Below are 107,622 nucleotides of genomic sequence, written 5' to 3' on the forward strand. Positions count from 1 at the left end.
GCCGGCAGGGCCGGCCCCCCCCCCCCCCCCCCCCCCCCCCCGCGCCCCCCCCCCCCCCCACCCCCCCCCCCCCCCCCCCCCGACTCTACAAAAACCATCGAGCAAACTCGACGCTACATCACCACGGCCGGCGCATGCTCACCGAGGACAGCGCCACGCCGCTGGGATGCGGATAGGTCTCTTCGCGCACGCTGACAAAGCCCTGCCGTTGATAGAACGGCACGGCGTTGAGCGAGGCCGACAGCACTACCTCACGATCACGATCGGCCATCGCCAGCAGGCGCCGCATCAGCGCCTGGCCGATGCCCTTGCCGCCGTGATCCGGATCGACGAACAACGCATCAACCTCGTTGGCATCGGTATCAAACACGCCGAACCCGAGCAGGACACCCTGCCCGTCCTCGGCCACCACGCAGCCCCCCTGCGACAACAGCCGCGCGTACTGCGACGGTGGCGGCGAGGCAGACCAGGGCGCGATGACCTCGGGAGGGTAATGGCTGCTGCAGGTCTCGCGCACACAGCGCGTGCGCAGGGCCCACAGCCTGGCCACATCATCCATGGTGCCGGTCCTGAACTGCATGACGCCTCCTTGTAGAGCCGAGCCCATGCTCGGCTGTTCTTCGTTCCAACAGCGCGATGCCTGATTGAAAGGCAGTCGAGCAAGACTCGACTCTACAGAATCGTTAATCTCGACGCCTGATCGAAAGGCAGTCGAGCAGGGCTCGACGCTACAGCAACGGTTACCGCGACTTGCTGGCGCGCAGCGCCTGGATCTTCGGCGGCGGCTGGAACGAGTCGCTGCGTGCATCGGCCCAGAACGCATGGAACACCGCATGGTCGGGCACCTTGTGCAGCAGTTCGCCTGGTTCCAGGTAGCGGTACAGCGAGGCCAGCGAACGGATTTCCACCGGTGAGACGCGGCGCAGGATGTGCTCCGGCCCCAGCTCGGCAGGATCGTTCAGGCCCGCCGCACACAGCAGCTCCTTCAGGGCGTGCAGCGTGTGCTCGTGGTAACTGTACACACGGGTGGCCTTGTCCGGTGCATCCAGATGCTTCCAGCGTGCAGGGTCCTGGGTCGCGATGCCGGTCGGGCACTTGTCGGTATGGCAGCTCAGTGATTGGATGCAGCCCAGCGCGAACATGAAGCCTCGGCCGGCATTGCACCAGTCAGCCCCCAGCGCGATGGTCCGCGCGATGTCGAACGCGCTGGTGATCTTGCCGGCCGCACCGATGCGGATGCGATCGCGCAGATCCAGGCCGACCAGGGTGTTGTGCACCAACAGCAGCGCTTCGTGCATCGGCACGCCGACATGGTCGACGAACTCCGCCGGTGCCGCACCCGTGCCACCCTCGGCGCCGTCGACCACGATGAAGTCCGGTAGCAGCCCGGTTTCCTGCATCGCCTTGGCAATGCCGAACCACTCCCACGGGTGGCCGATGGCCAGCTTGAAACCGACCGGCTTGCCACCGGACAGCTCGCGCAGGCGTGCAACGAACTGCAGCAGCTCGACCGGCGTCGAGAACGCTGAGTGGCGCGACGGCGACACGCAGTCCACACCCATCGGCACGCCACGCGTCACCGAGATCTCGGCGGTCACCTTCGGCGCCGGCAGCACGCCACCGTGGCCGGGCTTGGCGCCCTGCGACAGCTTGATCTCGATCATCTTGACCTGATCATGGGTGGCATTGGCAACGAAGCGTTCCTCGCTGAAACCGCCCTTCTCGTCACGGCAACCGAAGTAGCCCGAGCCGATCTCCCACACCAGGTCGCCGCCCATCTCGCGGTGGTAGGGCGAGATCGAACCTTCGCCGGTGTCGTGATAGAAGCCACCGCGGCGTGCGCCTTCGTTCAGCGCGCGGATGGCATTGGCCGACAGCGAACCGAAGCTCATCGCCGAGATGTTGAACACGCTGGCCGAATAAGGCTTGGCACAGTTCGGGCCGATCAACACACGGAAGTCATGCTTGGCGATGGCAGTCGGTGCCAGCGAATGGTTGATCCACTCGTAATCCACCGCATAGGTGCTGCGCAGGGTGCCGAACGGCACCGTGTCCATCTCGTTCTTGGCGCGCTGGTAGATCAGTGCACGCTGCTGGCGCGAGAACGGCACGTCTTCCAGGTCGCTCTGCACGAAGTACTGGCGGATCTCCGGGCCGATCGATTCCAGCCCGTAGCGGAAGTGCGCCATCACCGGATAGTTGCGGCGCAGCGTGCTGCGTTTCTGCAGCAGGTCCCAGGTCCCCAGCGCCACCATCGCGGCAGTCAGGCCGACGCCCCAGTACCAGGCCGGCCAGATCGTGGCCAGCCACAGGCATATCGGGAACATCAGGATGGCGAGCAGGTAGACGATATACCGGTGCATGGCTTTCCTCGGTTGCAACTGCCCCCGAGTCTACCGCGCCGCCCGCTGCCAAGGCTTACAAGCGATCGTCAACCACGTTGCGCGGCCAGGCCGATTTCACGTCGTAGACCAGGCCTCCCGGCGCCAGCAGGCCCCGGATTGCGGATTCATCCATCGCCTTGAAACGGGCGTGGGCCACCGCCAGCACCACCGCGTCATAACACCCCGCCCCGGGATCGGCCAGCCAATCCAGGCCCTCGCCGGTCAGCGCCGCCGGGCCGACCCAGGGGTCGCTGACCTCCACCTGCGCACCGGCATCGCGCAGGCGTTGCGCCAGCTCCAGCGCGCGGCTGTTGCGCAGGTCCGGGCAATCCTCCTTGAAGGTCACGCCCAGTACCAGGATGCGTGCGTCCGCCGGCGCACGGCCACGCTCGGCCAGCATCGCCAGCACCCGCGCCGCCACGTGCTCGCCGACGCGGTTGTTGACCTGTCGTGCGGTGTGGATCAGGTCCGGGTGATAGCCCACGCTCTCGGACTTGTGCAGCAGATAGTACGGGTCCACGCCGATGCAGTGGCCGCCGACCAGCCCCGGCCGGAACGGCAGGAAGTTCCACTTGCTGCCGGCGGCGTCCAGTACGTCCTGGGTATCGATGCCCAGCCTGTCGAAGATCAGGGCCAGCTCGTTGACCAGCGCAATGTTGACGTCGCGCTGGATGTTCTCGACCACCTTGGCCGCTTCGGCCACCCGCATCGACGGTGCCGGGAAGGTACCGGCGGCGATGATGCGCTGGTACAGACCATCAATCACCGCAGCGACTTCCGCTGTCGAGCCGGAAGTGATCTTGCGGATGTCGGCCAGGCGCCGCTGGCGGTCGCCGGGGCTGACCCGTTCCGGGCTGTAGCCGCAATAGAAGTCTTCGTTGAAGCGCAGGCCCGAACCCTGCTCCAGCAGCGGCACGCACACTTCCTCGGTGGTACCGGGGTAGACCGTGGACTCGTAGATCACCAGGTCGCCGGCGCGAAGATGACTGGCAATCAGCCGTGTCGCCGAACGCAGGGGCTCCAGGTCGGGCTGCTCGTAAGCATCGATCGGGGTCGGCACGGTGACGATGTAGACGTTGCAGGCATCGAGCAGTGCCGGATCGTTGCCGTACTGCAGCAGCTGCGCACTGGCCAGCTCGTCGGATTCCATTTCCAGCGTGTGGTCCTGGCCGTTGCGCAGCTCGGCGATGCGACCGGCATCGATATCGAAACCCAACGTCGGCCACTGCCGGCCAAACGCCACCGCCAACGGCAGGCCGACGTAGCCCAGGCCGATCACCGCAAACAGGGGTGCGCTGGCCGCCGCTACCGGCGCACTCATCGGCACATCCCGCGCAACGGATGCGATCGCACATACGCTGCCATGGCCTCGGCCAACACACTCATCTGCTGCACCACTCCGGAAAACCTGCGCCAGAAAGGCTACAGCCTACCGGCCCCGGCGCCCTGCCGCCAAGGCGGGCTCAGGACCCCAACGCCACCGCGGCCGGTTCCAGTTCGCCGTCGGCGCCGGTCCAGGCCTGCAGCAGGCGCTCGAATCCACCGCTGCCAAGCCGGAAGCCGGGCCACGCGGCGTCGACGATCTGTGCCAGCAGCTCCGGTTCGATCCGCCGCGTGCCCATCGACCAGCGCGGAAATGCGCGCTGCACCACGGGGGCACGGCACAACACTTTCAGCTGCCCGTGGCTGCGCGCATTGAGGATGCGCTGGAACACCGAATCGATGCCGTCCTCCGGGCCCTCGAGATACTGCAGGAAGCGCGCTCCGTCGAACATCAGCACACCGGTGACACCGGCTACACGATTGAATGCCGTGGCGTCGGCCAGCAGGCGGTCAAGATCGGTTGTCTGCAGATCGGCGCGGGCCTCACTGGCATAGGCAATCGCGTGCAGCGACATCAGGTGGCTCCCCCCTGGGAACGATGGCAGGGACTATGACATGAATGCGATCGACAGTTAAGCACGCCGCGGCCATGATGCAATCCGGTTGCGGAACCGCAGGTGGGCTACAATCGGCGCCGCGCTGCAGGCCCGGATGGCGAAACTGGTAGACGCATCGGACTTAAAATCCGCCGGGGGCAACCCCATGCCGGTTCGATTCCGGCTCCGGGCACCACACGCACGCAGCACATCCCGCTTTCAGATCGCCCGCGAATAACGTGGTTGCTCGTGCGCGGCACGCAGATACGGGTCAAAGCACATCGCAAGCAACCGCAGCAGCGGTCGCCCGGGTTCACTGGCACGCACCACGCCATCGCGGTATTCGGCCAGGCCGTCTTCCTGCAGCCGCTGTACCGAACGCAGGTCCTCGGCGAAGTACTGCTCGAAATCCACGCCGTGACGCTGCCCCAGCAGCACGCCATCCACCTCGCCCTGGCACATCAGCTGCTGGATCAGTTCCGCGCGCAACTGGTCGTCGGCACTCAACGCCACGCCGCGCCAGACCGGCAGCTGGCCCTGGTCCACCGCGTCCTCCCACGACGGCAGGTCGCGCGGATTCTGGCTGTAGGTGGCACCGATGTGGCTGATCGCACTCACACCCAGGCCGAGCAGATCGGTATCGGCGTGGGTGGTATAGCCCATGAAGTTGCGATGCAGCTGGCCGGCGCGTTGTGCGCGCGACAGATCCTCTTCCGGCAACGCAAAGTGATCCATGCCGATGTACTGGTAGCCCGCCGCGGAGAGCTTCTCCACCGCCAGGCCCAGCAGCGCCAGCTTGTCTTCCGGTGACGGCAAGCGGCTTTCGTCGATCTGCTTCTGCGCGCGGAACAGATGCGGCAGATGCGCGTAGCCGTAGACCGCCAGACGGTCCGGGCGCAGCGCCAGCACCAGCTCGAGGGTGCGACCGAAGCCTTCCAGGCTCTGTCCCGGCAACCCATAGATCAGATCGACGTTGACCGAACGCATGCCGCTGTCGCGGCAGGCGCGCAGGATGTCCAGCGTCTGCTGCACGCCCTGCACGCGGTTGATCGATTCCTGCACCTGCGGATCGAAATCCTGCACGCCCAGGCTGGCCCGGTTGAAGCCCAGCCGCGCCAGCATGGCGACGTCGCGGGTGTCGATGAAGCGCGGATCGAGTTCGATCGAGAAATCGCGCTGCGGCGAATCACTGAAATCGAAGCGCCGGCGCAATCCTTCCACCAGCGTGGTCATCGCTTCGGCATCGAGGAAGTTCGGCGTACCACCGCCCAGGTGCAGCTGGATCACTTCACGGCCGTCATCGAACTGCGGCGCCAGCAGGTCGGCCTCGGCCAGCACGCGTGAGACGTAGCTGTGGCCACGACCGCGATCACGGGTGATCACCCGGTTGCAGCCGCAGTAGAAGCAGGGGCTGGAACAGAACGGCACATGCACGTACAACGACAGCGCGCGGGCCAGCTGGTTGCTGTCGGCGATCGCCTGGCGCAGCGCCGGCGCGTCGAAGCCATCATGGAAATGCGGCGCGGTCGGGTACGAGGTGTAGCGAGGGCCCGGCCGGTCGTGCCGGCGCAGAAGATCGGGGTCGAAGGTCCAGGCCAGGCCACCGGCGGCGGGAGAGAACGTGTCCATGCCGCCAGCATCGCGCCGGGCGGCCCGCGCCGCCTTGACCCAGATCAATCCTTGCCGGGGATCCCCAGCACCGGCAGGCCGACCTGCGGCCAGCGCAGCATCTGGTAGCGCTTCCAGAAGGTGTCACCGATGCGCGCGGCCACGTCGTTGGCCAGCTCCTGCATCGGCGGGTTGTTGCATTCGGCGGTGGTGATCCGGAACAGCACCAGCCAGCGGTCGAACAGGTCCTTGTCCAGCTCGATGGCCATGTGCTTGGACATCGGCGAGCCCTTGAACCGGCGGGTGCCGCGCAGCATCGCCGACCAGAAGTCGACCAGCTGCGCCAGGTGCTCGGGCCAATCGTGGACGTGCGCGCCGAACACCGGCCCCAGCCGCTCTTCCTCGCGCACGCGGGCATAGAAGTCGTGAACCAGGCGGGTCACTTCCTGCTCGGTGCACAACTCGGGCGAGGCGACGGGGAGGACAGGCGGCGGTGTTGCGTTCATCGGGGTACCCAAAGCGTGCCGGCAGTGTGCCGCACCCGGCCATCACCACCGTTGATCCAGATCAATGTCGGCGCAGTCCGCTGCGCCTAGGCTGGCACGCTTGCAGGAAGCATGCCCTGCGGATGCGGCGCCGACCCTGGCGAAGTATACGCGCCGCCCACTTTTCGATCCGGGACAGCATGAACAGACCTTCTCCCAACCGCCGCCAGCGGCTGATCCAGCAGTGGGGCGCCATCCTCTGGCCCAGCTTCATCGCCGCCGGCGTGGCCAGCGTGGTGTTCTTCGCCTTCGTCGATCCATTGCGCCTGCAGGCCATCAGTTTCCCGGGCACCGCAATCAGCCGCGAACTGGGCTACACGGCGGGATTCTTCATGTTCTGGTCGGTGACGGCACTGTCCAGCGCGGTCACCTGGTACCTGCAGCGGCCCATGCCGAGCGATGACGACGACGAGCTGCCGCTGGGATGAGCACGTCATGTACCCGGACTCCCCGTCCCTGGCACTGGCGCGGCACGCTCAGCGCCGCCCTGCTGGCGCTGTTCTACGCACTGCCGTGGCTGCGCTGGGAGGGCCGCCAGGCGCTGCTGCTGGACATCAACGCGCGGCGATTCGACCTGTTCGGCTGGACCCTGTGGCCCGGCGACGTCGGCGTACTGATCGGCCTGCTGGCGGTACTGGCCGTCGGCCTGGCGCTGCTTACCCACCTCGCCGGACGCATCTGGTGCGGCCATGCCTGCCCGCAGACGCTGTGGCGGCGCGCCTTCGACTGGATCGCCCGCAGCGCGGCCCGCATGCTGCCGGCACCTGCTGTACGCCCGGTCACTCAGCTTGCCTGGGGACTGCTGTCAGTGTGGACCGGCATTACCTTCGTCGGCCTGTTCAGCCCGATCACCGGCTTGCTGGCCGCCGCGCCAAACGCTGGCTGGAGCGGCTGGGAAACGTTCTGGGTACTGTTCTATGCCGCTGCCACCTGGGGAAACGCCGGTTTCCTGCGCGAGCAGGTCTGCCGTTCGCTGTGCCCGTTCGCACGCATGCAACCACTGCTGACCGATCCGCATACGCCGCGCATGCTGTACGACGCCCGTCGCGGTGAGCCGCGCGGGCCACGTCCATCCGGGCTCGGCGGGGTGCTGGGCCGTGGCCGCGGCCTGCTCGACCCGACCACTGCGCAGGACTACGTATTCCGCGCCGCGCATCCGCTGCTGGCTGGACCGATGCCGACCTTCAGCGCCGACCGTCTGGGTGATTGCACCGATTGCGCGGCCTGCGTCATTGCCTGCCCGATGCAACTGGACATCCGACAGGGACCGCAAGCCGATTGCCTGGCCTGCGGTGCCTGCCTGGAGGCCTGCGCACAACAGCAGCACCGGGCCGGTTTCGGTCCGGCGCTGGTGCGCTACTGCAGTCCGCAGGCAATGGCCGGACAACCGAAGCGCCTGTGGCGACCCCGGACGTTGGCGCTGCTGTCCTTGTTGCTGGCGCTGCTTGCCTGCGGCGCCTGGCGCCTGCTCTGAATCAACGCGACCCGCTGGCGTGCGGCGGCACAAGCTGCGCACGCCGGACGATGCCCAGCTGTTCGATGATCAGCGCCATTTCGTTGGTGACTTCGGTACGCTCGGTCCCCTGCGGGACCAGACGGTCCAGCACCTGCTGGTAGGTATCCCAGAACGCCGGACCGCATCCGTGTTTGTGGTAACTGGCTTCCAGTTCGCGGCGTACCCGTTCAGCCAAGCCATGCATGCCGTATTCCATACGACCTCCGTTGGACTTGTTCTGCATTGTTGACGGTCTACCGACTCACTTGCGTGCTACTGAAAGACTCCCAGGCTTCACGCTTGGTTGACTCCAATTAGTCATAGATTTCACGACAGGTCAATTACATGCGGCGACTTTAGCGATTGAAATTATTAATCGTTCACGAAACTACATACGGGACCCCGGGGCCCCCGGATGGGGTGAAGCCGACAGGCCGCGGGAACCATGGACCGATGACTCCAGTAGATGGCGCCGATTGTGACCCTCAGATCGATCGATCTTGCCTATTTCGCTAAGCATACTTAGCAAATTGCGCTTAGCGTGCTAAATGCGACAAAAGGCGGCGCAAGTCAGATGGATTCGCCCGCCGACGCTTCTGTCGTGGGGAACAGGTTCGGATAGCGCTGATGCAGGATGTACTGCCGCAGGGCCGGAATCGGGAAATCCTTCGGCCATTGCGACACTGCGGAACGGCTGATGCCAAAGAAGCGGGCCAGTTCGGCATCGGTCTGGAATCCCAGCCGGGTGCGCACCTGCCGCTTGCTCCAGAATTCGGTCACGGTCGGTCCTTCTGTTAACCAGACTGATTCTTGCGACAAGGCTTCTTCGCAATCCACGCGTTAAGCTGGCTTGCATAGATGAATACTCTCGGCCAACGACTCGCGGCAGCCATGAAGAAAGCCGGGCACCCACGCCCGGCCGATCTGGCACGCGCCGCCAAATCAACGACAGCAACCATCAGCAACTGGCTCAACGACCACGTGAGCGCCTCGCACGTGAAAGCCGAACAGCTGTTCCGCATCGCCGATGCGGCCAAGCTGGACGCACGCGAGCTGCTGTACGGGGTCAGCGGGCTCGGCGTCGGTGAGCCTGGCAGTGCCTACATCCCCAGCCAGGCCCATCTGGATGTCTGGCAGGACGCCTACGAGCTGGTCAGTCACCTGGTGGCCGAGAACGGGCTGGAGATCGACCATCGCCGCCATGCAGCGTTGGATCTGCTCGCGTTCGAACTGCTGATGGATGGCTTCAGCCGCAGCAAGGTCGCCCGCGTGCTGACGACCTCGATGACGTGAATGCACCGCCGCTGGTAGCATGGACCGCGATGGGGATGGGGCTCCCCCGATAACCGCCTGAGAAGGCTGATGGCTCCTGCCAGGACGAACCCGGTGTTCGTCGACGGCAGGTCGTGCCTGCCCTCGGCGTTCGCCATTGACCCTGCGAACCCGCATTCGAGGCACGCCATGCAAACACTGAACAATTATTTCCTGGTCTTCGTCGGAGGCGGCATCGGTGCCTGCCTGCGCCATGCCTGCAACCTGATCGGCGCGCGGGTGGCCGTCGGCAGTCCCTGGCCCTGGTCGACCTTCCTGATCAACGTCAGCGGCGCCCTGCTGATGGGCGTGGTGGTCGAGGTCTTCGCGATGCGCAATGGCGCCTCGCCGCAGCTGCGCCTGCTGCTGGCCACCGGCATCCTCGGCGGCTACACCACGTTTTCCACCTATGCGCTGGAGATCGGCCTGCTGCTGCAGCGTGGCCAGCATGGGCTGGCGGCACTGTATGCCGGCGGCTCGGTGGCACTGGGCCTGGCCGGCCTGTTCGGTGGGATGAAGCTGGCCCGGCTGGTGCTCGGCTGACGCTCAGGCCGCACTGGCACGGGCCTGTCCCCGCCATTCCCGCGGCGACTGCCCGGTGTGCGCCTTGAACGCGCGCGACAGCGCCGCTTCGCTGCCATAGCCCACATCATCGGCAATCCGCTTCAGCGGCCGCCCCTGGCGCAGTGCCTGCTGCGCCAACCCCACCCGCCAGCCCTGCAGGTACTGGCCCGGCGTGGTGCCCATCGCCTCGCGGAAGCTGGCGGCGAACACGCTGCGTGACATGCCGGCCACTTCGGCCAGGTCCTCCAGCGTCCACGCCTGCGCCGGCGCTTCATGCATCGCCACCAGCGCCAACCGCAGCCGCGGATGACCCAGCCCGGCGAACAGGCCGCCACGCATCTCGCCGCCTTCCATCAGCTGACGCAGCACCTGGATCATCACCACCTCGAACAGCCGGTTGACCATCGCCGCCCGCCCGCAACGCTGCTCGAACGCTTCTTCGAACAGCAGTTCCAGCGCCGCGTTGCCGCCATACAGATCGGCCAGCGGCAGGCAGATGAAATCAGGCAGCGCGGCGCTGATCGGATTGAGCCGGCCGCCCTCGAAATGCAGGTTGGCGCAGGCCATGTCGGCGCCCTGCTGCGGGTCGGTGCTGAAGCGATGCGGCATCGGCCGCGGATACAGCAGCAGGCTCGGCACTTCGACCTGCACGGTCTGCTGCCCGTGGCTGACCTGCACCGGCCCGCGCCGCACCAGGTGCAGCTGACCCGCCTCGTCTTCGCCCTCCAGCGTGTTGATGCCGCACAGCGCACCGGCATGGAACACCGAGGCGGTCACCGCAAAACGTTCAAGCAGTATGGCGAGACGGTCGACCATGACGGGACTCCGGGTCAAGCGAGGCGAGCTCAATGCGACAGATCGTATCGGAATCGCCACCGAGATGGTCGACTGAACGCCGCCCTCTCTGCGCCCTCAAGCCTCCTGTGAATGACGGATCACCACGAAGCCCTCTTCCTGCGCAGGTGCCACGAAGTGACGGGTGATCTGCTCGAAGGCTTCGTCGCTGGCCTGGAACGGGTGCTCCCCGCGCGCGTTGCGGGCATGCAGCCGCGCCTTGCAGATGGCGTCGGCAACATCGAGAAAATGCAGCTGGTGGGCAACACCGGCCGACTCGAACAGTTCGCGGCCCCATGCACGGGCGGCCGGCGTGTTGAACGGAACGTCGAGCACGACCGAAACGCCGACCTGCAGGATTGCGCATACATGCTGCATCAGCGCTCCGCGCAGCGCGGCCGCGCGCTGCAGGTAATCGGCAACGGAATGGATCTGGTCGGGATACAGCGCGGCCAGCCAGGCGTCCTCGCTGATCAGCACGTGACGTGGCTGCGCCGCCAGCTGCTGCGACAGGGTGGATTTGCCGGCACCGATCTTGCCGCACACCAGGTGCAGGGTCGGCGCATTGTCGGTCGATGAAAGATGATGCATCTGCGTTCTCCTCGATGGATTCCAGTACCCGGGAGAGCGCCGCATGCAACCCGCCTTCCCGGGCGGGCTGCATGGCCGTGGCGACCGCGCGCTATCCCGCCTTCCCGTGGGGAATGCGGATAATCGACGCGGTGCTGTGCAGGACCATGCCACCAGCGTAGAGCGCAGCCTGGCCGGCGGGCAATCCCCTGCGGCAGTGCAGCGCGCGCAAGGTTTTGCGGGGATCTATGCTCGGCGCCATTCCCGCATGGAATGACCACGATGCGACCCTTGCTTCGATGCGCCCTCGCCCTCGGCCTTCTGCTGCCTGCGGCATCGCTGCTGGCCGCGCCCCCCACGGCACCACGCATGCTCAGCGGCGAGCTGCAGGGCGCCCCCTGGCGGCTGGACGTGCCGGCTGACTGGAACGGCGACCTGGTGATGCTGGCGCACGGCTACGAGCCGGTGGGCGTGCCACGCACTACGCCGATGACCGCCAATGACAGCACCGCAACGCTGCTGTCCGCAGGCTACGCCGTCGCGCAGAGTGCCTACGCCAGCCAGGGCTGGGCAGTGGCCGATGCGATCACCGACATGGAGCGCCTGCGCCAGCACGCGCTGGGCGAACTCAAGCGCGTGCGCCACACCTGGCTGCTCGGATTCTCGATGGGCGGCGCGGTGGCACTCGCCAGCCTCGAGCGCTACCCGCAGCACTACACGGGTGGCGTCTCGCTGTGCGGTGCCAATCTCAGTGGCGAACAGATCGCCGCAGATCTGCTGACCACGCTGGTCGCCTTCGATTACTTCTTCCCCAACGCTGCAGGCCTGCCGGCCACCGGACTGGCTTCGCATGAAGCGGCCGTGCTGCCGCAGGGAGTGCTCTATCAGGGCATCGCCGACGCGCTGCAACGGAATCCCCAGCATGGCGACGTGCTCGCCAAGCGACTGCAGGTCGCTCCGGATGCACTGGCCGGGACAATCAGCCTGCACACGCTGGTCCTGCATGAACTGGCCACGCGCAGCGGCGGCATGCCGGCCGGCAACCTTGGTGTGGTGTACAGCGGATTCGGTGACGACGCCGCGTTCAATGCCGGCGTGCAGCGCATCGCTCCCGTGCCTGCGGCACAGGCCGATGTCCGCGCGAAGCTGGCACTTAGCGGCGCGTTGAAGCGACCGCTGGTGGTCCAGTTCAACAACAACGATCCCACCATCGTGCCGCACATGCAGGCGGTGTATCCGCAGATGGCCGCACAGGCCGGCGCGCGACCATTGCCGCGCGTGCTGCCGCCGGTGGGCGAAGGGCATTGTGGCTTCTCTGAAGCACAGGTTGTCGATGCCTTGAAGGCAATCCAGCGTTGAGCTCAACGTGTCGCAGCGCATCAGGGGCGCGCCATAAGGACTGCTATGGTGGCCGGGCCCATTGACGAGCACACAAAGGACTGACGTGATGATCAAGACGACCTTGAAGACCGTGATGTTCCTTGGCATGGCCGTGACCGGGCTGGCCTTCGCCGCAGGCCCCTGTGAATTCTGCAGCCAGCAGTACGAATATTGTCTGCGCGCAACTTCAGGTCCACTGGCCAAGACACCCGCAGAATGCCTGGCCCAGTACAAGATGTGCCGCGAAATGGATTGCCAGTCCTCCTGACCGGCATCCGGCCGGCTCCTGCGGGAGCCGGCTCAGCCGGCCACGCTGCCAAACGCTTACGATGCAGGAACCCGCGCAGCATCTGCCGCCGCCCCTCCCTGCTGACACAACGCATACGATGGCCTTCTTCGAACGACTGAGCGACACCCGCTACCTGCCGACCGAACACACGGGCGGCGCCTGGAACATCCGCGAACAACACATCGCACCTGCGATCGGGCTGCTGGCGCACCACCTGGAACGCGACGCCGCAGCGCGTGGGCACGGTTTTCTGATCGCGCGCCTGTCCTACGACATCCTCGGCACCATTCCGATCGAAGCGATGGAGGCCGACGTACAGGTGCTGCGCGGTGGTCGCACCATCGAACTGGTCGAAGCCACGCTGCGCCATGACGATCGCCCGGCGCTGCGCGTGCGTGCATGGCTGATGCGCCCGAACGATACGCAGGCCATCGCCGGCACGCCGATCACCGGCATTGCTCCGCCGGAATCAATGCCCGTGTGGGACCCAGGTACGGTCTGGCCAGGCGGTTTCATCAAGAGCGTGGAGATCCGCCGACATGATCAGGGGCCCGGCCGTGCCACCTACTGGGCGCGCGCGAAGCACGCGCTGCTGGACGGCGAGCCGGTCAGTCCGCTGGCCCGTGCCGCCACCCTGTTCGATCTGTCCAATGGCATGGCCGTGCGCGCCGATCCGAAGGAGGTCGCCTTCCCCAACCTCGATCTGACCGCGCACCTGTTCGGCATGCCCGAAGGCGAGTGGCTGGGCTTCGACACGTCGGTGTCGTTTGGCCACCAGGGTCTCGGCTTGACCAGCACCGTGCTGCACGATGCGCGCGGTCCGATCGGCATGCTCGGCCAGGCACTGACCGTACGCCCGTGACCCCAAAGGGCGGCGTCAGCCGCCCAGCGTACCCATGGTGAAGGTGTAGCCGGAGCTCATCAGGAATTCGCGCATGCGCATCTCCGCGCGCCGCGGTGAGGCGAGGTTGGCCGGTGCATACAGCGCGTAGACCACGCCCGCGCCTTCGATGGCTTCACGCCGCACGCCACAGTGGCGGGTCTCCGAAGCAATCACCCATCCATCCTTCAGCCGATCCGGTCCGATCGACTGGCCGTTCATCAGGCGGAACGTCAGCCAACGTACTTCCACAGAAGATTTGCTCATTGCCGGCATACCGCCAGCGTGCCGCGATCGTTCATGTCCTTGCTCGCCATTGCAGCTCCCTAAGACTTGGAACTCGACCATAGCGCCTTGCCATGTCGTGGGCGAATGAGACTGGAGGGGCCCTTATGTCGCCAGGCCGAACCGCGTCCACAGCGCTTCGCGCCCCGGCTGCGTCAGGCGCAGTTCGCGTCGACCCTCAACCCGCCGAAGCCAATCGTTCTTCACGAAGCTGTCCAGCATCGCCTCGCCGACCAGCCCGGCCAGATGCGGGCGCCGCTCGGTGCAGTCCAGGCATCCTCGGCAGTAGCGCGCAGGCTTGACCGTCACGGGAAGCCGCAGCAGCTCAGCCAGCGGCTGGCCGAGCTCCTGCAGGAACGCTGCGCCCTCCACACTCACCTGCCAATGCGCCTGGTGCGGGACCAGGTGCCCTGCCTGCAACAAGCGGTCGGTAATCGCCACCGCATGCACACCGGCCAGATGCCGGTAGCAGGAACGCGCCTGGCGCAACGCCGGCATGCTGCGTGATGCCTCAGCGGTGCAGGACGGCGTGCGGTCCGCAACGCGCAGGATGCCCTCCAGCATGTCGGCGACTTCGTGCGAGGCCAGCCGGTGATAGCGATGGCGCCCCTGCGCGACAGCGACCAGCAGGTCGCCCTCGACCAGCCTGCGCAGATGCGTGCTCGCCGTCTGCGGTGTTACCCCAGCCACGCGTGCCAGCTCCGTCGCGGTATACGCACGCCCATCCATCAACTGCAGCAGCATGGATGCGCGCGCCTGGTCGCCAACCAGGGCACCGACGCTGACAAGGGAACCGGAGGTGTGGACCATGCCCGCATTGTGGCACGCCGTTGCAGGCCGACAGTTCGATGCAGGCCGAAGCGTCGGCACCCGCTGCCACGGCACAGTGGCCACCCCGATAGTGCAAGGCCTGCCGTGAAAACCGCTCCGATTCCCCGCCGCCGCATCACCCCTTCGGTCCTGTACCCGGGCACGCCTGTGCTGCTGATGACCACGCTGAACGACGACGGCAGCAGCAACATCAGTCCGTTGTCTTCGTTCTGGGCCCTGGGCAACCGGGTGGTGCTGGGCCTCGGCGTGCAGGGTCAGGGCTATCGCAACCTGCAGCTGCGCAACGAGTGCGTACTGAACTTCCCATCCTCCGCGCAGGCCGCACAGGTCGAGGCCATCGCGCGCGCGACAGGCTGCGATCCGGTGCCCACTGCCAAACAGGCGATGGGCTACGTGCACGTCCGCGACAAGTTCGCGCTCGGGGGCTTCAGTGCGGTCGCCTCGACGCACGTCGCACCAGAGGCGATTGCCGAGTGCCCGCTGCAGGTGGAAGTCAGCGTGATGGCGATGCACCCGCCCGGCGAGGATGACGGTCAGGGCTTCGTGATCGTCGAAGGACGGATCCGTTGCGTGCATGCGCACGAAGCGATCACCGTGGCTGGCACCCAGCACATCGATGTCGCCCACTGGAAACCGTTGATCTATCTGTTCCGCCACTACCTGAGCGTGGGTGAACCAGTCGGGCGCAACTTCCGCGCGCAGACGCCGGTCCACGATCCGGCGTAGAGCGGGTGATTCAAGGTGCCGGCGATGGTGGGTGGCTGGTCACTGAAATCCAGTACGACACCATGTCCACATAGCGGCCGTCGCGCTTCACCGCGCGCGGCTCGACGCCGGATTCGGTGAAACCCAGCGATTCATACAGCGCGCGCGCGGCGGCGTTGTCCGCCAGCACCGTGAGAGTGAGCGATTCGATGCCTTCCGCGCGCGCAGCCGCGAACGCGGCAAGAAGAAGCTGACGGGCGACACCCTGGCCTCGATGGCCAGCACCCACATGGACACTGTGCACTTCCGCCGTATGCCGTCGCGCCATCCGCACCGGGCGTACGTAACGCAGGAAACCTACCAGCATGCCGTCAACGAACGTGCCGAAGTAGCGCGTGCCGGGATCGCCAAGCTGGGCGCGCATCACGTCCGCCGAGTCATTCTGCGCCTCGGCCAGCGTGGACAGGAACGCCGCAGGCGACTCGCGAAGGGCCTGCAACCGTGCTTGCCAGAGAGTATCGGCGTCGTCAGCGCCGAGTTGCCGGAGAAGCATGCGACACACCTGTGAGGTTGCTGATGCACAGGTGCCCAGCCTAGCGCGGGTTCGCCTGATACGGCGTGCATGCAAGAATGAAGACAGCTCCTTCTTCACTCTCCGCCATGACTGAACTTCAGATTCCCCGCGTTGGATGCGGCGCCGTCGTCCGTGATGCCGACGGCCGCATCCTGCTGATCCAGCGCGGACGCGATCCGGAGCGCGGGCACTGGGGCCTGCCCGGCGGCAAAGTCGACTGGATGGAAACGGTGGAGGCTGCCGTGGTCCGCGAAACTCGCGAGGAGACGGCGTTGGAAGTGACGCTGCTGCGCCTGCTGTGCGTGGCCGATCATTTCGAGCCGGCGCTTGCGCAGCACTGGGTCGCGCCGATCTTCGAGGCTCGGGCACCTGCCGGTGCCGAGGCCTCCATCCAGGAGCCGGGTGTGCAGACAGGGCTGGGCTGGTTCGCGCTGGATGCGCTGCCCCAGCCACTGACCCAGGCCACGGTGCAGGCGCTGGCCAGGCTGTAGCGAGTATCGATCCGGACGCAGGTTAGCTGGCATCCAGACAAACAAAAAAGCCCTGACCGGAGTCAGGGCTTTTCAATTGGAGGCCTCAAGCGGAATCGAACCGCTGTAAACGGATTTGCAATCCGGTGCATAGCCACTCTGCCATGAGGCCAACGTACTGCGCGCCAGGAACGGAGCCCTGACAAGACAAAACCCCATGATGGGGCCTGTCGGAACATGGAGCGGGAAACGAGACTCGAACTCGCGACCTCAACCTTGGCAAGGTTGCGCTCTACCAACTGAGCTATTCCCGCGTAAGCCGCCATGGTACCGGAAATCCGGAACACACACCAGCGATTTCACTTTTCTGACTGCGCGTAAAGCCCTGTGGCCCAACGTGCCCCGCCTTGCCATGGCGGGAGAAAAACAAGGCCCCTACCGGGGCCCTGTAGAATCTGGAGCGGGAAACGAGACTCGAACTCGCGACCTCAACCTTGGCAAGGTTGCGCTCTACCAACTGAGCTATTCCCGCAGATTCCGTTCGACCTGCGTCGAAGGAGCGCTATTGTGTCCAAATTCCTTCACGCCGTCAACAGTCTTCACACGATGCGGTCATGGGCGTCCGCACTGGGGTACGCTGCCCCGCCCAGCCCCGTGCGCCCATGTTCCTTCGCGGCAAGCCCCTGTTGATCGCCCTGCTTCTGCATCTGGTAGTAGCGCTGCTGTACTGGGCACTGATTCCGCTGGGAATGAACTGGTATCGCGACAGTTTCGGCTTCACCTCGCATCGCGACATCGGCCTTGGCATCGCCCAGTTCCATCTGTTCCATATGTTCCTCGGCGCCCAGCCACTGATTGCGGTGCTGCGGCCGCTGTTCGCCAAGCTGTTGGTGCTGGCGGTTCCGCTGACGTTCGCGACCTGGACGCTGATGCACAACCACCCGCTGCGCCTGCTGTACTTCACTGTCGGGCCTGGCCTGCTGGCGCTGGCCGCGATCGCCACATCGGTGTGCTATGCATCACGCAGCCGCCTGCCCGCTACCATGGACACCGCCGATGCCTAGACGTTACATCCGCCTGTTCTGGTTGCTGGTCGCGCTGACCTGGCTGGCGCTGATCGCCGCACTGGTCAATGCCGGCTTCACCCCGGACTACTGGTTGCTGCACCGCCTGGAAGGCGCCGAACTGCCCTACCCGACCAGCACTGTCATCGTGTTCGCGTTGCTGGGCACGGTAGAACTGGTCGTGGCCGCCTTGATCGTGCGGCCATGGAAACTGAAGCGACTGTGGCTGCGCCTGTTGATTGCCTTCGTTCTGCTGCTGGCGTGGTCGGTACCGTGGATGCTGTCGGCCATGCATCAGCCACCGGTGCACGGCATGCACCTGCTGTGGTTGCTGCTGCTGGACGTGGGACTGCTGCTGGCGCTGTGCGTGGTGTCGCTGGTCAGCGTCCTGGGACGCATTTCCGGCAGGAAGAAGACCCCGACTGCGGTTCCTTAAGGCGCTGGATCCGAGGGCTTCACCGCTTCATTTTCGGATCTCTTGCATGGATTGCGGCAGGCCGATGCAGGAAGTTGAGGATCCGCCAGCGACGAACGCCTGCATCGTGCCCCTGCCCATCGCATTCCGTGCTCCCCCTTCCTTCTGGCTGCTGGCATCACTCATCTGGCTACTGCTGGTTGCCGCGCTCATCCATGCCGGCTTCAAGCCAGACTACTGGCAACTGCGTCACACCGAGTCCGGGACACTGCCCTATCCCATCGGCTCGGTGATCACGTTCGCGCTGATCGTCCTCGTGGAAATGACAGCGCTGGGCCTGGCTGTGCAGCCATGGCGGTTCCGCCGCCTGTGGCTGCGGATCCTGATCAGCCTCATTCCATGGCTGGGGTGGAACGTCCTATGGGGCTTGGCTGCCATGCATCAATCCCCCGTGCGCGACGTCCACTCGAACTGGCTGCTCGGCATGAGCGCCATCCTGCTGCTGGCACTGCTCGTGGTTGTGCCGGCCTCACTCTGGCCTCGCCTGCGACGTTGGCTCGGGAACTGAGGCCCACGCCCTACTTCCGGAACTCCACCCGCACATGCTGGCCGAACCGCGCCTTGGCCGCGCCGTCGAACTCCAGCACGCACTCCACCACCTTGGCCACGCCACGCCCGGCGTCTTCAGGCAGGCGCGCCTGCGCGAACACCGGACTGATGCGCACCACGCGCGCGGGTGGCAGCGTGCCGGTGTTTTCGGCGCCATCGCTGTCCGGCACGACGGTGGCCTTCATGCCCACCTGCACGGCATCGGCATAGGCGGCGCTCAGTTCTGCACGCACCTGCAGCGGGCGTGCCGGCAGCAGCGAGATCGCCGGCTTGCCACCCTGCACGAATGCACCGAGGCCCGGCATCTGGCCGACCACGGTGCCGGCTTCCGGCGCGCTCAGCGACATCTGCTGCAGTTTCAGTCTGGCGTGTTCCAGCTTGTGCTGGGCCATGTCGACCTGCGCACCGGCCACATCGACATCGGCGCGCACACCTGCCAGCTGCTGCTTGGCCGCATCGGCCTGCTGGTTGGACGACACGCCTTCGCTGGCGCCGGTGGACAGACGGGTGGCGTTGCGCTCCAGTTCGCGCAACTGCGCCTGGCTGCCCTTCAGGCGGTCGTTGGCCAGGGCCAGATCGGCGGTGGCCATCGCCACTTCCTGCTGCAGCAGGGCGCCATCCAGCGACAGCAGCAACTGTCCCTTCTTCACCGTGGCACCCTCCTTCACCGGCGCGGCGGTGATCGAACCATCCACCGGCGGCGCCAGCGCGATCAGGCCACCCTCGACGTCGATGATGCCGCGCGCCACCGCGACCTTGCCGGCGGTGGCAGTGCCGGCTTTACCTGCAGGTGCTTGGGCAGGCGCGTCCTTGGAACAGGCGCCGAGCAGCAGCGCCGCGGACAGTACCAGGCTGAAGGGAAGCAGGTGCAACGTCTTGGTCATGGGGCGGACTCTACAGTTTCGTTCTGGCGGCGGTCATCACGGACCATGCCGTCTTCCATGGCGATCACCCGATCCGCATGCCGGATCAGGCGTGGATCGTGGCTCACGCACAGCACGGTGGCGCCATGCGCACGTGCGTAGCGATGCAGGATGTCGATCACGCGCTGGCCGTTCTCGGCGTCCAGCGCGCTGGTGGGTTCGTCGGCGAAGATCAGCGTCGGCGACTTGGCGAAGGCGCGCGCAACGGCCACGCGCTGCTTCTCACCACCGGACAGCTGCGCCGGTCGCATGTGGCTGCGGTGGCTGAGGCCCACCTCGTCCAATGCCTTGCGGGCCAGCGGTTCGCTTTCGCGATTGCTCATGCCGCGATAGCCCAGCGGCAGCTGCACCTGTTCCAGTGCGGTCAGTGCGGGGAACAGATTGAAGCCTTGGAACACGAAGCCGACATGGTGCAGGCGGAAGCGCTCCACTTCGCTGCGCGTCATGTGGCCCACATCCTGCCCGAGCGCGTGCACGCGGCCGCCATCGGGCGCAGACAACCCAGACAGCAACGACAGCAGCGTGCTCTTGCCGCAACCGGATGGGCCCGATACCAGGGTCAGTTCACCGGGATAGATGTCCAGTGACAGGCCACGCAGCACCGGCACCTGCACGTCGCCGGACATGAAACCCTTTTCCAGTGCGTCGGCCTGCAGGGTCGGGGCGACGGCGCGTTCGGAAGTCATCGGCCGGTCCTCAACGCAGCAGCAACGATGGATCGGAGCGGACGACACTGCGTACCGCCATGATGCTCGACAGCATGGCCATCACCGCGACCAGCGCCACGCAACCGATGATCACCATCGGTGTCAGCTGCACCGGCACGCGCTGGGTCTGTGCGATCAACAGCACGACGGTACTGAACGCCGCCGCCAGCAACATGCCCACGCCGCCGATCAACAGTGCCTGCTCGAACACCACCCGCGCCAGCGCATAGCGCCCGGCACCGAGTGCATTGAGCGTGGCGTACTCGCGCACCGAACCGGCCACCACCGAAGCAAACGACTGGTTGGTGATCACCGCGCCGACAAAGCAGACGATGACGGCCATGAACAACACTGCGATGCCGGCACCGGTATCGAACAGCCAGTATTGCTGCGAGCGGCTGGCGAACTCCGGTGCCGTCCAGAACTCGACCGGCGTGGCCTGCCCCATCGACGTGGCCAGGCGGTCACGCACGTCGTTTGCCAGGTCCGGCGAGCGCAGACCTGCCACGAAATAGGTGCTGCCCTCATGTGGGTCGGTACCGGCGATGGCGCGCGCGGTATCCAGCGAGGCCAGCACGTTGACGCCACCGAGGCCACGCAGGCCCGGTTGTGCCGCGACCACGCGCACCGCCTTGCCATTGATCCACGCACGGTTGTTCTGCAGGTCCACGCCCAGCGTATCCAGATCGGCGCTATCCACGATCACCGCACCGGGTTCGCGCAGCTGCGCGCGCAGGTCGGCGGGCAGGATGCGCGCGAACATCATCGCGTCGCCTTGGGTGGAGATGCCGGACAGATACACAGACACGTTACCGGTACCCTGCGCGCTGGAGCGCCATTCGCCATCGACCCACTCGTAGGGTTCGACGCGGGTGACATCCGGATCCATGCGCAGGTGGCTTTCCACATCCGCGCCGATTGCATGGCCGTAGTTCACGCTCTGGGTGCCGGGGAAACCGGCCCAGATATCGGCCGACGATGCCTTCACGTAGATCGCGGCGGTACCGAAGATGCCCAGCACCAGCGCCGCCTGCACGATCAGCAGCACGCCAGCGAAACACATCGCCAGCACTACCGGCAGGAACCGGCGCCACTCATAGGCCAGGGTCTTTCGGGCCAGCGCAATCATTGCGACGCGTCCTCGGCTTCGACCGGCAGCGGTGCGCCACCGAGGGCGCGGTACAGCGAAGCAAAAGCGAGCACGCGTGCGCCCTGCGCACCGATCAGATCAGCCTGCGAGGCGAGCGCGGCACGCTGCGTATCCAGTCCATCGAACTCGCTGGACAGGCCCAGCTGCACCTGCCGTGCCTGGCGCTTGACCTGCTGGCCGGCGGCATCATTGGCCGCACGCAGCGACTGGATGCTGCTGTCCTGGCGCGCCAGGCTGCCCAGCGCGCCCTCCACTTCGCTCACGCCTTCCAGTACCGCTTTGCGATAACCGAGCAACGCGGCATCCAACTGCTTTTCATCGGCATTGAAGCGTGCACGACGCTGGCCCCAATCCCACAGGGGGATATCGATGTACGGGCCGATCGAGGGACTGGAGTCGGAGTTGGAGCGGGCGTTCTGGGTGAGGTTGTACGCGTACAGGATGGAGCCACCGAGGCTGACCCGCGGATACATCGCAGCGCGTGCGGAGCCCTTGCTGGCCGCGGCCTGCATCACTTCAGATTCGGCCAGCAGAATCTGCGGGCGGTGGCGCAGCAGATCGGCCGGTACCTGCTGCAGGGAGAACGTGCCCAGCTTCGGCGGCGAGCGATAGGCGCGCCAAGCCGGATCCGGGCCATCACGGCCCAGCAACAATGCCAGCGCACGGGCGGCGTTGTCGGCGTTTTCCCGGGCTTGTGCGATGGCGGCGTGGGTGGCGGCCTGGCGTACACGCAGGCGATCAAGTTCGCCGGGCTCATCCAGGCGCAGGCGCTGGCGGACCAGGGCCAGGTGCTCGCTGCGGTCATCCACCGATTGCTGGCGGGCCAGCAGGTCCTGCTGGGCCTGTGCAACGGTCAGGTCCAGATAGCTGCGCACCACGTCGGCAATCACCGCCACCTGCGCGGCATTGCGCAGCGCCTCGGCATTGCCGGCCGAAGCCTGCGCGCTCAACTGCGCGCTCTCGGCGGCGCCGAACAGGCCCAAGTCCCAGATCGCTTCGATGCCGGCATGGAAGTAGGTATCGACGGCGGCGGCGTCCTGCACCTGCTTGGCGCTGGCCGAGATTTCCGGCAGGAAACGCGAGTCGGAAGTGCCTGCGACGATCCGAACGGCCTGCAGGCGCAGCGTAGCCTGCTGCAGGTCCAGGTTGCCGGCGATGGCCTGGTCGACCAGGCCATCCAGTGCCGGGTCGGACAGCACTTTCCACCACTGTCTGGCATCCACTGCCACGCCCTGGCCCTGCGGCACCTGGGTCCAGGTGCTGGGCGTGCGGTCAGGCAGGTCCGGAACAGGCACCGACATGCAACCGGCCAGGGCCAGGCTTGCCAACAACGCACCAGGGCGCAGCACTGCATGCAGGGAGAGTCCGTGCCCGGCCTTGGGCACTGCCACTGAAGTGATACGCCTGACCACCAGCCCGCCAACGTGTAGAAGGAGCATGAAGGCTACCGTGCGATTGTGGAGCGAACATGGAGAAATCGTCCGAAAAAGGTCACAGCACGCGTGCGGTTCAGGCAACGCCGACCCAGTCTTTCACTACGCTTTCAATGCGTTCCCGGCACGGAACACTGGACGACTTTCACAGCGTATTGCACATTGCGGCATTGTCTTGCTTCGATGCTGCCCGACCGTGAAACGCCCCCGCCGCTGGCTGCTGATTGGCTCGATCACGACAGCGACTGTCGGTGTGATCGTGCTCGTCCTGACCACCCCACTGGTCTCGAACGCCACGCTGCTACTGATGGAGCGCAGCAACTTCATTCCCGCCGAATCCTCGATCTTCACGTTCGAGCCGTATGCCATCAACCAGGGCTCGTCGAACTACTGGTTGTACGGGAAGGACCGGACCTACTACTACCACTTCACCTACGAAGATGACGCTCCCTACGTCTACATCCCGCAGGACAACCGCTGCCCCGGTTTCCACCGGCAGGATGCCCGGACCTGGTGCAGCGCCCTGTCCGGCAAGGCACGCTAGCGCGGCGGTGGTGCAACCGGTGTGACAAACGAAAAACGCCCCCTTGCGGGAGCGTTCTTCTTGAATCTGGAGCGGGAAACGAGACTCGAACTCGCGACCTCAACCTTGGCAAGGTTGCGCTCTACCAACTGAGCTATTCCCGCAGATTCCGTTCGACCTGCGTCGAAGGAGCGCTATTGTGTCGATATTGCTGCACGGCGTCAACAGGAATTTTCGCGTGCATTGTGGGGCGGCGTTCAGGCCCCCAGGACCGATACCTCAGGTTCGCAGGCCACGGCGATGGAAGTAGACCTGCTCGGCGATGCGCCGCGTGGTCGCCGTGTGCAGCAGTGCGTTAAGCGGCCAGTCGGCCTGCAGATGATCCATCGCCCAGCGCAGCAGGCGCTTGCCATGGAATGCCGGCGCCACCTGCCGCGCCACCCGTTCCGCTTCCGGCCCTTGCCCACGCAGATGGCGGGCAATCGCCTCGCCGACCGCCCAGCCGTGCCGCCACGAGGAGTGGATGCCCCCGGCGGACAATGGCGAGACGATGCCCGCCGCGTCGCCGGTCAGGATCAGCCGTTGGCCAGTGATCGGCCCATCCGGCCGGCCGCAAGGCACCAGGCCGGCACGGGTAGCCGAGGGGCGCGCCGAAAGCGGAATGCCGACCACATCGCGCACGTGCTCAAGGAAGCCATCAATATCAGGCGGGCGTACCTGATTGGGGTCATGGCGCAGCGCCAATCCCACCTGCAGGCCGGTTGGATTCTGCGCGACCCAGCCGATGTAGCCCGGTGCAAAGCGCTTGCTGACGAAGCAATGGAGTGCGTCACCCTGCGGCAATTGCAGGCCGGCGAACTCACGTTCGACGCCGTAGAGGTTGTCGCGCACCTGGCCAAGGCCAGTGCGCCGGGCCACGCGCGAACGTGCACCATCGGCACCGACCAGGTAGGCGCAGCGCCCTGCCCCTTCCACCTGCCAGCCGTCACCACTGCGATGGGCGTCGGTGAAGGACTGCTGCAGGCGAAGGTCGACACCGTTCGCGCGCAGCTCGCTGGCCAGCCAGCGCATCAGGTTCGGCGTATCGGTGGTGAGGAAGTAATAGCCCGGCGCAGCCAACAACACGCTGCGCAGATTCGGCGCATACAGCCGCACATTGGCAACGCGTTGCACCAGGTATTCGGGCATGCGCCCCAGCCAGGTCTGCTCCATCGCTTCCTTCACCACGATACCGGTGGTGTGCAGGCGCTCGCCGGGATCTGCCTTGCGTTCAAGCACGCAGACGCGCAGTCCATATTGGACAGCAGCCAATGCGCAGGCGGCACCAGCGAAACTGGCGCCGACGATGACCACGTCGTGGTCGTAGGCGGAGGATTGATGAGGCATCGCGGCGTCACCCTTGGAACGAAGGATGCAGCATCCAACCTTCATGTGGTGGGGCGATGGGGCGACGGTGAAGTGGCAATGAAGCGCGTTGGACGCAAACGAAAAACGCCCCCTTTCGGGAGCGTTTTTCTTGAATCTGGAGCGGGAAACGAGACTCGAACTCGCGACCTCAACCTTGGCAAGGTTGCGCTCTACCAACTGGTCTATTCCCTCCGGCATCGACCGATCTGCGTCGGAGGACTGGCACTGTTCCAAAGGCTGGCAGGCCCCTCCTCGTCGCCCGGAAATGTCCTGGTCACATTAGATTCGAACATGGGCATTTGCTGCGTCTTTTCGGACTATTTGTATGGCCCCTTTCCGCCCAGCATAGCAACGTACGACAAGCCATTCGGAATGAGCGCACTGCCAAGAGGCCGAGCAGATGCTTATTCAAAACTTCGAGACAGACGGATTTATCGATCAGCAGGACGATTGGTTTACAGGAAATTATTTCGGGTCGCTGCAGGAAGAATGACATGACTACGCTTGATGACATTGCCAAGGACCTTGGCAATACATTCCCCCATCACAAGGTATGTCTTTCACTCGATGATGTACCTCAAGATGTCGCATTGCCCAGAAGCTGGGAGAACTTCGGACTCAGGCCCGACGTCGCCCCGGTCTTTCCTGCTGGCTGGAGCTCATTCTCCAATGAATTCCCATCGACAATTGCACTGTTCAACGACTGCCTGCTGGGCACAGCACTGCTACTAGGTGGTGAAGTTGAATTGGCGTACATCTTTCACGACGGAGATGGTCTCTACTACTACGTAGGGGGAAAGCCCGTCGAAGGTGAAGCCAAAGAGACCTTCGAGTTCAAGCATCTGCCCAGAAGACTGCAGGACTTCTATCGCGAAGTGCACGACGGATATACCTTCTTTCCTGCGCGCTCCATGGGCCCGCAACGCCTTGGTGACCAGTCACGGGTCTCCGAACTGATCGATGAGGCAGACGACTCTTTTGCGGCAAGTTGGATCACCGTACTTTCGAATGGTGGCGGAGACTATGTCGCAGTGAACGCCGACAGCCATGGCGATTCAGATGGCCTGATCTGGTGGCACGAGAATCCTGCAACTCCAGAATTCGACATCGACGTCTTCAGAGTCATGGATGCATGGATGAAAATTTTTCTGGAGGACACCAAGCCTCGCGAACCAAGGGCCAAGTCTGGTGCGCGATGATGATCGACCGGCCTGACAGGCCGGATGTTGGGGCCCACCACATCGAGCAACTCTCAGACCCAGGTCGAAATCACCTCAGGGCACTTTGATGGCCCATAACGAAAAACGCCCCCTTGCGGGAGCGTTTCTCTTGAATCTGGAGCGGGAAACGAGACTCGAACTCGCGACCTCAACCTTGGCAAGGTTGCGCTCTACCAACTGAGCTATTCCCGCTTGGGAGGCGAAATTCTACCTGTTCTGGAAATGGCGTCAAGTGCTTTTTCCGGGACCTCACGAAGTCACCGAAATGTTGATTCCACGCATGGCGTGGATCTACCAAGGAGATGAACATCAACACCGAAATCCCTGGCATCTGGGTCTTCCACGGCGCAGGCGCGCGCTTCGCCGGAGGTGTCTTCGTCAGCCGGGAGTCGGGACTGACTTGGGCGGCCAAGCACTCCCTGACAGGCGTACTCACCCGCTATCCATTGAATGAAGGCGCGTACGACCAAGCACTGCGTTTGGGCACCTTCACGCCCAAGCGCCCAGAGCAACGCGAAGCCCTCTTCATCGGAGGGTTCACATGTGCATCAATGGAGCATGTACATGTCGAAGACGGCATACCCCAGTAGATCCACGCCATGCGTGGATAGGCGCATCGATGGGGTCAGAGCCCTTTCCTGCGGAAAGGGATCCGACCCCGGGGCTCAGTTGCCCAGCTTCTTCTGCCGTGCACGCTCGCGCGCAGCGCGCTCGTCATCGCGCAGGCTCGGCCAGGCGGCGTGCAGGTACTGCAGGCCCGACCACAGGGTCAGCACCGCGGCGATCGCCAGCGTCCAGTCGCCGATGTGGAACACCGGCCAGCCCATCCAGATGTCTTCCACCGGCACGTTCGGTGCCACCGAATACAGCAGGCAGAGCAGCGCGACCATCTGCGCCGTGGTCTTGACCTTGCCGATCATCGCCACGCGCACCTTGGCGCGCTGGCCCAGCTCGGCCATCCATTCGCGCAGCGCCGATACCGCGATCTCACGGCCGACGATGACTGCCGCCCAGAACGCCATCCACGGCGTCGGGTGACCCTGCACGATCAGGAACAGCGCCACCGCCACCATCAGCTTGTCCGCGACCGGGTCGAGGAAGGCGCCGAAGGCCGATTCCAGCTGGTAACGGCGTGCGATCCAGCCATCGAGCCAGTCGGTGATCGCGGCCAGGCCGAAGATCGCCGCCGAAGCGAAGTTGGTCCAGGTGTAGGGCAGGTAGAACACCAGCACCAGCACCGGGATCATCACGATCCGCAACAACGTCAGCCAGGTGGGCAGGGTCAACTTCATGCTTGCGTGCTTCTCTCTCTACTCGGCCGCATCAGGCGTGGCCAACCCGTGCAGGTTAGCGTAGATACGTGCCGCGAGGGCGTCATTGATGCCTTCCACCTTGGCGATTTCCGCTTCGCCAGCGGCTTTCAGGCCCACCAGGCCGCCGAAATGCTTGAGCAGGCTGGCGCGGCGGCGCGGCCCGATACCAGGGATGTCCTCCAGCTTGCTGGTCATCCGCGCCTTCTGGCGGCGGCCGCGGTGGCCGGTGATGGCGAAGCGGTGCGCCTCATCGCGCACCTGCTGGATGAACTGCAGCGCCGGATTTGCCGCGCCCGGGCGCAGCTCGCGGCCATCGGGCATCACCAGCGCTTCGTGGCCGGCGCGGCGTTCCACGCCCTTGGCCACGCCCACCAGCAACACGCCTTCCACGCCCAGGTCGGCCAGCGCGGCCTGGGCCTGGGCCAACTGGCCGGCGCCGCCGTCGATCAGCAGCACGTCCGGCAGCACGCCCTGCTCTTCCACTGCACGGCGGAAGCGGCGGTCGATGGCCTGGCGCATGGCGGCGTAGTCGTCGCCCGGCTCGATGCCGCTGATGTTGAAGCGGCGGTACTGCGCGCGCACCGGACCGGCGGCGTCGAACACCACGCATGAGGCCACGGTGGCCTCACCCATGGTATGGCTGATATCGAAACATTCAACACGCTTGACCGGCTCGGCCAGGCCCAGCATGTCGCGCAGCGCGTCGCTGCGCGCGTGCTGCGCGTTGCGGCTGTTGAGTTCGGTCGCCAGGGTCAGCTGCGCGTTGCGGCTGGCCAGTTCCACATAGCCGGCGCGTTCGCCGCGCACGTTCCACTTCAGCTGCACCTTGCGCTCGGCCGAGGCTGACAGCGCGGCCACCAGCAGGTCGGCATCGGGAATCTCGCGATCCAGCAGGATCTCGCGCGGCGGCTCGAATTCGATGTAGTACTGCGAGACGAACGCGGCCAGCACTTCCTCCGGGCTTTCTTCACCGTTGGTGCGTGGGAAGAACGGGCGGGTACCGAGGTTGCGGCCATCGCGGAAAGCCAGCAGCAGCACGCAGGCCTGCGAACCCTGCATGGCCACCGCCAGCACATCCAGATCGGCGGCACGGCCATCCACGTACTGGCGGGTCTGCATGCTGCGCAGCGAGGAGATCAGGTCGCGCAGGCGCGCGGCCTGCTCGAACTCCAGTGCCTCGCTGGCGGCCTGCATCTGCTCGCCCAGTTCGCGAATCAGCTCGTCGCTCTTGCCTTCCAGGAACAGTGCGGCGCGACGCACCGATTCGGCGTAGTCCGGCGCCGGCACCAGCTCCACGCAGGGCGCGCTGCAGCGACCGATCTGGTACTGCAGGCACGGCCGCGAGCGGTTGCGGAACACGCTGTCCTCGCAGCTGCGCAGCTTGAACAGCTTGTGCATCAGGTTCAGCGTTTCGCGCACGGCGGTAACGCCGGGATACGGCCCGAAGTAGCGGCCGGGAATGGCGCGCGGACCGCGATGCAGCGCGATGCGCGGCCAGTCCTCTCGGGTCAGCAGCACGTGCGGATAGGTCTTGTCGTCGCGCAACGAGACGTTGTAACGCGGCGACAGTGATTTGATCAGCTGGTTTTCCAGCAGCAGCGCCTCGGCTTCCGAGCGCGTCACGGTCACGTCCATGCGCGCGATCTGCGAGATCATCGACATGATCCGCGCGTTCTTCGGGCTGCCGTTGAAATAGCTGCCGACACGGTTGCGCAGCGCGCGCGCCTTGCCCACGTACAGCAACGTGTCGTCGGCGGCGTACATGCGGTACACGCCAGGGGCGGTACTGAGCTGGGCCGCGAAGGCCTTGCCGTCGAAGGCCGGGGCGGGAACGTCGGTCATTCGCTGATCGGCACTTCGCTGAGCACGCCGCTGTCGGGGTCGAATCGCAGCACGGCATGGGCGTCGGTCTCGGCGATCCACACCGCACCGGCGCCTACCGCCAACCCCGCCGGGCCATGCAGGCGTCGTGGCAACGGCTGGGTGGTCAGTTCGCCACCGCCCAGGCGCAGCGTGCGCAGGCGGCCGTTGCCGGTATCGGCAATCCACAACAGCGGCGCATCCGGACTCAGCGCGATGGCCTGTGGGAACTGCAGGCTGGCGTCCGAACGCGGACCGTCTTCGCAGCCGAAGCGCCACGGCCCCTGCCCGACCAAGGTCTGCACCAGATCGCCGCGCAACTGCAGCGCGCGGATCGAGGAACCCAGCGCATCGGCCACGTACAGCACCTGCTGCACCACGGCCAGCGCAGTCGGCTGGGCAAAGGCAGCCAGATGCCCGCTACCATCACGCTCGTCGATGGAACCACTGCCCGCGCGCCATTGCAGGCTGCGCTGGCCCAGGTGGTAGCTCCAGATGCGGTTGTCGCCAGCCATGGCGATGTGCAGCTGGTTGTCGGCAATGGCCAGGCCGACAGGATGGTCCAGCGCAACCTGCCGCGCCTGCGCGACCGGGCCTTCCATCGGTGCACCGGGACGGCCGTTGCCGCACAGGGTATCGACGATCCCAGTCAGCAGGTTGATACGACGCACCGCGTGGTTGCCGGTGTCGGCGACGTACAGCGAATCGCGCTCCAGCACCAGCGCCTGCGGGCGGTGGAACGCGGCTTCGGCGAGGTTGCCGTCCATGAAATCGGCGGTGCCCAGCCCGAACTGGCGAAGGATGCGGCCACCATGGCTGCATTCGAGGATGCGGTGATGGCCGCTGTCGGCGATGTACAGGCGTTCGGTACTGACTGTCAGGCCCAGCGGGAAGCGCAGCGCCTGGCGGGGTTCCGGGTGCAGTTCGCTACCGCCACGCGGCGGCGCCGACGGTGCGCCTTCGCACAGCGCGTTCAAGGCACGCTCCAGCTCACCGGGGGCGCCCTGCCCGACCAGCCGTTGCTGTTCGCGGCCCTGCGCATCCAGCAGCACCAGGGTCGGCCAGGCGGTGATGCCGAAGCGGCGCCAGCCATCCCAGTCGGCATCAAGCAGCACCGGCATCGTCAGGCCCTGGCGACGCAGCAGCTTCAATGCGGCGCCGGCCTCGCGTTCGAAATCGAAGCGCGGCACCTGCAGCACCAGCGGCTGCAGCTTGCCGGGGTGGCGCGACAGCCATTGGCCGAACTCGGCCAGGCGTTGCGCGCTCCAGGCGGAGGCGGCGTTGACGAACAACAGCGCCACCGGCCGACCGCGCAGTTCGGTCAGGGTGCAGGGGGTGGCGTTGAGCCAGGTGGCGAACTCGGGCAGGTCCGGGACGGGCTGGACGTTCATGGCCCGATTATGCCGGAGTCGGCGTCATGCAACAGTCGTGCCACGGCACGTTTTGCAGCATCGTCGACCAATGTCCAGACCTGTTCGAAATGCTCACTGCCGCCGGTGTACGGGTCCGGGATCGCACCCCTGCCCTGCCCGCCGGACCACGGCAGGTACAGCGCCAGGCGTTCGCGCTGGGCGGGTGTGGCCAGGCGACCCGCATCGCGCAGGTTGGCCTCATCGGCGCACAGGATCCAGTCGAAGCGGTCGAAATCCGCGACCTGCAGCTGGCGCGCGCGCAGGCCGCCGATGTCCACGCCATGCCCGGCCGCGCAGGCGATCGCTCGCCGGTCCGGTGGCTCGCCCACATGCCAGTCGCCGGTGCCGGCCGAATCGACCTGCACCCGACCAGCCAGCGGCGAAGCGTCCAGGCGCGCGCGCAGCGCACCTTCGGCCATCGGCGAACGGCAGATGTTGCCGAGGCAGACGACCAGCAGCTTCATCGGGCAGCCAGCGTCTGCAGCAATGCTTCGGCGCGTTCCAGGTCCTCGGGCGTGTCGATGCCCGGCGGGAACGGTTCGGGCGAGATCGCCACGCTGATCGGGAAACCCGCTTCCAGCACGCGCAGCTGTTCCAGCGATTCGACCTGCTCCAGCTGGCCCGGCGGCATCGCCGCAAACTGCTGCAGGAAACCGGCGCGATAGCCGTAGATGCCGATGTGGCGCAGCCAGTTGTGACCGGCCGGCAGCGTGTCACGGCTGCGTGCAAAGCCATCGCGGTGCCAGGCGATCGGGGCGCGGCTGAAGTACATCGCCTCGTTGCGCACGTTGCGCACGAGCTTCACCACGTTCGGGTCGAACAGGGTATGCGCGTCTTCGACGGTCGTGGCGAGGGTCGACATCGGCGCATTGCCTTCAACCAGTGCCTGGGCCACCGAGCGGATACCCGCCGCCGGTGCGAACGGCTCGTCGCCCTGCAGGTTGACCACGACGGTGTCATCGGCCCAGCCGGCGATGCGCGCGCACTCGGCCAGGCGGTCGGTACCGGAGGCATGCGAGGTGGCGGTCATCGCCACCTTCACTTCGGCCAGGCCGGACAGTGCGTCGGCAATGCGTTGATCGTCGGTAGCGACCCAGACCTCGCCGGCACCGGCCTGCAGCGCGCGACGCGCCACGTGCAGCACCAGCGGCTCACCGCCCAGCGGGCGCAGCGGCTTGCCCGGCAGCCGCGAGGCGGCATAGCGGGCCGGGATGGCGACGACGAATTCGGTCATGGGGCGGTACTCGGCAGGCTCGTTACAACGGGAATGCGGCCGGCGGCGCATGAATGCAAGCGCCGCCGCGCCACTCAGTTCGGTCGCAGCTTGTCCAGGCGGTCGGTCAGCGCCACCCAGAATGCGGCAGGCAGCTCGGCGCGCAGCGGGACCGCGTAGTGCCAGTCATTGCCGAACGCGCGGCATTTCACCGCGTCCTTCTCGGTCATCAGCACCGGCAGCTGGCTGCCAAAGGACAGGTCCTGCGGCTGATAGGCCTGATGGTCAGCGAAGGCGTGCGGCACGACGCCGATGCCACGCGCGCGCAGCATGTCGAAGAAGCGCTGCGGGTGGGCGATGCCGGCCACGGCGTGCACGCGCTGGCCCTTGAAATACGACAGCGGACGGGCACGGCCACCGGCCAGCGGTTGTGCGCTGTCGATGTGCAGGGCCATCGGCCACTGGCCGAAGCCGCAGGCCTGTGCTGCAGTCTCCTCATCGGCCTGGCCGAGGTTGACCACGCGGAAATCGCACTCGCTGGCGCGGCTGACCGGCTCACGCAGCGGCCCGGCCGGAATCATCCGGCCATTGCCGTAGCGGCGCTGCGCATCGACCACCTCGATCTCGATGTCGCGTGCCAGCCGGTAGTGCTGCAGGCCGTCGTCGCAGACGATCACATCGCAGCCGGCCTCGATCAGCGCCTTGCCGGCTGCAACACGATCACTGTCCACGCGCACCGGCACGCCGGTCTTCCAGGCAATCAGCACCGGCTCGTCGCCCCCCTTGGCGGTCGGCGTATCGGCCTTTACCCACAGCGGCTTGTCGGCATCTTCGCGGCCGTAGCCACGACTGGCCACGCCCGGCTTCCAACCGGCGGCACGCAGGCGCTCCACCAGCGCGATGGTCAGCGGCGTCTTGCCAGTTCCACCGGCGGTGATGTTGCCAACCACGATGACCGGCACCGGCAGCGTGTAGCGCTTGCGCCAGCCACGCCGATAGGCGCGCCGGCGCAGCGCGGTGACGCCGGCATACAGCGGCGCCAGCAGGCGCATCGCCCACGGAACCGGGGTGCCGTCGTACCAGTACGGCGGGGTCTGGGTACCCTTGCCGGCCATCAGTCCTGCCTTTCGCGGAACTGCATGCTGTGCAGATGCTGGTACAGGCCACCCATGGTGAGCAGCTCCTTGTGGGTACCGCGCTCGACGATGCGACCGTGGTCCATCACCAGCACCTGGTCTGCATGCTCGATGGTCGACAGGCGATGCGCGATGACCAGCGTGGTGCGCTCGGGCATCAATCGTTGCAGCGCGTCCTGCACCAGGCGCTCCGATTCGTTGTCCAGCGCTGCGGTGGCTTCATCGAGGATCAGGATCGGCGCGTCGCGCAGGATCGCACGGGCGATCGCCAGGCGCTGGCGCTGGCCACCGGACAGCAGCGCGCCGTTCTCGCCCACCGGGGTCTGCAGCTGCTGCGGCATGCGTGCGATGAACTCCCAGGCATTCGCGGCTTCAGCTGCCGCTCGGATCTGTTCATCCGTCGCGTCCATGCCATAGGCGATGTTGGCGCCGATGGTGTCGTCGAACAACATGACCTTCTGCCCGACCATCGCCACCTGACGACGCAGGTCGGCCAGCGGATAGTCGTCCAGTGCCACCCCGTCGAGGGTGATGCGCCCGCCGCTGGGTTCGTAGAAGCGCGGCACGAGCCGGATCAGGCTGGTCTTGCCGCTGCCGGATCGACCAACGATGGCGGTGACCGTACCCGGCTTGGCCACGAAGCTGATGTCGTCCAGGGCGATGCCACTGTCTTCGCGGTAACGCAGCATGACGTGCTCGAAGGCCAGTTCGCCACGCACGCGCTGCACCGTGTTGCGGCCTTCGTCGCGCTCGACCGGCATGTCGAGGATGTCGAACAGGCGCTCGGCGGCGGACACACCGCGGGAGATCGAGGACTGCACGCTGGTCAGGCGGCGCAGCGACGGGATGATCGCCGTCATCGAGATCATCAGGCCCATGAACTGGCCGGCATTGAGGCGCCCTGCCAGTGCTTCACGGGTCGACACCCAGACGATCACCGCCAGCGCCAGCGCGGCCAGGAACTGGACCACGCTGGAGGCACCGGCACGGGTGATTTCCACCTTCATGTTCAGCGCCAGCATGCGGTTGGCCAGGCGCGAGTAGCGCGACATCTCATGCTGCTGGGTGCCGTGCACCTTCACTTCCTGCTGGGCCGCCAATGACTGCTCGGCGGTCTGCGCCATCGTGCCCATGCCGTCCTGGATACCGCGGCTGATGCGCCGGTAGCGCTTGCCCACGTAAGACACGATCACGCCGATCATCGGCACCACCACCAGCATGGCCACGGTCACCTTGACACTCATCTGCAGCATCACCGCCAGCATGGCGATGATGGTCAGGGTGTCGGCAACCACGGTCTTGAGCGCATCGGCGCTGGCCTGGGTGACCTGCTCGGTATCGAAGTTGAGGCGGCTGACCATCACCGGCGTCGATTCGGTATCGAAATGCGAGGACGGCAGGTGCAGGTACTTGGCCAGCACCTGTTCACGCAGGTCGCGCACCACGCTGCGACCGGTCTTGGCCAGCGCGTAGTCGCTCACCCAGGTGGCGGCGCTGCGCATCAGGAACAGGCCAAGGATGGTCAGCGGCAGGATCACCGCCATTTTCGGTTCGGGATTGACGAAGCCACGGTTGACCAGCGGCTCCATCAGCTTGGTGAAGTGGTAGCCGGCTACCGACTCCACCGCCATGGCGATGACGGCGGCGACCATCATGCCCCAGTAGGCACGGGTGTATCCCAGCAGACGTTTGTAGATCGGCCACACCGGCGCGTGTTTGGAACTCATGGACGCACCTCGGGTGCTGTTGCAATGGCAATACGGCGGAAGCCGAGCTGACCCAGCGCATCCTGCGCGGTCACCACGGCCTGATAGGGCGTGCGGGCATCGGCACGCAACAGCACCGGCTGGGTGCGGTCGCTGCCGGCAACGGCCGCGATGGTCTGCTTGACCGACTCGACGTCGCTGCGCAGCACTTCCTGGTCATTGATGAAGTAGCGGCCTTCGGCGTTGATCAGCACGCTCAACGAGCGCGGCGGCTCATTGCTGGGCTGCTGGCTGGCCGTAGGCAGCTCCACCTGGAGTGTCGAGCGCGCATCGAAGGTGGTGGTGACCACGAAGAAGATGATCAGCACCAGGATGACGTCGATCAGTGGCACCAGGTCGATATGCGGCTCATCCTGGGATCGGTCGTTGCCGATACGCATCGATCAGGCCTTCGCCGTGGCCGCGCCGGCCGGGCGCGTGGCAGCGGCAGGGTTCATCACGCCGGGGCGGCCATCCAGCGTATCCAGCAGCGCGCTGGCTTCCTGCTCCATCTCTACCACATAACCGTGGATGCGGCCCTTGAAGTAGCGGTGGAACATCAGTGCTGGAATGGCAACGATCATGCCGGTGGCGGTGCACACCAGCGCCTTGCCGATACCACCGGCCAGCTGGTTCACATCACCCACGCCATGGTCGAGGATGCCCAGGAACATCTGGATCATGCCGATCACCGTGCCCAGCAGGCCCAGCAGCGGCCCGGCCGATGCGATGGTGCCCAGCGCGTTGAGGAAACGCTCCATGCGGTGCACCAGGTGGCGGCCGGTGTCTTCGATGCGCTCGCGGATCTGGTCGCGCGGGCGGTTGCGTGCTTCCAGCGCTGCGGCCAGCAGCGCGCCCAGCGGCGAGTTCGCGCGCAGGGTCTGCAGGTGGGCCGGGTCGAGCTTGCCGCGTGCCGCCCAGTTGCGCACTTCCTGGCCGAGGCCGGGCGGCAGCACTTCAGTACGTCGCAGGGACCAGAAACGCTCCAGGATGATCGCCAAAGCCAGTACGCCCAACAGCAGCAGCGGCACCATCGGCCAGCCACCGGCCTTGACCAGTTCCCACACGTTTCAACCCTCCGGCCCAACGGCCGCTTGTTCGATCGGCGATAGGATAGCAGCCGACCGCGCCCGCCCAGCGGCATCCCACCACCGGGATGCGTGGATGCGCTGTTCACGCAGCTGCAGCCCTTGTGCGCCAAGCCATATGCGGATCGCCCCGGAATCGGCCGTGGCCAGCACCTCGGCCCCTTGCGCCTGCCAGCGCTGGACCACGTCCTGGCGGGGGTGCCCGAAGCGGTTGCGGTGCCCGGCCGAGACCACCGCCAGCCGTGGCGCCACGGCGGCCACCCACGGCGCGCTGGAGCTGCCGCCACTGCCATGGTGCGGCACCAGCACCACATCCGCCTTCAGTGCTGCCGGAGACGCCTGCAGCAGCACCTGCTCGGCCGGGCGGCCGATATCGCCAGGCAGCAGGACCACGCCGTGACGGCTGGCGACGCGCAGCACGCAGCTGTCCTCGTTCTCGGCCTGGCGGCTGCCCGGTGCCGGGTGCAGGACCTGGAAATCAACTCCGTCCCACTGCCACTGCATCCCTTGCTGGCAGGGCGCAGCGCCGGCGATGGTGCTGCCCGGTGGCGCCAGCAGCTGCAGCCCGGGCAGCTGCCTTCGCAGGCTCGGCAGGCTGCCGGTGTGATCAAGATGGTCATGGCTGAGCATCGCCTGCTGGGGCGGCCCCTGTCCGAGCGCGCGCAGGGCCGGGACCAGAATGCGTTCGTTGCCGTCGCCGCCGGTCGGCGGCCCCACGTCGTACCAGAGCGCGTGCCTCGCCGTACGCACCAGCACCGCGGTGCCCTGCCCTACGTCGTGCACCAGCAGCTCCAGTTCGCCTTCAGCCGGTGCATGCCGGGCGGGCCACAGCAGCGGCAGGCACAGCAGCAGGCCTGCCAGGCCACCGCCAGCGCCGCGTGGCAGCAGCCACCAGAACACCCCCGCCACTGCCGCCGGCACCGCCCAGCGCGGCGCCTCAGCCAACCACCACATCGCCTGCGGGTGCAGCGCCAACGGCTGCAGGGCCTGCCAGCTGAGCTCAAACAGCCAGGCGGCGGCGCGCCATGCCCAGCGCCCGGCGCCATCATGCAACGCGTGCAGGCCGGTACCCAGCAGCGACAACGGCACCACCAGCAGGGTCCACCACGGAATGATCGGCAGATTGACCAGCGGCCCCAAGCGCGCGGTGCCGCCGAACAGGGCCACGCACAGCGGCAACAGGCCGAGGCTGGCCACGCCCTGGGCGGCCAGAAAGCCGCGCAGGCCCCCACCGACGCCGTCCGGCCCGGTTCGTGGAAGGCACCACAGCAGCCACAGCACGCCCCCGAAACTGAGCCAGAAGCCGGCCGACAGCACCGACAACGGCGCCGGCAGCAGCATCACCATCGCGGCCAGGGCCAGTCCCTGCCCCGCACCCACCGGGCGACGCCCGGCACGGGCCAGTGCCACCAGCCCGATCATCAGCGCCGCACGCACTGTTGGAAGCGCGCCGCCGGCGGCCACGGCATAGACGGCTGCGGCCAGCGCCGCACCCCATGCCGCCGCCTGCGGCCGAGGCCAGAACCGTCCCAGCACCGGGCACAGCCACCACGACACGCGGCACAGCAGTACGCCAAAGCCAGCCACCACGCCAACGTGGAAACCGGAAATGGCGACCAGATGGGTCAGGCCCAGCGCGCGCAGGTGTTCCCAGTCGGTATCGGACAAGCCGCGGGTATCGCCCAGTGCCAGCGCCTGTACGAAGCGAGCGGCAGGATGGGCCACCTGGGTGGCAATGGCGTCACTGCTGCGCTCGCGCCAGGCCGGCAGGCCCTGTGCAGGCGCGCGCTCACGCGCAGCGCCGGGGTCGCGCACCGTGCCATTGCCGGAAATGCCGCGCAGCAATGCATGGCGTTCGCCGTCGAAGCCGCCAGGATTGATCCGCGAGCGTGGCGCGCGCACGCGCAACGACAACTGCCAATGTGATCCCGCACGAACCGCGTGGCGCCCGCCCTCCGCCTCGTGTGCTGGCGATCCGCGCCACGGGTCGTTCCAGGTGACCTGCAGGCGCTTGCCACGCAGCACTGGCAGCGCATCGGTCTCATCCACGTGCAGCACGAAACGCGTGTAGCCGGGCCCTCTCCGTGGAAGATCGGCCACCCGCCCCCGCACCTGCACATCCTGCGGCGGCGCACCGGGTGGAAGCTGGCCGTGCAGGGCCCACTGCCCGTGCACTGTTGCCCATGCCAGGCCGAGCAGGACTGCAGCCCACGCGCGGCCGCGCCAGCGCAGCAGCCAGCCCGCGACGCCGGCAACGGCCATCGGCGCGCTCAGCCACAACGGCAGCAGTGCCGGCATCTGCACGCAGGCCAGCGCGCCCAGCACCAGGCCGGCGGCGCAGCCGGGGCCAAACAGTGCCGGAGCGGAACGTTCGGGAACCATTCCAGCAGCCTGCCGAGGGACGTAGGAGGTTGCCTATCGGGGATTTCCCCGCGTGGCTGTCAGCGCCGGACGGTGCCGCGATGGAAGTTGACCCGGAAGCTGGCACCACCGCCGGCCGCCTCGCCGACACTGACCGAACCGCCGTGATGCTGCACGATTTCCTTCACCAGATGCAGGCCCAGGCCACTGCCGCTACCCGCTGCGCGCAGACGATGGAACGGCTCGAAGATCGCTTCACGGTCGCCCACCGGAATACCAGCGCCCTGGTCGCTGACCTCCAGCAGGCCACGTGCATCCAGGCGCACACAGATGGTGCCGCGTCCGCCGCCGTGGACGATGGCGTTGTGCACCAGATTGGCGACCACCCGCCCCAGCGCCAGGCTGTCGCCATGGATCCACACTGGCATCTCGGGTGCATCCACTTCGAAGCCGTAACCGGCCCCCACCACCAGCGGCGCCAGATCGGCGGCCGCTTCGCGCACCAGCAACGCCAGATCCAGCCGCTGCAGTGCGCCGACATTACGATCAAGTCGCTGCAGGTCAAGCAGGTGCTCGGCAACGTTACCGAGCCGCGCCACGTCGGTCAGCAGCTGCGACTTCAGCTCGCCCTGCGGCAACTGCGACAGGCGCGCCTGCACTACTGCAATCGGCACCCGCAGTTCGTGCGCGGCATCGGCGAGGAACTTGTCACGCGCGGCATACCCCTGCTGCACCTTGTCGATCGCGTCGTTGAAGGCTTCCACCAGCGGTGCGACCTCGGTCGACACCAGCTGCGCATCCAGACGCGCCCCCGGCTGGCCGATATCCAGCTCCTTGGCCTGTTGTGCGGAGCGGCGCACGCCGCGCATCGCGCGGTGGATCACGGTCGGCATGACCAGCAGCGTGATCACGATCAGCGGCAGGAAAAACCACAGCCCGATCAGGCGCAGCACCATCAGCGCACCGTCCAGCAACCCGCCCTTCGGCGCCCCACCCACCATCACCGTGATGCGCCGCCCGTCCTCCTTGCGGATCATGACCCGCGCCACGTCCAGGTACGGCGGCACCAGCGAGCCGAGTTCGGTGGCACCCAGCGTCGGCAGGCGCGCGAGCAGCGGGGCGTGGATCGCCGGAATCGTGCCGCGTTCCAGCCAGACACCCTTGTCGTCGACCGCCGCGAACCAGAGGTTGCCCCCGGCCTCGGCGTCGAGCTTGTTCCAGCGCGCCTGGTCCAGCACCAACCGCCCGCCTTCACTGTGCACGGCCTTGGCCACGGCTTCGGCCATGAACATGTCCATGCCCCAGGTGTCCTTGTCGCCCCAGGTCAGGATCAGCGCAACAACGGCGAACAGCACGGTGAAGGCCTGCGCCAGGAACAACCGCCAGGCCAACCCCAGCGTGATGGAACGGATCGGACGTGTCGGACGCGCCATCTCAGGCCTCCGCCAGCAGGTAGCCGACGCCCCGGATCACATGGATTTCAACGCCCGCCCCGGCCTGCTGCAGCGCCTTGCGCAGCTTGGAAATGTGCGCATCGAGCGCATTGGACTGGATCTCATCGTCGAAGCCGTACACCGCGGCCTCCAGTGCCGTGCGGGTGACCGTGCGCCCCTGGCGCATCGCCAGTGCCTGCAGTACCAGCACCTGGCGCCGCGGCAGCGCCAGCGGTTGGCCCTCCACCTGTGCCTGCAGCGATTCGAAGTCGAATTCCAGCCGGCCCAGATGCAGGCTCGGTGTCACCATGGCCGAGGGCCGCCGCGAGACAGCACGGATCCGCGCCATCAGCTCCTCGATCGCCACCGGCTTCACCAGGTAGTCGTCGGCACCGACATCCAGGCCCTCGACCTTGTCTGACAACCTGCCCTTGGCCGTCAGCATGATCACCGCCAGGTTCGGGCGCAGCGCGCGTGCGGTGGCGACGAAAGCCACGCCATCGCCATCGGGCAGCTGACGGTCCAGCAGCATCAGCTGATGCACCGGCTCGCGCAGCGCAACCGCGGCTTCGGCCAGGCTGCCGACCACGTCGGCGACCACGCCCTGCCGCTCCAGGCCCGACTGCAAGGCTCGGGACAGATCGGGATCGTCTTCGACCAGGAGAATGCGCATCAGGGGCTCGGCTACCGGAAACGGTGCCGATCATAGTGCCTGGCGCCAGGTTTGGGCGTCTTCGTGTGCCAGTTGCGAAGGCGCAATGTTCTGACAATGTTGTACCCGCACCATGCACAGCCATCCCCCGCAAAGTGGTTGATCGATGCCGTCGCTGTCCCCGACCCTGCTGCGCCCGTTGCTGTTCTCCGCTGCCATCGGCCTGCCGTTGATCACCCACGCCGCCGACCGGAACCCGGGCGTGCAGGCCGGTATCAGTGCCGGCGCGACCTCGGGGGCGTACGCCCACTACGACGTCAAGCCGCTGGTCGTACCGTCCATTGCCTGGCAGGGCGAGCGCTTCTTCGCCAGCCCGGGCTCGCTGGGCATGTACCTGTACAAGCGCGAGGGCCTGCGCCTGTCGGCGGCAGTCACGCCCTACACGCTGCGCTTCAAGACCGACGACGTGAACGATCCTCAGCTGCGTCGCCTGCACAGCCGGCAGATGTCGGCCATGGCTGGCATCAACGGTGAGTACAGCGCCGACTGGGGCATCGTCGAGGCCAGCGTGATGCGCGAGGTCACCGGGCACGGAGGTGGCATGGAGTCGCGCCTGCACTACAGCTATCCGATCCAGGCCGGTCGCTTCACCTGGGTGCCCAAGGTCGGCGTGGTGCACTCCAGTGCGCGCCTGCTCGACTACTACTACGGCATCACCGACGAAGAAGCGCTGCGCTCGGGACTCGCCGCCTACAACCCGGGCAGCGCGACATCACCGAGCCTGCAGATCGCAGTCAGCACGCCCTTGGGCACGAAGTGGCGCGCGACCGGCGTCGTCGCCAACCAGTGGTTCGGCGATGCAGTAAAGGACAGCCCGATGGCCCGTCGCGGTACGCAGACGTCGGCCTTCGTTTCCCTGATGCGCTCGTTCTGATCGAGCGCCCGCAACGGACAAGGACCCCCCATGGCCTCCGTCTCCCCTGCTGCTGAAGCGCACGCGATCCTGCGTGCCCCCGACCTGGACAGCGCCGAGCGCGTCTACCTGGGGCTGCTGCCCGACCTGGAACACGTGAACGCGCTGACGCGCCGCGCACTGGGCCTTTCGCGTGCTGCCGATGCGGCACGCGGCTACGCGTTGTCGATGACGCTGGTGGGATTGCGCCTGCAGGAGCTGGAGATGGGCGAAGCGACCGCAAAGGAACATCGCCAGGCCACGCTGCGCAGCCTGCGCCAGGCCTTCAGCGCCTGAGCGCAGGCCAGCGACGCCGCCGCTGCCGCAGGCAGCGGGAAGACTCAGCGGAACGTGGTCCACGCCAGCACTGCCGCCAGCAGGGCCACCCAGATCACCGCCTTGAAGGTACCCTCCAGCATGTTGCCGCCGAACAGCAGTTCGATGATGGGATTGGGCCGGGAAACCGGAACGTGATCACTCATGCGGCAGCTCCTTGCAGTGACGGCGCGATTGCGCGGTAGACCGGAGTCTACGCCTGCACGGCCCGGATTCATCGCCCCCCGGCCGTCTTTGGCGGTTCAATTCCGGCCTTCGTCGCAGGCCGGCTGCAGCACCCCACATGTCATGCCAGCCTGCGTGCACTTTCCCGCTGGAGCACCGTGCCATGCCGATGCTTGCCCTGATGCTGCTGCTCTCCAGCCTGTTCGGCGCTGGCAACGGGCCCACTGAAGAGGCCCTTCGCAGCCAGATCCTGCGTGCCGAAACCCAGCAGCCGGACGTCGTACGACAGGATTGCGGTTCGCCCTCCCTGCTGCTTTACCGGCTGCGCCAGGACCGGGTCCTGAGGCTGGCCAACCAGCCCCTGCAACACGAACCCGGCGTTGCCCAGCCCACGCGTGGTGCGACGGTTCGCGTCGCCCAGCTCTGGGAGCGCGTGGACGGTCACTGGAAGCTGCAGCGGATGATCAGCATCGAAGACCTGGTCGTGCAACGCTGACCATGTGGAACCGTGATCGATGCCTGAAACGAGAAAAGCCGGCACAAGGCCGGCTTCCGTCGTGATCCACCGCTGCACCGGCAATGCCGGGAGCCAGGTGGTGGGCGGTACAGGGTTCGAACCTGTGACCCCTACCATGTCAAGGTAGTGCTCTACCGCTGAGCTAACCGCCCATCTTGTTCTTGCCGCCCGAAAGCTGGCCTTGCTACGTAAAAACCCGGCGCCAGGGCCGGGCTTTGCAGTTCACGACAGCCCCCTTCCAGGGACTTCGTGGTGGGCGGTACAGGGTTCGAACCTGTGACCCCTACCATGTCAAGGTAGTGCTCTACCGCTGAGCTAACCGCCCGTTTTTGCTTCTGAACGTCCGCGATTGCGTCGGTGCAGGCCGCGTATATTACGGATGCCGGCCGTGAAGCGCAACACTTTTGTGAAGAAGATGCTGCACTGCCGCGTTCAGCCCAGACTCGCTTCCTTCAGCTGCCGGATCTGGTCACGCACGCGGGCTGCATCCTCGAATTCCAGGTCCTTGGCGTGCTGGTACATCTGCTGCTCCAGCGCCTTGAGACGGGATGCCAGCTGGGCCGGGCTGAGCGATCGATAGTCACTCCCCTCCTCGGCAACGCCGGGCCTGCCCTTGCCCTTGCCCTTCTTTGCTTCCTTCTCGGCCGCATCGGAGCGCGCGCCTTCCAGCACGTCGGTGATCGGACGCGCCACCGAGCGCGGCACGATGCCGTGCTGCTCGTTGTACTCGACCTGCTTGGCGCGACGGCGGTCGGTCTCGTCGATCGCTGCCTGCATCGAGCGGGTGATCTTGTCCGCATACAGGATCGCCTTACCACGCACGTTGCGGGCGGCACGGCCGATGGTCTGGATCAGCGAGCCGGTCGAGCGCAGGAAGCCCTCCTTGTCGGCATCCAGGATCGCCACCAGGGACACCTCGGGCATGTCCAGGCCCTCGCGCAGCAGGTTGATGCCCACCAGCACATCGAACTTGCCCAGGCGCAGGTCGCGGATGATCTCCACGCGCTCGACCGTGTCCACGTCCGAGTGCAGGTAGCGCACGCGGATGCCGTGCTCGGTCAGGTATTCGGTGAGATTTTCGGCCATGCGCTTGGTCAGCGTCGTGACCAGCACACGGTCACCGGCCTTGATGCGCGCGTTGGCCTCGCTCATCAGGTCGTCAACCTGGGTGCCGACCGGGCGGATCTCCACCACCGGGTCGATCAGGCCGGTGGGGCGTACGACCAGTTCAGTGATCTCGTCACCGGCTTCGCGGTACTCATAGGGGCCTGGCGTGGCCGACACATAGATGCTGCGCGGGCAGCGCTCTTCCCACTCCTCGAAGCGCAGCGGCCGGTTGTCCAGCGCCGAGGGCAGCCGGAACCCGAACTCGACCAGCGTCTCCTTGCGCGAACGGTCGCCCTTGAACATGGCACCGATCTGCGGAATGGTCACGTGCGATTCGTCGATCACCAGCAGCGCGTCGGCCGGCAGGTAGTCGAACAATGTCGGCGGCGGTTCGCCGGCGTTCTTGCCGGTCAGGTGCCGGGAGTAGTTCTCGATGCCGTTGCAGTAGCCGACCTCGGCCATCATTTCCAGATCGAACTGGGTGCGCTGCGCCAGGCGCTGCGCCTCCACCAGCTTGTTCTGCGCGTACAGCTGCTCCAGGCGCTCCTTCAGCTCGACCTTGATCGTCTCGATCGCCGCCAGCACACGCTCGCGCGTGGTGGCGTAATGGGTCTTCGGGTAGACCGTGAAGCGCTGCATGTTGCGCAGCGTCTCGCCGGTGAGCGGGTCGAACAGGGTGATCTTCTCGACCTCGCCATCAAACAGCTCCAGGCGCAGCGCCTCGCTGTCCGACTCGGCCGGGAACACGTCGATGACTTCACCACGCACGCGGAAGGTACCGCGCTGCAGCTCGTATTCGTTGCGCGTGTACTGCAGCTGGGTGAGGTGGTTGATCAGGTCGCGCTGGTCGATGCGCTCGCCCTTGGACAGGATCAGGCGCAGCGACAGGTAGTCTTCCGGCGCGCCCAGGCCGTAGATCGCCGACACTGTCGCCACCACGATCGCGTCCGGGCGCGACAGCAGGGTCTTGGTCGCCGCCAGCCGCATCTGCTCGATGTGCTCGTTGATCGAACTGTCCTTCTCGATGAAGGTGTCCGACGATGGCACGTAGGCTTCCGGCTGGTAGTAGTCGTAGTAGCTGACGAAGTACTCCACCGCGTTGTGCGGGAAGAACGCCTTGAACTCGCCATACAGCTGCGCCGCCAGCGTCTTGTTCGGCGCCATGATCAGCGTCGGCTTCTGCACGTTCTGGATGACGTTGGCGATGGTGTAGGTCTTGCCCGAGCCGGTGACGCCCAGCAGCGTCTGCTTGGCGATGCCCGCTTCGAAGTTGCTGGTCAGCTTCGCGATGGCATCAGGCTGGTCGCCCGCCGGCGAGTACGGCGAGACGAGTTCAAAACGGTCGCTCATGATGGTGCCAGTTCCCGGGAGTAGTGAGTATACGGGGCATGGAGTGACGGCCCGCTGAGGGGTTTCCGGGCAGGTGAGCGCGGCGGTGCCTGATGGCGGCCGTCCCGCTGCGGCGCGAGGCTTGATGCCATGCATCGCACTCCCGCCCACTGTCGTTCAGCATCACGCGGCATGCATCTGGTCGAGATGCTGGTGGTGATCGCCATCCTTTCCGTTCTGCTGGCCGTGGGCTGGCCGGCCCTGCGCCCGGTGCTGTTGCGGCAACGCGCCGACGCCCTGCAGCTGACCCTGCATGCCAGTCTTTCCAGCGCCAGAAGCGAGGCCCTGAAGCGCCGCGAACTGATCGGGCTGTGCGCCAGCGACGACGGTGAGCAGTGCTCCCGCGACTGGAGCGCAGGGTGGATCATCTATCGCAGCGGCAGGCACCGGGGGACACCAGCATCCGCCCAGGACATCCTGATCCACCATCAAGGCCGGACCGACATCGCCATCGTCGCCCAGGCCAGCGGTGGACGGCCGCTGCTGTTCTTCCAGCCTGACGGGCGCAGTCCCGGTGCCAATCTGACACTGCGCATCTGCGCAGGAGACCGGCTGCATGGCAGGTTGGTCATCAACAACGGCGGCCGCATCCGCAGCGAGCGTGTCGACCGCACCCTTCCCTGCTGACGGGCCAAAACGACAAAAACCGCGATTTCTCGCGGCTTTTGCAGTATCTGGCGCCCGAAGTTGGACTCGAACCAACGACCCCCTGATTAACAGTCAAGTGCTCTAACCGGCTGAGCTATTCGGGCGGGGAGGCGCATTGTACTGGGCGTTCAGAGGAAGATCAACACCTGATTTACCAGCAATCGGAAACCGTGCCGCTGGCCGTTTTGCGGTTGGCCTGGTCCACGCTCAGCGTCCCGCAGCTGTCCTTGGTCTGGTTGCCCTGGGGCGTCGCAGTCAGCGTGAACGAGGACGCCTTGCCATCGAACGTGATCGCGTACCGTGTGGTCCCGCCCTCGCGCGGCGACACCTTGCTGGGCAGCGCGAAGCCCGAGTAGGTGTTGTTCACCGAGTAGTAGCGCTCAGCACGCTGCGCGTATTCCACCAGGTCCGCCTTGGCCACGCCCCGGTGCGACTGGCGGATGTACTGCTGGTACGACGGAACGACAATCGCGGCCAGGATACCGAGCACGATCACCACGATCATCAGTTCGATGAGGGAGAAACCGTGCTGCTTGCCGGGACGACGCAGGGTACGGGAAAGAGTGTTCAGGGTCATGGGCATGTCTTCGTTACTGGATCTGGCGCCAGGATTGGCGACCGCAGGGATAAGGCACGTACATCGTCGGAGCACCCGCCACGTTGACCGCCATCCAGCAGGCACGTCCGCCTCGATCGGCACCCTTTGCCAGGCGTGGCATCACCGAGACATTGACGTCCTTCACCGGTGCGGTGCCGCCGGTGTCGAGACTCACGCCAGCCGTGCCCGCTCCGTAGGGCGTGCCGGTAATGGACCCGACCCGCGCCTGCTCCAGCGATGCAACACCCGAGATCGGATTGAGGCCAAACAGCCAGTTGCTTCCCTCGGTCGAACAGCCACGGCCACCCGCGGTGGGCATGTAGGTCGGCATGAACACCGTTCCCGACGCCACGGCAGGATTACCAACAAAGCGTTCACCTGCGCCGGGCAGTGCAATGCTCCATCCGCGCGCCGCCCCGGAGAAGGGCGTGGCCGTGACCGTGCGCAACTTGTTGGTGGTGGTCACCGTATAGGCCACCAGATTGGCGGGCACGATCGTGGCCTCCGGCTGGTCCTTGCTGGTGTCGTTGACACCGTACAGCGACTGCGCGGTGAGATCCTGGGGGTCATTGTCGAAGGAGAAGCTGCCGGTACCCAGCACCAGCATCACGCCACCACCGGGTCCGGTCACGGCGGTCATGCCACCGGTAATCGGCTGGCGATACACCTGGTTGTTGTTGTTGGTCTGGCGCGCCGTGGTGAACACCGGCGTGGTGACCGAGGTCGCCGTGCTTTCCAGGTCGAACTTCCACAGCGCGCCGCGCTGGTCGGCCGCATAGATCGTGTCCGCCAGGCCGTCACGGCCACGTACACGCCCGGTCCCACCGGCGCTGTCGGCGCGCCAACGGTCGACAGCCACGATGTTGCCGAGGCCATTGTCACCGGCGGGTGCGGTTGCTGCGGCCTCGGTAGCAGTGATCATCCGCACCGCGCCCGATCCCAGGTCGACCACGAACAGCACGGCCTTGCGGCTGAGGCTGTTGTAACCGTTGCCGAAGATCGCTTTCCACGCCACTCCGGTCCCTTCCTTCACCGGCACGATCACCGGCTTGCCAAGGACATGACCGATGTTCGCCTTTACGGTGCTGTCGAGCCCCGGCGCAACGTCACTGATTTCCCACAGGCGATTGCCGGTGCCGAAGCTGGACGGCGTGGTTACATCCAGCGCGAACACCGAGCGCCCACCGGCGCCCGCCGTACCGACCAGCGCCGTGGCCCAGTTGCCACCGATCTGTGCATCCGCCACCGCGATCGGTCCATCCACGTAGTAGCGATGACGGAAGCGCTGGTCGGACTTGTTGGCCGCCACGTAGGGATACAGCAGGTTGGCCATGTGGCCCAGCGCGGTTCCAGGGATGTAGGCGAAGGTCTCGCTGCCACCGGCACCGTCACTTACGCCATTGCCGTTCATGCCACCGTCGAAGGCATGCAGCATGCCGTCATTGGCACCAACATAGACCATGTAGCGGCCATTGTTGCGCTTGCGGGTCAGATACGTGGCATACGAGGTCGCCATCGCGGTGCTGATGCGCTGGTAGCCATAGTCGTCGCGGGGCGAACTGATCACCGGGCTGGAATTGACGATGTCGCCCAGCACGGTGGTACGGGTGCGATAGATGCCCCCCGAGTTGCGTACTTCGCGCGATGCGTCGCCGCGCAGATAAGCCATGGCCGTGGCGATGTCGCCGCCCAGCTTTTCAGCCTCGGTCGCGGAACAGCGCGCAATGCCCGGATACTGCTTCTCATCCTTGTTGCAGAGGTCGGTGAACGCGATGTTGGTGCTGCTGAAGTCAACTGCAGCATTGCCCTTGGTGGCAACGATGGTGCGCGAACGCTGCGCCCCCAGTTTCTCCGCCGCTTCCCACACCTGCGTGTACTCGGTCTGCTGCGTCTTGTCGTTCACCGCAAGCTTGGATGCCTTCAGGCGGCTGAACCAATCGGTTTCCTCGTTGGCTACTTCGAACTGGGGCGTGACCGCCAGCGACCCGGTACCGATACGCGCGCCGGTCAGGCCCTGGCTGCCCGAAGGCGCTGGCCCGGAGGTGACCGACGAGAGCACCCGGCGCATGGCCGTGGTGATGTCTGCCGGAGTACGCGCGTTGATGTACTCACCGCGGGTATTGGTCGCGGCGTGCCAGATGTCATCCACGGTGCTGGGGTTGTTGTTCTGACGTGGCGGCCAGTTGTTGTAGATGGCCGAATCGGTATACGGATTCTGCTGTTTGTCCGGATCGAACAGGTTGCCACGCGCACCCAGGGTGATCCCGTAGAAGTTGATATGCAGGTTCTTGTTGCAGTCCAGCGACTTGTCGTTACTGGTCGCGCACTGCTCCGGCACCGGCACATTGCCCTTGGGCATCGCGGTATCGGTGCGCAACGGATTGACGTAATAGTACGCCGCGATATCAGCCATCGTATCCGAGTTGCTGTCCTTGAACGGGGCACCCATGGCACCGTCAATGTTCCCTGGGGTGGGAATCGAACTCGATGGGAACCCGTTGCCGTTGTTGCTATAGCCATCGGTGAACAGCATCACCGCGTTTTTCTGGCAGGAAAGCTTGATGGGGGCCGCATCGTCGGTTCGCATGAACTGCAGGCCGGCCGCATTGACCGCATTTCGGTTGGGCGTACCGCCATTGGCGGTCAGCGCAATCATGTCGCTGTACAGTTTCGCCTTTTGCGAGATCAGGCTCATGTCCTGGATCGCGAGACGCTTCGCATCATCCGACGAGCTGTTGTACTTCAGGAAGTCGTTGATCTTGAAGTAGCCGACATACATGTCGTTGACGTTCAACGCATGCGTCATGCCAGCGATCATCGCGCGGTTTCGGTTACCGTAGTAGGAGTACCAGTTGGCGAAATTCTGGAGCGCGGCGGCATCACCGGATGCGATGACATACTTCCACATGTCACAGCCTGGGCCACAGGCACCCGCAATTCTGGTGCGCTTCACGCCCGCATATGCATTGGTCGTCCCCGGCAGCTGGGGACGGGGGTCCGCATCACTGCTGTAGGGCATGAAGAATGTTGCCGGAACGTACCTGAGAGATGCGTAATCCGCCGAAGTCCAGCTTCGGCCAGCGCTATTGCCATTGCTGTTTTCGCTACCGAATGTATACGTTACGTTCCCCGAGCGATCCTCGTATCGGGTCACATTCGCATAGGCCTGCCCCTGCGGCGCAACCATGCCCTTCTGCATCCGTTGGACATCCCAACTGGATTTACCCAGGTAGCTCGCAGCAAGCGACAGCGAATTACCCGTGTCACGCGGATCAATGAGGGTGGCTGTCGTATTGGCCTGAGGATAGGACACGACCTCTTCCTTGACGATGTTCAGCCAAGGCTCGTACTTGATGTTCGGATCGTAGTACGCCGGATTGTAGGCGGCCGATCGCGCGAACCCGAATACGTCCAGCGCGGGAATGCCGCTGTTGTCGTTGATTCGGGCACCTGGCAGTACATAGAAGTAGTCGCACTCACCCGCGCCATAGATGGGATTTCCATAGCGATCGTAGCCACTGATGATGTCGTCAACGGTGTTCAGTACACCCTTGGATCTGAAGAAGCTCTGCCGGGCATAGTTCCAGCACGCCGTTCCATCCTGCCCTGGGAACTGGGTCTGGAAGGTCATCGAACCCGAATCATCCACCGCCATGATGAATGACGGCGGCGCGGAGACCTTCAGGTTCATCGGGTGCTGCGACAATGTGCCCTGCGCCTGCGCGGCGAACAGGTTCATCGCAAGCCAGGTGCCGCCAGCCACCGCCAGCAACAGCCCGGAGCCGGCCAGGATCTTGATCTTTCGGGTCGCCATGACCGGGTTCCTCAAAGCTTGAAAACAGTGTCGACAGCCGCCGAGGAAGTACCCTCGTTGCTGGTGGCGGCATCGCGATCGGAGCCGAACGCGGTGATCTGGTAGACGCGGGTGGGCTCTTCGCTTTCCGGCGTGCCCATGCCCAGCGTCGATTCGCCCTGGATGCAGGCGTCGATGCGGCGCACGCTGACCACCGGCGCCGCCGACAGTTTCTGCTCTCCCACCCAGCGGGTGGGATCGAAGCCGTCATCGCAGATGCGCTTGATGGCGTCAGCCTTCAACGAGCCGCCGTCGCCGGTATTGTTGTCGATCTCCTCGATCGACCGCTCGGCGTCACGGACCGCCCGCTCGCTGGCCTGGAACGCCACGTTGGCGGCCCGGTAGTTGGAGGACATGCGCTCCTGCATGCTCGCCACCTGCATGCCGACCACGCCGATCAGCGACAGCAGGATCAACAGCATCAGAGCCACGTACAGCACCGCACCGCGCTGCTGCGTACGCCCCTGGAATCGACGGGAGACGGAGGGCTTCATGGGTCAGTTCCCGAACAGTCGGTTGCGCAGTGCCACGGACACCTCGTAGGAGGCGCGGTAGCGATCGTCGTAGGTCGTGGGCGGATTGAAGCCAACGCCGAGCACGCCCAGCTGGGCCACGGCCGTATTGGCCTGCTCGGCCGCGGCGCGCTGCGGGCTGCGCACCAGCAGTCCAAACTGCACCAGGCCAACCCGTCGCCACGCAGCGACAGCGGCGGCATCGGTACCGGTACTGACCCCGCTGGCAGTCTTCTGGAAGGCGATTACCCCGGTCGGCGGCGCGGTGCTGCTGATCGCCGTCTCGGTATCCTGGCCGTAGAGGAACTGCAGGCTCTCAATGCCCTCCACCAGCTCCTCACCGGTGGCGAACGTGTTGTCGCCAGCGCCACGCGCGCGGTACAGCGCGGGTTCGCCGGCGGTATTCGTTGCCACGTAGTACGCCATCGATTCCACCCGATAGACCATGGTCACCGCGTTGTTGGCCGAATACGCCGAGAGATCGGCTTTGCTGGCCGTGATCGTGCTGCCGGCGATTTTTCCGGCAAACACGTCCACTTTGCTGCAATCGGCCACGGCAAACGCCGAGGGCGTGGTGACGGCACCGGCCGACAGGCGGGCCGCCGCGTCACTGGCGATCGTGATGTCCGGCGAAGTACCGGAGCCGATGGACAGCACCGGCGAGCCTTCCGGCGCAAGGTAGCGCATCACGATGATGTCGCTGCCGCCAAGCGGTTTGGGCTTCAGATTGGTGATCGCCGACGGCGTGCTGCCGGCAGCCCCCCAGCTTGCGCCGAGGGTCAGCTTGTTGCCAGGCGCGGTGCCCTGTGCCTCGTAACCCTGGATCGGCACCGAGAAGTCCATCGGGCTGCCATCACCCGACTTCACGCCGGCAATGTTGACCTTGACACTGTCCTGGGCGCGCACCAGGTGCGCCTGGTCATTCACGCAGCCCATGTGCCCGGCCATCCGGATGTCGCGCTCGAGGAACTCCAACGCGAATCGGGCGTTCTCCTGGGTGCGCGCGACACCTTCGGACAGCTGCGAGGCCGCCCGCGAAGCCATGAAGATCTGGGTCACGCCCAGCATCAGCACCAGGCCGATGACCAGCGAGATCAGCAGTTCAACCAGCGAGAGGCCAGCCGCATGGCTGGCAGCGGAAGGCGCGCGCTTCATAGACGGGTAACCAGGGTGAACGTGGTGATGCTGTCGGGATTGGCTGCGTTCCATCGCTCGTCTCCCCAGCCGATGCCCACCGTGACCAGACCATCATTGACGGTCACGTTGGCGCTGGCCTTGCCTCCCAGCACCTTGACGACCTGGCATTGCCAGCGCGCCACGTTCGCCTTGGAGGCTGTCACGTCGGCACTGTTGGGCCAGGTGCAGGGGCCAGCCGGCGCGGTGACCGAGCCGGCAGTGAAGGAGGCCTTGGTGTATTCGCCACCGTTGAGGGTTTCGCTGCGCTGTACGCGCATCAGCTCGATCAGATCGTAGGCCAGGCTGGTGGCCTGGGTGCGCTGGCTGGCGCTCTGCACGAACCGCACGTTCATGGTCTGCAGCAGCGCAAAGCCAAGCAGGCCGAACGCCAGCACCAGCAGCGCGATCAGCACCTCGATCAGGCTGAAGCCACGACTGCGGGCAGGCCCGCCCATGCCGGAACGACGACGTTTCATTTGCAGGTTCCTGCGGTGGAGCGGACCTGGCCGGAGAACAGGACGGTCAGGGTCCGCATGGGGTCACCCGTCTTGCAGCCTTGCGGCACCAGGCTCACGACCTGGTCGGCGGACGCGCGGCGGCGTCCCTGGGAATCGAAGGTGATGACGGTTGGGCTGGGAGCCTCGACCGCCAGGCTGCTGCTGCCCTTGGAGAAGCGCAGCACGCTTTCGCTGCCGCTGACGGAGCCATCGCCATCGGCGTCGCCCCAGGCCAGCATGCCCTTGCTCCACTCACCATCGCAGGACGTGCCGTTGCTGCTGCCGCACACCCCGCCACCATGGCGGTTGCGGATGGCCTCGCTGCGAGCGAGCGACAACAGACCGATCACCTCGTTGTTGGTGGTGGTCAGCCGGTTCGAGCGCATCGCGGTGCGGAAGCTGGGATAGGAGATGCTGGCCAGAATGACCAGGATGACCAGCGTGATCATCAACTCGACCAGCGTGAAGCCGTTTTGCCGGCGCAAAGACATTGGACGCTCCCCAGCGTGTTGATGGCCACGATGGGCCATCGTCCCGCCACCGGCAAGCGGCGGCAGGATGAACGGTCAATCCAGGGCGACGGGCGTCAAAGCCTTGACGACCCGCACCTTCCCACCCCGGCCGGCGCGATCCCCATCGCACCGGCCCGGGCTCAGGCCAGCACCTGGTAGCAGGGCTGGTATTCGCCGGAGATCTTCATCCGGCGCTGCTCGACGAAAGCGCGCAGCAACGCGTCCAGCGCCTGCATCATGTCCGGGTCGCCATGGATCTGGAACGGTCCGAACTGTTCGATGCGACGCATGCCGTCTTCCTTCACGTTGCCGGCGACGATGCCCGAGAACGCGCGGCGCAGGTCGGCCGCCAGCGCATGCGGCGCACGCCCGTGGTGCAGGTCCAATGCGGCCATCGCCTCGTGGGTGGGCACGAACGGCTGCTGGTACTCCCACGGAATCTCGATCGACCAGTTGAAGAAGAACGAGTCCTTCTGCGCCAGGCGGTGCTCGCGCACGCGCTTGATGCCATTGGCCATCTTCTTCGCCACCGCCACCGGGTCGCCGATGATGATCTCGTAGCGCTCGGCGGCCGCGTCACCCAGGGTCAGGCGGATGAAGCGGTCGATCTGCTCGAAGTACGGCGCCGCCACGGTCGGTCCGGTCAGGATCAGCGGGAACGGCAGGTCCTTGTTTTCCTCGCGCAGCAGGATGCCGAGCAGGTACAGGATCTCCTCGGCGGTACCGACGCCACCGGCGAACACAATGATGCCGTGGCCGATGCGGACGAAGGCCTCCAGGCGCTTCTCGATGTCCGGCATGATCACCAGGTGGTTGACGATCGGGTTCGGCGACTCGGCGGCGATGATGCCCGGCTCGGTCAGGCCGATGTAGCGCGTCACGGTACGGCGCTGCTTGGCATGGGCGATCGTGGCACCCTTCATCGGACCCTTCATCGCGCCCGGGCCGCAGCCGGTGCAGATGTCCAGGCCGCGCAGGCCCAGTTCATAGCCCACCTGCTTGGTGTACAGATACTCGTCGCGCGAGATCGAGTGGCCGCCCCAGCACACCACCAGGTTCGGGTCACCCGGGTTGAGGATGCGCGCATTGCGCAGCAGGCCGAACACCGCGTTGGTGATGCCCTCGGACGACTCCAGCTCGGCCGCGTAGGCAGGGCCCATCTCGATGGCCATGTAGGCCAGGTCACGCACCACGGCGAACAGCAGTTCGGCAACACCGCGGATGATCTCGCCATCGACGAAGGCCATGGCCGGTGCGTTGACCAGGTCGATGCGCACGCCGCGATCCTGCTGCGCCACCTGGATGTCGAAATCGGGATACAGATCGCGCGCCGCGCGCGGATCGTCAGAGGCACTGCCACTGGTCAGCACGGCCAGCGCGCAGCGGCGCAGTAGCTCGTGCATGCCGCCGGCAGAGGCATCGCGCAGGCGGGCCACTTCGGCCCGCGACAGCACATCCAGCCCACCGCGCGGGTAGATCCGTGCGTCCTGCACCGGCAGTGCGCGGGCTGATTTTTCGTTCGTGGTCATGTCCAATTTTTTGCTTCCTTCAAGGTTTCCGACTGTACTGCCGCCCCCTTAAAAAGCAAAACGGCCGGGAAGCCCGACCGTTGGATGTGTGCTCCCCGCGTTCGCCTTTCCGGGACCGCATCGGCGGCGTTGGCACCGCGCACATTTCTGGATGCTACGCCGATGCGGAGTGGCCTGCAAGGACTTTCGCCTGAACGGAAAACGGCCGGGTTTCCCCGGCCGTTTTCACTTACTGCTTCAGGCTCTGACGGATCAGAACTTGTACTTCACGGTCAGCTGCATCGACCAGCGCGACACGGCAGTGTTGCCCTTGTCGTTGTTGTTTTCCTGCACCGAGGAATCATCCGCACCGGTGAACGAGTACACGTACTTGCCGGTGGCCGGATCGATACCTGCGAAGTTGCCCACGCGACGGGTGGCGTAGAAGCCGTAGTCGTCGATCAGGCCCCACTTCTTGTTGAGCAGGTTGCCGACATTCATGATGTCCAGCGCGATCTCACCCTTGTGGGTCTTCGCGAAGCCCGGGAACTCCTGGCTGATGCGGACATCGAAGCTGTTGACCCACTTGGCGCGGTGCTGGTTGGCCGGCACCGTGCTGCCACGGTAAGCATCGAGTTCCGGATTCTGCGCCAGCCAGTCGAAGAACTTCTGCTCCATGGTTGCACCACCCACGAAGATCACGTCGCCCGGGCCCTTCGGCACGTAGAACAGGTCGTTGCCGATTGCGCTGTCGCCGTTGGCATCGTTGTAGAACACGTAGCTGTACGGACGGCCCGAACGGCCTTCATAGAACAGACCGACGCGGGTGGCGTTGTCACCGAAGAAGTTGTGCTTCCACTCCAGGGTACCGGTGATACGGTCCTTGATCGCATAGCGCGAGTTGTACGCGATGTTCTCGTTGGCGTTCAGGATCTGGGTGTTGTTCCAGTTCGAGGTGTTCTGCGAGCTGGTCAGCGGGCTCACTTCCTTCGACTGGGTGTAGGTGTAACCCAGCGACCAGCCCCAGTTCTCGGTCAGCGGCTTGGCCAGCGAGAAGGTCGCCTGGCTGCCACGACCCTTGTCGGTATTGCGCAGGAGCAGCACGTCGCCGATGTTGTTCGGGCGGTAGTTGCGGTTCAGCACGCCATTGGTGCCGTTCTCCATGCCCAGGTTGTCGCCGCTGCGGCTGTCGATCTTGCTGTTGGCCTGGTTCAGACCCTTGTCGTTCCAGTAGATCTCACGACCATCCTGTGCCGACACGTAGGTCGGGCCATTGCCCTTGCCATTGGTCAGGTCCAGGCGCTCGAAGTACAGGCCATCCTTGACCTTGGTGAACAGCAGTTCGGCCGACGCCACGATGCCGTACCACGGCAGTTCGTGATCGAAGGCCAGGTTGGCCTTCCATACCGACGGCAGGCGGGTGCCCGGGTTGATGATGTCGACGTTCTGGCGGGCGATGATCTTCGACGGATCCGGGATGAACGGATTGTCGGCATCGACGCTGAAGCCACCCGGATTGCCGCTGACGTTGTACTCAACGTAGTTCAGGCCGGTGTTCTGGTACGCACCTGCCAGCCACACGTTCGGGGCTGCACCGCCGAACAGGCCTACGCCACCGCGCAGCTGGGTCGGGCGATCGCTGTCGAAGGTGTAGTTGAAGCCAACACGCGGCTGGATCAGGCTCTTGTCCACCAGCTTGGTGTTGTTGTAGCCATACAGCGCCTGGATATCGGTGTTGTACTTGGTCTGGCTGGTGAAGTCCGGGATGTCCACGCGGACACCGAACATCAGGCTCAGGTTGTAGTTGATCGCCCAGGTATCCTGGATGAACAGACCGGTGTTCTTCAGGTGGAACTTGGCCGGAATGTCATCCAGGCTGCCGCCCGGACGCGGAACGCGCAGCTGGTAACCGTTCGCGGTGCCCTTCAGGAACGAGGCCAGGTCACGGAAGTCATACGCGCCGTACAGGTTGCGGCCGTAGAAGTTCATCAGGTCGTTGTCGGTGTAATCGAAACCGAACTTGATGGTGTGGTCACCGACGTACCAGGTGCCGGCACCGAAGGCGCTCAGCTCCTTCGACTCGACCAGGTTGGTGTGGGTGTTCTGCTCGGTACCCAGGTACAGCGAGTTGCTGCCGAAGCGGACGCGCATCTGCGGCAGGTGCGAAGCCGCAACGCGGTTGGACGAGTAGTCCTTGTGCGAAACCTTGAACTCGGTCGAGAAGTTCTCGGACCAGTCGCTGAACAGTTCACCCATCCAGGTTTCGTATTCGGTCGGCTGGGTGTACCAGAAGTCGCTCAGCGACAGCGCGCTGCTGCTGACCTGCGGGAAGCGGACGACGTCCTGCTTCATCTTGTTGTAGCGCAGGGCTGCACGATGGTTCTCGTTGATGTTCCAGTCCAGCTTGACCGCGTACTCTTCGATCTCGGTCTTGTTGTTCAGGTCGCTGACGCTACCCACCGGATGACCCAGTTCCGCCATGCGCTTCTGCACGGCCGAGATGTCGGCGTCGCTGATGCCACCCTTCGCCGGATCCTTGTTGTACGGGCTTTCGCTCAGGCTGACGCCGCCACCGCTACGCTCGTACTTTTCGTAGTTGGTGAAGAAGAACAGCTTGTCCTTGACGATCGGGCCGCCGAAGGTCATGCCGTAGGTCTTCTCGTCCTTGAAGCCGTTGAAGTCCGTACGATCACCTTCCAGACGCGAACGGACCATGTCCTTGTCGCGGTACGAACCGTACACGGTGCCGTGGAATTCATTGGTACCCGACTTGGTCACGGCGTTGATCACCGCACCCGTACCACCAGCAATGGTGGTGTCGTAGTTGGCCAGGTCGATGTTGATTTCCTGGATGGCGTCCATCGACACCGGCTGACGCTCGGTCGGCAGGTTGTTGGAGCCCAGGCCGAACGGATCGGAGGCGCTGATGCCGTCGATGCGGATGGCGTTGTAGCGAGTGTTCTGGCCACCGGCCGAGATCGCACCGTCAGCCTTGCTGACCTGCGAGATGCGCGGGTCCAGGCGGATATAGTCCTGGATGTTGCGGTTGGCCGACGGCAGCGCGTCCATCGTTTCGCGGGTCACGTTGGTGCCGGTACCCATCTTGGTGGCGCTGAACAGGTCCAGGCCGCCGGCGGTGGCGACAACGTTCACGGCGTCCAGGTTGGTGGCGGCCAGGTCGCCGCCGAGGCTGGCGTTGACCGTGTTGACCTGGTTCAGGTTCAGGAAGACACCTTCTTCGGTCTTGGTGCCCTCACCGGACTTGGTGATGGTGATGGTGTACGGGCCACCCACGCGCAGGCCGCGCGCGTTGTAACGACCCGACGCGTCGGTGGTGGCACGCGAAACGGTGCCCGACTCGGTGTGGGTGATAGTGACTTCAGCGCCAGCGACAGGCTGGCCTGCAGAGGACATCACCTGGCCGCCGACACCGGCAGAGGTGCTCTGGGCGAAGGCGGGAGCGGCGGCGAGCGCAGCCACGAGACCAAGGGTGAGCTTGGACATCCGGAGTGGGTGGGTCATTTTTCGGTAGCCTCGATGCGAGTTGGCGATGGCGGAAAAAAAGCGCATCCAAACAGCCCTGCGGGTGGCTGGTCGGACATTTATCTGGGGTTCCCTACCGCTTGGCTGAAGGAAGCCACAACGGTTAACACTAGATTAACACGCTACGCCTTCAATGTGACGGTTGTGCGACAAACGGCACCGGATCGCAACGCAATCGTGACGGGTTCTTCACTCCGCCTTTCCCCGGCGCTCACTCGGCCGGGGACGCCCCGCTGGCATCGAGAATCCGGCCGCGCCAGGTGGCGCCAGCACCGGACAACAGGGTCACGGCCGCAGCTGCGGCGGCCTCCGGGCCTTGGGCGGCCGGGTCCTGGTCTACGGAATACGCCCGGGCCCGCAGGGCTGTGCGCAGTGGGCCGGGGTACAGGCCACTGACCCGTACCGGGCTGCGGCCGAGTTCGTCGTGCAGGCTAGCGATCAGGCCACGCAGGCCATGCTGGGCCACACCGTAACCGCCCCAGTAAGCCTGCCCGACCCGGTCAGGGGCATCGACCGCAAACACCAGCGCCGCATCTTCGCGCTGCCGCAGCAGTGGCAGGCAGGCCTGGGCCAGCCAGGCCGGCGCGGTCAAGGTAACGTGCACCGCGCGGGCGAAACTGGCCGGGTCGGCCAGCTCGAACGGGGTCAGGCCCGGGAAGTGGGCGGCACAGACCAGCAGGCCGTCCAGCCGCCCCAGCTCGCGCTGCAGGGCCTGGGCCAGCTCGGCATAGTCGTCGGGGCCTGCGCCTTCCAGGTCCAACGGGTACAGCAGGGGTTCCGGGCCGACCGCCTGGACCTGGGCGTAGACACGGTCCAGGCGCCGCGGCTTGCGGCCCAGCAGGACCACGGTGGCCCCAGCGGCTGCAGCAGCCACTGCCGCAGCACTGCCCAGCCCACCACCGGCACCGGCGACCAGTACCACGCGATCCTGCAACGGGCGGCCATCGAGCGCCCCGTCGGTCGGTGACGTCGATGGCCAGGCACTCATCCCTGGGTCGCCTCTTCGACGATGCGCTTGAGCTCGCCGGCTTCGAACAGCTCCAGCACGATGTCACAGCCGCCAATCAACTCACCGTTGATGAACAGCTGCGGGAAGGTCGGCAGGTTGGAAAAGCGCGGCAGGTTGGCGCGGATCTCGGGCTCTTCCAGCACGTTGACGGTGCGCAGGGTGACCGCGCCGGCCGCCATCAATGCCTGTACGGCGCGGCTGGAGAAGCCGCACATCGGGTATTGCGGGGTGCCCTTCATGAACAGCACGAGCGGGTAACGATCGACCTCGGCCTGGATTTGCTGCATTACCGCCACAACCACACTCCTTGCTTCGCCGGACAAACCGACCGTGATGGTCGGCTAGACTGCCCACGGTAGCCGCCATTGTAAGCGGATGGAACCGGCTGCCGCCGCCCCCTGGCCACGAACCTGTCCATGCCTGTCGAATTGCCTGCCCTGCCCTACCTCTCCGGCTCCCTGCAGCCGCACCTATCCGCACAGACCGTGGAACTGCATCACGGCCGCCACCATCGCGCCTATGTGGATGCGGTCAATGCCGGCATCCTCGGCACCGAGTGGGAGGAAGCGTCGCTGGAGGAGATCGTCCGCCATGCCCAGGGCATGCTGTTCGATGCCGCCGCCCAGGCCTGGAACCATGGCTTCTACTGGCAGTGCCTGCGCCCGCGCGGCGGCGGTGAGCCGCAGGGGCGGCTGGGCGAACTGGTCAAGCGCCAGTTCGGCGACGTGCAGCGCCTGCGCGAGGAATTCAACCGCACCGCACTGGGCCTGTTCGGCTCGGGCTGGGTGTGGCTGGTGCAGCATCCGGGCGGGCAGCTGGGCCTGCAGGCCACCCGAAACGCCGGCACGCCATTGACCGGCGAAAGCACCCCACTGCTGTGCTGCGACGTCTGGGAGCACGCCTACTACACGGACTACCAGAATGATCGCGCGCGCTACCTGGACGCGTTCTGGCAGATGGTCAACTGGGAATTCGCCGAAAGCCAGCTGCGCTGAGGCAGCGGCTCCGCCACGGGGTAGTGCCGGCCACTGGCCGGCATCCCCATACGCGCACGACCATACCCGATCCGCCCGCCAGCGGCCGGCACTACCGGGAAACAGTACGGAGCTTCACGCGCTCTCGTGCGCGGCCACCGCGTCCATCACCCGTGCCGAGTACACCAGCGCGGCGCCTGCATTGAGCGACACTGCCACGCCCAGCGCCTCGGCGATTTCCTCGCGGCTGGCGCCGTGCTTCAGCGCTGCATCCACATGCACGGTGATGCAGCCGTCGCAGCGGGTGGTCACTGCCACGGCCAGCGCGATCAGCTCGCGGGTCTTGGCATCCAGGTGGTTGGTCTGCGCGCCGGCATTGGCCAGGGTGGCATAGCCCTTGACCGTATCCGGCGAGAGCTTGCCGATCTCGCCGATGCGGCCCTTCAGTTCCTTGCGGTAGGCATTCCAGTCGAGCATGGTCGTGACTCCTGTGAAAGGAGCTCCACGCTACCACCGGGAATGTTGCGCCGATGCCTGCACCGGCGCGCCACATCGTTGCATTGCCGGCCAGCGGCCGGCGCTACCGGGTTCAGCGGTTGCGCAGCGCGTGTACCGCCGGCGCCACCTGGGCCTGGCGACCCAGCTCCAGACCCACCTGGTCCAGTGCATCGGCCAGTGCATCAGCAGCATCATCGCGCAGCGTGGCATGACCGACCTTGCGGCCCTCACGCGGCTCCTTGCCGTAGTCGTGCCAGTGGCCGCTGGCCTGGGCCAGCACCGGCGCCGCGTCCGGCATCGCGCCCAGCCAGTTCAGCATGCAGGCATGGCCGAGCATGCGGGTGCTGCCCAGCGGCAGGCCCAGCACAGCGCGCAGGTGATTCTCGAACTGCGAGGTCTCGCTGCCTTCGATGGTCCAGTGGCCGGAGTTGTGCACGCGCGGCGCCATCTCGTTGGCCAACAGCTCGCCATCGCGGCAGAACAGCTCCAGCGCGAACACGCCGACATACTGCAGGTGCTCGGCGACGCGACGGGCATAGCCGATCGCGGCCTCGTGCTCGGCGGCCGACAACACGGCCGGCGCCACGCTGGCCGACAGCACGCCGTCGACGTGCCAGTTGCCGGTGACCGGCCAGGCCTCGAAGCTGCCATCGCGGCCACGCACGGCAACCACGCTGACCTCCCGCTGGAAGGCCACGAAGCCTTCCAGGATCAGACCGGCACGCTCGACCTGCGCACCCAGCGCATCCCACGCAGCATCGATGTCGGCCTCGCTGCGCAGGCGGAACTGACCCTTGCCGTCGTAACCGAGGCGGCGGGTCTTGAGGATGCACGGCAGACCGAACTCGGCAGCCTTCGCGGCCAACTCGTCACGGCTGCGGATGTCAGCGAAGGCCGGCAGCGGAATGCCCAGCTGCTGGAACAAGGTCTTCTCGCTCAACCGGTCCTGGGCCACGGCCAGTGCGGCCGGCGGCGGGTAGACCGGCACGCGGTCGGCCAGGAACTGCGCGCTGTCGGCCGGCACGTTCTCGAAATCGAACGTGACCACGTCGACCTTGGCCGCGAAATCCGCCAGCGCCTGGCGGTCATCGAAGGCACCGACGGTGAGCGGCGCCAGCGGGCCGCTGCAGGCGTCGGCTGCCGGGTCGTACAGTTCGAAGCGCAATCCCAGCGGCGCACCGGCCAGTACCATCATGCGGGCGAGCTGGCCGCCACCCAGGATGCCTACGGTCAGGCTCATTGGCGCGGATCGTCGTGGGCCATCACGTCTTCGGTCTGGCGTGCGCGGAACGCGTCGAGCGCCTGGCCGATCGCCGGCTGGTCACTGGCCAGCATTGCGGCGGCGAACAGCGCGGCGTTGGAGGCGCCGGCATTGCCGATGGCGAAGGTGGCGACCGGGATGCCGGCTGGCATCTGCACGATCGACAGCAGCGAATCCATGCCGTTGAGGGCCTTGGACTGCCCCGGCACGCCCAGCACCGGCACGGCGGTCTTGGCGGCGATCATGCCCGGCAGGTGCGCGGCCCCGCCGGCACCGGCGATGATCGCGCGCAGGCCACGCGGGCCCGCCTGCTCGGCGTAACTGAACAACACATCGGGCGTCCGATGCGCGGACACTACCTTCACTTCGAACGGAACACCCAGGGCTTCAAGCTTCTGGGCGGCGTGCTGCATGGTTTCCCAGTCGGAACGGGAACCCATGACGATGCCGACAAGCGGCGCGATCGGGTTGGGGGTCATTGGCCGTCACCTGCCTTAAAGACGTATTCTAGCCATCTTCCACGCAAGACGAAGAACCATGGATCGCAAGCTGCTCGACCTGCTGGTGTCACCGGACACCCGCCAGCCCCTGTCCCTGCTGGATGGCAAGGGCCTGGAAGCCCTCAACAAGGCCATTTCCACCGGCGCGGTGAACAAGGCCGATGGCAACCCGCTGGCGCAGCCGCTGCGCGAAGCGCTGGTCACCCGCGACCGCAAGCAGGTGTTCCGCGTTGACGACGGCATTCCGGTGCTGCTGGCCGAGGAAGCCATCCCGACCGCCCAGATCGCCGACTTCCCGGCCGCATGAGCGCGCTGCCGACGCCGGATGCGGCCGTTGTCGCCGCCGATGTCGCGCGTGCGCTGGCCGAGGACCTGGGCAGCGGCGACGTCACCGCCGCCCTGCTGCCCGACCAGGCCGACAGCGCCTACCTGTTGTGCAAGCAGGACGGGGTGATCGCCGGCCGCCCCTGGTTCGACGCCACCCACCGCGCGCTCGATCCGGACGTGCGCATCGAATGGCATGTCTCCGAGGGCGACACGGTCACCGCCGGCACCGTACTGGCGCTGCTGCACGGGCGCAGCCGCAGCCTGGTGAGCGCCGAGCGCACTTCGCTGAACTTCCTGCAGACGCTGTCCGGCACCGCCACGACCACCGCGCGCTACGTGGCGGCCGTGGCCGGCACCGGCACGCGCATCCTCGACACCCGCAAGACCCTGCCCGGCCTGCGCCTGGCGCAGAAGTACGCGGTGCGCTGCGGCGGTGGAGAGAACCATCGTTTCGGCCTGTACGACACGGTGATGCTGAAGGAAAACCACATCCGCGCTGCCGGTTCACTGGCCGCAGCCGTGGCTGCCGCACGCCGGCAATGGCCTGGGTTGCCGCTGGTGGTCGAGGTCGAGGATCTTGCGCAACTGCGCCAGGCGCTGGAGGCTGGTTGCGAACGCATCCTGCTGGATGACTTCAGCCCCGACCTGCGCCGCGAGGCGGTGCGCATCACGGCGGGCCGCATTCCGCTGGAAGTGTCCGGCAGCGTGGGCCTGGGTGGCCTGCGTTCGATCGCCGAGGACGGCGTCGACTGCATTTCCATTGGCGGCCTGACCAAGCACGTGCAGGCGATTGATCTGTCGCTGAAGCTGGGCCCGCCGCCGGGCTGAGGCCTGACCCGGTTCTCACACCCGGCGTTCACGACAGCGCTGCGACGCTGCGGTCATCCCCCACAGGAGCCGCGCATGCGCCGGATGCTCTTGCCTGCCTGCCTGCTGCTGGCCGCAGCCCCCTTGTCCGCAGCGGCCGCCGAAGCCTGCGATGTGCCGCCCCGCTTCGGCCTGAGCCCGTTGGCGGTGGCCATCCGCAATACCGCCTGCAACGAGCACCGGCTGTGGTTCCGGCCCTTCATTGATCGCGATGGTCGCGCCGCCAGCCTCAGTGTCACCGAAGCCGAAAGCGATCACCTGGCCGACAACGGCCTGATCGCCTGGCAGCGCGTGGCCGGCTACTGGCGCAACAGCGGCACGCTCAACGCAATGGGCAGCATCGCCGGCGCCAGCAGCTGCCTGGCACCGCTGGGCACGCGCTACACCGACAGCGACTGCCGCGCCTTCCTGGTCGACAACCCTTGGTCGGCCGCGTTCATTTCCTGGGTGATGGTGCAGTCCGGCGTTCCCGGCTTCAACACCTCGCCACGCCACATCGACTACATCCGTGCCGCGTACCAGGGCGGCCCCTCGGGCGTGCCGTACCGGTTGGTCGATCCCGCGACCGCAAAGCCCGCACCGGGCGACCTGCTGTGCTTCCTGCGCGACCGCAGCACCACGCTCAGCTACAGCGGGCTGGTGCAGGCACTGGGCAATGGCTCGGTGGGCCACTGGAAATCACATTGCGAAGTGGTGGTAGCGGCCAATCTTGGCGGCGACCAGACCCTGTACCTGGTCGGCGGCAACGTGATGAACACCGTGGCGATGCGGTTGCTGCCGCTGGACCGCACCGGGCTGATCAAGCTGCCGCCCGCGCGCGAACGCAACAGCACCGGCATCGACCCCAGCTGCACGCCGGGCCGCGAGGACGAATGCAGCTTCAACCGGCAGGACTGGGCAGCGCTGCTGCAGTTGACCGCCACATCACCGCTGGTGATGCCCTCTCCCACTGCGACGCCGATGCAGCCCGCCCCGACACCGCAACCGGTCATCGTGCCCGCGCAACCGGTATCCAGCGAACCGCAGCCGCGGCGGTGAATCCAGCGCTTGATCCAGCGCACGTTCGCCGCCATCTTTGCGGAATCGACCTCTGACGGCTGACGCCATGCCCACCCTGCTGCTGTTGCTGATTGCCGGCGGAATCATCTACTTCTTCTGGAACGCTGCGCGTTCGGCCGCCGAGCGCGCGGTCGAGCTGGGACGCAATGCCTGCCGCGCAGCCGACGTGCAATGGCTGGACCAGGCGGTGCATGCCACCGGCCTGCGCCTGTCGCGCGGCGAGGATGGCCGGCTCGGTTTCGAGCGCACGTTCAAGTTCGAGTATTCCTACGATGGCATCGATCGCCACGTGGGCCGCATGGTGCTGCGCGGCGACCAGTTGATCTCGTTCACTGGCCCGGGCGCGGCGCGGATCAGCCAGATCCGGCCGGATGCGGAGGATGCCGAGGATGTCTAAGGGCTTTGAGTGCCGACCAACGGTCGGCACCCACCGGTAAATCCTGTAAAGGAAAACGCCGCCCGTCGGGGCGGCGTCAGAGGGATTACTTGACCACGCGCAGGTTCGGGCGACCCTTGGGCGGCGGACTGGCCGGCGGGGTATCGTCCGGCGGCGTGCCTTCCTCATGCAGCAGTTCGTCGCTGGTCGGCGCAGTTTCGCTGCCCGGAATGTCATCCGGCAGTGCCATGCCCTGCCCGGTCTCGCGGGCGTAGACGGCCAGCACGGCGCTGATCGGCACCTGCACCGGGTAGCTGGTGCCGGAGAAGCGCGCCGAGAAGCTCACCATCTCGTTGTCGATCATCAGCCGCACGACAGCGCGTTCGGCGATGTTGAGCACAACCCGGCCATCCTTGACCGCCGAAGGCGGGACCTGCACGCCGGGGACGCCGGCGTCGACCAGGATGTGCGGGGTCAGCTGGTTGTCGTTGATCCATTCCACCAGCGCCCGCAGCAGGTACGGGCGGTGGCTGGTCATGTGGAAGAAGTCTTCGGTCATGCGTGAAGTGTACGCGCCCGGCGCCCCGCCGGGGCGGATCGCCTGCACGCCGGTCGGCGTGCAGACGGGTAAAGCAAGACGGGATCAGCCCGGCAGATCGCGCAGCTTCTTTTCCTGGTCGGTCAGGCTGCGGACAAAACCCGGGTGGCGGAAGATGCGGTTGCCGTAGTCTTCAATCGCCTTGCCGTCCTTCGGCAGCGGCACATCCAGCGACTGCAGGCGCCAGATGATCGGCGCCATCGCGCAGTCGGCCAGGCTCATTTCCGGGTTGAGGAAGAACTTGCTGGCCTTGAACAGTGGCAGCGAGGCCGTCAGCAGTTCTTTCAGGCGCTTGCGACCGGCCTCGGCCTGGGTCTTGTTGCCCAGCTGGATGGCCTGCACCTGCGGCACCCAGTCGTGCTCGATGCGCAGCATGGCCAACCGGATGCGGGCACGCGACAGCGGATCGACCGGCATCAGCGGCGGATGCGGATAGCGCTCGTCCAGGTATTCGCTGACCACCGACGCGGCGTAAAGCACCAGTTCGCGTTCGACCAGGGTCGGCACCGAGTGGTACGGATTGAGGTCGATCAGGTCTTCAGGCGGGTTCTGTGGATCGACCGGAACGAAGTCGAAGGTCACACCCTTGGCCGCCAGGACCAGGCGTACACGGTGGCACAGTACGTCGTCGTTCGAGGAAAACAGCGTCAGTGTATTGCGCATGCGTACGCTCGCCGCCATCAAAGGCTCTCCCACGACAGGAGACCGCCTGCCGCATCGGCGCCGCCGGCACCGTGCCAGCGATCGACTCCTCCCCGAGTGTGCAACCGACCATCACAAAAGCCAATAGGCCCGTGTGATGGTCGGCGGCAGATTCAGTGAACGTCCTTCCAGTATTCCTTCTTCAGCAGGTACAGCAGGAAGGTCAGCAGGGCCAGGAACAGGATCACCCACACGCCCAGCTGCTGGCGCTTGAGCGCGGCCGGTTCGCCGGCGTATTCGAGGAAGTTGGTGATGTCACGCACGGCCTGGTCGTACTGTCCGGCATCGACGTTGCCAGGCGTTTCCAGGCGCAGGCCGGTCACCGGCGGGTCCATGCCCGGCGCCTCCGGCTTGCCATGCACGGCATGCTGCAGGCCCTGCATTTCCCACAGCGGGTTGGGCATGGACGCGTTGGCGAACAGCGCGTTGTTCCAGCCCAGCGGCCGGCTGCTGTCCAGGTAGAACGACTTGAGGTAGGTGTAGACCCAGTCACTGCCGCGCACGCGCGCGATCAGGCTGAGGTCCGGCGGCATCTTGCCGAACCACTTCTCGGCATTCTCCTTGGGCATCGCCACCGGAATCGGGTCACCGATCGCCGAGCCGGTGAAGTTGAGGTTGTTCATCACCTCTTCCTCGGTCAGGCCCAGGTCCTGCGCCATCCGCGAATAGCGCAGGTACTTCAGCGCATGGCAGCCGGAGCAGTAGTTCATGTACAGCTGCGCGCCGCGCTGCAGCGAGGCGCGGTCACCGAGATCGTTGCCGGCCTGCAGCAGCTTGGTGCCGCCTTCGGCGGCGGAGGCCAGGAAACTGCCCAGCATCAGGGCGGCCGTCAGGGCCAGCCGGACCATCCAGCGTTCAGTCATGGGTGGTCACCCTCTCCGGTACCGGCTTGGTCCTGTCCAACCTTGTCCATAGCGGCATGGTGATGAAGAACGCGAAGTACAGGAAGGTCAGTACCCGCCCGATGTAGGTCTCGTGCACGTCGGTGCCTGGGCCGGAACCGATCACGCCCAGCCAGACGAAGCACACCGCCAGTACGCCCAGCATCACCTTCGAGATCCAGCCGCGGTAGCGCACCGATTTCACCTTCGCCTTGTCCAGCCACGGCACCAGGAACAGGATCGCGATGGCCGAGAACATCACCAGCACGCCGCCCAGCTTGTTCGGCACCACGCGCAACATCGCGTAGTACGGCGTGTAGTACCAGACCGGCTTGATGTGCTCCGGGGTCACCAGGCGGTTGGCCTCGGTGAAGTTGTCGTGCTCCAGGAACAGGCCGCCGAAACCGGGCGCGAAGAAGATGATGAAGGCGGCGATGATCAGCAGGAAGCCGGCACCGACGCCGTCCTTGAGCGTGTAGTACGGGTGGAACGGAATGCCGTCGGCCGGCGCGTTCGGCGACCAGCGGTTGCCCTTCGGCCCCTTCTTGATCTCCACGCCATCGGGGTTGTTCGAACCCACTTCGTGCAGCGCGCCCAGGTGCAGCACCACCAGCAGCAACAGCACCAGCGGCAAAGCGATGACATGCAGCGCGAAGAAGCGGTTGAGCGTGGCGTCACTGGGCAGGTAGTCGCCCATGATCCACTCGGTCAGGCCGTTGCCGATCACCGGTATGGCGCCGAACAGCGAGATGATCACCTTGGCGCCCCAGAACGACATCTGGCCCCATGGCAGCACGTAACCCATGAAGGCTTCGGCCATCAGTACCAGGTAGATCAGCATGCCCAGGATCCACACCAGCTCGCGCGGCTTCTGGTAACTGCCGTACAGCAGGCCGCGGAACATGTGCAGGTAGACCACGATGAAGAACAGCGAGGCCCCGGTGGAGTGCATGTAGCGGATCAGCCAGCCCCACTCCACATCACGCATGATGTATTCGATGGAACCGAACGCCTCGGCGGCGTTGGTCTTGTAGTGCATCGTCAGGAAGATGCCGGTGACGATCTGGTTGACCAGCACCAGCAGCGCCAGCGAACCGAAGTAGTACCAGATGTTGAAGTTCTTCGGCGCGTAGTACTCGCTGACGTGCTTGCGGTACACCGGCATCAGGCCCGGTGCCCGGGCATTGACCCAGTCGGCCACGCCGCTGGCGGTACGGCTGAGGATATTGGCCATCAGGCAGCCCCCTGCGGATCGACACCGATGATGATGGTGTTGTCGTCCTGGTAGTGGTGCGCGGGCACCTTCAGGTTGATCGGCGCCGGCACGTCCTTGAAGACGCGGCCGGACATGTCGAAGCGCGACTTGTGGCAGGGGCAGAAGTAACCGCCCTTCCACTGCGGGTCGTAGGGTTCAGGCCGGATCTCGGCGACCATTTCCGGCGAGCAGCCCAGGTGCGTGCACAGGCCGACCAGCACGGAGATGTCCGGCTTGATCGAGCGCAGCTCGGGGTTCTGCTTCAGCACGTACTCCGGCTGCTGGTCCTTCTCGCCGGACTCGGGGTCCTTGAGACGGCCATCCAGCCCGTGCAGCGCATCGAGGATCGCCTTGGACCGTTTGACGATCCAGATCGGCTGGCCACGCCATTCCACGATCAGGCGTTGGCCTTCCTGCAGGGCGCTGATGTCGGCCACCACCGGTGCGCCGGCAAGCTTGGCGCGGGCACTGGGGTTCCAGGATTTGATGAAAGGAACTGCGGTGAATCCGACGCCGACGGCGCCCACCACGGCTGTGGTGGCAGAAAGAAAACGCCGACGTCCGGTGTTGACTGGATCGTGTACCCCATCGTTGGCCATCCGGCACTCCGATATTGATTAGGTAGCTTTAAGGCTGCCAGCGGATCCGGTGGGGGCCAGAGCCGCATTGAATCACGGTCGAGTGTAGCGGAACCGTCGCGCGCCACACAACGCATTGCAACAACATTGATTGCGGGGTTGCCGGCCAGCGGCCGGTCGGTACCGGCCATTGCCCAGGGGTTGCCGGCCAGCGGCCGGCACTACTGGTGCGTCAATGCGGTGCGGTAACGCTCGGCCAGCTGCCCGACCCGGCGCACGTAGTACTGGGTTTCGCTGTAGGGCGGCACGCCACCGTGGCGGTCGACCGCGCCTTCGCCGGCGTTGTAGCCCGCCGCCGCCAGAGTCAGATCGCCATTGAAGCGCTTCAACAACCACGCAAGATACTGCACGCCGCCACGGATGTTCTGCCCGGCATCGTAGGAATCACTGACCCCGAAGCGCGCGGCGGTTGGCGGCATCAGCTGCATCAGGCCCTGCGCACCCGCGCGGCTGAGCGCGGTCGGGTTGTAGGCCGACTCGGCGTGGATGATCGCGCGCACCACAGCCTCTTCCACGCCGAACTCGCGCGCGGCCGAGGTGATCTCGGCCTGGAAGGCCGAGGTGTTCAGGCGCACGGTGCCGAAGTCCACGCGTGGATTGACCCCGCACGCGTAGCAGCGCTCCATGAAGCTGTAGCGGATGGTCCGCACCGGGCCGAGGTTGGCCACCTGGGTCGGGCGCGCACTGGTGTAGTGGCGCACGCCGTCCTTCATGAAGGAATAGACCTGGCCGCTGACCATGCGTCCGGCGCGCGGGGCGACCGGCTGTGCTGGAGCAGCTGCGGGCGCGGATGCAGGTGTCGGCGCGGCCGCTGCCGGCGTTGCGGCGCTCGCGGCAACGGCCACCGGATTGCGTTCAATGCTGGCCACCGCGGTCGGCGTCGGCCTTGGCGCGGCCACCACAGGGCGCGGCGCCGGACGGGTGTCGCGGCTGTAGCTGATGGTGCTGCAGCGCGCACCGGCCACCCGCTTGCTCACATAACTGGTGACGCCGTCAGGGCCCTGGCACTTGTACAGGGTTCCGGCGCTGGCCGGCGCAGCGGTCAGCGCAGCGATGATGATCGCCGTTGTCCCCAGTATCCCCTTCATGGCGGCGAGTGTCCCAGCTTCGCCTGGGCTTGCCAAGCGATGTGGCTCAGCCTGTGACCGGCGGCACAGCCAGCACCTGGCCCAGCCCGGCCAGGCGCTGGGCCAGTTCGTCGCGCAGGCCCGGCGGCGTGGTCCACAGCGCCACCGGCACGCGGTCCAGGCTCAGGATCTGCGCCAGCATCATGCCCCGGCTCTCGGCCCCCATGCGCAGCAGGCAGTGCTCGGCGCCATCCGCCTCCAGCACCCCGCACCAGGGCGGAATGCGGCCTTCCAGCTCGGCGCGGCTGCCGGCCAGACGGACGATGGCCTGCAGCGCGAACGGGGCCTGGCTGACCGCCTGCCGCACCATCACGTCCGGCGGCGCCGGGGTGCGCCGGTGCATGCCCGGCTCGGAGCACTCACGCACCTCGCCCATCCGGTCCACGCGCAGGGTGCGCCAGTCCTGCCGGCCCAGATCCCAGGCCAGCAGGTACCAGCGCCGCCCGTAGTTGACCAGGTGCTGGGCCTCGACCTCGCGCTGGGTGACGGCCTCCTGTGCGCTGCGGTATTCGAAGGCCAGCCGCGACGCCTGCCGGCAGTACTGGGCCAGCCGCCCGAGCACGCGCGCATCGGTGGACGGAAGATCGGACAGGGTGGCCGTCGCTGCATGCACCTCGCCGGCCTGCTGGCGGCGACGGGTCGGCACCAGCGGGTCGAGCTTGGACAGCAGGCCACGCGCGGTGTCGTCAATGCCGGCGACGGTGGCCGAGGCCGCGCGCAGGGCGATGGCCAGGGTGGTCGCCTCTTCCTCGTCTAGCAGCATCGGCAGCACCGGCGCCCCTGCCCCCAGCTGGTAGCCGCCGCCGACCCCGGATGAGGCCTGCACCGGATAGCCCAGTTCGCGCAGGCGCTCGATGTCACGGCGGATGCTGCGCCGGTCCACGCCCATGCGCTCGGCCAACTCGGCCCCGGACCACTGGCGACGGGCCTGCAGCAGGGCGATCAGGCGCAACAGTCGATGGGCGGTATGGCGCATGAAGGATCGAGGACAGAAGTCGTCCGCAATAGTGCCCCAGGATGAGCTCCAGTTCACCACCCACCGCAAGGAGCAATGCCATGACATCCCGCCAGATCACCCTGTACCACGCCGCCCGTTCACGCTCGAGCGGCGCCGTGGCCCTGCTCGAAGCGCTGGGTGCCGACTACCGCATGCAGGTGCTGGACCTGAAGGCCGGCGCCAACCTGGCCCCGGCCTACCTGGCCATCAACCCGATGGGCAAGGTGCCGGCCATCGTCCACAACGGCGCACTGGTGACCGAGCAGGTGGCGATTTACCTGTACCTGGCCGACCTGTACCCGGAAGCCGGGCTGGCCCCGCCGATCGGCGATGCCCTGCGCGGCCCCTACCTGCGCTGGATGGCCTTCTACGGCGCCTGTTTCGAGCCGGCGATGATCGACAAGGCGATGCATCGCGAGCCGCCGCCGCGCCTGATGTCGCCCTACAACGACGCGGAGACGGTGCTGCAGGTGATCGAAGCCCAGCTGGCACAGGGGCCGTACCTGCTCGGCGAGACGATGAGCGCCGCCGACGTGCTGTGGGGCAATGCTCTGGCCTGGACCACCGCCTTCGGCCTGGTGCAGCCGGCGCCGGCCACGGCTGATTACATTGCACGGATGAGTGCGATGACCGCTTTCGACCGTTCGCGGCAGATCGATGCGGAGCTGGCAGCGGCCTGAGGCGTGCCGGCGGGCGCGGCCGGGCGCTACCGGGGGGGGGCGGACCCGGAATTCCAGTAGATCCACGCCATGCGTGGATGACCCGCCCGGCGTGCCTGCGGGACAGAAAGCAGCCAGGCATGGCCTGGCTCTACTGGGCCGGCGCGCGCGCTGGGATGCGGGTAGAATTGCCCGCTTTCCCGCCACCCGAATGGATTAAGCGCCATGACCGGGACGCCAGACGTCTTTCCGCCCGCCACGCCGGGCGGTACCCCGCTCGTTGCCCTGCCCGCCGGTCCGCGCAAGCCCGACCAGGTGAAAGGCAAGCTGTACATCAAGACCCACGGTTGCCAGATGAACGAGTACGACTCGGCCAAGATGGCCGACGTGCTTGCCGCCAGCGATGGTCTGGAACTGACCGACAGCCCGGACGACGCCGACGTCATCCTGGTCAATACCTGCTCCATCCGCGAGAAGGCGCAGGAGAAGGTGTTCAGCCAGCTGGGCGTGTGGAAGGGACTGAAGAACAAGGGCCGCGAGGTCATCATCGGCGTGGGCGGCTGCGTCGCTTCGCAGGAAGGCGAGGCAATCATCAAGCGCGCGCCGTTCGTCGACCTGGTGTTCGGCCCGCAGACCCTGCACCGCCTGCCGGAATTGATCCGTGCACGGCGCGAGCAGAAGCGCCCGCAGGTGGACATCAGCTTCCCTGAGATCGAGAAGTTCGACCGCCTGCCCGAGCCACGCGCCGAAGGTGCTTCGGCCTTCGTCTCGATCATGGAAGGTTGTTCCAAGTACTGCTCGTTCTGCGTGGTGCCCTACACCCGCGGTACCGAAGTCAGCCGCCCGTTCGAGGACGTGGTGGTGGAGGTGGCGCAGCTGGCTGCACAGGGCGTGCGTGAGATCAACCTGCTCGGCCAGAACGTCAACGCCTACCGTGGGCCCTATGGGGACGGCGAGTTCGCCGACCTCGGCCTGCTGATCCGCACCATCGCCGAGATCGATGGCGTCGGCCGCATCCGCTTCACCACCTCGCATCCGCTGGAGTTCAGCGATTCGCTGATCGACGCGTTCCGCGACGTGCCGCAGCTGGCCAACTTCCTGCACCTGCCGGTACAAGCAGGCAGCGACCGCGTGCTGTCGGCGATGAAGCGCGGCTACACCGCACTGGAATTCAAGTCGAAGATCCGCAAGCTGCGCGCGGTGCGCCCGGACATCTCGATCAGCTCGGACTTCATCGTCGGCTTCCCCGGCGAGACCGATGCCGATTTCGAGAAGACCATGAAGCTGATCGAGGACATCGGCTTCGACCACAGCTTCTCCTTCATCTATTCGCGTCGCCCGGGTACACCGGCTGCGGATCTGGAGGACACGATCAGCGATGCCGAGAAGCACGCGCGCCTGTCGCGCCTGCAGGAACGCATCAATGCGCACGCTGCCGGCATTTCCGAAAAGATGGTCGGTACCGTGCAGACGGTGCTGGTGGAAGGTCCTTCGCGGAAGAACCCGAACGAACTGACCGGCAAAACCGAGAACATGCGTTCGGTGAACTTCCCGGCGCCGGCACGGTTGATCGGCCAGTTCGTGGACGTGGTGATCACCGAAGCGCTGACCAATTCGCTGCGCGCGCGGGTGGTGGCGGAATAAGGTTAGGGTGTGCCGACCAACGGTCGGCACCCCCCGCGGTAGTTTTGGTTGGCGACCGGTGGGGGGCGTTAGCGTATCCAGGCGGGTGCGGAAACGCAGGATCGCCAGCGTCATCATCACCACGATGAAGGCCAGCAACGCCAGCGCATCGTGCCACAGCTCCCACAGCGAGGCGCCGCGCAGCATGATGCCGCGCACCAGGCGCAGGAAGTGGGTCAGCGGCAGCACTTCGGCCAGCCACTGCACCGGCCGTGGCATGCCGGCGAACGGGAACATGAAGCCCGACAACAGGATCGACGGCAGGAACAGGAACAGCGTCATCTGCATCGCCTGGAACTGCGAGCGCGCGCGCGTGGAGATCAGCAGGCCCAGCGCCAGGTTGGCCAGCACCAGCAGCACCGCGGCCAGATAGATGTCCAGCAGGCTGCCGCGGATCGGCACCTGGAACAGCCAGGTGCCCAGCACCAATACCAGCGTGGTCTGCAGCAGACCGATAGCCGCATAGGGCAGCACCTTGCCGACCATCAGTTCGCTGCGCGACACCGGTGTGGCGATCAGCAGTTCCATGTTGCCGCGCTCGCGTTCGCGCACCACCGCTACGGCCGTGAACATCACCAGGGTCATGGTCAGGATCACCCCGATCAGGCCCGGCACGATGTTCACCGCCGAACGCCGCTGCGGGTTGTAGAAGCTGGTCACGCTGATCGGACCACCAGCGATGCTGCCTTCGCGCAGCGGCCGCGTGTTGCTGGTCGGACGCGTATCCAGCGGCACCTGTGCCAGCTGGATCGCTGCGCTCTGCACCACGGTGTCGCTGCCGTCGACCAGCACCTGTACCGCTTCGCGTCCATCGAAGCGACGACGCTCAAAGTCGGCCGGCACCACGATACCGACACTGATTTCGCCACGGCGCAGCGCCTGCATCAGCTGATCGGGCGTATAGGCTTCGCTGCGCGGCGTGATCACGCCGGTGGCAACCATGTCCTGCACCAGCGCGCGTGACGCCGCACTGTTGGCCTGGTCGGCGACACCGGCGTTGAGATGGCGCAGGTTGAGATTGATCGCGTAGCCGAACAGCAGCAGCTGCATCACCGGAATGCCGACGATCATCGCCAGCGTGATGCGGTCGCGGCGCAGCTGCCGCAGTTCCTTGAGCATGATCGCCCACAGCCGGCGCAGGTTCATGCCGCCGGCTCCCGGCCGCGGCCGCGGGTGGCGGCCACGAAGACGTCTTCCAGGTTCGGCGCCACCGCCTCGATGCGGGCCTGCGGATCGGCGCTGGCCAGCGCGCGCCGCAATGCGGCGGCGTCCGCGACATCCTCGCTGCACAATACCCGCAGCTGGGTGCCGATCTGCGCCACGCTCAGCACGCCGGGCAGCTCAGACAGTGCGCGGCTGGCCTGGCGCGGCTGCGTCGAGGTGACCTGCAGCGTGCGGCCGTCCAGCCGTGCACACAGTTCGGCCGGCGTGCCATCGGCCACCAGCGCGCCTCGATCGAGGATCGCCAGCCGGTGGCAACGCTCGGCCTCGTCCATGTAGTGGGTCGACACCAGCACCGTCGTACCGGCATCGGCCAGCTCGAACAGGGCTTCCCAGAAATCGCGGCGCGATTCGGGATCGACCGCACTGGTCGGCTCGTCCAGGAACAGCAGTTCGGGCGAATGCACCACGGCACCGGCCAGGGCCAGGCGCTGCTTCTGGCCACCACTGAGCGTGCCAGCCAGTTGTGGCTGGCGGTCCTGCAGCCGGTATTGCTGCAGCAGTTCGTCGACCCGCTGCCGGGCCTGTGCGCGCGGCAGGTCCTGGATGGCGGCGAGGAACTCCAGGTTCTCGCGCACCGACAGATCTTCATACAACGAGAAGCGCTGGGTCATGTAGCCGATGCGTCGGCGCAGCGCTTCGGCCTGCTCGGGAACCGCCAACCCCAGCACCTCGATCTGCCCTGCGCTGGGTTCCAGCAGGCCGCACAGCATGCGGATGGTGGTCGACTTGCCAGACCCGTTCGGGCCCAGAAAACCGTATACCTGTCCGCGCGGTACGGTCAGGTCGACGTTGTCCACGGCCAGCAGCTCGCCGAAGCGGCGGGTCAGGCCCTGCGCATGCACCGCGATGTCCGCACCGGTGTTCAGAAGCGCACCTGTACCGGAAGACCCGCTGGCAGTTTCTGCATGTCGCTGTTCCCGTCCACTTCAATCTCGGCCAGATAGCTCAGCCGTTCGACGTCATCGCCGGTCAGTGCGTAGTACGGCGTGAACGATGGTTCGCTACGGATCGCACGTACATGCCCCTTCAGCACGGTGTTGCCGCCTTCCAGCTGTATCTGCGCGGCCTGCCCGACCTTGACCTGCAGACGCAGCGGTTGCGGCAGGTAGACGCGCGCATAGGGGCGCTCGCCGACCAGCATCACTGCCAGCGGCGCACCGATCGGTGCCTGGTCACCCTGCCGGTAGGGCAATGCATCGACTACCCCGTCGCGCGGTGCACGCAACTGCAGCTTCTGCAGGTTCACGCTCTGTACCACCTGCTGTGCCCGTGCGGCATCGGCGGCCGCCTGGCCCTGGGCGATATCCTGCACACGGCTGCCGTGCACCCGCTCCAGCCAGGCCTGCTCGGCAGCACGCACGCTGGCTTCGGCATTGCCGGCGGCGGCGCGTGCTCGATCCAGTTCAGCGGCGGCAATCAAGCGCTGCTGTGCCAACGGCTGGACCCGTCGGTAATAGGCACTTGCTTCGGCAGCCTGTGCGCGCAACGCGGCCAGTTGTGCCTGGGCCTGAGCGATCTGCTCCTGGCGTGGGCCGATCTGCAGTTCTTCCAGCTGCGCCTGCGCACGCGCCGTATCAGCCTGCGCTGCGGCGAACTGCGCGTCTCCCCGCGCCGGGTCCAGCTGCATCAGCACGGTCCCGGCCTTGACCTGCTGGCCCTCGCGCACCTCCACCGTGGCGATCACTTCGGCCGCCGGTGCCGGCACCGTGATCCGGTCCCACTCCAGCGTGCCCAGCGCAGTCGGCGTTGACTGCCCACACCCCACCAGCAGGCCGATGCCCGCCAGTCCGATTCCACGCATCCCGTTGCCGATGCCCATGCCATCCCCTCCTGCGACGGCGACACGGTGCCATGTGCCCCGTGCACCCTCAATGATTCCAATCAGCCCTGACGGTTTTTTCACCACGCGTGGGCAAGCCTTTTGCTGCAAGGCTCCGCACCACCTATCCACAGGTTGATTCGGCATCATTCCACAACCGTTGTGGAAATCCGGCACGACCCGGCGCTGTTGCTCGCCGGGCAACGAATCCTGCACTGCCATCACGATGAATGCCCCCCGCGCAGGCCACCCGTGGCAGTGCTGCCGTAGCGACCGGCGACCATGACGTTTTTTTCACCAGGACCTCATGGGCCTTGTGGCACAAGCAGTGCGAAGGTCTATCCACAGGTTTCCGCGTGCCCCGTCCACACCGGGTGTGGAAAACGCTGTATCGACCGCCTGCTGGCCGTGTGCCCCGCACGCGCGCTACCCTTGTCCTCCCTGAATACACTGCGGTGGAAGGCGTCCGCCCCACCCCAAGCAATGAAAAGCATCGATCATCGAGACTTCACCCTGTCGCCGGAAGACAACGAGCGACTGGCCAACCTGTGCGGCCCCTTCGACGGGCACCTGCGCCAGATCGAGCTGAAGCTCGGCGTGGAGATCGCAAATCGTGGCTTCGTGTTCCGCATCAGCGGCCCCAACGAAGCCATCGTCGAGGCGCAGAAGCTGGTTGAAGCGCTGTACGCCGAAGCCGGCGAAACGACCTTCGACAACCACGCCATCCACCTGCGCCTGGCGCAGGCCAATGTCGAGCAGATCGCCGAGCGCTCCTACGAAGCACAGGACGTGGCGATCAAGGTCAAGCGCGGCACGGTGCGCGGCCGCGGCGCCAACCAGGGCCGCTACCTGCACCAGATCGCCACCCACGACATCAACTTCGGCATCGGCCCGGCCGGTACCGGCAAGACCTTCCTGGCCGTAGCCAGCGCGGTCGAAGCCCTGAACGAATCGCGGGTGCAGCGCCTGATCCTGGTGCGCCCGGCGGTGGAGGCCGGCGAGAAGCTGGGCTTCCTGCCCGGCGACCTGAGCCAGAAGGTCGATCCCTACCTGCGACCGCTGTACGACGCCCTGTACGAGATGATGGGCGTGGAAAAGGTGGTCAAGCTTCTGGAGAAGAACGTCATTGAGATCGCGCCGCTGGCCTACATGCGCGGCCGCACGCTCAACGATGCGTTCGTGATCCTGGACGAAGCACAGAACACCACCATCGAGCAGATGAAGATGTTCCTGACCCGCCTGGGCTACGGCTCCACTGCGGTGGTCACCGGTGACCTGACCCAGACCGACCTGCCCAAGCACGTGAAGTCCGGCCTGCGCGACGCCATCGACGTGCTGCGTGAGGTCGAGGGCGTCAGCTTCACCTTCTTCGAATCCCGTGACGTGGTCCGCCACCCGCTGGTCGCGCGCATCGTGAGCGCGTACGACCGCCGCGACCTGCATCAGATCCAACCTGGAGCAACTCCATGACCCGTGGTCCCGTGCGATTGGACGTCGCCGTCAGCTATGCCCTGCCGCGCGCCGGCCTGCCGGCGGCAGTGAGCTTCCGCAAGTGGGTGGCCGCCGCGTTGAAGGGCCGCATCCGCGAGGCCGATCTGGCCATCCGCGTGGTCGATGCCAAGGAAGGACAGTCACTGAACCGCCATTACCGCGGCAAGGACTACGCCACCAACGTGCTCAGCTTCCCGGCCGAAGTGCCCGAAGGCCTGCCCAAGGGCGTCAAATTCCCGCTGCTGGGTGACCTGGTGATCTGTGCTCCGGTCGTGGCACGGGAGGCCGATGAACAGAGCAAGGCGCTCAATGCCCATTACGCGCATCTGACCGTGCACGGCGTGCTGCACCTGCTCGGCTGGGACCACGAGGACGACAAGGAAGCCGAGGCGATGGAGCAGCTGGAGCGGGAAATCCTGGCCGAACTGGGCATCGACGATCCATACGCGGGCGAGCGCTGAGCGGGCCACAGCCCGTCGCCAGGAACACGAGAGGAACAAGGATGACCTCGGGAAACAGCTCAATGATGTTTGTGATCGGCGCCACCTTGTTCGCCATGCTGCTGGTGCTGGGCGCGTATGCCGTGCGCCGCATCAGTGCCCGCGAACCCAGCGGCAGGCACTGGCTGCTGCGCAGCCTGGCCCTGCTCTCGCCCGTGTGCCTGCTGGCCGGGCTGGCGATCGGCATGATCGGCCCGCACCTCAGCGGACGGTTGGAACCGGCCCATCTCCCCGGTCTGCTTGAAACGTCGATGGTGCTGACGCTGGTGGGTGCACTGACCCTTCCGCTCCTGTGGCGGATGATCGTGCACCGCCGCCTGGGCCGCCCCGTGAACTCACTCCCGTTCTTCCACGCCAGCCGTACCTCGCTGCTGGTGCTGTTCGTGCTGGCTGTGATCTACATGAAAGTGGCCAGGACCGCGGCAGCGGAACTGATGCCCTGGCTGACCAGTCCGGGCCTGTGGCCGGCGGTGGCGCGCATCGCTGGGCAATCGATGCAGGTCGCCATGCTTGCGGTCGTGCTGACCCTCTCACTGATGGTCGTGCGGCGGGCGATGACCGGTTTCCTGCGCCTTCTCACCGGGCTGTTCAGGCGCTCGCCGGGGCTATGATGGCGGCCCTTCGCCTGCGGAAACCGACCGTGTCACTGCGCTGCTGCCTGCCCCTGCTCTGTGCCCTCGCCGCTCCCTCCGCCTTCGCCACCAGCCTGGACCTGCCGGCCCTGATCGAATGCCGCCAGGGCGTGGCCGAGCAGGCCGCGCTGGCGCCGCTGCTGGCCGATCCGCTGAAGGCCGTGGCCCAGGGCCTGCAGCCGCTGCCGCAGGGCAACCAGTTCATGAGCGAGTTCCGGCTGGCCAGCCCGATCACCGTCTTCGGCCAACAGACCGAGCGGGTGGCGGTGGCCGGCGCCAGCATCATGGCGGTGCTCGACCAGGCCGACCCACGCCCTCTGGCCAAACGGCTGGAATTGGAGACCGGCTACGACCAGGACGGCAAGTTCATGGCCGGCCGCGAACTGGTCAGCCGCGACGTGACCGACCCGAAGACCGGCGAGGCCCAGATCGAGTCGATCATCCTCAGCGTCTCCACCGTGGCCTCCCATCCCGGCAAGACCCTGGCCGGCTGCACCTACAGCCTGGACCTGCCCGAGGAGGAGCCGGCCCCGGCCGCCCCAACCCCGGCCACCGGCAGTCACTGACAGGCCGTCACATCCTGCTAGACTTGGGTCAACGCCCGGCCTGCCGGGTGCCTTTTTTCCAGAGATGTCAGAAGACGACAGTAGTAGCTCCCCTGCGGAGCACAGTGAAAAGAAGCGCGGCTGGCTTGAACGCCTGACCTCCGCCTTCTCCGGCGAACCCCATACCCGCGACGAGCTGGTCGCTGTCCTGCACACCGCGCAGGAAGAGGGTCTGATCGCCGCCGATACCCTGAAGATGATGGAAGGCGCCATTTCGGTGGCCGAGCTGACCGTGGGCGACGTGATGATTTCGCGCTCGCAGATGGTCTCGCTGCCGGTTGAAGCGCCCTTCCTGGAACTGATGAAGCAGGTGGTCGAATCCGGCCATTCGCGCTTCCCGGTGCACGGTGAGAACAAGGACGACATCCTTGGCATCCTGCTGGCCAAGGACCTGCTGCGCGGCGTGGTTGCCGACAACGGCCCGGCCAACGTGCGCGAGCTGCTGCGCCCGGCGGTGCTGATCCCGGAAGCGAAGAAGCTCAACGTGCTGCTGAAGGAATTCCGCCTGTCGCGCAACCACATGGCCATCGTGGTGGACGAGTACGGCGGTGTCGCCGGCCTGGTCACCATCGAGGACGTGCTGGAACAGATCGTCGGCGAGATCGACGATGAGCATGACGAGGCCGAGGATCCGTCCGCGCAGATCGCCATCCAGTCCGACGGCCAGTACGTGGTCGACGCGCTGACCCCGATCGGCGACTTCAACGAGCGCTTCGGCGCGACGTTCTCCGACGAGGACTACGACACCATCGGCGGCCTGGTCACCGAGGCCGTGGGCCATCTGCCGGAAGTCGGTGACGAGCTGGCGCTGGATCGCTTCATGTTCCGCGTGGCCCGCGCCGATGCGCGCCGGGTACAGGCCTTCCACGTGACCGTGCTGCCGCCGGACGCGCAGGACGACGCTTGAAGCGCCGCGGCCTGATCCTCATGGTGTGGCTGGCACTGTGCGTGCTGGCCATGGCCCTGCCGCTGGCCGCCTTCGCGCAGCCGGTGGCAGCCACACCTGCCGTACCCGCGACCAACGCTGAAGCCCCTGCCCCGCGCATCGGCGTGGTGACCATGCAGCCGGGCACCGTGTTCTTCGAACGCTTCGGCCACGACGCCATCGTCGTGGTCGATCCGGTCAGCGGCGAGGCAACCTCGTACAACTTCGGCTACTTCGATCCGTCCGAGGACGATTTCATCAGCCGCTTCGCACGCGGCGACATGATGTATTACCTGGTGGCGCTGCCGTTGCAGCAGGACCTGTCGTACTACGACGAGACCGGCCGTGGCGCCAGCGTGCAGTGGCTGGACCTGCGCCCGGACCAGGCGCGTGCGCTGGCCGCCGACCTGGCCGAGCGGGCCAAGCCGGAAAACGCGCGCTACCACTACGATTACTACACCGCCAACTGCGCCACGATGGTGCGCGACACGGTGGACAAGGCATTGGGTGGCGGCCTGCAGTCGCAGCTGTCGGGGCGCTCGCGCGGCAACACCTACCGCAGTGAATCGGTGCGCCTGGCGTCGCCGGCACCGTGGATGTGGCTGGGCTTCGATGTCGGCCTTGGGCCGTTCGCCGACCAGCCGCTGTCGCGCTGGCAGGAAGCCTTCGTGCCGATGCGCCTGGCCGATGCGCTGCGCCAGGCACGCAACAGCGATGGCCGTCCGCTGGTGCAGTCCGAACAGGAACTGCTGCCGCACCGTATCGATGCGGAGCCGAAGGAATTCGCGCGCCGCTGGTGGCCATGGCTGCTGCTCGGGCTGATCGTGGCCGGCGGCGTGCTGGCGCTGCGCAACCGCCCGCGCCTGCTGGCCGGGCTGGCCCTGCCGTTCTGGCTGCTGTGCGCCCTGTTTGGTGGAGTGCTGGTGTTCCTGTGGGGCTTCAGCATCCACTACGCCGCGTGGGCCAATCGCAACCTGCTGTTGCTTTCACCGCTGGCCGTGCTGCTGTTGCCGGGTGCAATCGCCCTGCTGCGCCGTCGCGTGCCGGGCCGCATGTTCAGGATCGTGCTGTGGCTGCTGGCGGTACAGGCGGTGGCCGCGCTGGTACTGCACTGGCTGAGCCTGCAGGCACAGTACAACGTGCAGTGGATCGTGCTGTTGCTGCCCGTCCACGTCGCGCTGGTGTGGGTGCTGGGGCGTAGTCCTCACTTGTCCAAAACACAGCCCTGACGCACGATGGCGGGCATGTCATTGCCCGCCTCTGCTGCCGCGCCCGCCTCGGCCAACCCCGCCTGCGTCATCAACTGCGTCCACTACGATGACGAGGGCAAACGCCACGACATCACCCTGGACGCCATCAGCGATGTCATTGCCAGTGGCAACGGCTTCGTCTGGGTCGGCCTGTACGACCCCAATGATGATGTGCTGTTGAAACTGCAGGAAGAGTTCTGCCTGCACGACCTGGCCATCGAGGATGCGCGCAACGCGCACCAGCGGCCCAAGGTCGAGACCTACGGCAATTCGATGTTCGTGGTGGTGACCACCGCGCAGATGGTCGACGAGCGCATCCAGTACGGCGAAACCCATGCCTTCCTCGGCCCGCGCTTCCTGGTGACGGTACGCCATGGCGCGTCGCTGTCCTATGCCCCGGTGCGTGCGCGGGTGGAACGCGAGCCGCAGCTGCTGAAGATGGGTCCGTCGTACTGCCTGTACGCGGTGACCGACTTCGTGGTCGACAACTACCTGCCCATCGTGCACCGCTTCCGCGACACCCTGGAGCTGCTGGAGAAGGACATCTTCGCCGACACCTACAAGCGCAGCACGGTGGTGCGGCTGTACGAGCTCAAGCGCGAGCTGAACAAGATGCGGATGGCGGTGGCGCCGCTGCAGGATGTGCTGGCGCAGCTGCGCCGCTACCAGGGCGAGCTGATCCCCGACGAAGTGAAGCTGTACATCCGCGACGTCCACGACCACGCAGTACGCATCAGCGATGTGATCGACACGCTGCGCGAGATGCTCGGCACCGCGCTGAGCGTGAACCTGTCGCTGGTGACGCTGGCGCAGGGCGAGACGGTCAAGCGCCTGGGCGCATGGGCCGCGCTGCTGGCGGCGCCGACACTGATCACCAGCTGGTACGGCATGAACTTCAGCCACATGCCGGAGCTGAGCGAGCCGTGGTCGTACCCGCTGATGATCGTGGGCGTGGGCGGTGTGTGCGTGGGGCTGTACCGGTTGTTCAAGCGCGCGAAGTGGTTGTGAGGGGTATCGACCAACGGTCGATACCCACCGGACCGGTAGGCCACGACCGTGGGTCGTGGCGAATGACCCGCTTCTGGTAGTGCCGGCCGCGGGGCGGCCCCCCCGCCCTCGCGGGCCGCCGGCCGGCCGCGCCGGGGGGCGCCACGTCCCCCCCCGGGGGGGGCGCCCCGCCCCCCCCCCCCCCCCCCCCCCCCCCCCCCCCCCCCCCCCCCCCACTACCGTTCGGCATCAAGCCACGTAGACGGTCTTGATGTTCATGAACTCATGGATGCCGTGGTCGGCCAGCTCCCGGCCGAAACCGGACTGTTTGCTGCCGCCGAACGGCAACCGCGCGTCGCTCTTGACGATGGCGTTGACGAACGCGGCACCGCATTCCATGCGCTGCGCGAAACGTTCGCCGCGCACCGGATCGCGCGTCCACACGCTGCCGCCCAGGCCGAAGCGGGTGTCGTTGGCCACGCGCAGTGCCTCGGCCTCGTCAGCGACACGGATCACCGCAGCCACCGGCCCGAACAGCTCCTCGTCGTAGGCCGGCATGCCCGGGCCGACCTGATCGAGCACGGTGGCCGGATAGCCGGCATGTGTACCCGCAATCGGCTCACCACCCAGCAGTACCCGCGCGCCCTTGGCCACGCTGGCCCGCACCTGCTTGTGCAGTTCGTCACGCAGATCGGCACGGGCCATCGGCGCCAGCGTGGTACCGCGCTCGTCCGGATCACCATACTGGCGCTCGGCCGCGGCTTCCACGAAGCGCCGGGTGAACTCATCGGCCACCGCCTCGACCACGATGAAGCGCTTGGCCGCGATGCAGGTCTGCCCGCTGTTATCGAAGCGCGACTTCACCGCCGCCGCCACGGTCTTGTCGAGGTCGGCATCGTCGAGCACCACGAAGGCATCGCTGCCACCCAGCTCCATCACCGACTTCTTCAGCTGGCTGCCCGCGTTGGATGCGATCGAGCGCCCTGCCCGCTCGCTGCCGGTCAGTGTCACTGCCTTCACCCGTGCGTCGCGCAGCACCTCGGCCGCCTGGTCGTTGTCGATGTGCAGTACATCGAACACGCCGTCAGGCAGGCCACCGTCACGGCATACCGCCAGGATCAGGTCGGCGCACTGCGGCACGTTGCTGGCGTGTTTGAGCAGGGCCACGTTGCCTGCCATGAACGCCGGGGCGAGGAAACGGAACACCTGCCAGATCGGGAAATTCCACGGCATCACCGCGAACACGCAGCCGATCGGCTCGTAGCGCACATAGCTGCGCTGGGCTTCGGTGTCGATCAGCTGCGGCTTGAGATAATCAGCTGCGTGGTCGGCGTAGAACTCGCAGGCCGCCGCGCACTTGTCGACCTCGGCCAACGCCTCTGCCTTGAGCTTGCCCATCTCGTGGGTCATCGCCTGCTGCAGATCATCGCGGCGCACACGCAGTTGGCCAGCGATCTGCTTGAGGATCGCCCCCCGCTCCTGCAGCGAGCGCTCGGCCCAACCGGGGAATGCATCGGCGGCGGCCTGCAGGCGCTGCTCGACGTCGGCAGCACCCATCAGTTCATGGCGGTAGGTCACCAGGCCGGTGGCCGGATCGACAATCTCGACGGTCATGGGGGATCTCCATCTGGAAGACCCCCATTGTGCGCCGCCGACCGTGAGCCGGATGTTGCCGACGCTGTCGACAGACCGTGTGCTCAGCCGTTCTCCTGCCGCGCCAGCTGCAGGTCGCGTTGGCGCCGTTTCTCGGCGCGGGCGTTGATGTACCAGCCGATCACCGCGGCGATCGACACCGCCGACACCAGCAGCGTGGCCAGCGCATTGATCTTCGGGCTGATGCCCATGCGCACCGAGGCGAACACCTTCATCGGCAGCGTGGTCGAGCCCGGCGTGGCCACGAAGCTGGCCACCACCACGTCATCCAGCGACAGGGTGAACGCCAGCAGCCAGCCCGCCACCAGCGCCGGTGCGATGATCGGCAGGGTGATGCGGCCGAACACAGTCAACCGGCTGGCGCCCAGGTCCATCGCCGCCTCTTCCAGCGACAGGTCCATTTCCTGCAGCCGCGAGGACACCACCACGGTGACGAAGCACAGGGTGAAGGTGACGTGGGCGATCCAGATGGTGGTCAGGCCGCGCGCCGGGAAGCCGGGAATCGCGCCCATCGAGGCCAGCAGCGCCATCAACGAGAAGCCCAGGATCACATCCGGCATCACCAGCGGCGCGGTGACCAGCGCGCCGAACAGCGGCTTGCCGCGGAAGCGCTTGAAGCGCGTCATCACCATCGCTGCCAGCGTACCCAGCACGGTGGCCGTGCAGGCAGTCCAGAACGCCACCACCAGGCTGGTCCACATCGCATCCATCAGCGCGCGGTCGGCGAACAGGTCGCTGTAGGCACGGGTGGAGAACCCCGCCCAGACCATCGCCAGCCGCGAGCTGTTGAACGAATAGAACATCAACAACAGGATCGGCAGGTACAGGAAGGCGAAGCCGAGCAGCAGCACGCCCAGCCCGAGGCCCTTTGCGCTACGCGGGCTCATGCCTGCTTCCCTTCCAGCAGGCGCTGCTGGGAACGGTTGAACAGCAGGATCGGCACCAGCAGCAACAGGATCATCGCCACCGCCATCGCCGAGGCGCCCGGCCAGTTGCGGTTGTTGAAGAACTCGTTCCACAGCTGGCGGCCCACCATCAGCGTTTCCGAGCCACCCAGCATTTCCGGAATCACGAATTCACCGATCGCCGGGATCATCACCAGCATGCAGCCGGCGATGATGCCCGCCTTGGACAACGGCAGGGTGATGCGCAGGAACGCCTGCCACGGCTTGGCACCAAGGTCGTAGGCGGCTTCCAGCAGGCGGTGGTCATGCTTGACCAGATTGGCGTACAGCGGCAGCACCATGAACGGCAGATAGCAGTAGACGATGCCGATATAGGCGGCGGTCGGGGTGTCGATCAACTGCAGTTTCGGCAGGCCCATCGACGTCATCAGCGTCTGCAGGCCGGTGAACTGCAGGAACTGGTCGAGCAGGCCGTTGCGGTCCAGGATCGCCTTCCATGCATACACGCGGATCAGGAACGAGGTCCACGACGGCAGCACCACCAGCATCATCGCCACGTTGCGCGCGGCCGGCGACAGGCGGGCGATGGCGTAGGCCATCGGGTAGCCGATCAGCAGGGTCAGGAAGGTCGAGATCGCCGCGATCTTGATCGAGCTCAGGAACGCCTGCGCATAGATCGAATCGCGGAACAGCGCCAGGTAGTTTTCCAGGTTCAGCTTCAGCGAGAAGCCGCCATCGGCGTACTGCAGCAGCCAGGTGTACGGCGGCGAGCCGACCCGGCTGAGCGAGAAGCTGATCATCAGCACGATCAGGAACGGCACTGCGAAGAACAGCAGCAGCCACAGATACGGAATGCCGATCACCGTGGCACGCAGCCCCGGCAACCAGCGCTTCAGGCCGGCGACGCTCATGAGGTCAGCACCACGCCGTCGTTGTCGCGCCAGTGCACCCACACCTCGTCGCCCCAGGTGAGGCCATCACTGGCCCAGCGCTGCGAGTTGGCGAAGTTGGCCAGTACCTTGGCACCGCTGGGCAGGCGCACGTGGTACACCGAGTGGCTGCCGAAGTAGGCAATGTCCTCGATCACGCCCTGCGCCTTGTTGGTGTGCCCTTCCGGCTCGTCCTTGCCGATCATCACCTTCTCCGGGCGCAGCGCGAACGCGACCGGCTGCCCTTCATAGCCGGTGATGCCATGGGCGATGTAGATCGGCGCCGGGAACAGCGGCGAGCGCACGGTCACGTACTCGGGAAGGTCCTCGTCGATCACCCCGTCGAACAGGTTGACCGAACCGATGAACTCGGCGACGAAGCGGTTGGCCGGCTGCTCGTAGACCTCGTCCGGCTTGCCGACCTGCTGGATCCAGCCGGCATCCATCACCGCGATGCGGGTGGCCATGGTCATCGCTTCTTCCTGGTCGTGGGTGACCATCACGCAGGTCACACCCGACGATTCGATGATGCTGACCAGTTCCAGCTGCATCTGCGAGCGCAGTTTCTTGTCCAGCGCGCCCATCGGCTCGTCCAGCAACAGCAGCTTCGGCCCTTTGGCCAGCGACCGCGCCAGCGCCACGCGCTGCTGTTGGCCGCCGGACAGCTGATGCGGCTTGCGCTTGCCCAGGTGCCCCATCTGCACCAGGTCCAGCATCTCGCCGACGCGCTTGCTGATCGCATCCTTGCCCAGGCCATCCTGCTTCAGGCCGAAGGCAATGTTCTGCTCGACCGTCATGTGCGGGAACAGGGCATAGGACTGGAACATCATGTTGACCGGCCGCTGGTACGGCGGCAGCGCGTCCAGGCGCTGGCCGTCGAGGGTGATGCTGCCCTTGGTGGGCGTCTCGAAGCCACCCAGGCAGCGCAGCAGGGTCGATTTGCCACTGCCGGAGCCACCGAGCAGGGCAAAGATCTCGCCCTTGCGCACGTCCAGATTGACGTCGTCAACGGCGACGAAACCGTCGAATTCCTTGCGCAGGTCACGAATGGAGAGATAGCCGGGCACACCGGTCGTGTCGACGACGGTGGCTACCGGCTGGGCTTCAACGGGCATGGGGGCTCCGGGAGCGGGCGGTGGACAGCGGTCGCCATTCTAACGGCCGGGGGGCCCAGGGGATATGACGGCGGCAGGCGGAAGCGGCCGCTGGCCAGCCCCGGGGGCCCTGGGAGTGTCGGTTTTCCCCCGCCATGGTGGCCTGTCCGCGCAAAGGCCCGGGCTCCCCTGGACGCCCCTGCGGTCGTCCCGGCCAGACACCACAGGCGACGCCTCGATCTGCAACGTTTTTCAGAACCGGATCTGTTGAAGGCCCGGGGCATTCCCCGCGCAATGGCCCGGATCAAGCCCCTGCATGGACCCATCCTGGTGACTTCCCCGGACCGCCCCTCCCCTTTCCCGCCCCGCATGCCGGGCTCCCTGCCTGCAACGCTGCCGCTGGTCATCATCGGCGCCGGCCAGGCCGGGCTGTCCCTCAGCGCGCTCCTGCAGGAAGCCGGCGTCAAGCATCGCGTGCTGGAGGCCGAAACCGTGGGCGCCAGCTGGCAGCGGCGCTGGGATTCGTTCCAGACCAACACCGCCAACGCGACGATGGCCCTGCACGGCCATGCCTATGCAGGTGACGACCCGGAAGGTTTCATGGGGGCCCCGGAGGTGATCCGGCGGCTGCGCGACTATGCCGACGAACGTTCGTTGCCGATCAGCGAGGGATGCGGGGTACATCGGGTCGCACCTCGGCCCGGTGGCTATGCCATCGACAGCAGGCAGGGGCCGATCCACGCCCGCGCGGTGGTAGTCGCTACCGGCGAATACCGGCGCGCGCGGATGCCCCGGGTCCCCTTCGCGCCCGCACCGGGTCTGACGGTGCTGCACTCCGGCGACTACCGCAGCCCCCGCCAGCTGCCCGACGGCGGCGTGCTGGTCATCGGTGGCGGCCAGTCCGGCGCGCAGATCGCCCAGGACCTGCGCGACAGCGGTCGCAGCGTGCACTGGTCACTGGCCCAGCGGCATTCGCATACCCGCCGGCTGCGCGGCAAGGACTCGATGACCTGGTGGGACATGGCCGGGCGCATCCACCAGCACGTGAGTGAGGCGGCCGCCGTCCTGGCCGGAGAACCGGATGCGCTGCGCAAGGCCCGCACCGCGGAGTTTCCGCTGATTTCCGGCAAGGGACGTGCCGGCCTGGGCAGCTCGATCAGCCTGCTGGCGATGCACCGCGCGGGCATCAGGTTGCTGGGCCGGTTGCAGGGCTTCGATGGAAACGTCGCCCGCTTCGCCGATGTGCGCCCGCAGCTGCGCACCGCGATCGAGGCGACACGGACCGAATATGTATATCTCGATTCGCTGGCCAGCGCGTACTACGCCACGCGGCCCGAACCGCGCACCGACGATGCCCGCTACATTCCCGAAGAGGTGTATCTGCACTGGGAGCCGGACGCCGCCCCGCGTGAACTGGATCTGCAGGCCGCAGGCATCCGCTCGGTGGTGCTGGCCACCGGCTTCGTCGCCGAATGGCCCTGGCTCGACGTGCAGGGCGTGCTGGACGCACATGGCTATCCGCTCGGCGAGTTCGGCGTTTCACCGCATCCGGGGCTGTTCTTCATCGGCATGCACAACCTGCAGCGGATGAGTTCGTCGTTCCTGTGCAACGGCGGTCGCGATGCACGTGACCTGTTGCCGGCGATCCTGCGGCACCTTGACCAGGGCGGCGGTACCGCGCCCGGCCAAGGATGAAGCAATCCGCCGGGCATGGCCCGGCGGCGCCAGACCGGCTTAACGGCCGGTCTTCACCTCGGTCCACAGCCGGGTGTAGAGCTTGTCGGTTTCCGGCGTGTTGATCGAATAGGTGAACATCTTGTCGGCCACGTCGGCCGGCGGGTAGATGGTCGGGTCGGTACGGATCGCCTCATCCACCAGCGGGGTCGCGGTCGGCACCGGGTTGGCGTAGTGGATGAAGTTGGTGTTGGCCGCGGCAACCTTCGGCTGCAGCAGGTAGTTGATGAACGCGTACGCGGCTTCCGGATGCTTGGCATCCTTCGGGATCGCCAGCATGTCGAACCACTGCGGGGCGCCTTCCTTCGGGATCGAGTAGGCCACGTGCACGCCATTGCTGGCTTCCTCGGCGCGGTCGCGGGCCTGGATGATGTCACCCGACCAGCCCACCACCAGGCAGGTGCCGCCATTGGCCAGCGAACCCACGTACTGCGAGGAGTGGAAATTCTGCACGTAGGGGCGGATCGACTTCAGCAGGTCGGCCGCCTTCTGCAGCTCGGCCGGGTCACCGCTGTGCGGGTCCAGGCCCAGGTAATGCAGCGCGATCGGGATCATGTCCGCCGGCGTGTCCAGGATGGTCACGCCGCAGTCCTTCATCTTGCTGATGTTCTCCGGCTTGAACACCAGGTCCCAGCTGTTGGCGATGTCGGTGCTGCCGCCGAAGCGCTGCTTCAGCATCTCCACGTTGTAGCCGATGCCGGTGGTGCCGATCATGTACGGCACGCCGTACTGGTTGCCCGGGTCCTGGGTGGCGATGCGCTTCATCACCGCCGGATCGAGGTTGGCCAGGTTCGGGATCTTGCTCTTGTCCAGCGGCAGGAACACGCCGGCCTGGATCTGGCGGCCGAAGAAGTTCAGGGTCGGCACCACCACGTCGTAGCCGCTGTTGCCGGCCAGCAGCTTGGTCTCGACCATCTCATCACTGTCGAACACATCGTAGGTCACCTTGATGCCGCTCTCCTTCTCGAAGGTCGGGATGGTGTCCTCGGCGATGTAATCGCTGTAGTTGTAGACGTTCAGGACCTGGCTGTCCTGCGCGCCGCCGTTGCCACCGCTGCAGGCGGCGAGCATGGCGGAGGCCAGGCCGAGCGTGAGGATACGCAGCTTCATCGGGTGCTCCAGAATGCGGAAAGGGGGGCCGGCGGGGCCGGCGACGGGTGCCAGCCTACCCCCCGGCGGCGGATTTTTCTATTCCAGATGCTCAGACGTTCAGCAGCAGGAACTCGCGCTCCCACGAGCTGATGACGCGGAAGAAGGTCTCATATTCCTTGCGCTTGACCGAGATGTAGGCGCGGCAGAAGCGCTCGCCCAGCAGCGCCTGCAGCTCGCTGCACTGCTCCAGCCCGTCCAGCGCTTCGCCCAGCGAGCGCGGCAGGTTGTAGCCCAGTTCCTTGGCGCTGCCGGTCACCGGCGCATCCGGTGCCAGCCGCTCGCGGATGCCCAGCAGGCCGCAGGCCAGGGTCGCCGCCATCGCCAGATAGGGATTGGCGTCAGACCCGGCGAAACGGCTTTCCACGCGCATGTTCTCCGGCGTGTCCAGCGGCACACGCAGCCCGCAGGTGCGGTTGTCATAGCCCCAGTGCACGTTGCTCGGCGAGACCTCGCCGAACACCAGCCGGCGATAGGAATTCACGTTCGGCGCAAAGAAGGCCATCGCCTGCGGCACGTACTTCTGCAGGCCGCCCAGGTAGTGGCCGAACACCGGGCTGAACTCGCCTTCGGCATGGGTCTCGCCGGCGAACACGTTGCTGCCATCGCTCACCCGCACCAGGCTCTGGTGGATGTGCATGGCGCTGCCCGGCTCGTTTTCCATCGGCTTGGCCAGGAACGTGGCATACACCCCGTGGCGCATCGCCGCTTCGCGCATGGTGCGCTTGAACAGGAATACCTGGTCGGCCAGGTCCATCGCATCGGCATGGGTGAAGTTGACCTCCAGCTGTGCCGCGCCGGATTCGTGGATCAGCGTGTCCACGTCCAGCTTCATCGCATCAGCGTAGTCGTACATCAGGTCGAGGATCGGGTCGAATTCGTTGACCGCATCGATCGAGTACGACTGCCGCGCGGTTTCCGGACGCCCGGAGCGGCCGGCCGGTGGCAGCAGCGGGAAGTCCGGGTCGGTGTTCTTCTGCACCAGGAAGAACTCCAGCTCCGGCGCCACCACCGGGCGCAGGCCCAGCTCGGCGTAGGCCGCCAGCACGCGGCGCAGCACGTTGCGCGGTGCCAGCTCGTGCGGCTCACCGCTCTTGGTGTAGCAATCGTGGATGATCTGCGCGGTGGCATCGGCCGCCCACGGCACCATGCGCACCGTGTCCGGATCGGGGCGCAGCATCATGTCCGAGTCCGACGGCGAGGTCAGGTCGTAGTAATCGTCAGGGAATTCGCCGGTGACGGTGGTGGCGAAGATGCCTTCGGGCAGCCGCGTGCCGTAGTCGTGCGAGAACTTGTCAGCCGGAATGATCTTGCCGCGCGCGTTGCCGGTGATGTCCGGCACCAGGCACTCGACCTCGGTGATGCGCCGCTCCTTCAGCCAACGCAGCAGACTGCTTTCCTGCGGTGCGGGGGGCGTAGCCGTCTTGCGCGGGCGCGTTCGGGAACTCATCGGGAATCCAGTCGGTTCTGTTGGTGCTGCCGGCAAGCTTGGCCGAACGCACGGAAAATAGCGTGATAGAACGGCGAATCCATGACACGCCACTCCGGGTGCCACTGTACGCCGAGCACGAAATCATGGTGCAGGCTGCGTGCCGCCTCGACCAGGCCATCATCGGCCACGGCTTCGACCTGCAGCCCCTGCGCCAGGTGAGCGATACCCTGCCCGTGTACCGAATTGACCTGCGTCCGGCCACTGCCGCTCCACCGCGCCAACCAGCCATCAGCGGCCAGGGTGACCGTGTGGGCCGGCCCGTACTGCACCTCCACCGGCGCCTGCGGGTCTTCGCGATGGTCGGCCAGGCCAGGCACCGCGTGCACCTGCGGATGCAGGTTGCCACCCAGCGCGACGTTCAGCTCCTGGAAGCCGCGGCAGATCGCCAGCACCGGCAGGTCCAGCGCCAGCGCTTCGCGCAGCAGCCCGAAGGCACTGGCATCGCGGGCCGGGTCGTGCGGATTGCCTGGCCAGCTGCGGCCGCCCTCGTAGTGCTGCGGTTCGATGTTGCTGACCGCCCCGGTCAACAGCAGGCCATCGAGCCCCTGCAGCCAGTCACCAGCCGGCAACGGCGGCTGCAGGCTTGGCAGTACTACCGGGGTCACTTCGGCAGCCTCGGCCAGCGCGCGCACGTACTTCTCGCCGGCCACCGCAAAGCGGTGATGGCCGAGCACGGTGCTGTCGGTGGGCAGGCCCACCCAGGGCAGGCGGCGCATGGGAAAACTCCTTGGCGTGCCGACACGTTACCCGTCGCCCGGCGAACGCGGCAAGTCGTCGCCGTCACACCATGGCCGTCACGCATCGGCGAAACTAAGCGCGTGAACGCTGATCGCCCTCCCCCGCTCCGCCCGTCCGTAGTGCGCCCGCAAGGCCTGCGATGAGCGCCGCCTTCCCGCCCAGCTGGTACGCCGCCAGCCTGCCCGAGCCGCCCGCACTTCCCTCGCTGCAGGGGAATGTGCAGGCCGATGTCGCAGTGCTTGGCGCGGGCTACACCGGCCTGACCGCAGCACTGGAACTGGCTACGCGTGGCCAGCGCGTGGTGGTGCTGGACGCGCAGCGGATCGGTTGGGGCGCGTCCGGTCGCAACGGTGGCCAGGCGCTGGTGGGCTATGGCTGCGAGGTGGACGAGCTGGAGCGCCAGCTCGGCCGCGACGATGCGCGCCACCTGTTCGACTGGTCGCGCGACGCAGTGCAGGCGATGCGCAACCGCATCGATCGCCACGGCATCGACTGCCATTGGGTGGAAGGCCATGCCAGCGTCGCCATCCGTGAACGCCATGAGCGTGAACTACTGGGCAACTGCGAGCACCTGCAGCGCCACTACAACTACCCGATGCAATGGTGGGACCGTGATGCCCTGCGCGCGCAGCTGGACAGCCCGCGCTACCGCGCCGCGATGTTCGATCCGCTCAGCGCGCACCTGCAACCGCTGGCGTATGCACGCGGCCTGGCCGATGCGGCGCGCGCGGCCGGCGTGGTGATCCACGAGAACTCCGCGGTGACCCGCGTGCAGCGCGGACCGCAGCCTGCCCTGCATACCGCTCAGGGCAGTGTGCGCGCTGCGCATCTGGTGGTGGCCGGCAACGCCTGGCTGCAGGGCCTGCTGCCCGAGCTGGAACGGCGGATCATGCCGGTGGGCACCTATATCGGCGCCAGCCAGCCGCTGGGTGCTGAACGCGCCCGGGCGCTGATCGGCAACAACATGGCCGTGGCCGACACCGCGTGGGCTCTGGACTACTTCCGCCTCAGCCACGACCACCGCCTGCTGTTCGGCGGCCGCGCCAGCTACTCGGCCCTGCCCCCACCGGGCCTGCGCGGGGTGATGCAACGGCGCATGCACCAGGTGTTCCCACAGCTGGCCGACGTGGCACTGGACCAGGTCTGGGGTGGTTATGTGGACATTACCCGCAACCGCGCCCCGCATTGGGGCCGGCTGGACGGCAATCTGTACTTCGCGCAAGGGTTCTCGGGGCATGGCGTGGCCGCCGCCGGGCTGTCCGGCGAGGTGATCGCCGCTGCCATTGCCGGCCAGAGCGAGCGCCTGGACGTGTTCCAGCGCCTGCGGCATGCGCCCTTCCCCGGTGGCCGGCTGCTGCGCACGCCGCTGCTGGTGGCGGCGATGTCGTGGTACAAGCTGCGGGATGCGTTGTGGTAGCGGAACCCTTCCCGCCCACATAATCGGTGCAGGAGCTGGGGGAGCACGTGGATGCAGTGGTGGAAAGACGGCCTGCTGGTGAGGATACGGGTCAGCCCCGAGGGGCTGGTGCTCGCACTCGTCTATGCCGTCGCCTGCTGGGGTGCGCGCAAGCTGTCATTGGACCAGTTCTTCCTGCCTGCCGGCGTACGGGTGGCCGCATTGCTGTTGTGCCCGCCTCGACTGTGGCCCTACCTGCTGATTGGTGAATACGCCTACTTCGCGCATCTGCGCATCCCCCTGATCAGCAAATACAACCTGACCTGGGTGATCCTGGCCTCGGTGTTCCTGATGCCCGCCGTGATGCTGATCGTGCGCCTGCACCGGAAGCTGCTTGCGCGCACCACGATCCTCGGCGTGATCTCCATTGCGGTATGCGCCGCGACGGTCATCAGCCTGCTCAACCTGGGAATCTCGTACCTGCTCTGGGAGCCGTTGCAGAACGCATCATTCATCACCAACGTGTTGCGCTATGCGCTGGGCGACTTCACCGGCATCCTCATCCTGGCGCCACTCGCACTGCTCTGGATCCGTCGCGCCGAGGAGCAATGGACGCCCCGGTCCGTTGCTGCTGTGGCAGGAGCACTCGCAGCCATGCTGGTCGTTGGCCTGCAGGCGACTCCGGTACCTGCCTCGATCACGGCGCCTGGCTCGCTGCAGTTGTTGTTGATCCTGCCTATTCCCGCAATCGCCCTGACCTGCCTGCTGGGATGGCGCGGTGCGGCCATCGGTGTCGCCGCCGTTAACATGATTCTTGGCGTCAGCACCCCCGCCGACCATCCGACGGCATTCGACCCGGCCACTTTCGCTACCCAGCAGGCCATGGCCATCGCCAGCATTGCCCTCCTGCTGCTTGGCGCACGCATCACCCACTTCCAGAACCAGCACCGGTTGCGCGAGGAAGATGGCAGAGCGGCCCTGCAGCTCGCACGGAATTCACATCTGGCCAGCGAGATGGACCTGCGTGAGCGCGCGGCCCATCTGCGCCAGTTGGGCGATGGCATGGACCTGTCGCTGAACGAAATGGTGAACTGGCTGCATGCGCAGGGCCATCACGCCGTGGCCGACAGCCTGCGGCATACCTCGGAGGTGCATTCACGCCTGTTCCGGGCCCAGGCCAGCATGATCTATCCCGCCGCCCTGGAACGGCTGGGCTTGTATGTGGCCTTGCAGGCGGGTGGAGTGCGTGAGGCGTGGAATGCCACGCATCGAATCGGGCAACCCAGGTTGATGGGTGATCCGTGTCTGCTCAGCCCCGGCTTGCAGCTGGCAGCCTATCGCTCGATCGTCGAAGCGGTTTCGATCCTCCTGGGCAGCGAGAAAGGCCAGCTCATGGTCCGGGCCCGCTGCGGGCAACGTGCCGGTCACCGCGGCATCGTCGTTGTGGTTGCGGCGATGGATCCGCATCAGACGCTGTCAACGGCAACCCTCGATCTTGCAACGTCCCAATTATCTGCTCGGATAACCGCCTATCGTGGTGCGCTGCATTGTGGCCGTAGGAGAATCAGGCTGATGCTGGTTGAAGCAGCCGATGCATCACAGGGCGAAGAGGCTTCGGTCTGGGGAACCGGTGTACCTGCCGGACTGCAGCCGCCCGGGACAGCCCCCCACTCTTTGTAGCCCGGTGAAAAATGGGATGAATATCACAACCTTGTCGTGACATTCTCCAAGTCTCCTTTTCGTATGTCCGCATCACGGATAGTAGGGTGAGATTGCGCCCATCTGAATCTATCGATACTGTCGCGCTGAAGGGAGTGCGTCATGTATCGACTGGACAGCGATAGTGTTCGACGAGCAGGGGAGGCTTGCGTTTGAAGTGGCTGAGAAATGGGTTTGAGCTGAGTTTCCGTATCCGCCCGGCAGGCCTTGCGCTGGCGGTACTCTACGCTGTCGCGTGCTGGACCACCTGGCACCTTTCCGTCGATCAGTTCTTCCTTCCGGCTGGAATCCGTGTTGCGGCGCTCTTGCTGACCCCGAAGCGAATGTGGGCCTATCTGGTCCTTGGCGAGTATGCCTACTTCGCCCACATGCGCTATCCGATGATTGAAGATTACGGAATGGCCTGGGTCATTTTCGGATCCGCATGCCTCATACCAGCAGTGGCGCTGATCGTTCATCTTCATCACAAGCTGATTGCTTCCACCACCGAAAGCTGGTTGCTTTCGATCGCGGCATCCGCTGCGCTGGTGGCCACTGCTCTCAAGCTCGGTCTGATTCACATGCTGTGGCCAGCTCCACCGAGCATGCCGTTCTACACGAACGCGATGCTCTACGTGCTCAGCGACTACATTGCAATCCTTACGGTCGCGCCCTTGGCGCTGCTCTGGATACGCCGACACAGCGGCTATGACTGGACGACCTGGCGACGCCGACCGACCATCGCAGCCCTCACTTCGCTGGGCATGCTGGGCGCCCTGCTGCTCCAGGTCAGCACGGAGGATCACTCGGCACGAGCAACGCTGCAGTTGTTGCTGGTGCTGCCAGTCATCGCACTGACTTGCATGCACGGTTGGCGAGGGGCCGCTGTGGGTGTTCCTCTGATGAACATCATCCTCAGCCAGACCATGCCAACCACGGGTCTGCCCGGGTCATTCGACGAGACCACTTTCTTCACCCAGCAGATCATTGCCATCACTAGTACAGCGCTTATCGCGCTGGGACCGCGCATCACCCATCATTACAATCAGCGCACACCTGTAGCGATGTCAGCATCGCGGGTCAATGCACTCTCGCGCTCGGCGCATCTTGCCAACGAGCAGGACCTGCGCGAACGCGCGCTGGGCCTGCGCCAGATTGCAGATGACATCGAAGAGGCTCTGGGAGAGACAGTGCAACAACTCAAGGCCGATGGCCATGAAGTTCCTGCGTCTGATTTGCTCCGCACCTTCTCGCAACGCTCACGACGATTCCGTGAACTGACCAGTATGGTCTATCCCACGGAGCTCGAGCATGCAGGCCTCTATGTCGCCTTGCGTGCCGGGGGACTCAGCGAAACCTGGAACGCCAGCCATCGCATCGTCCGTCCGATACTTGGCGGGGATCCATGCCAGCTGAGTATGGGCCTGCAGCTTGCCGCGTATCGCACCTTTGCCGAAGCCGTATCCCTTTTCCTGAAGGACGAATCCGGCCAGATCCAGATCAGCGCTCGCTGCGGTCGCTATAGAGGCGTGCACGGTATCGTGCTGAGGGTCGCGCTGCTGGACCGACATCGTACACTCGCCTCTCGAACCATGGAGAGCGCCATTGATCGACTCTCTGCACGCGTGCACGCCTATTCCGGACGCGTGCAATGCCGGGGCCACCGCATCACCATGGTGTTGCTGGACACTGCAGGCGAGGCCGAGCGCGGAACACTTCCATACAAGCGAAACGACATTTGCGAGACGCCTGCGCGCCAGTGATCGCAGGCGGACGATCGATAGCCCAGGCGACGCCTGTGGCTCGCCCCGCAGAGGTGTTTCCTCGCTCTGCGAAGCAAGCCACAGGCAGGCCACCTGTATTCAGCCCGTCATTTGCTACTGACCTCGCGCTCGACGGACCAGACTGCCCCACGCCCCTCTCCATAGACGACCAGAGAAAAATCAGGCCCGCGGAAGACAACGCTGCGGCGAGCATTCTTCGGTATCGCCAAAGGCTTGGACGGCAACGACACGCGAGCTACGGTCTTGCCGGCCGGCAATGCCCAGAACGTCGATTCGATGTTGGCAACGATCATATTGACCTGGCCGGTCAGATCATTGACCTGGTAGTACGACACTCCATCCCGCTCGAATGCGTAGACAAGCCATGCGGGATCTGAACTCAGATCAAGCGCCGCAGGCTGGCTCTCACCCAACCCAGCCGTTGCCAGTGGTACACCCTGCCCTCCGCCCGGACAGCAGGCAAACGACAGCGCAGGAACGACCAGCAGCGCAGCAGCGGCGCTCAACTTCGACAACCGGGAAAATCTCACAGGCATCTCCATGATTGAAAGGTGGACAACATCAAGGCAACACAGGCGCGGCCTTGGCAGATAGTGCAATATCCCCTGAGTGCCCCCCTGGCGACGTGAACAATCTCAGGGCACGCTTACCTGTCAGCATACTTGCGCCGCTCACAACCCCGCCGTTCGCATCACTCGCCCTACGTGGATACGGACAACGGCGGAGTTTCTGCCAGTACCGTTGCACACCCCGCGAAGTACCGCTACTTTCGCCGCTGGACCGTTACCGCCCCGAGGGAATGTGAGCGTTGCTCGCGTACCAGCCCATCCGAGATGGAGCGCCGTGAAGAACATGGCACTAGCCGGCATTCCAGTGCACCCGGCCGGGCTTCTCTTGGCTGCCGCGTACGCTATTGCCTGCGTTTCCGCCCGACAGTTTTCCCTGGACCAGTTTTTCCTTCCCGCTGGTATCCGCGTGGCAGCGCTTTTGATCGTTCCACAACGCCGATGGCCTTATGTATTGCTGGGAGAATTGGGCTACTTCGCATATCTGCGCATCCCTACGATCGACGAATACGGTCTGGAATGGGTCATCCTGGCGTCCACGCTGCTGATGCCGATGGCGATGCTGGTAGTTCACCTCCATCTGAGAAAAACCATATCCGAGGCAGCCACCGGATTCTGGCTGCTGTCCCTTTCAATCTCGGCAGCGGTTGCGGTTACCGGCCTCAACCTGAGCCTTTCTCGCCTCCTGTGGCCAGTTCCTCCCCCGGACACCCTGCTGGATGCTGCCGAAAGAGTCGTATTTGGTCATTTTGCCGCGATCATTACCATGGCCCCCCTGGCCCTTCTTTGGGCCCGGCGGCGCTCCGGTTCTCCATGGCAGAAGAGGTTGCTCGTTCCATCCCTCGTGGCCATTGCTCTGATGCTGGCCCTGGGGCTGTGCATGCAGCTGATTTCGACTGATGCCCATTCGACCCGTACCCACCTTGTGCTATTGGCGGCACTCCCAGCCATCACCCTGACCTTCATGCATGGATGGCGTGGCGCTGCCATCGCGATTCCACTGTTGAACCTTCCACTTCATTTCGCCACCCCCAGCACCGGCCTGCCGGCCTCGTTTGATCTGGGCACGTTTTCCACCCAACAGAACATGGCGGTGATGAGTGTCGCGCTGCTTGCGCTCGGTTCCAGCATCAGCTATCACCATCAGCGCGCCCGATCCCGCGGTCTGGCCGAGGAAACGACGCTGCGCCTGACACGCAGTTCTCACCAGACCAGCGAACGTGAGCTGCGTGAACGGGCCGCCCATCTGAAGCGTCTGGGCGACGGCATGGACAGCTCGCTCGTTGAAATGGTCAGCTGGCTCAAATCGCAGGGCCATCATGCCGTGGCGAACAGCCTGCAACACGCGTCATCCGTGCACTCACGTCTGTTCCGCGAGCAGGCCAGCATGGTCTACCCCACTGGATTGGAACAGGTCGGGTTGTACATCGCGCTGCAAGCAGGCGGCGCATGCGAGATCTGGAACAACACGCATCGCGTCATTCCGCCCAGGCTGGCGGGTAACCCCTGCCTGCTGACTGTGGATCTGCAACTGGCCATCTACCGCTCCTTGATCGAGGCGGTGTCACTGCTGCTGGAGCTGGAGACTGGGCAGGTCTGCGTGCGTGCCCGAAGTGGCCAGGCGAGCGGACGTCGCGGCATCGTTGCTATCGTGAGCCTGCTCGACCGTGGTTGCACGCTATCGGCACGCACCACCGACCAGGCCGTCGAGCGTCTGGCCGGACGGATGCTTGCCTACGGCGGAACGGTCCACTGCCGGGGCAATCGCCTGCGACTGGTCCTGCATGAATCGATCACCCACACCTCGCCAGCGGCGGCCTGACACGGGATCTGGCCCGGCGCGCAACGTTCGCCGCTAAAGTTACACCCGAAACCGCCGCTATCCGTGCCGAGCCCTCCTTCGTGAGCCACCGCATCATGCCCGTCCTGCCGCAGGCCGCCGTCGATGGCGACCTGGCCGATCCGCTGCCACAGCGGATCCTGCTGGTCGAAAATTCCCGTGCCTTTACCGGCATGCTGCGCGAAGCCATCGAGCAGCGCCTGGAACTGCCGGTGGTGATCGCCTCCACCCTGGCCGAGGCCGATCGCCTGCTGAGCGAGGGTGGCGGCTGGTTCCTGGTGCTGACCGGGTTGGTGCTGGCCGACGGCGACCGCGATGCGGTGGTCGAGTTCTTCCTCAAGCGCGACCTGCCGACCGTGGTGGTCAGCGGCGTGTACGACGAGGACCTGCGCAAGCGCGTGCTGCAGCAGCAGATCATCGACTACGTACTGAAGAATACCCCCGGCAGCATCGACTACCTGGTGTGGCTGGTGCAGCGGCTGGAACGCAACCGCCGCATCGCGGCGCTGGTGGTGGACGATTCCCCGTCCGCGCGCGGCTATGCCGCCGCCCTGCTGCGCATGTATGGCCATGAGGTGCACGAAGCGGCCGATGGCAACGAGGGCCTGGCCGCGATCGAGGCGCATCCGGCGATCCGCCTGGCGGTGGTCGACCAGGAAATGCCCGGCATGCAGGGCGTGGAATTCACCCGCCGCCTGCGCACCCTGCGCTCACGCGACAAGGTGGCGGTGATCGGCATCTCCGGCAACACCGACGCATCGCTGATCCCGCGCTTCCTGAAGAACGGTGCCAATGACTTCCTGCGCAAGCCATTCTCGCGCGAGGAATTCTTCTGCCGTGTCTCGCAGAACGTGGACCAGCTGGAACTGATCGGCACCCTGCAGGACCTGGCCACCCGCGACTTCCTCACCGGCCTGCCCAACCGCCGCTGCTTCCTGGAACAGAGCCAGCGCCAGTTGCCGCAGCTGCAGCTGCATGGCCAGTGCGTGGCGGTGGCGATGATCGACATCGATCACTTCAAGCACATCAACGACACTCACGGCCACGAGGCCGGCGATGATGCGCTGCGCGCGGTGGCCGGTGCGGTGGCCGCGCATGCACGCAGCCAGGACCTGATCGCACGCTTCGGTGGCGAGGAGTTCTGCCTGCTGGTGCCGGACATGGAACAGGACGAGGCACTGCAGTACTTCGAGGAGCTGCGCCAGCGCATCGCCGCGCTGGAAGTGGACATTGGCACCGCGACGCTTCGCATGACGGTCAGCATCGGCCTGTGCTGCCTGCGCCCGCAGCGTGATGCGCTGCACCGGCTGATCTCCGAGGCCGACCGCCAGCTGTACCTGGCCAAGGCCGGTGGCCGCAACCGGGTCAGCTGCACCACGGTGGCCAGCCCGCTGCGCCCGCGCGAGCCGGCCCTGCCCTGACCGGCCCGCTTTGATCCAGATCAACGCCGCACCCGCGCGGCGGCTCTACAGTCGGCCCCGACATACGCATGAAGGGGAGCCGGGGATGGCACTACTGGTCTGGCAGGACGATCTGAACATCGGCATCGATGTGATCGACCAACAACACCGCCGCATCATCGAGATGCTCAACCACCTGCACGTGGCCCAGGCCAGCATGCAGCGTGCGGCGGTGGGTGAAGTGATCGACGAGGTCGTGGACTACACCATGTCGCACTTCGCATTTGAAGAAGAGTTGATGGAAGAAGCGGGCTACCCGTTCTGTGCCGCGCACAAGCGCGTGCATGAGGTCTTCATCAAGCGGGTATCGGAATACCGCATGCGCTTCCAGGCCGGCGAAGACATCAGCGACGAACTGCGCACCATGCTCTCACGCTGGCTGTTCAATCACATACGCGGTGATGACCAGGCCTATGCCGAACAGGTCAAGGCGCACCTGAACCAGTTCGCCCGCGAGCACCAAGGGGGCGGTTGGCTGGGACGTACGCTCAAGCGCTTCTTTGGTTGAGCCTCAGGGCGCGCCGGTGCAGTGCCACCAGCGCGCACAGGGTCGCCACCGCAGTCAGGCACAGGTAGTAACCCACCGCGACCAGGCCGAAGCGTTCGGCCAGCCAGGTGGCCAGGTACGGCGCCGGTGCCGCGCCAAGGATGCCGGCCAGGTTGAAAGACAGCGACGCGCCGGTATAGCGCACTTCCACCGGGTAGATTTCGGCCAGGAAGGTGCCGCAGGGGCCGTAGGTCAGGCCCATCAGGAACAGGCCCAGGCACAGGAAGCCAGTGACCAGCCACGGGCTGTGCGGCTGGAACAGCGGCGCGAACAGCACACCGAAACCGACGATCAGTACGCTGGCGACGATCATCGTGCGTCGCGTGCCCCAACGGTCGCCATAGCGCGCCGACAGCGGGATACCCAGCGCGAAGAACAGCATGCCGGCCATCTGCATCAGCAGGAACTGCTCGCGGCTGTAGCCCAGCACCGCGGTGCCATGGCCGAGACTGAACACCGTCATCAGGTAGAACAGCACGAAGGTGGCGAACGCACCCAGCGTGCCCAGCAGCATCGGCACCGGATGGTCACGCAGTACCGTCCACATCGGCAGCCGCACCGGCGCCTTGCGCTCCAGCGCTTTCTTGAAATCGGGCGTCTCGTGGATGTTCAGGCGCACCCACAGGCCAAGGCCGACCAGCAGAGCGCTGGCCACGAACGGGATACGCCAGCCCCACTGCAGGAAGTCGTCCTGGCTCAGGCAACGGCCGAGCACCAGGAAGATGCCGGCTGACAGCAGGAAGCCCAGCGGTGCGCCCAGCTGCGGGAACATGCCGTACCAGGCGCGCTTGCCCGGCGGCGCGTTCTCGGTGGCCAGCAGCACCGCCCCACCCCATTCGCCACCCAGCCCCAGGCCCTGGCCGAAACGGCACAGCGCCAGCAACGCGGGGGCCCACAAGCCAATCTGTGCATGGGTGGGCAACAGGCCGATCAGCACCGTGGACAGGCCCATGGTCAGCAGCGCGGCCACCAGCGTGGCCTTGCGGCCGATACGGTCACCGAAGTGGCCGAACACCGCCGAGCCCACCGGACGCGCGATGAACGCGACCGCGAACGTTGCCAGTGACTGCAGCAGCGCCGCCTGTTCGCTGCTGTCCGGGAAGAACAGGTGCGGGAACACCAGCACCGCGGCCGTGGCGTAGATGTAGAAATCGAAGAACTCGATGGTGGTGCCGATCAGGCTGGCCAGCAGGACTCGACTGGGGGAATTCACGGACGGCGCGGCAGCGGTGATCGTCGACATCGGCAACACGGGTAACGGCGGATCGCCCGATTCTGCCACGGGCCGGTGGCCGCACGGGGCGATGGTTTCAGCCGACACCGATGCCAACGGAATTTTTCGGGCCACCCGCTAGGCTGCGCCACCGGTCCCTGCATGGATGCTTTGCCGATGACTGCAGTCGCGCTGTCGTGGTCCGATTCGCCGAAGCTGCCGCGCATGGCGGCATGGCTGGTGGTGCTGCTGGTGCATGGGTTGATGGCGCTGTGGCTGCTGGGCAGTGGCAGGATCATGCTGCGCAGTAACGACGACGCAAGGATCTCGCTGCGCTGGCTGCCGCCGGAACCGTCGACGCTGGCGCCTCAACAGCCTACCCTGCGCTCCGCACAGGTGACGCGTCCGGCCGCTTCGGCGATGCCACGTCCTGCCCCGGCTGCCCAGACAGATTCCACCCTACCAGCCGCAGAGGAAACGGCCGTTGCGGCGCCGCTGATCCTGGGCCTCCCGGCGGGCAGCATCGACGGTGGCGACGGCATCAGCGCTGCGGGTGTCGCTCCGCGCCTTATTGGTCGCCGCGAGATACACCCGGCATTCGCGCCGCGCCGCAATTACTTCCGGATCCGCCGGCAGATGACGCCGGAGCAGATCGTGCATGGCGTAGCGCAACTGCTGGGTTTGTGGCCACCGGGGTACATTGTCGACCCCTGCGAGCTGGGCAAGCAGGACATGGAGTATTTCCAGAACGCCGTCGAAGAAGCCGACCGGGATCTGCTGCGTGCAGCGGTGCTGCAGGTGAGTACCCGCTGCCGGTAGCTCGACAGCTGTCTGCCTTCTGTAGAGTCGAGCCATGCTCGACTGCTCTTCGCGAGAAGCAGCCGAGCATGGCTCGGCTCTACCGAAGAACGAAAAGCAGTCGAGCATGGCTCGACTCTACAAAGAGCGAACAGCGGTCAAGCAGCCACGTCGTTACAACTGGATCCAGGTGGCCTTGATCTCGCTGTACTTGTCGAAGGCGTGCAGCGATTTGTCCCGGCCGTTGCCGGACTGCTTGTAACCACCAAACGGTGCGGTCATGTCACCGCCATCCCAGCCGTTCACCCAGACGCTGCCGGCGCGCAGCTGGCGCGCAACCCGATGCGCGCGGCCCAGATCGCGTGTCCAGAGACCGGCGGCCAGTCCGTAGCGGCTGTCGTTGGCCACGCGCACGGCTTCGGCCTCGTCGTCGAAACCGAGCACCGCCAGCACCGGCCCGAACACCTCCTCGCGTGCCAAGGCCTGCTCCGGGCGCACCTGGTCGAACACCGTGGGCTGCACATAGCTGCCACCCGCCTCCACCTCGGCACGATGCCCGCCCAGCAGCAGGCGGGCACCTTCAGCTTCGGCGCGTGCGATATCCCGCATCACCTTGTCCAGATGCGCGGCGTCCACCAGCGCGCCCATCGGCGCGTCGGCGTCCAGCGGATGCTGCGGCTGCATGTGCTGGCCATAAGCAACTACCTGGTGCACGAAATCCTCACGGATCGAGCGCTGCACCAGCAAGCGCGACCCGGCGGTACAGACTTCGCCCTGGTTGAAGAAGATGCCCTGCGCCACGGCCTTGGCCGCCGCGTCCAGATCGGGAGCGTCGGCGAACACCACGTGCGGGCTCTTGCCGCCGCATTCCAGCCAGACCCGCTTGAGGTTGGATCGCCCGGAACACTCCAGCAACTTCGCGCCGGTGGCAGTGGAACCGGTGAACGCCAACACATCCACGTCCATGTGCAGGGCCAGCGGTTCGCCAACGCGCGCGCCATGGCCCGGCAGCACGTTCAGCACGCCCTCCGGCAGGCCCGCCTCGGCGGCCAGCGCCGCCAGCCGCAGCGCACTCAGCGGCGACCGCTCCGAAGGCTTGAGCACCACCGAGTTGCCCATCGCCAGCGCCGGCGCGATCTTCCAGCAGGCCATCAGCAACGGGAAATTCCACGGCACGATGGCCGCCACCACGCCCGCGGCCTCGCGGGTGACCAGTCCGAGTTCGTGCGGGCCAGTCGGCGCGATCTCGCCATACAGTTTGTCCACCGCTTCGGCGGTCCAGCTCAGGCAGCGCACCGCACCGGGCAGGTCGATACGGCGCGCGTCACGCACCGGCTTGCCCATGTCCAGGGTTTCCAGCAGCGCCAGCTCATCGGCGTGCTTCTCCACCAGCGCGGCCAGCGCCAGCAACACGCGCTTGCGATGCGCCGGGCTCGCCTGCGACCAGTGGCCCGCCTCGAAGCTGCGCCGCGCGGCCAGTACCGCGCGTTCGACATCCTGCGCGTCGCAGTCGGCAACCGCGCCCAGCACGCGACCATCGATCGGGCTGATGCAGTCGAAGCGGGCGCCGCTGGCGGCATCGACATAACGGCCATCGATGAAGGCCTGGCCCGGCATCGAGAGCTGAAGGGACAGCGCCTGCCAGTGGCTGCGGTCGGGGAAATCGGCCATGGGAAGCTCCAGCGGTCAACGAGCTTTGGTTATACCGGGACCGCCGCGACTCCACCGTGACGCGGCTGCGCTACATTCGTCGCATCGGACCCGATGGAGCTGGCATGAAGCGTCCCGAAAGCGACCTGCACGACCTGGCCACCCAGCGTCCCGAGTCACTGGACGCGTACTGGATGCCGTTCACCGCCAACCGCCAGTACAAGGCCGCGCCGCGCATGCTGGTACGCGCCGAAGGCATGCACTACGAGGACGTCGACGGCCGCCAGATCCTCGACGGCACCGCCGGCCTGTGGTGCTGCAACGCCGGCCACGCCCGCCCGCGCATCGTCGAGGCCATCGTCGAGCAGGCACGCACGCTCGACTATTCGCCGGCCTTCCAGATGGGCTCGCCGCCGGCCTTCGCACTGGCGCAGCGGCTGGCCGCACTGGCGCCTGCCCCGCTCAACCATGTGTTCTTCACCAGCTCCGGCTCCGAGGCGGTGGATACCGCGATGAAGATCGCGCTGGCCTATCACCGCCAGCGTGGCGAGGGCCAGCGCACCCGCTTCATCAGCCGCGAGAAGGCTTACCACGGGGTCGGTTTCGGCGGCATGGCGCTGGGTGGGCTGCCCAACAACCGCAGGGCGTTCGGCCTGCAGCTGGGCGGCGTGGACTACCTGCGGCATACCCTGGACCTGCCGCGCAATGCGTTCAGCAAGGGCCTGCCACGCCAGGGCGCGGAGCTGGCCGACGACCTGGAACGGCTGATCGCGCTGCACGATGCCTCGACCATCGCGGCGGTGTTCGTCGAGCCCATTGCCGGTTCGGCCGGGGTGATCCTGCCCGCGCCCGGCTACCTGCAGCGCCTGCGCGAGCTGTGCGACCACCACGGCATCCTGCTGGTGTTCGACGAGGTCATCACCGGTTTCGGCCGGGTCGGCATGCCCTTCGCCGCGCAGCGCTTCGGGGTCACCCCGGACCTGCTGACCTTCGCCAAGGCGGTCAGCAACGGCGCGGTACCGCTGGGTGGCGTGCTGGCCAGCGACGCCGTGCATGCAACCCTGATGCAGGCACCGCCGCAGGCCATCGAGCTGTTCCATGGCTATACCCATTCCGGCCATCCGCTGGCCTGCGCCGCAGCGCTGGCCACGCTGGAGGTCTATGCCGAGGAGCGCCTGTTCGAGCGTGCCATCGAGCTGGGCGAATACTGGCAGGAACGGCTGCATGCGCTGCAGGGCCTGCCCAACGTGATCGACATCCGCAACTTCGGGCTGGTCGGCGCGGTCGAGCTGGCGCCGCGCCGCGATGCCCCCGGCAGCCGTGGCTACGAGGTGTTCCGGCGCTGCTTCCAGGACGGCCGGCTTCTGGTGCGCTGTACCAGCGACATCATCGCGCTGTCGCCACCTCTGATCGTGGACAAGGCACAGATCGACCAGATCACCGGCACCCTGGGCGAGATGATCCGGGCCACCGCCTGAGCCCGGGCCGGCGGTGGCGAGCGGGTACAATGGGCGGTTCCGCTCCTGCTCGCTGCCGTGCCCATGGATATCGTCGTCAAAGAAGAACTCAAGGCCTACATCGACCCGCTGACCGCGGACGAACATGACGCGCTGGAGCGCAGCATCCTGGCCGAAGGCTGCCGCGATGCGCTGGTGCTGTGGGGTGATGTGCTGGTCGATGGCCACAACCGTTTCGGCATCTGCCAGAAGCATGGCCTGCCCTTCAACACCGTGCAGAACACCCGCTTCCAGAGCATGGAAGACGTGCACCTGTGGATGATCGAGCAGCACCTGGGCCGCCGCAGCGTGTCCGACTTCCAGCGCGGCGTGCTGGCGCTGCGCAAGCGCGACATCCTGGCCGCCCGCAAGCAGATCGAGCAGGCGCAGCTGCAGCGAGAGAGCGACGGCACGGCAGAGATGGCCGATGAAGGCGGTGAAGACAGCCCGCCGTGGGAGCCGGCACCGAAGGTCAGCCGCGCCGAGCTGGCCCGCGAGGCCAAGCTGAGCGCCAGCCAGGTCGGCATGATCGAACGCATCCACGCCCAGGCCGCGGCCGAGGTGGTGGAAGCGGTGAAGGCCGGCGTGATCTCGATCAGCGCTGCTGCTGCCGTGGCCGACCTGCCGGAAGACGAGCAGCGCGCCGCTGCCGCCGGTGGCAAGGATGAGCTGAAGCAGGCCGCCAAGCGCGTGCGCGAGTCCAAGCGCAAGCCGCGTGCACCGAAGCCGGAAGCAGCCGAGATGGACTTCGAGGAAGCGGACGAAGAGCAGATCGCCAGCCGCGACGCCGAGGTGCTGTCGGCACTGGAGCAGCTGGGCGAGGATGCCCCGGCGCTGCGCCGCCGCGTGGTCGCGCTGACCCGCGAGAACGACACCCTGCGCGCGCAGCTGGCGGCGTTGCGCAAGCAGCTCGAAGCGCTCTGAGCCAGCGGGTAGTGGCGGGCGCGGGGCGGGCGCCCCCAGGACGGGGGGGGGGGGGTGGGGGGGGCGGCGCGCGGGCGGCCCCGCCCGCTGC

General features: G+C 66.1%; 107 protein-coding genes, 9 tRNA genes, 1 pseudogene and 1 riboswitch. Of the genes and pseudogenes, 44 read left to right on the plus strand and 73 right to left on the minus strand.

The annotated features are described in order from the left end of the window. Positions 1-118 precede the first annotated feature (118 nt). The 4 genes from V3B48_RS11495 to V3B48_RS11510 form a co-directional block, all read right to left on the minus strand. Positions 119-580 carry a GNAT family N-acetyltransferase gene (locus V3B48_RS11495; protein ID WP_329893769.1) on the minus strand — a complete coding sequence of 154 codons (462 nt, stop codon included), beginning with the start codon at positions 578-580 and terminating at the stop codon, positions 119-121. A 160-nt stretch (positions 581-740) separates the two neighbouring features. Beyond that, positions 741-2,363, minus strand: a complete 1,623-nt coding sequence (locus V3B48_RS11500; RefSeq protein ID WP_049420983.1) for an FMN-binding glutamate synthase family protein — start codon at positions 2,361-2,363, stop codon at positions 741-743. A gap of 55 nt (positions 2,364-2,418) precedes the next feature. Next, complete coding sequence (locus tag V3B48_RS11505; RefSeq protein ID WP_329893770.1) at positions 2,419-3,705, minus strand: nucleotide sugar dehydrogenase; 1,287 nt, start codon at positions 3,703-3,705, stop codon at positions 2,419-2,421. Positions 3,706-3,847: 142 nt separating this feature from the next. Next, entirely contained in the window at positions 3,848-4,282 is a 435-nt protein-coding gene (locus V3B48_RS11510; RefSeq protein ID WP_329893771.1) for a BLUF domain-containing protein, read from the minus strand. A 130-nt stretch (positions 4,283-4,412) separates the two neighbouring features. Between V3B48_RS11510 and V3B48_RS11515 the strand changes: the two genes are divergently transcribed. Then, positions 4,413-4,499, plus strand: a tRNA-Leu gene (locus V3B48_RS11515). Positions 4,500-4,522: 23 nt separating this feature from the next. Here V3B48_RS11515 and hemN read toward each other — a convergent pair. Beyond that, the gene (hemN, locus tag V3B48_RS11520) at positions 4,523-5,932 is read right to left on the minus strand and encodes an oxygen-independent coproporphyrinogen III oxidase (RefSeq protein WP_132809774.1); all 1,410 of its coding nucleotides are present in this window, start codon (positions 5,930-5,932) and stop codon (positions 4,523-4,525) included. Between the two features lie 44 nt (positions 5,933-5,976). Further along, a complete protein-coding gene (locus V3B48_RS11525; protein WP_049399954.1) occupies positions 5,977-6,417 on the minus strand; it encodes a group III truncated hemoglobin in 441 nt (146 codons plus the stop codon). 179 nt (positions 6,418-6,596) lie between these two features. Between V3B48_RS11525 and V3B48_RS11530 the strand changes: the two genes are divergently transcribed. After that, complete coding sequence (locus V3B48_RS11530; protein ID WP_010486039.1) at positions 6,597-6,884, plus strand: hypothetical protein; 288 nt, start codon at positions 6,597-6,599, stop codon at positions 6,882-6,884. Beyond that, positions 6,881-7,930, plus strand: a complete 1,050-nt coding sequence (locus tag V3B48_RS11535) for a 4Fe-4S dicluster domain-containing protein (RefSeq protein ID WP_121503772.1) — start codon at positions 6,881-6,883, stop codon at positions 7,928-7,930. The genes V3B48_RS11530 and V3B48_RS11535 overlap by 4 nt, the downstream gene beginning before the upstream one ends. 1 nt (position 7,931) lies before the next feature. Here V3B48_RS11535 and V3B48_RS11540 read toward each other — a convergent pair whose 3' ends face one another. Continuing rightward, complete coding sequence (locus tag V3B48_RS11540) at positions 7,932-8,168, minus strand: hypothetical protein (RefSeq protein ID WP_032128931.1); 237 nt, start codon at positions 8,166-8,168, stop codon at positions 7,932-7,934. Between the two features lie 353 nt (positions 8,169-8,521). After that, positions 8,522-8,731, minus strand: coding sequence for a hypothetical protein (locus V3B48_RS11545; protein ID WP_032128930.1), 210 nt, complete (start codon positions 8,729-8,731; stop codon positions 8,522-8,524). 111 nt (positions 8,732-8,842) lie between these two features. Between V3B48_RS11545 and V3B48_RS11550 the strand changes: the two genes are divergently transcribed. Together V3B48_RS11550 and crcB are read left to right on the plus strand one after the other, a co-directional pair. Beyond that, complete coding sequence (locus V3B48_RS11550) at positions 8,843-9,244, plus strand: transcriptional regulator (protein WP_010486043.1); 402 nt, start codon at positions 8,843-8,845, stop codon at positions 9,242-9,244. 22 nt (positions 9,245-9,266) lie between these two features. Next, positions 9,267-9,330: riboswitch (Fluoride riboswitch) on the plus strand. Between the two features lie 82 nt (positions 9,331-9,412). Then, a complete protein-coding gene (crcB, locus tag V3B48_RS11555; protein WP_032128929.1) occupies positions 9,413-9,805 on the plus strand; it encodes a fluoride efflux transporter CrcB in 393 nt (130 codons plus the stop codon). A gap of 3 nt (positions 9,806-9,808) precedes the next feature. Here the strand turns inward: crcB and V3B48_RS11560 are convergent, their stop codons facing one another. Both V3B48_RS11560 and V3B48_RS11565 read right to left on the minus strand, forming a co-directional pair. Continuing rightward, positions 9,809-10,642 (minus strand): AraC family transcriptional regulator, encoded by an 834-nt coding sequence (locus tag V3B48_RS11560; RefSeq protein ID WP_032128928.1) that lies wholly within the window; start codon positions 10,640-10,642, stop codon positions 9,809-9,811. 96 nt (positions 10,643-10,738) lie between these two features. After that, on the minus strand, positions 10,739-11,251 hold the full coding sequence (locus tag V3B48_RS11565) for an ATP-binding protein (protein ID WP_125894742.1): 513 nt from the start codon (positions 11,249-11,251) through the stop codon (positions 10,739-10,741). A gap of 261 nt (positions 11,252-11,512) precedes the next feature. Between V3B48_RS11565 and V3B48_RS11570 the strand changes: the two genes are divergently transcribed. The 3 genes from V3B48_RS11570 to V3B48_RS11580 all read left to right on the plus strand — a co-directional run bounded on the left by V3B48_RS11570 (position 11,513) and on the right by V3B48_RS11580 (position 13,761). After that, on the plus strand, positions 11,513-12,589 hold the full coding sequence (locus V3B48_RS11570) for a hypothetical protein (RefSeq protein ID WP_329893772.1): 1,077 nt from the start codon (positions 11,513-11,515) through the stop codon (positions 12,587-12,589). 88 nt (positions 12,590-12,677) lie between these two features. Beyond that, positions 12,678-12,878, plus strand: coding sequence for a hypothetical protein (locus tag V3B48_RS11575; protein WP_032128925.1), 201 nt, complete (start codon positions 12,678-12,680; stop codon positions 12,876-12,878). A gap of 118 nt (positions 12,879-12,996) precedes the next feature. After that, positions 12,997-13,761 carry a thioesterase family protein gene (locus V3B48_RS11580; protein ID WP_329893773.1) on the plus strand — a complete coding sequence of 255 codons (765 nt, stop codon included), beginning with the start codon at positions 12,997-12,999 and terminating at the stop codon, positions 13,759-13,761. A gap of 15 nt (positions 13,762-13,776) precedes the next feature. Here the strand turns inward: V3B48_RS11580 and V3B48_RS11585 are convergent, their stop codons facing one another. Both V3B48_RS11585 and V3B48_RS11590 read right to left on the minus strand, forming a co-directional pair. Then, positions 13,777-14,046: a hypothetical protein gene (locus V3B48_RS11585; RefSeq protein WP_032128923.1), complete on the minus strand. Its 270-nt coding sequence runs from the start codon at positions 14,044-14,046 to the stop codon at positions 13,777-13,779. Positions 14,047-14,169: 123 nt separating this feature from the next. After that, on the minus strand, positions 14,170-14,874 hold the full coding sequence (locus V3B48_RS11590) for a winged helix-turn-helix domain-containing protein (RefSeq protein ID WP_049399948.1): 705 nt from the start codon (positions 14,872-14,874) through the stop codon (positions 14,170-14,172). Positions 14,875-14,979: 105 nt separating this feature from the next. Between V3B48_RS11590 and V3B48_RS11595 the strand changes: the two genes are divergently transcribed. Next, positions 14,980-15,621 carry a flavin reductase gene (locus tag V3B48_RS11595; RefSeq protein ID WP_107432308.1) on the plus strand — a complete coding sequence of 214 codons (642 nt, stop codon included), beginning with the start codon at positions 14,980-14,982 and terminating at the stop codon, positions 15,619-15,621. 10 nt (positions 15,622-15,631) lie between these two features. Here the strand turns inward: V3B48_RS11595 and V3B48_RS11600 are convergent, their stop codons facing one another. Then, entirely contained in the window at positions 15,632-16,153 is a 522-nt protein-coding gene (locus V3B48_RS11600; RefSeq protein ID WP_329893774.1) for a GNAT family N-acetyltransferase, read from the minus strand. A gap of 107 nt (positions 16,154-16,260) precedes the next feature. Here V3B48_RS11600 and V3B48_RS11605 point away from each other — a divergent pair, with 107 nt between their 5' ends. Next, on the plus strand, positions 16,261-16,665 hold the full coding sequence (locus V3B48_RS11605) for an NUDIX domain-containing protein (RefSeq protein ID WP_049420992.1): 405 nt from the start codon (positions 16,261-16,263) through the stop codon (positions 16,663-16,665). 77 nt (positions 16,666-16,742) lie between these two features. Here V3B48_RS11605 and V3B48_RS11610 read toward each other — a convergent pair. The 3 genes from V3B48_RS11610 to V3B48_RS11620 all read right to left on the minus strand — a co-directional run bounded on the left by V3B48_RS11610 (position 16,743) and on the right by V3B48_RS11620 (position 17,176). Beyond that, positions 16,743-16,816, minus strand: a tRNA-Cys gene (locus tag V3B48_RS11610). A 66-nt stretch (positions 16,817-16,882) separates the two neighbouring features. Further along, positions 16,883-16,958, minus strand: a tRNA-Gly gene (locus V3B48_RS11615). A gap of 142 nt (positions 16,959-17,100) precedes the next feature. Beyond that, positions 17,101-17,176 (minus strand) — tRNA-Gly (locus tag V3B48_RS11620). A gap of 130 nt (positions 17,177-17,306) precedes the next feature. Between V3B48_RS11620 and V3B48_RS11625 the strand changes: the two genes are divergently transcribed. The 3 genes from V3B48_RS11625 to V3B48_RS11635 all read left to right on the plus strand — a co-directional run bounded on the left by V3B48_RS11625 (position 17,307) and on the right by V3B48_RS11635 (position 18,691). Then, positions 17,307-17,708 carry a hypothetical protein gene (locus V3B48_RS11625; protein WP_329893775.1) on the plus strand — a complete coding sequence of 134 codons (402 nt, stop codon included), beginning with the start codon at positions 17,307-17,309 and terminating at the stop codon, positions 17,706-17,708. Beyond that, positions 17,701-18,144 (plus strand): hypothetical protein, encoded by a 444-nt coding sequence (locus tag V3B48_RS11630; RefSeq protein WP_049423211.1) that lies wholly within the window; start codon positions 17,701-17,703, stop codon positions 18,142-18,144. The genes V3B48_RS11625 and V3B48_RS11630 overlap by 8 nt, the downstream gene beginning before the upstream one ends. Before the next feature lie 64 nt (positions 18,145-18,208). After that, positions 18,209-18,691: a hypothetical protein gene (locus V3B48_RS11635; RefSeq protein WP_223224653.1), complete on the plus strand. Its 483-nt coding sequence runs from the start codon at positions 18,209-18,211 to the stop codon at positions 18,689-18,691. Between the two features lie 10 nt (positions 18,692-18,701). On the opposite strand, the gene V3B48_RS11640 is transcribed toward V3B48_RS11635, so the two are convergent. The 4 genes from V3B48_RS11640 to V3B48_RS11655 are packed head-to-tail and all read right to left on the minus strand — an operon-like array spanning position 18,702 to position 22,951. Then, complete coding sequence (locus tag V3B48_RS11640) at positions 18,702-19,616, minus strand: HlyD family efflux transporter periplasmic adaptor subunit (RefSeq protein ID WP_329893776.1); 915 nt, start codon at positions 19,614-19,616, stop codon at positions 18,702-18,704. Next, positions 19,613-20,341 (minus strand): ABC transporter ATP-binding protein, encoded by a 729-nt coding sequence (locus tag V3B48_RS11645; RefSeq protein ID WP_201118674.1) that lies wholly within the window; start codon positions 20,339-20,341, stop codon positions 19,613-19,615. The genes V3B48_RS11640 and V3B48_RS11645 overlap by 4 nt, the downstream gene beginning before the upstream one ends. A 10-nt stretch (positions 20,342-20,351) precedes the next feature. Beyond that, positions 20,352-21,491 (minus strand): ABC transporter permease, encoded by a 1,140-nt coding sequence (locus V3B48_RS11650; protein WP_329893777.1) that lies wholly within the window; start codon positions 21,489-21,491, stop codon positions 20,352-20,354. Beyond that, the gene (locus tag V3B48_RS11655; RefSeq protein WP_329893778.1) at positions 21,488-22,951 is read right to left on the minus strand and encodes an efflux transporter outer membrane subunit; all 1,464 of its coding nucleotides are present in this window, start codon (positions 22,949-22,951) and stop codon (positions 21,488-21,490) included. Before V3B48_RS11655 ends, V3B48_RS11650 begins: the two co-directional genes overlap by 4 nt. A gap of 190 nt (positions 22,952-23,141) precedes the next feature. On the opposite strand from V3B48_RS11655, the gene V3B48_RS11660 reads away from it, so the two are divergent. Further along, a complete protein-coding gene (locus V3B48_RS11660) occupies positions 23,142-23,489 on the plus strand; it encodes a hypothetical protein (RefSeq protein ID WP_329893779.1) in 348 nt (115 codons plus the stop codon). 67 nt (positions 23,490-23,556) lie between these two features. Here V3B48_RS11660 and V3B48_RS11665 read toward each other — a convergent pair. Then, positions 23,557-23,632 (minus strand) — tRNA-Gly (locus V3B48_RS11665). A gap of 115 nt (positions 23,633-23,747) precedes the next feature. Continuing rightward, positions 23,748-24,854, minus strand: a complete 1,107-nt coding sequence (locus tag V3B48_RS11670) for an NAD(P)/FAD-dependent oxidoreductase (protein ID WP_329893780.1) — start codon at positions 24,852-24,854, stop codon at positions 23,748-23,750. 515 nt (positions 24,855-25,369) lie between these two features. Here V3B48_RS11670 and V3B48_RS11675 point away from each other — a divergent pair. After that, a complete protein-coding gene (locus V3B48_RS11675) occupies positions 25,370-26,074 on the plus strand; it encodes a hypothetical protein (RefSeq protein WP_329893781.1) in 705 nt (234 codons plus the stop codon). Between the two features lie 137 nt (positions 26,075-26,211). Here the strand turns inward: V3B48_RS11675 and V3B48_RS11680 are convergent. Beyond that, positions 26,212-26,287 (minus strand) — tRNA-Gly (locus V3B48_RS11680). A gap of 110 nt (positions 26,288-26,397) precedes the next feature. On the opposite strand from V3B48_RS11680, the gene V3B48_RS11685 reads away from it, so the two are divergent. After that, on the plus strand, positions 26,398-26,685 hold the full coding sequence (locus V3B48_RS11685; protein WP_201118657.1) for a hypothetical protein: 288 nt from the start codon (positions 26,398-26,400) through the stop codon (positions 26,683-26,685). Between the two features lie 75 nt (positions 26,686-26,760). Here the strand turns inward: V3B48_RS11685 and pgsA are convergent, their stop codons facing one another. The 12 genes from pgsA to V3B48_RS11745 all read right to left on the minus strand — a co-directional run bounded on the left by pgsA (position 26,761) and on the right by V3B48_RS11745 (position 40,329). After that, positions 26,761-27,387, minus strand: a complete 627-nt coding sequence (pgsA, locus tag V3B48_RS11690; RefSeq protein ID WP_012510614.1) for a CDP-diacylglycerol--glycerol-3-phosphate 3-phosphatidyltransferase — start codon at positions 27,385-27,387, stop codon at positions 26,761-26,763. Positions 27,388-27,405: 18 nt separating this feature from the next. Continuing rightward, entirely contained in the window at positions 27,406-29,250 is a 1,845-nt protein-coding gene (gene uvrC, locus V3B48_RS11695; RefSeq protein WP_329893782.1) for an excinuclease ABC subunit UvrC, read from the minus strand. Continuing rightward, positions 29,247-30,659: a hypothetical protein gene (locus V3B48_RS11700; protein WP_121503786.1), complete on the minus strand. Its 1,413-nt coding sequence runs from the start codon at positions 30,657-30,659 to the stop codon at positions 29,247-29,249. The genes uvrC and V3B48_RS11700 overlap by 4 nt, the downstream gene beginning before the upstream one ends. Next, positions 30,656-31,144: a low molecular weight protein-tyrosine-phosphatase gene (locus V3B48_RS11705; protein WP_032128907.1), complete on the minus strand. Its 489-nt coding sequence runs from the start codon at positions 31,142-31,144 to the stop codon at positions 30,656-30,658. Before V3B48_RS11705 ends, V3B48_RS11700 begins: the two co-directional genes overlap by 4 nt. After that, positions 31,141-31,914, minus strand: a complete 774-nt coding sequence (gene kdsB, locus V3B48_RS11710; protein WP_329893783.1) for a 3-deoxy-manno-octulosonate cytidylyltransferase — start codon at positions 31,912-31,914, stop codon at positions 31,141-31,143. Before kdsB ends, V3B48_RS11705 begins: the two co-directional genes overlap by 4 nt. A gap of 74 nt (positions 31,915-31,988) precedes the next feature. Continuing rightward, on the minus strand, positions 31,989-33,008 hold the full coding sequence (gene lpxK, locus V3B48_RS11715) for a tetraacyldisaccharide 4'-kinase (RefSeq protein ID WP_032128905.1): 1,020 nt from the start codon (positions 33,006-33,008) through the stop codon (positions 31,989-31,991). Continuing rightward, positions 33,008-34,756 carry a lipid A export permease/ATP-binding protein MsbA gene (msbA, locus tag V3B48_RS11720; protein ID WP_032128904.1) on the minus strand — a complete coding sequence of 583 codons (1,749 nt, stop codon included), beginning with the start codon at positions 34,754-34,756 and terminating at the stop codon, positions 33,008-33,010. The genes lpxK and msbA overlap by 1 nt, the downstream gene beginning before the upstream one ends. Beyond that, positions 34,753-35,175: a biopolymer transporter ExbD gene (locus V3B48_RS11725; protein ID WP_032128903.1), complete on the minus strand. Its 423-nt coding sequence runs from the start codon at positions 35,173-35,175 to the stop codon at positions 34,753-34,755. Before V3B48_RS11725 ends, msbA begins: the two co-directional genes overlap by 4 nt. A 3-nt stretch (positions 35,176-35,178) precedes the next feature. Further along, complete coding sequence (locus tag V3B48_RS11730) at positions 35,179-35,841, minus strand: MotA/TolQ/ExbB proton channel family protein (protein WP_019337175.1); 663 nt, start codon at positions 35,839-35,841, stop codon at positions 35,179-35,181. A 3-nt stretch (positions 35,842-35,844) separates the two neighbouring features. Next, on the minus strand, positions 35,845-38,244 hold the full coding sequence (locus V3B48_RS11735; RefSeq protein WP_329893785.1) for a DNA internalization-related competence protein ComEC/Rec2: 2,400 nt from the start codon (positions 38,242-38,244) through the stop codon (positions 35,845-35,847). A 59-nt stretch (positions 38,245-38,303) separates the two neighbouring features. Beyond that, positions 38,304-39,656, minus strand: coding sequence for a HAMP domain-containing sensor histidine kinase (locus V3B48_RS11740; protein WP_329893786.1), 1,353 nt, complete (start codon positions 39,654-39,656; stop codon positions 38,304-38,306). 1 nt (position 39,657) lies between these two features. Further along, positions 39,658-40,329, minus strand: coding sequence for a response regulator transcription factor (locus V3B48_RS11745; RefSeq protein ID WP_032128900.1), 672 nt, complete (start codon positions 40,327-40,329; stop codon positions 39,658-39,660). 145 nt (positions 40,330-40,474) lie between these two features. On the opposite strand from V3B48_RS11745, the gene V3B48_RS11750 reads away from it, so the two are divergent. Beyond that, positions 40,475-41,242 (plus strand): MipA/OmpV family protein, encoded by a 768-nt coding sequence (locus V3B48_RS11750; RefSeq protein WP_049412592.1) that lies wholly within the window; start codon positions 40,475-40,477, stop codon positions 41,240-41,242. 30 nt (positions 41,243-41,272) lie between these two features. Then, positions 41,273-41,557 carry a hypothetical protein gene (locus tag V3B48_RS11755; protein WP_032128898.1) on the plus strand — a complete coding sequence of 95 codons (285 nt, stop codon included), beginning with the start codon at positions 41,273-41,275 and terminating at the stop codon, positions 41,555-41,557. A gap of 44 nt (positions 41,558-41,601) precedes the next feature. Here the strand turns inward: V3B48_RS11755 and V3B48_RS11760 are convergent, their stop codons facing one another. After that, a complete protein-coding gene (locus V3B48_RS11760; RefSeq protein ID WP_165929929.1) occupies positions 41,602-41,742 on the minus strand; it encodes a hypothetical protein in 141 nt (46 codons plus the stop codon). 182 nt (positions 41,743-41,924) lie between these two features. Here V3B48_RS11760 and V3B48_RS11765 point away from each other — a divergent pair, with 182 nt between their 5' ends. Next, positions 41,925-42,257: a hypothetical protein gene (locus V3B48_RS11765; RefSeq protein WP_182267549.1), complete on the plus strand. Its 333-nt coding sequence runs from the start codon at positions 41,925-41,927 to the stop codon at positions 42,255-42,257. Positions 42,258-42,355: 98 nt separating this feature from the next. On the opposite strand, the gene V3B48_RS11770 is transcribed toward V3B48_RS11765, so the two are convergent. The 3 genes from V3B48_RS11770 to uvrB form a co-directional block, all read right to left on the minus strand. Then, positions 42,356-42,430 (minus strand) — tRNA-Val (locus V3B48_RS11770). 98 nt (positions 42,431-42,528) lie between these two features. Then, positions 42,529-42,603 (minus strand) — tRNA-Val (locus V3B48_RS11775). Between the two features lie 107 nt (positions 42,604-42,710). Next, positions 42,711-44,735 carry an excinuclease ABC subunit UvrB gene (uvrB, locus tag V3B48_RS11780; protein ID WP_032128896.1) on the minus strand — a complete coding sequence of 675 codons (2,025 nt, stop codon included), beginning with the start codon at positions 44,733-44,735 and terminating at the stop codon, positions 42,711-42,713. A gap of 129 nt (positions 44,736-44,864) precedes the next feature. Here uvrB and V3B48_RS11785 point away from each other — a divergent pair, with 129 nt between their 5' ends. Next, positions 44,865-45,401 (plus strand): GspH/FimT family pseudopilin, encoded by a 537-nt coding sequence (locus tag V3B48_RS11785; RefSeq protein WP_099470581.1) that lies wholly within the window; start codon positions 44,865-44,867, stop codon positions 45,399-45,401. A 48-nt stretch (positions 45,402-45,449) separates the two neighbouring features. On the opposite strand, the gene V3B48_RS11790 is transcribed toward V3B48_RS11785, so the two are convergent. From V3B48_RS11790 to grxD, 11 genes are all read right to left on the minus strand, one after another. Further along, positions 45,450-45,526 (minus strand) — tRNA-Asn (locus V3B48_RS11790). Between the two features lie 47 nt (positions 45,527-45,573). Continuing rightward, positions 45,574-45,999, minus strand: a complete 426-nt coding sequence (locus V3B48_RS11795) for a type IV pilin protein (protein WP_043034368.1) — start codon at positions 45,997-45,999, stop codon at positions 45,574-45,576. Positions 46,000-46,012: 13 nt separating this feature from the next. After that, entirely contained in the window at positions 46,013-49,834 is a 3,822-nt protein-coding gene (locus V3B48_RS11800) for a PilC/PilY family type IV pilus protein (protein ID WP_329893787.1), read from the minus strand. 11 nt (positions 49,835-49,845) lie between these two features. Further along, positions 49,846-50,367 carry a PilX N-terminal domain-containing pilus assembly protein gene (locus V3B48_RS11805; RefSeq protein ID WP_005408859.1) on the minus strand — a complete coding sequence of 174 codons (522 nt, stop codon included), beginning with the start codon at positions 50,365-50,367 and terminating at the stop codon, positions 49,846-49,848. A gap of 3 nt (positions 50,368-50,370) precedes the next feature. Continuing rightward, a complete protein-coding gene (locus V3B48_RS11810) occupies positions 50,371-51,540 on the minus strand; it encodes a PilW family protein (RefSeq protein ID WP_005408858.1) in 1,170 nt (389 codons plus the stop codon). After that, positions 51,537-52,037 carry a type IV pilus modification protein PilV gene (pilV, locus tag V3B48_RS11815; protein WP_005408857.1) on the minus strand — a complete coding sequence of 167 codons (501 nt, stop codon included), beginning with the start codon at positions 52,035-52,037 and terminating at the stop codon, positions 51,537-51,539. The genes V3B48_RS11810 and pilV overlap by 4 nt, the downstream gene beginning before the upstream one ends. Further along, complete coding sequence (locus V3B48_RS11820; protein ID WP_005408856.1) at positions 52,034-52,549, minus strand: Tfp pilus assembly protein FimT/FimU; 516 nt, start codon at positions 52,547-52,549, stop codon at positions 52,034-52,036. Before V3B48_RS11820 ends, pilV begins: the two co-directional genes overlap by 4 nt. Before the next feature lie 161 nt (positions 52,550-52,710). Beyond that, entirely contained in the window at positions 52,711-54,099 is a 1,389-nt protein-coding gene (gene ppnN, locus V3B48_RS11825; protein ID WP_005408855.1) for a nucleotide 5'-monophosphate nucleosidase PpnN, read from the minus strand. A gap of 252 nt (positions 54,100-54,351) precedes the next feature. Beyond that, a complete protein-coding gene (locus V3B48_RS11830; protein WP_329893788.1) occupies positions 54,352-57,600 on the minus strand; it encodes a TonB-dependent receptor in 3,249 nt (1,082 codons plus the stop codon). Between the two features lie 232 nt (positions 57,601-57,832). Continuing rightward, a complete protein-coding gene (locus V3B48_RS11835; RefSeq protein ID WP_049399918.1) occupies positions 57,833-58,609 on the minus strand; it encodes an SDR family NAD(P)-dependent oxidoreductase in 777 nt (258 codons plus the stop codon). Further along, positions 58,606-58,926, minus strand: coding sequence for a Grx4 family monothiol glutaredoxin (grxD, locus tag V3B48_RS11840; protein WP_005408852.1), 321 nt, complete (start codon positions 58,924-58,926; stop codon positions 58,606-58,608). Before grxD ends, V3B48_RS11835 begins: the two co-directional genes overlap by 4 nt. 120 nt (positions 58,927-59,046) lie before the next feature. Here grxD and V3B48_RS11845 point away from each other — a divergent pair, with 120 nt between their 5' ends. Continuing rightward, entirely contained in the window at positions 59,047-59,625 is a 579-nt protein-coding gene (locus tag V3B48_RS11845; RefSeq protein ID WP_121503800.1) for a superoxide dismutase, read from the plus strand. Positions 59,626-59,739: 114 nt separating this feature from the next. Here the strand turns inward: V3B48_RS11845 and V3B48_RS11850 are convergent, their stop codons facing one another. The 3 genes from V3B48_RS11850 to purE form a co-directional block, all read right to left on the minus strand. Further along, complete coding sequence (locus tag V3B48_RS11850; RefSeq protein WP_004152082.1) at positions 59,740-60,081, minus strand: carboxymuconolactone decarboxylase family protein; 342 nt, start codon at positions 60,079-60,081, stop codon at positions 59,740-59,742. Positions 60,082-60,193: 112 nt separating this feature from the next. Continuing rightward, entirely contained in the window at positions 60,194-61,342 is a 1,149-nt protein-coding gene (locus V3B48_RS11855) for a 5-(carboxyamino)imidazole ribonucleotide synthase (RefSeq protein ID WP_329893789.1), read from the minus strand. After that, a complete protein-coding gene (gene purE / locus V3B48_RS11860) occupies positions 61,339-61,842 on the minus strand; it encodes a 5-(carboxyamino)imidazole ribonucleotide mutase (protein WP_329893790.1) in 504 nt (167 codons plus the stop codon). Before purE ends, V3B48_RS11855 begins: the two co-directional genes overlap by 4 nt. Positions 61,843-61,900: 58 nt before the next feature. Here purE and V3B48_RS11865 point away from each other — a divergent pair, with 58 nt between their 5' ends. From V3B48_RS11865 to V3B48_RS11880, 4 genes are all read left to right on the plus strand, one after another. Then, entirely contained in the window at positions 61,901-62,170 is a 270-nt protein-coding gene (locus tag V3B48_RS11865) for a Trm112 family protein (RefSeq protein WP_032128883.1), read from the plus strand. After that, entirely contained in the window at positions 62,167-63,018 is an 852-nt protein-coding gene (gene nadC, locus V3B48_RS11870) for a carboxylating nicotinate-nucleotide diphosphorylase (protein WP_049463565.1), read from the plus strand. The genes V3B48_RS11865 and nadC overlap by 4 nt, the downstream gene beginning before the upstream one ends. Positions 63,019-63,093: 75 nt before the next feature. After that, a complete protein-coding gene (locus tag V3B48_RS11875) occupies positions 63,094-64,095 on the plus strand; it encodes a DUF2272 domain-containing protein (protein ID WP_032128881.1) in 1,002 nt (333 codons plus the stop codon). 67 nt (positions 64,096-64,162) lie between these two features. After that, positions 64,163-64,513: a DUF3301 domain-containing protein gene (locus V3B48_RS11880; protein WP_049423257.1), complete on the plus strand. Its 351-nt coding sequence runs from the start codon at positions 64,163-64,165 to the stop codon at positions 64,511-64,513. A gap of 85 nt (positions 64,514-64,598) precedes the next feature. Here V3B48_RS11880 and V3B48_RS11885 read toward each other — a convergent pair whose 3' ends face one another. The 7 genes from V3B48_RS11885 to V3B48_RS11915 form a co-directional block, all read right to left on the minus strand. Then, on the minus strand, positions 64,599-65,051 hold the full coding sequence (locus V3B48_RS11885) for a ClpXP protease specificity-enhancing factor (protein WP_019659028.1): 453 nt from the start codon (positions 65,049-65,051) through the stop codon (positions 64,599-64,601). 84 nt (positions 65,052-65,135) lie between these two features. Continuing rightward, positions 65,136-65,771, minus strand: a complete 636-nt coding sequence (locus tag V3B48_RS11890; RefSeq protein ID WP_032128879.1) for a glutathione S-transferase N-terminal domain-containing protein — start codon at positions 65,769-65,771, stop codon at positions 65,136-65,138. Between the two features lie 134 nt (positions 65,772-65,905). After that, positions 65,906-66,655: a cytochrome c1 gene (locus V3B48_RS11895; RefSeq protein ID WP_032128878.1), complete on the minus strand. Its 750-nt coding sequence runs from the start codon at positions 66,653-66,655 to the stop codon at positions 65,906-65,908. Next, entirely contained in the window at positions 66,648-67,907 is a 1,260-nt protein-coding gene (locus V3B48_RS11900; RefSeq protein ID WP_032128877.1) for a cytochrome bc complex cytochrome b subunit, read from the minus strand. Before V3B48_RS11900 ends, V3B48_RS11895 begins: the two co-directional genes overlap by 8 nt. Next, positions 67,907-68,527 (minus strand): ubiquinol-cytochrome c reductase iron-sulfur subunit, encoded by a 621-nt coding sequence (gene petA, locus V3B48_RS11905; RefSeq protein WP_010486121.1) that lies wholly within the window; start codon positions 68,525-68,527, stop codon positions 67,907-67,909. The genes V3B48_RS11900 and petA overlap by 1 nt, the downstream gene beginning before the upstream one ends. 200 nt (positions 68,528-68,727) lie before the next feature. After that, positions 68,728-69,654, minus strand: coding sequence for a lytic transglycosylase domain-containing protein (locus V3B48_RS11910; RefSeq protein WP_049463568.1), 927 nt, complete (start codon positions 69,652-69,654; stop codon positions 68,728-68,730). Positions 69,655-69,700: 46 nt separating this feature from the next. Then, the gene (locus tag V3B48_RS11915) at positions 69,701-70,669 is read right to left on the minus strand and encodes a WYL domain-containing protein (protein ID WP_121503802.1); all 969 of its coding nucleotides are present in this window, start codon (positions 70,667-70,669) and stop codon (positions 69,701-69,703) included. 80 nt (positions 70,670-70,749) lie between these two features. On the opposite strand from V3B48_RS11915, the gene V3B48_RS11920 reads away from it, so the two are divergent. Then, positions 70,750-71,370, plus strand: a complete 621-nt coding sequence (locus tag V3B48_RS11920; RefSeq protein WP_012510589.1) for a glutathione S-transferase family protein — start codon at positions 70,750-70,752, stop codon at positions 71,368-71,370. Positions 71,371-71,574: 204 nt separating this feature from the next. After that, positions 71,575-72,993 (plus strand): tRNA (N6-isopentenyl adenosine(37)-C2)-methylthiotransferase MiaB, encoded by a 1,419-nt coding sequence (miaB, locus tag V3B48_RS11925; RefSeq protein WP_049399909.1) that lies wholly within the window; start codon positions 71,575-71,577, stop codon positions 72,991-72,993. Positions 72,994-73,068: 75 nt separating this feature from the next. Here miaB and V3B48_RS11930 read toward each other — a convergent pair. The 3 genes and pseudogenes from V3B48_RS11930 to V3B48_RS11940 form a co-directional block, all read right to left on the minus strand. Continuing rightward, a pseudogene (locus tag V3B48_RS11930) lies at positions 73,069-74,178 on the minus strand (ABC transporter permease); the annotation flags it as partial. After that, entirely contained in the window at positions 74,175-75,098 is a 924-nt protein-coding gene (locus V3B48_RS11935; RefSeq protein ID WP_049399907.1) for an ABC transporter ATP-binding protein, read from the minus strand. The gene V3B48_RS11935 and the pseudogene V3B48_RS11930, both read right to left, overlap by 4 nt. Positions 75,099-75,118: 20 nt before the next feature. Then, positions 75,119-76,075, minus strand: a complete 957-nt coding sequence (locus V3B48_RS11940) for an HlyD family efflux transporter periplasmic adaptor subunit (RefSeq protein WP_032130231.1) — start codon at positions 76,073-76,075, stop codon at positions 75,119-75,121. A 483-nt stretch (positions 76,076-76,558) separates the two neighbouring features. Here V3B48_RS11940 and V3B48_RS11945 point away from each other — a divergent pair, with 483 nt between their 5' ends. The 7 genes from V3B48_RS11945 (at position 76,559) to V3B48_RS11975 (ending at position 82,486) form a co-directional block, all read left to right on the plus strand. After that, complete coding sequence (locus tag V3B48_RS11945; RefSeq protein WP_005415936.1) at positions 76,559-77,545, plus strand: PhoH family protein; 987 nt, start codon at positions 76,559-76,561, stop codon at positions 77,543-77,545. Continuing rightward, the gene (ybeY, locus tag V3B48_RS11950; protein WP_049399905.1) at positions 77,542-78,027 is read left to right on the plus strand and encodes an rRNA maturation RNase YbeY; all 486 of its coding nucleotides are present in this window, start codon (positions 77,542-77,544) and stop codon (positions 78,025-78,027) included. Before V3B48_RS11945 ends, ybeY begins: the two co-directional genes overlap by 4 nt. A gap of 41 nt (positions 78,028-78,068) precedes the next feature. Next, a complete protein-coding gene (locus V3B48_RS11955; protein WP_121503805.1) occupies positions 78,069-78,677 on the plus strand; it encodes a hypothetical protein in 609 nt (202 codons plus the stop codon). Further along, positions 78,677-79,264 (plus strand): hypothetical protein, encoded by a 588-nt coding sequence (locus V3B48_RS11960; protein WP_182267537.1) that lies wholly within the window; start codon positions 78,677-78,679, stop codon positions 79,262-79,264. The genes V3B48_RS11955 and V3B48_RS11960 overlap by 1 nt, the downstream gene beginning before the upstream one ends. Positions 79,265-79,328: 64 nt before the next feature. Next, positions 79,329-80,210 (plus strand): transporter associated domain-containing protein, encoded by an 882-nt coding sequence (locus V3B48_RS11965; RefSeq protein WP_005408827.1) that lies wholly within the window; start codon positions 79,329-79,331, stop codon positions 80,208-80,210. Beyond that, positions 80,207-81,457: a DUF4105 domain-containing protein gene (locus V3B48_RS11970; RefSeq protein ID WP_329893792.1), complete on the plus strand. Its 1,251-nt coding sequence runs from the start codon at positions 80,207-80,209 to the stop codon at positions 81,455-81,457. Before V3B48_RS11965 ends, V3B48_RS11970 begins: the two co-directional genes overlap by 4 nt. Before the next feature lie 6 nt (positions 81,458-81,463). After that, a complete protein-coding gene (locus V3B48_RS11975; RefSeq protein ID WP_012510579.1) occupies positions 81,464-82,486 on the plus strand; it encodes a magnesium and cobalt transport protein CorA in 1,023 nt (340 codons plus the stop codon). A gap of 228 nt (positions 82,487-82,714) precedes the next feature. On the opposite strand, the gene V3B48_RS11980 is transcribed toward V3B48_RS11975, so the two are convergent. From V3B48_RS11980 to potA, 4 genes are all read right to left on the minus strand, one after another. Beyond that, complete coding sequence (locus V3B48_RS11980) at positions 82,715-84,079, minus strand: NAD-dependent succinate-semialdehyde dehydrogenase (protein WP_329893793.1); 1,365 nt, start codon at positions 84,077-84,079, stop codon at positions 82,715-82,717. An 83-nt stretch (positions 84,080-84,162) separates the two neighbouring features. Then, complete coding sequence (locus tag V3B48_RS11985; RefSeq protein ID WP_032130237.1) at positions 84,163-85,005, minus strand: ABC transporter permease subunit; 843 nt, start codon at positions 85,003-85,005, stop codon at positions 84,163-84,165. Further along, the gene (locus tag V3B48_RS11990; protein WP_049399899.1) at positions 85,002-85,934 is read right to left on the minus strand and encodes an ABC transporter permease subunit; all 933 of its coding nucleotides are present in this window, start codon (positions 85,932-85,934) and stop codon (positions 85,002-85,004) included. The genes V3B48_RS11985 and V3B48_RS11990 overlap by 4 nt, the downstream gene beginning before the upstream one ends. Continuing rightward, a complete protein-coding gene (gene potA / locus V3B48_RS11995; protein ID WP_329893794.1) occupies positions 85,931-87,067 on the minus strand; it encodes a polyamine ABC transporter ATP-binding protein in 1,137 nt (378 codons plus the stop codon). Before potA ends, V3B48_RS11990 begins: the two co-directional genes overlap by 4 nt. A 273-nt stretch (positions 87,068-87,340) precedes the next feature. On the opposite strand from potA, the gene V3B48_RS12000 reads away from it, so the two are divergent. Next, complete coding sequence (locus tag V3B48_RS12000; protein WP_329893795.1) at positions 87,341-88,741, plus strand: NAD(P)-binding domain-containing protein; 1,401 nt, start codon at positions 87,341-87,343, stop codon at positions 88,739-88,741. 39 nt (positions 88,742-88,780) lie between these two features. Here V3B48_RS12000 and V3B48_RS12005 read toward each other — a convergent pair whose 3' ends face one another. The 3 genes from V3B48_RS12005 to V3B48_RS12015 form a co-directional block, all read right to left on the minus strand. Further along, a complete protein-coding gene (locus tag V3B48_RS12005) occupies positions 88,781-89,890 on the minus strand; it encodes a polyamine ABC transporter substrate-binding protein (protein WP_032127877.1) in 1,110 nt (369 codons plus the stop codon). A gap of 91 nt (positions 89,891-89,981) precedes the next feature. Further along, positions 89,982-91,379 carry a glutamine synthetase family protein gene (locus V3B48_RS12010; protein ID WP_032127878.1) on the minus strand — a complete coding sequence of 466 codons (1,398 nt, stop codon included), beginning with the start codon at positions 91,377-91,379 and terminating at the stop codon, positions 89,982-89,984. Then, entirely contained in the window at positions 91,376-92,137 is a 762-nt protein-coding gene (locus V3B48_RS12015) for a gamma-glutamyl-gamma-aminobutyrate hydrolase family protein (protein ID WP_329893796.1), read from the minus strand. Before V3B48_RS12015 ends, V3B48_RS12010 begins: the two co-directional genes overlap by 4 nt. Before the next feature lie 161 nt (positions 92,138-92,298). Between V3B48_RS12015 and V3B48_RS12020 the strand changes: the two genes are divergently transcribed. The 3 genes from V3B48_RS12020 (at position 92,299) to V3B48_RS12030 (ending at position 97,016) form a co-directional block, all read left to right on the plus strand. After that, positions 92,299-93,576, plus strand: coding sequence for an FAD-binding oxidoreductase (locus tag V3B48_RS12020; RefSeq protein WP_329893798.1), 1,278 nt, complete (start codon positions 92,299-92,301; stop codon positions 93,574-93,576). A 51-nt stretch (positions 93,577-93,627) separates the two neighbouring features. Further along, the gene (locus V3B48_RS12025; protein WP_329893799.1) at positions 93,628-95,235 is read left to right on the plus strand and encodes an MASE1 domain-containing protein; all 1,608 of its coding nucleotides are present in this window, start codon (positions 93,628-93,630) and stop codon (positions 95,233-95,235) included. A gap of 191 nt (positions 95,236-95,426) precedes the next feature. Further along, the gene (locus tag V3B48_RS12030; protein ID WP_329893800.1) at positions 95,427-97,016 is read left to right on the plus strand and encodes an MASE1 domain-containing protein; all 1,590 of its coding nucleotides are present in this window, start codon (positions 95,427-95,429) and stop codon (positions 97,014-97,016) included. Between the two features lie 107 nt (positions 97,017-97,123). Here V3B48_RS12030 and V3B48_RS12035 read toward each other — a convergent pair whose 3' ends face one another. Further along, positions 97,124-97,543 carry a hypothetical protein gene (locus V3B48_RS12035; RefSeq protein WP_329893801.1) on the minus strand — a complete coding sequence of 140 codons (420 nt, stop codon included), beginning with the start codon at positions 97,541-97,543 and terminating at the stop codon, positions 97,124-97,126. Between the two features lie 346 nt (positions 97,544-97,889). Between V3B48_RS12035 and V3B48_RS12040 the strand changes: the two genes are divergently transcribed. The 3 genes from V3B48_RS12040 to V3B48_RS12050 all read left to right on the plus strand — a co-directional run bounded on the left by V3B48_RS12040 (position 97,890) and on the right by V3B48_RS12050 (position 101,411). Then, positions 97,890-99,425 carry an MASE1 domain-containing protein gene (locus V3B48_RS12040; protein ID WP_279912646.1) on the plus strand — a complete coding sequence of 512 codons (1,536 nt, stop codon included), beginning with the start codon at positions 97,890-97,892 and terminating at the stop codon, positions 99,423-99,425. Positions 99,426-99,520: 95 nt separating this feature from the next. Next, positions 99,521-100,864 (plus strand): diguanylate cyclase, encoded by a 1,344-nt coding sequence (locus tag V3B48_RS12045; RefSeq protein WP_032127881.1) that lies wholly within the window; start codon positions 99,521-99,523, stop codon positions 100,862-100,864. A gap of 85 nt (positions 100,865-100,949) precedes the next feature. Then, on the plus strand, positions 100,950-101,411 hold the full coding sequence (locus tag V3B48_RS12050) for a bacteriohemerythrin (RefSeq protein ID WP_004151683.1): 462 nt from the start codon (positions 100,950-100,952) through the stop codon (positions 101,409-101,411). Here the strand turns inward: V3B48_RS12050 and V3B48_RS12055 are convergent. After that, positions 101,392-102,684 (minus strand): MFS transporter, encoded by a 1,293-nt coding sequence (locus tag V3B48_RS12055; RefSeq protein WP_180862766.1) that lies wholly within the window; start codon positions 102,682-102,684, stop codon positions 101,392-101,394. The genes V3B48_RS12050 and V3B48_RS12055 overlap by 20 nt on opposite strands. Before the next feature lie 156 nt (positions 102,685-102,840). On the opposite strand from V3B48_RS12055, the gene V3B48_RS12060 reads away from it, so the two are divergent. Further along, positions 102,841-103,482: a hypothetical protein gene (locus V3B48_RS12060; protein WP_329893802.1), complete on the plus strand. Its 642-nt coding sequence runs from the start codon at positions 102,841-102,843 to the stop codon at positions 103,480-103,482. A 153-nt stretch (positions 103,483-103,635) separates the two neighbouring features. Here the strand turns inward: V3B48_RS12060 and V3B48_RS12065 are convergent, their stop codons facing one another. Further along, positions 103,636-105,132, minus strand: a complete 1,497-nt coding sequence (locus tag V3B48_RS12065; RefSeq protein WP_329893803.1) for an aldehyde dehydrogenase — start codon at positions 105,130-105,132, stop codon at positions 103,636-103,638. Between the two features lie 104 nt (positions 105,133-105,236). Between V3B48_RS12065 and V3B48_RS12070 the strand changes: the two genes are divergently transcribed. Both V3B48_RS12070 and V3B48_RS12075 read left to right on the plus strand, forming a co-directional pair. Further along, positions 105,237-106,589, plus strand: a complete 1,353-nt coding sequence (locus V3B48_RS12070; RefSeq protein ID WP_329893804.1) for an aspartate aminotransferase family protein — start codon at positions 105,237-105,239, stop codon at positions 106,587-106,589. Between the two features lie 63 nt (positions 106,590-106,652). Continuing rightward, positions 106,653-107,531: a plasmid replication/partition related protein gene (locus V3B48_RS12075; protein WP_285303259.1), complete on the plus strand. Its 879-nt coding sequence runs from the start codon at positions 106,653-106,655 to the stop codon at positions 107,529-107,531. Positions 107,532-107,622 lie beyond the last annotated feature (91 nt).

The sequence above is a fragment of the Stenotrophomonas sp. SMYL20 genome (assembly GCF_036320045.1).
GTDB lineage: Bacteria > Pseudomonadota > Gammaproteobacteria > Xanthomonadales > Xanthomonadaceae > Stenotrophomonas > Stenotrophomonas maltophilia_A.

What these genes read in the sequence shown, in the direction of transcription:
- V3B48_RS11495 (WP_329893769.1), bottom strand. Translation starts at nt 580, where the DNA reads ATGCAGTTCAGGACCGGCACCATGGATGATGTGGCCAGGCTGTGGGCC.
- V3B48_RS11500 (WP_049420983.1), bottom strand. Translation starts at nt 2,363, where the DNA reads ATGCACCGGTATATCGTCTACCTGCTCGCCATCCTGATGTTCCCGATA.
- V3B48_RS11505 (WP_329893770.1), bottom strand. Translation starts at nt 3,705, where the DNA reads ATGAGTGCGCCGGTAGCGGCGGCCAGCGCACCCCTGTTTGCGGTGATC.
- V3B48_RS11510 (WP_329893771.1), bottom strand. Translation starts at nt 4,282, where the DNA reads ATGTCGCTGCACGCGATTGCCTATGCCAGTGAGGCCCGCGCCGATCTG.
- hemN (WP_132809774.1), bottom strand. Translation starts at nt 5,932, where the DNA reads ATGGACACGTTCTCTCCCGCCGCCGGTGGCCTGGCCTGGACCTTCGAC.
- V3B48_RS11525 (WP_049399954.1), bottom strand. Translation starts at nt 6,417, where the DNA reads ATGAACGCAACACCGCCGCCTGTCCTCCCCGTCGCCTCGCCCGAGTTG.
- V3B48_RS11530 (WP_010486039.1), top strand. Translation starts at nt 6,597, where the DNA reads ATGAACAGACCTTCTCCCAACCGCCGCCAGCGGCTGATCCAGCAGTGG.
- V3B48_RS11535 (WP_121503772.1), top strand. Translation starts at nt 6,881, where the DNA reads ATGAGCACGTCATGTACCCGGACTCCCCGTCCCTGGCACTGGCGCGGC.
- V3B48_RS11540 (WP_032128931.1), bottom strand. Translation starts at nt 8,168, where the DNA reads ATGGAATACGGCATGCATGGCTTGGCTGAACGGGTACGCCGCGAACTG.
- V3B48_RS11550 (WP_010486043.1), top strand. Translation starts at nt 8,843, where the DNA reads ATGAAGAAAGCCGGGCACCCACGCCCGGCCGATCTGGCACGCGCCGCC.
- crcB (WP_032128929.1), top strand. Translation starts at nt 9,413, where the DNA reads ATGCAAACACTGAACAATTATTTCCTGGTCTTCGTCGGAGGCGGCATC.
- V3B48_RS11560 (WP_032128928.1), bottom strand. Translation starts at nt 10,642, where the DNA reads ATGGTCGACCGTCTCGCCATACTGCTTGAACGTTTTGCGGTGACCGCC.
- V3B48_RS11565 (WP_125894742.1), bottom strand. Translation starts at nt 11,251, where the DNA reads ATGCATCATCTTTCATCGACCGACAATGCGCCGACCCTGCACCTGGTG.
- V3B48_RS11570 (WP_329893772.1), top strand. Translation starts at nt 11,513, where the DNA reads ATGCGACCCTTGCTTCGATGCGCCCTCGCCCTCGGCCTTCTGCTGCCT.
- V3B48_RS11575 (WP_032128925.1), top strand. Translation starts at nt 12,678, where the DNA reads ATGATCAAGACGACCTTGAAGACCGTGATGTTCCTTGGCATGGCCGTG.
- V3B48_RS11580 (WP_329893773.1), top strand. Translation starts at nt 12,997, where the DNA reads ATGGCCTTCTTCGAACGACTGAGCGACACCCGCTACCTGCCGACCGAA.
- V3B48_RS11585 (WP_032128923.1), bottom strand. Translation starts at nt 14,046, where the DNA reads ATGAGCAAATCTTCTGTGGAAGTACGTTGGCTGACGTTCCGCCTGATG.
- V3B48_RS11590 (WP_049399948.1), bottom strand. Translation starts at nt 14,874, where the DNA reads ATGGTCCACACCTCCGGTTCCCTTGTCAGCGTCGGTGCCCTGGTTGGC.
- V3B48_RS11600 (WP_329893774.1), bottom strand. Translation starts at nt 16,153, where the DNA reads ATGCTTCTCCGGCAACTCGGCGCTGACGACGCCGATACTCTCTGGCAA.
- V3B48_RS11605 (WP_049420992.1), top strand. Translation starts at nt 16,261, where the DNA reads ATGACTGAACTTCAGATTCCCCGCGTTGGATGCGGCGCCGTCGTCCGT.
- V3B48_RS11625 (WP_329893775.1), top strand. Translation starts at nt 17,307, where the DNA reads ATGTTCCTTCGCGGCAAGCCCCTGTTGATCGCCCTGCTTCTGCATCTG.
- V3B48_RS11630 (WP_049423211.1), top strand. Translation starts at nt 17,701, where the DNA reads ATGCCTAGACGTTACATCCGCCTGTTCTGGTTGCTGGTCGCGCTGACC.
- V3B48_RS11635 (WP_223224653.1), top strand. Translation starts at nt 18,209, where the DNA reads ATGCAGGAAGTTGAGGATCCGCCAGCGACGAACGCCTGCATCGTGCCC.
- V3B48_RS11640 (WP_329893776.1), bottom strand. Translation starts at nt 19,616, where the DNA reads ATGACCAAGACGTTGCACCTGCTTCCCTTCAGCCTGGTACTGTCCGCG.
- V3B48_RS11645 (WP_201118674.1), bottom strand. Translation starts at nt 20,341, where the DNA reads ATGACTTCCGAACGCGCCGTCGCCCCGACCCTGCAGGCCGACGCACTG.
- V3B48_RS11650 (WP_329893777.1), bottom strand. Translation starts at nt 21,491, where the DNA reads ATGATTGCGCTGGCCCGAAAGACCCTGGCCTATGAGTGGCGCCGGTTC.
- V3B48_RS11655 (WP_329893778.1), bottom strand. Translation starts at nt 22,951, where the DNA reads ATGCTCCTTCTACACGTTGGCGGGCTGGTGGTCAGGCGTATCACTTCA.
- V3B48_RS11670 (WP_329893780.1), bottom strand. Translation starts at nt 24,854, where the DNA reads ATGCCTCATCAATCCTCCGCCTACGACCACGACGTGGTCATCGTCGGC.
- V3B48_RS11675 (WP_329893781.1), top strand. Translation starts at nt 25,370, where the DNA reads ATGACTACGCTTGATGACATTGCCAAGGACCTTGGCAATACATTCCCC.
- V3B48_RS11685 (WP_201118657.1), top strand. Translation starts at nt 26,398, where the DNA reads ATGAACATCAACACCGAAATCCCTGGCATCTGGGTCTTCCACGGCGCA.
- pgsA (WP_012510614.1), bottom strand. Translation starts at nt 27,387, where the DNA reads ATGAAGTTGACCCTGCCCACCTGGCTGACGTTGTTGCGGATCGTGATG.
- uvrC (WP_329893782.1), bottom strand. Translation starts at nt 29,250, where the DNA reads ATGACCGACGTTCCCGCCCCGGCCTTCGACGGCAAGGCCTTCGCGGCC.
- V3B48_RS11700 (WP_121503786.1), bottom strand. Translation starts at nt 30,659, where the DNA reads ATGAACGTCCAGCCCGTCCCGGACCTGCCCGAGTTCGCCACCTGGCTC.
- V3B48_RS11705 (WP_032128907.1), bottom strand. Translation starts at nt 31,144, where the DNA reads ATGAAGCTGCTGGTCGTCTGCCTCGGCAACATCTGCCGTTCGCCGATG.
- kdsB (WP_329893783.1), bottom strand. Translation starts at nt 31,914, where the DNA reads ATGACCGAATTCGTCGTCGCCATCCCGGCCCGCTATGCCGCCTCGCGG.
- lpxK (WP_032128905.1), bottom strand. Translation starts at nt 33,008, where the DNA reads ATGGCCGGCAAGGGTACCCAGACCCCGCCGTACTGGTACGACGGCACC.
- msbA (WP_032128904.1), bottom strand. Translation starts at nt 34,756, where the DNA reads ATGAGTTCCAAACACGCGCCGGTGTGGCCGATCTACAAACGTCTGCTG.
- V3B48_RS11725 (WP_032128903.1), bottom strand. Translation starts at nt 35,175, where the DNA reads ATGCGTATCGGCAACGACCGATCCCAGGATGAGCCGCATATCGACCTG.
- V3B48_RS11735 (WP_329893785.1), bottom strand. Translation starts at nt 38,244, where the DNA reads ATGGTTCCCGAACGTTCCGCTCCGGCACTGTTTGGCCCCGGCTGCGCC.
- V3B48_RS11740 (WP_329893786.1), bottom strand. Translation starts at nt 39,656, where the DNA reads ATGGCGCGTCCGACACGTCCGATCCGTTCCATCACGCTGGGGTTGGCC.
- V3B48_RS11745 (WP_032128900.1), bottom strand. Translation starts at nt 40,329, where the DNA reads ATGCGCATTCTCCTGGTCGAAGACGATCCCGATCTGTCCCGAGCCTTG.
- V3B48_RS11750 (WP_049412592.1), top strand. Translation starts at nt 40,475, where the DNA reads ATGCCGTCGCTGTCCCCGACCCTGCTGCGCCCGTTGCTGTTCTCCGCT.
- V3B48_RS11755 (WP_032128898.1), top strand. Translation starts at nt 41,273, where the DNA reads ATGGCCTCCGTCTCCCCTGCTGCTGAAGCGCACGCGATCCTGCGTGCC.
- V3B48_RS11760 (WP_165929929.1), bottom strand. Translation starts at nt 41,742, where the DNA reads ATGAGTGATCACGTTCCGGTTTCCCGGCCCAATCCCATCATCGAACTG.
- V3B48_RS11765 (WP_182267549.1), top strand. Translation starts at nt 41,925, where the DNA reads ATGCCGATGCTTGCCCTGATGCTGCTGCTCTCCAGCCTGTTCGGCGCT.
- uvrB (WP_032128896.1), bottom strand. Translation starts at nt 44,735, where the DNA reads ATGAGCGACCGTTTTGAACTCGTCTCGCCGTACTCGCCGGCGGGCGAC.
- V3B48_RS11785 (WP_099470581.1), top strand. Translation starts at nt 44,865, where the DNA reads ATGCATCGCACTCCCGCCCACTGTCGTTCAGCATCACGCGGCATGCAT.
- V3B48_RS11795 (WP_043034368.1), bottom strand. Translation starts at nt 45,999, where the DNA reads ATGACCCTGAACACTCTTTCCCGTACCCTGCGTCGTCCCGGCAAGCAG.
- V3B48_RS11800 (WP_329893787.1), bottom strand. Translation starts at nt 49,834, where the DNA reads ATGGCGACCCGAAAGATCAAGATCCTGGCCGGCTCCGGGCTGTTGCTG.
- V3B48_RS11805 (WP_005408859.1), bottom strand. Translation starts at nt 50,367, where the DNA reads ATGAAGCCCTCCGTCTCCCGTCGATTCCAGGGGCGTACGCAGCAGCGC.
- V3B48_RS11810 (WP_005408858.1), bottom strand. Translation starts at nt 51,540, where the DNA reads ATGAAGCGCGCGCCTTCCGCTGCCAGCCATGCGGCTGGCCTCTCGCTG.
- pilV (WP_005408857.1), bottom strand. Translation starts at nt 52,037, where the DNA reads ATGAAACGTCGTCGTTCCGGCATGGGCGGGCCTGCCCGCAGTCGTGGC.
- V3B48_RS11820 (WP_005408856.1), bottom strand. Translation starts at nt 52,549, where the DNA reads ATGTCTTTGCGCCGGCAAAACGGCTTCACGCTGGTCGAGTTGATGATC.
- ppnN (WP_005408855.1), bottom strand. Translation starts at nt 54,099, where the DNA reads ATGACCACGAACGAAAAATCAGCCCGCGCACTGCCGGTGCAGGACGCA.
- V3B48_RS11830 (WP_329893788.1), bottom strand. Translation starts at nt 57,600, where the DNA reads ATGACCCACCCACTCCGGATGTCCAAGCTCACCCTTGGTCTCGTGGCT.
- V3B48_RS11835 (WP_049399918.1), bottom strand. Translation starts at nt 58,609, where the DNA reads ATGAGTGCCTGGCCATCGACGTCACCGACCGACGGGGCGCTCGATGGC.
- V3B48_RS11845 (WP_121503800.1), top strand. Translation starts at nt 59,047, where the DNA reads ATGCCTGTCGAATTGCCTGCCCTGCCCTACCTCTCCGGCTCCCTGCAG.
- V3B48_RS11850 (WP_004152082.1), bottom strand. Translation starts at nt 60,081, where the DNA reads ATGCTCGACTGGAATGCCTACCGCAAGGAACTGAAGGGCCGCATCGGC.
- V3B48_RS11855 (WP_329893789.1), bottom strand. Translation starts at nt 61,342, where the DNA reads ATGAGCCTGACCGTAGGCATCCTGGGTGGCGGCCAGCTCGCCCGCATG.
- purE (WP_329893790.1), bottom strand. Translation starts at nt 61,842, where the DNA reads ATGACCCCCAACCCGATCGCGCCGCTTGTCGGCATCGTCATGGGTTCC.
- V3B48_RS11865 (WP_032128883.1), top strand. Translation starts at nt 61,901, where the DNA reads ATGGATCGCAAGCTGCTCGACCTGCTGGTGTCACCGGACACCCGCCAG.
- nadC (WP_049463565.1), top strand. Translation starts at nt 62,167, where the DNA reads ATGAGCGCGCTGCCGACGCCGGATGCGGCCGTTGTCGCCGCCGATGTC.
- V3B48_RS11875 (WP_032128881.1), top strand. Translation starts at nt 63,094, where the DNA reads ATGCGCCGGATGCTCTTGCCTGCCTGCCTGCTGCTGGCCGCAGCCCCC.
- V3B48_RS11880 (WP_049423257.1), top strand. Translation starts at nt 64,163, where the DNA reads ATGCCCACCCTGCTGCTGTTGCTGATTGCCGGCGGAATCATCTACTTC.
- V3B48_RS11885 (WP_019659028.1), bottom strand. Translation starts at nt 65,051, where the DNA reads ATGACCGAAGACTTCTTCCACATGACCAGCCACCGCCCGTACCTGCTG.
- V3B48_RS11890 (WP_032128879.1), bottom strand. Translation starts at nt 65,771, where the DNA reads ATGGCGGCGAGCGTACGCATGCGCAATACACTGACGCTGTTTTCCTCG.
- V3B48_RS11895 (WP_032128878.1), bottom strand. Translation starts at nt 66,655, where the DNA reads ATGACTGAACGCTGGATGGTCCGGCTGGCCCTGACGGCCGCCCTGATG.
- V3B48_RS11900 (WP_032128877.1), bottom strand. Translation starts at nt 67,907, where the DNA reads ATGGCCAATATCCTCAGCCGTACCGCCAGCGGCGTGGCCGACTGGGTC.
- petA (WP_010486121.1), bottom strand. Translation starts at nt 68,527, where the DNA reads ATGGCCAACGATGGGGTACACGATCCAGTCAACACCGGACGTCGGCGT.
- V3B48_RS11910 (WP_049463568.1), bottom strand. Translation starts at nt 69,654, where the DNA reads ATGAAGGGGATACTGGGGACAACGGCGATCATCATCGCTGCGCTGACC.
- V3B48_RS11915 (WP_121503802.1), bottom strand. Translation starts at nt 70,669, where the DNA reads ATGCGCCATACCGCCCATCGACTGTTGCGCCTGATCGCCCTGCTGCAG.
- V3B48_RS11920 (WP_012510589.1), top strand. Translation starts at nt 70,750, where the DNA reads ATGACATCCCGCCAGATCACCCTGTACCACGCCGCCCGTTCACGCTCG.
- miaB (WP_049399909.1), top strand. Translation starts at nt 71,575, where the DNA reads ATGACCGGGACGCCAGACGTCTTTCCGCCCGCCACGCCGGGCGGTACC.
- V3B48_RS11940 (WP_032130231.1), bottom strand. Translation starts at nt 76,075, where the DNA reads ATGGGCATCGGCAACGGGATGCGTGGAATCGGACTGGCGGGCATCGGC.
- V3B48_RS11945 (WP_005415936.1), top strand. Translation starts at nt 76,559, where the DNA reads ATGAAAAGCATCGATCATCGAGACTTCACCCTGTCGCCGGAAGACAAC.
- ybeY (WP_049399905.1), top strand. Translation starts at nt 77,542, where the DNA reads ATGACCCGTGGTCCCGTGCGATTGGACGTCGCCGTCAGCTATGCCCTG.
- V3B48_RS11955 (WP_121503805.1), top strand. Translation starts at nt 78,069, where the DNA reads ATGACCTCGGGAAACAGCTCAATGATGTTTGTGATCGGCGCCACCTTG.
- V3B48_RS11960 (WP_182267537.1), top strand. Translation starts at nt 78,677, where the DNA reads ATGGCGGCCCTTCGCCTGCGGAAACCGACCGTGTCACTGCGCTGCTGC.
- V3B48_RS11965 (WP_005408827.1), top strand. Translation starts at nt 79,329, where the DNA reads ATGTCAGAAGACGACAGTAGTAGCTCCCCTGCGGAGCACAGTGAAAAG.
- V3B48_RS11975 (WP_012510579.1), top strand. Translation starts at nt 81,464, where the DNA reads ATGGCGGGCATGTCATTGCCCGCCTCTGCTGCCGCGCCCGCCTCGGCC.
- V3B48_RS11980 (WP_329893793.1), bottom strand. Translation starts at nt 84,079, where the DNA reads ATGACCGTCGAGATTGTCGATCCGGCCACCGGCCTGGTGACCTACCGC.
- V3B48_RS11985 (WP_032130237.1), bottom strand. Translation starts at nt 85,005, where the DNA reads ATGAGCCCGCGTAGCGCAAAGGGCCTCGGGCTGGGCGTGCTGCTGCTC.
- V3B48_RS11990 (WP_049399899.1), bottom strand. Translation starts at nt 85,934, where the DNA reads ATGAGCGTCGCCGGCCTGAAGCGCTGGTTGCCGGGGCTGCGTGCCACG.
- potA (WP_329893794.1), bottom strand. Translation starts at nt 87,067, where the DNA reads ATGCCCGTTGAAGCCCAGCCGGTAGCCACCGTCGTCGACACGACCGGT.
- V3B48_RS12000 (WP_329893795.1), top strand. Translation starts at nt 87,341, where the DNA reads ATGGCCCGGATCAAGCCCCTGCATGGACCCATCCTGGTGACTTCCCCG.
- V3B48_RS12005 (WP_032127877.1), bottom strand. Translation starts at nt 89,890, where the DNA reads ATGAAGCTGCGTATCCTCACGCTCGGCCTGGCCTCCGCCATGCTCGCC.
- V3B48_RS12010 (WP_032127878.1), bottom strand. Translation starts at nt 91,379, where the DNA reads ATGAGTTCCCGAACGCGCCCGCGCAAGACGGCTACGCCCCCCGCACCG.
- V3B48_RS12015 (WP_329893796.1), bottom strand. Translation starts at nt 92,137, where the DNA reads ATGCGCCGCCTGCCCTGGGTGGGCCTGCCCACCGACAGCACCGTGCTC.
- V3B48_RS12020 (WP_329893798.1), top strand. Translation starts at nt 92,299, where the DNA reads ATGAGCGCCGCCTTCCCGCCCAGCTGGTACGCCGCCAGCCTGCCCGAG.
- V3B48_RS12025 (WP_329893799.1), top strand. Translation starts at nt 93,628, where the DNA reads ATGCAGTGGTGGAAAGACGGCCTGCTGGTGAGGATACGGGTCAGCCCC.
- V3B48_RS12040 (WP_279912646.1), top strand. Translation starts at nt 97,890, where the DNA reads ATGGCACTAGCCGGCATTCCAGTGCACCCGGCCGGGCTTCTCTTGGCT.
- V3B48_RS12045 (WP_032127881.1), top strand. Translation starts at nt 99,521, where the DNA reads ATGCCCGTCCTGCCGCAGGCCGCCGTCGATGGCGACCTGGCCGATCCG.
- V3B48_RS12050 (WP_004151683.1), top strand. Translation starts at nt 100,950, where the DNA reads ATGGCACTACTGGTCTGGCAGGACGATCTGAACATCGGCATCGATGTG.
- V3B48_RS12060 (WP_329893802.1), top strand. Translation starts at nt 102,841, where the DNA reads ATGACTGCAGTCGCGCTGTCGTGGTCCGATTCGCCGAAGCTGCCGCGC.
- V3B48_RS12065 (WP_329893803.1), bottom strand. Translation starts at nt 105,132, where the DNA reads ATGGCCGATTTCCCCGACCGCAGCCACTGGCAGGCGCTGTCCCTTCAG.
- V3B48_RS12070 (WP_329893804.1), top strand. Translation starts at nt 105,237, where the DNA reads ATGAAGCGTCCCGAAAGCGACCTGCACGACCTGGCCACCCAGCGTCCC.
- V3B48_RS12075 (WP_285303259.1), top strand. Translation starts at nt 106,653, where the DNA reads ATGGATATCGTCGTCAAAGAAGAACTCAAGGCCTACATCGACCCGCTG.